General features: G+C 57.9%; 111 protein-coding genes and 5 pseudogenes (1 of these 116 running past the window's edge). 53 read left to right on the forward strand and 63 right to left on the reverse strand.

All coding sequences use genetic code 11. From position 1 onward, the window contains the following. Positions 1-254, reverse strand: a 254-nt coding sequence (locus tag BM216_RS27810; protein ID WP_143102879.1) for an IS66-like element accessory protein TnpA, incomplete at its 3' end; no start/stop codon positions are given. Between the two features lie 53 nt (positions 255-307). Then, complete coding sequence (locus tag BM216_RS27815) at positions 308-757, reverse strand: DUF3597 domain-containing protein (RefSeq protein ID WP_093002757.1); 450 nt, start codon at positions 755-757, stop codon at positions 308-310. Positions 758-1,589: 832 nt separating this feature from the next. On the opposite strand from BM216_RS27815, the gene BM216_RS33715 reads away from it, so the two are divergent. Both BM216_RS33715 and BM216_RS27820 read left to right on the forward strand, forming a co-directional pair. Next, positions 1,590-1,850, forward strand: coding sequence for a hypothetical protein (locus BM216_RS33715; RefSeq protein ID WP_143102880.1), 261 nt, complete (start codon positions 1,590-1,592; stop codon positions 1,848-1,850). Positions 1,851-2,780: 930 nt separating this feature from the next. Then, positions 2,781-3,026: a hypothetical protein gene (locus tag BM216_RS27820; RefSeq protein WP_093002759.1), complete on the forward strand. Its 246-nt coding sequence runs from the start codon at positions 2,781-2,783 to the stop codon at positions 3,024-3,026. Between the two features lie 627 nt (positions 3,027-3,653). Here BM216_RS27820 and BM216_RS34245 read toward each other — a convergent pair. The 13 genes from BM216_RS34245 to BM216_RS27885 form a co-directional block, all read right to left on the reverse strand. Next, positions 3,654-3,809 carry a hypothetical protein gene (locus BM216_RS34245; protein ID WP_177230945.1) on the reverse strand — a complete coding sequence of 52 codons (156 nt, stop codon included), beginning with the start codon at positions 3,807-3,809 and terminating at the stop codon, positions 3,654-3,656. A 450-nt stretch (positions 3,810-4,259) separates the two neighbouring features. After that, positions 4,260-4,979: an autoinducer binding domain-containing protein gene (locus BM216_RS27830; protein WP_093002763.1), complete on the reverse strand. Its 720-nt coding sequence runs from the start codon at positions 4,977-4,979 to the stop codon at positions 4,260-4,262. A gap of 55 nt (positions 4,980-5,034) precedes the next feature. Further along, positions 5,035-6,324 (reverse strand): IncP-type conjugal transfer protein TrbI, encoded by a 1,290-nt coding sequence (trbI, locus tag BM216_RS27835; protein ID WP_093002765.1) that lies wholly within the window; start codon positions 6,322-6,324, stop codon positions 5,035-5,037. An 8-nt stretch (positions 6,325-6,332) separates the two neighbouring features. Continuing rightward, entirely contained in the window at positions 6,333-6,764 is a 432-nt protein-coding gene (locus BM216_RS27840) for a hypothetical protein (RefSeq protein ID WP_093002767.1), read from the reverse strand. Positions 6,765-6,767: 3 nt separating this feature from the next. Further along, the gene (gene trbG, locus BM216_RS27845; RefSeq protein ID WP_093002769.1) at positions 6,768-7,568 is read right to left on the reverse strand and encodes a P-type conjugative transfer protein TrbG; all 801 of its coding nucleotides are present in this window, start codon (positions 7,566-7,568) and stop codon (positions 6,768-6,770) included. A 14-nt stretch (positions 7,569-7,582) separates the two neighbouring features. Next, a complete protein-coding gene (locus BM216_RS27850; RefSeq protein ID WP_093002770.1) occupies positions 7,583-8,245 on the reverse strand; it encodes a conjugal transfer protein TrbF in 663 nt (220 codons plus the stop codon). Positions 8,246-8,263: 18 nt separating this feature from the next. After that, positions 8,264-9,436 (reverse strand): P-type conjugative transfer protein TrbL, encoded by a 1,173-nt coding sequence (gene trbL / locus BM216_RS27855; protein WP_093002967.1) that lies wholly within the window; start codon positions 9,434-9,436, stop codon positions 8,264-8,266. Next, the gene (gene trbJ / locus BM216_RS27860; protein ID WP_244530372.1) at positions 9,436-10,218 is read right to left on the reverse strand and encodes a P-type conjugative transfer protein TrbJ; all 783 of its coding nucleotides are present in this window, start codon (positions 10,216-10,218) and stop codon (positions 9,436-9,438) included. Before trbJ ends, trbL begins: the two co-directional genes overlap by 1 nt. Beyond that, positions 10,211-12,661, reverse strand: coding sequence for a conjugal transfer protein TrbE (locus BM216_RS27865; protein WP_093002774.1), 2,451 nt, complete (start codon positions 12,659-12,661; stop codon positions 10,211-10,213). Before BM216_RS27865 ends, trbJ begins: the two co-directional genes overlap by 8 nt. Before the next feature lie 10 nt (positions 12,662-12,671). Further along, positions 12,672-12,971: a conjugal transfer protein TrbD gene (locus BM216_RS27870; protein ID WP_093002776.1), complete on the reverse strand. Its 300-nt coding sequence runs from the start codon at positions 12,969-12,971 to the stop codon at positions 12,672-12,674. A gap of 1 nt (position 12,972) precedes the next feature. Beyond that, a complete protein-coding gene (locus tag BM216_RS27875) occupies positions 12,973-13,338 on the reverse strand; it encodes a TrbC/VirB2 family protein (protein ID WP_093002778.1) in 366 nt (121 codons plus the stop codon). Further along, a complete protein-coding gene (trbB, locus tag BM216_RS27880; protein WP_093002779.1) occupies positions 13,328-14,290 on the reverse strand; it encodes a P-type conjugative transfer ATPase TrbB in 963 nt (320 codons plus the stop codon). Before trbB ends, BM216_RS27875 begins: the two co-directional genes overlap by 11 nt. Positions 14,291-14,299: 9 nt before the next feature. Beyond that, on the reverse strand, positions 14,300-14,923 hold the full coding sequence (locus BM216_RS27885; RefSeq protein WP_093002781.1) for an acyl-homoserine-lactone synthase: 624 nt from the start codon (positions 14,921-14,923) through the stop codon (positions 14,300-14,302). A gap of 384 nt (positions 14,924-15,307) precedes the next feature. On the opposite strand from BM216_RS27885, the gene repA reads away from it, so the two are divergent. From repA to repC, 3 genes are all read left to right on the forward strand, one after another. After that, a complete protein-coding gene (gene repA / locus BM216_RS27890) occupies positions 15,308-16,516 on the forward strand; it encodes a plasmid partitioning protein RepA (protein WP_093002783.1) in 1,209 nt (402 codons plus the stop codon). A gap of 69 nt (positions 16,517-16,585) precedes the next feature. After that, the gene (repB, locus tag BM216_RS27895) at positions 16,586-17,563 is read left to right on the forward strand and encodes a plasmid partitioning protein RepB (protein WP_093002785.1); all 978 of its coding nucleotides are present in this window, start codon (positions 16,586-16,588) and stop codon (positions 17,561-17,563) included. Between the two features lie 151 nt (positions 17,564-17,714). Beyond that, complete coding sequence (gene repC / locus BM216_RS27900; RefSeq protein ID WP_093002787.1) at positions 17,715-18,929, forward strand: plasmid replication protein RepC; 1,215 nt, start codon at positions 17,715-17,717, stop codon at positions 18,927-18,929. Between the two features lie 709 nt (positions 18,930-19,638). On the opposite strand, the pseudogene BM216_RS34800 reads toward repC, so the two are convergent. Further along, positions 19,639-20,025: pseudogene (locus BM216_RS34800) on the reverse strand (IS3 family transposase); the annotation flags it as partial. Positions 20,026-21,921: 1,896 nt separating this feature from the next. Further along, positions 21,922-22,329, reverse strand: a complete 408-nt coding sequence (locus tag BM216_RS27915) for a GIY-YIG nuclease family protein (RefSeq protein WP_143102881.1) — start codon at positions 22,327-22,329, stop codon at positions 21,922-21,924. 250 nt (positions 22,330-22,579) lie between these two features. On the opposite strand from BM216_RS27915, the gene BM216_RS34250 reads away from it, so the two are divergent. After that, positions 22,580-22,876, forward strand: coding sequence for a response regulator (locus tag BM216_RS34250; protein ID WP_093002795.1), 297 nt, complete (start codon positions 22,580-22,582; stop codon positions 22,874-22,876). Positions 22,877-22,967: 91 nt separating this feature from the next. Here BM216_RS34250 and BM216_RS27925 read toward each other — a convergent pair whose 3' ends face one another. The 3 genes and pseudogenes from BM216_RS27925 to BM216_RS27940 form a co-directional block, all read right to left on the reverse strand. Then, entirely contained in the window at positions 22,968-23,474 is a 507-nt protein-coding gene (locus BM216_RS27925) for a hypothetical protein (protein ID WP_143102883.1), read from the reverse strand. Positions 23,475-23,890: 416 nt separating this feature from the next. Then, positions 23,891-24,197 (reverse strand): annotated as a pseudogene (locus BM216_RS34805) (IS3 family transposase); the annotation flags it as partial. 1,413 nt (positions 24,198-25,610) lie between these two features. Next, positions 25,611-26,522 (reverse strand): recombinase family protein, encoded by a 912-nt coding sequence (locus tag BM216_RS27940; RefSeq protein WP_093002803.1) that lies wholly within the window; start codon positions 26,520-26,522, stop codon positions 25,611-25,613. Positions 26,523-26,857: 335 nt separating this feature from the next. Here BM216_RS27940 and BM216_RS34255 point away from each other — a divergent pair, with 335 nt between their 5' ends. Continuing rightward, entirely contained in the window at positions 26,858-27,016 is a 159-nt protein-coding gene (locus BM216_RS34255; RefSeq protein WP_177230946.1) for a hypothetical protein, read from the forward strand. Between the two features lie 361 nt (positions 27,017-27,377). Beyond that, a complete protein-coding gene (locus tag BM216_RS27945) occupies positions 27,378-28,748 on the forward strand; it encodes a pilus assembly protein TadG-related protein (protein WP_143102885.1) in 1,371 nt (456 codons plus the stop codon). A 62-nt stretch (positions 28,749-28,810) separates the two neighbouring features. On the opposite strand, the pseudogene BM216_RS34810 reads toward BM216_RS27945, so the two are convergent. After that, positions 28,811-28,934, reverse strand: a pseudogene (locus BM216_RS34810) (integrase); the annotation flags it as partial. Positions 28,935-29,006: 72 nt separating this feature from the next. Here BM216_RS34810 and BM216_RS27950 point away from each other — a divergent pair. After that, positions 29,007-29,195, forward strand: a complete 189-nt coding sequence (locus tag BM216_RS27950; protein ID WP_093002807.1) for a hypothetical protein — start codon at positions 29,007-29,009, stop codon at positions 29,193-29,195. A 43-nt stretch (positions 29,196-29,238) separates the two neighbouring features. Here the strand turns inward: BM216_RS27950 and BM216_RS27955 are convergent, their stop codons facing one another. From BM216_RS27955 to BM216_RS27975, 5 genes are all read right to left on the reverse strand, one after another. Further along, positions 29,239-29,460, reverse strand: a complete 222-nt coding sequence (locus BM216_RS27955; protein WP_093002809.1) for a hypothetical protein — start codon at positions 29,458-29,460, stop codon at positions 29,239-29,241. Further along, positions 29,450-29,695: a hypothetical protein gene (locus tag BM216_RS27960; protein ID WP_093002811.1), complete on the reverse strand. Its 246-nt coding sequence runs from the start codon at positions 29,693-29,695 to the stop codon at positions 29,450-29,452. Before BM216_RS27960 ends, BM216_RS27955 begins: the two co-directional genes overlap by 11 nt. Next, a complete protein-coding gene (locus BM216_RS27965; protein WP_093002813.1) occupies positions 29,692-30,126 on the reverse strand; it encodes a hypothetical protein in 435 nt (144 codons plus the stop codon). Before BM216_RS27965 ends, BM216_RS27960 begins: the two co-directional genes overlap by 4 nt. Positions 30,127-30,131: 5 nt before the next feature. Continuing rightward, entirely contained in the window at positions 30,132-30,305 is a 174-nt protein-coding gene (locus BM216_RS34260) for a hypothetical protein (RefSeq protein WP_177230947.1), read from the reverse strand. Between the two features lie 121 nt (positions 30,306-30,426). Next, positions 30,427-31,425, reverse strand: coding sequence for an amidohydrolase family protein (locus tag BM216_RS27975; protein WP_093002817.1), 999 nt, complete (start codon positions 31,423-31,425; stop codon positions 30,427-30,429). 207 nt (positions 31,426-31,632) lie between these two features. Here BM216_RS27975 and BM216_RS27980 point away from each other — a divergent pair, with 207 nt between their 5' ends. Then, positions 31,633-32,184 carry a sugar O-acetyltransferase gene (locus tag BM216_RS27980; RefSeq protein WP_093002819.1) on the forward strand — a complete coding sequence of 184 codons (552 nt, stop codon included), beginning with the start codon at positions 31,633-31,635 and terminating at the stop codon, positions 32,182-32,184. 958 nt (positions 32,185-33,142) lie between these two features. Here the strand turns inward: BM216_RS27980 and BM216_RS27985 are convergent. Further along, on the reverse strand, positions 33,143-33,400 hold the full coding sequence (locus BM216_RS27985; protein WP_093002821.1) for a hypothetical protein: 258 nt from the start codon (positions 33,398-33,400) through the stop codon (positions 33,143-33,145). A 508-nt stretch (positions 33,401-33,908) separates the two neighbouring features. Between BM216_RS27985 and BM216_RS34815 the strand changes: the two genes are divergently transcribed. From BM216_RS34815 to BM216_RS28000, 3 genes are all read left to right on the forward strand, one after another. Then, a complete protein-coding gene (locus BM216_RS34815; RefSeq protein WP_244530364.1) occupies positions 33,909-34,259 on the forward strand; it encodes a hypothetical protein in 351 nt (116 codons plus the stop codon). Between the two features lies 1 nt (position 34,260). Continuing rightward, complete coding sequence (locus BM216_RS27995) at positions 34,261-34,827, forward strand: type II toxin-antitoxin system VapC family toxin (protein WP_093002825.1); 567 nt, start codon at positions 34,261-34,263, stop codon at positions 34,825-34,827. A 71-nt stretch (positions 34,828-34,898) separates the two neighbouring features. Next, positions 34,899-35,144 carry a hypothetical protein gene (locus BM216_RS28000; RefSeq protein ID WP_093002827.1) on the forward strand — a complete coding sequence of 82 codons (246 nt, stop codon included), beginning with the start codon at positions 34,899-34,901 and terminating at the stop codon, positions 35,142-35,144. Between the two features lie 115 nt (positions 35,145-35,259). On the opposite strand, the gene BM216_RS34265 is transcribed toward BM216_RS28000, so the two are convergent. The 3 genes from BM216_RS34265 to BM216_RS28010 all read right to left on the reverse strand — a co-directional run bounded on the left by BM216_RS34265 (position 35,260) and on the right by BM216_RS28010 (position 37,615). Continuing rightward, positions 35,260-35,433, reverse strand: coding sequence for a hypothetical protein (locus BM216_RS34265; RefSeq protein WP_177230948.1), 174 nt, complete (start codon positions 35,431-35,433; stop codon positions 35,260-35,262). Between the two features lie 156 nt (positions 35,434-35,589). Then, positions 35,590-36,735 (reverse strand): site-specific integrase, encoded by a 1,146-nt coding sequence (locus BM216_RS28005; protein WP_093002829.1) that lies wholly within the window; start codon positions 36,733-36,735, stop codon positions 35,590-35,592. Positions 36,736-36,973: 238 nt separating this feature from the next. Beyond that, the gene (locus BM216_RS28010; RefSeq protein ID WP_093002831.1) at positions 36,974-37,615 is read right to left on the reverse strand and encodes an outer membrane protein; all 642 of its coding nucleotides are present in this window, start codon (positions 37,613-37,615) and stop codon (positions 36,974-36,976) included. A 234-nt stretch (positions 37,616-37,849) separates the two neighbouring features. On the opposite strand from BM216_RS28010, the gene BM216_RS28015 reads away from it, so the two are divergent. Next, positions 37,850-38,128 carry a type II toxin-antitoxin system Phd/YefM family antitoxin gene (locus tag BM216_RS28015; protein WP_093002833.1) on the forward strand — a complete coding sequence of 93 codons (279 nt, stop codon included), beginning with the start codon at positions 37,850-37,852 and terminating at the stop codon, positions 38,126-38,128. Between the two features lie 16 nt (positions 38,129-38,144). Beyond that, positions 38,145-38,522, forward strand: a pseudogene (locus BM216_RS28020) (plasmid maintenance toxin (PemK-like)); the annotation flags it as partial. A 193-nt stretch (positions 38,523-38,715) separates the two neighbouring features. Here BM216_RS28020 and BM216_RS28025 read toward each other — a convergent pair. Next, a complete protein-coding gene (locus BM216_RS28025) occupies positions 38,716-39,237 on the reverse strand; it encodes a DUF6428 family protein (protein ID WP_093002835.1) in 522 nt (173 codons plus the stop codon). Positions 39,238-39,278: 41 nt separating this feature from the next. On the opposite strand from BM216_RS28025, the gene BM216_RS28030 reads away from it, so the two are divergent. From BM216_RS28030 to BM216_RS28085, 12 genes are all read left to right on the forward strand, one after another. Further along, positions 39,279-39,635, forward strand: a complete 357-nt coding sequence (locus BM216_RS28030; protein ID WP_022557058.1) for an ArsR/SmtB family transcription factor — start codon at positions 39,279-39,281, stop codon at positions 39,633-39,635. Beyond that, on the forward strand, positions 39,632-40,162 hold the full coding sequence (locus BM216_RS28035) for an arsenate reductase ArsC (RefSeq protein ID WP_093002837.1): 531 nt from the start codon (positions 39,632-39,634) through the stop codon (positions 40,160-40,162). The genes BM216_RS28030 and BM216_RS28035 overlap by 4 nt, the downstream gene beginning before the upstream one ends. Continuing rightward, complete coding sequence (gene arsN2, locus BM216_RS28040; RefSeq protein ID WP_093002839.1) at positions 40,159-40,602, forward strand: arsenic resistance N-acetyltransferase ArsN2; 444 nt, start codon at positions 40,159-40,161, stop codon at positions 40,600-40,602. The genes BM216_RS28035 and arsN2 overlap by 4 nt, the downstream gene beginning before the upstream one ends. 4 nt (positions 40,603-40,606) lie before the next feature. Further along, positions 40,607-41,647, forward strand: coding sequence for an ACR3 family arsenite efflux transporter (gene arsB, locus BM216_RS28045; protein WP_093002841.1), 1,041 nt, complete (start codon positions 40,607-40,609; stop codon positions 41,645-41,647). Between the two features lie 4 nt (positions 41,648-41,651). Then, positions 41,652-42,074, forward strand: coding sequence for an arsenate reductase (glutaredoxin) (arsC, locus tag BM216_RS28050; RefSeq protein ID WP_093002843.1), 423 nt, complete (start codon positions 41,652-41,654; stop codon positions 42,072-42,074). Further along, positions 42,049-42,774: an arsenical resistance protein ArsH gene (gene arsH, locus BM216_RS28055; protein WP_177230949.1), complete on the forward strand. Its 726-nt coding sequence runs from the start codon at positions 42,049-42,051 to the stop codon at positions 42,772-42,774. Before arsC ends, arsH begins: the two co-directional genes overlap by 26 nt. Beyond that, positions 42,771-43,967, forward strand: coding sequence for an arsenite efflux MFS transporter ArsK (arsK, locus tag BM216_RS28060; RefSeq protein WP_093002847.1), 1,197 nt, complete (start codon positions 42,771-42,773; stop codon positions 43,965-43,967). The genes arsH and arsK overlap by 4 nt, the downstream gene beginning before the upstream one ends. A gap of 4 nt (positions 43,968-43,971) precedes the next feature. Further along, positions 43,972-44,715: a sulfite exporter TauE/SafE family protein gene (locus tag BM216_RS28065; RefSeq protein ID WP_093002849.1), complete on the forward strand. Its 744-nt coding sequence runs from the start codon at positions 43,972-43,974 to the stop codon at positions 44,713-44,715. A gap of 135 nt (positions 44,716-44,850) precedes the next feature. Continuing rightward, positions 44,851-45,156 (forward strand): CrcB family protein, encoded by a 306-nt coding sequence (locus BM216_RS28070; RefSeq protein ID WP_093002851.1) that lies wholly within the window; start codon positions 44,851-44,853, stop codon positions 45,154-45,156. Between the two features lie 61 nt (positions 45,157-45,217). Then, positions 45,218-46,834, forward strand: coding sequence for a Mu transposase C-terminal domain-containing protein (locus BM216_RS28075; RefSeq protein WP_244530365.1), 1,617 nt, complete (start codon positions 45,218-45,220; stop codon positions 46,832-46,834). Next, entirely contained in the window at positions 46,831-47,748 is a 918-nt protein-coding gene (locus BM216_RS28080) for a TniB family NTP-binding protein (protein WP_210217076.1), read from the forward strand. The genes BM216_RS28075 and BM216_RS28080 overlap by 4 nt, the downstream gene beginning before the upstream one ends. Then, positions 47,745-48,845: a TniQ family protein gene (locus BM216_RS28085; RefSeq protein ID WP_093002857.1), complete on the forward strand. Its 1,101-nt coding sequence runs from the start codon at positions 47,745-47,747 to the stop codon at positions 48,843-48,845. Before BM216_RS28080 ends, BM216_RS28085 begins: the two co-directional genes overlap by 4 nt. Here the strand turns inward: BM216_RS28085 and BM216_RS28090 are convergent. After that, on the reverse strand, positions 48,805-49,722 hold the full coding sequence (locus BM216_RS28090) for a recombinase family protein (protein WP_093002859.1): 918 nt from the start codon (positions 49,720-49,722) through the stop codon (positions 48,805-48,807). The two genes, BM216_RS28085 and BM216_RS28090, sit on opposite strands and share 41 nt — an antisense overlap. A gap of 519 nt (positions 49,723-50,241) precedes the next feature. Here BM216_RS28090 and BM216_RS28095 point away from each other — a divergent pair. After that, complete coding sequence (locus tag BM216_RS28095; RefSeq protein WP_093002861.1) at positions 50,242-51,381, forward strand: RHE_PE00001 family protein; 1,140 nt, start codon at positions 50,242-50,244, stop codon at positions 51,379-51,381. 706 nt (positions 51,382-52,087) lie between these two features. Here BM216_RS28095 and BM216_RS28105 read toward each other — a convergent pair. The 12 genes from BM216_RS28105 to BM216_RS28160 form a co-directional block, all read right to left on the reverse strand. Then, the gene (locus BM216_RS28105) at positions 52,088-57,172 is read right to left on the reverse strand and encodes an NACHT domain-containing protein (RefSeq protein ID WP_143102886.1); all 5,085 of its coding nucleotides are present in this window, start codon (positions 57,170-57,172) and stop codon (positions 52,088-52,090) included. A gap of 269 nt (positions 57,173-57,441) precedes the next feature. After that, positions 57,442-57,993, reverse strand: coding sequence for a hypothetical protein (locus BM216_RS28110; RefSeq protein WP_093002865.1), 552 nt, complete (start codon positions 57,991-57,993; stop codon positions 57,442-57,444). Between the two features lie 212 nt (positions 57,994-58,205). After that, entirely contained in the window at positions 58,206-59,156 is a 951-nt protein-coding gene (locus tag BM216_RS28115; protein WP_093002867.1) for a hypothetical protein, read from the reverse strand. Next, positions 59,149-60,999 (reverse strand): ORC-CDC6 family AAA ATPase, encoded by a 1,851-nt coding sequence (locus tag BM216_RS28120; protein ID WP_093002869.1) that lies wholly within the window; start codon positions 60,997-60,999, stop codon positions 59,149-59,151. Before BM216_RS28120 ends, BM216_RS28115 begins: the two co-directional genes overlap by 8 nt. A gap of 1 nt (position 61,000) precedes the next feature. Then, positions 61,001-62,185: a metallophosphoesterase family protein gene (locus tag BM216_RS28125; RefSeq protein WP_177230950.1), complete on the reverse strand. Its 1,185-nt coding sequence runs from the start codon at positions 62,183-62,185 to the stop codon at positions 61,001-61,003. A 4-nt stretch (positions 62,186-62,189) separates the two neighbouring features. Next, positions 62,190-63,020 (reverse strand): DNA adenine methylase, encoded by an 831-nt coding sequence (locus BM216_RS28130; RefSeq protein WP_093002873.1) that lies wholly within the window; start codon positions 63,018-63,020, stop codon positions 62,190-62,192. Positions 63,021-63,605: 585 nt separating this feature from the next. Beyond that, positions 63,606-64,547, reverse strand: a complete 942-nt coding sequence (locus BM216_RS28135) for a restriction endonuclease (protein WP_093002875.1) — start codon at positions 64,545-64,547, stop codon at positions 63,606-63,608. A 255-nt stretch (positions 64,548-64,802) separates the two neighbouring features. After that, positions 64,803-66,110, reverse strand: coding sequence for a DUF4238 domain-containing protein (locus tag BM216_RS28140; protein WP_093002877.1), 1,308 nt, complete (start codon positions 66,108-66,110; stop codon positions 64,803-64,805). After that, positions 66,107-67,375, reverse strand: a complete 1,269-nt coding sequence (locus BM216_RS28145; protein ID WP_093002879.1) for a phospholipase D family protein — start codon at positions 67,373-67,375, stop codon at positions 66,107-66,109. Before BM216_RS28145 ends, BM216_RS28140 begins: the two co-directional genes overlap by 4 nt. Before the next feature lie 196 nt (positions 67,376-67,571). Next, complete coding sequence (locus tag BM216_RS28150; RefSeq protein WP_093002881.1) at positions 67,572-69,392, reverse strand: hypothetical protein; 1,821 nt, start codon at positions 69,390-69,392, stop codon at positions 67,572-67,574. Positions 69,393-69,925: 533 nt separating this feature from the next. Beyond that, positions 69,926-70,912 carry an NAD(P)H-quinone oxidoreductase gene (locus tag BM216_RS28155; RefSeq protein ID WP_093002883.1) on the reverse strand — a complete coding sequence of 329 codons (987 nt, stop codon included), beginning with the start codon at positions 70,910-70,912 and terminating at the stop codon, positions 69,926-69,928. 12 nt (positions 70,913-70,924) lie between these two features. Next, a complete protein-coding gene (locus BM216_RS28160; protein WP_093002885.1) occupies positions 70,925-71,461 on the reverse strand; it encodes a hypothetical protein in 537 nt (178 codons plus the stop codon). A gap of 116 nt (positions 71,462-71,577) precedes the next feature. On the opposite strand from BM216_RS28160, the gene BM216_RS28165 reads away from it, so the two are divergent. Next, positions 71,578-72,528: a LysR family transcriptional regulator gene (locus BM216_RS28165; protein WP_093002887.1), complete on the forward strand. Its 951-nt coding sequence runs from the start codon at positions 71,578-71,580 to the stop codon at positions 72,526-72,528. A gap of 194 nt (positions 72,529-72,722) precedes the next feature. Here BM216_RS28165 and BM216_RS28170 read toward each other — a convergent pair whose 3' ends face one another. Next, positions 72,723-73,598 carry a LysR family transcriptional regulator gene (locus BM216_RS28170; RefSeq protein ID WP_093002889.1) on the reverse strand — a complete coding sequence of 292 codons (876 nt, stop codon included), beginning with the start codon at positions 73,596-73,598 and terminating at the stop codon, positions 72,723-72,725. Positions 73,599-73,744: 146 nt separating this feature from the next. On the opposite strand from BM216_RS28170, the gene BM216_RS28175 reads away from it, so the two are divergent. The 6 genes from BM216_RS28175 (at position 73,745) to BM216_RS28200 (ending at position 78,621) form a co-directional block, all read left to right on the forward strand. Next, positions 73,745-74,377 carry a glutathione S-transferase family protein gene (locus BM216_RS28175; RefSeq protein ID WP_093002971.1) on the forward strand — a complete coding sequence of 211 codons (633 nt, stop codon included), beginning with the start codon at positions 73,745-73,747 and terminating at the stop codon, positions 74,375-74,377. A 68-nt stretch (positions 74,378-74,445) separates the two neighbouring features. Continuing rightward, positions 74,446-75,216 carry an enoyl-CoA hydratase/isomerase family protein gene (locus tag BM216_RS28180; RefSeq protein WP_093002891.1) on the forward strand — a complete coding sequence of 257 codons (771 nt, stop codon included), beginning with the start codon at positions 74,446-74,448 and terminating at the stop codon, positions 75,214-75,216. Between the two features lie 81 nt (positions 75,217-75,297). Further along, complete coding sequence (locus BM216_RS28185; protein WP_093002893.1) at positions 75,298-75,975, forward strand: peroxiredoxin-like family protein; 678 nt, start codon at positions 75,298-75,300, stop codon at positions 75,973-75,975. 55 nt (positions 75,976-76,030) lie between these two features. Then, complete coding sequence (locus BM216_RS28190) at positions 76,031-76,744, forward strand: SDR family oxidoreductase (protein WP_093002895.1); 714 nt, start codon at positions 76,031-76,033, stop codon at positions 76,742-76,744. 575 nt (positions 76,745-77,319) lie between these two features. Next, the gene (locus BM216_RS28195) at positions 77,320-78,303 is read left to right on the forward strand and encodes a 3'-5' exonuclease (RefSeq protein ID WP_177230951.1); all 984 of its coding nucleotides are present in this window, start codon (positions 77,320-77,322) and stop codon (positions 78,301-78,303) included. 171 nt (positions 78,304-78,474) lie between these two features. After that, a complete protein-coding gene (locus tag BM216_RS28200; RefSeq protein ID WP_003551724.1) occupies positions 78,475-78,621 on the forward strand; it encodes a DUF1127 domain-containing protein in 147 nt (48 codons plus the stop codon). A 369-nt stretch (positions 78,622-78,990) separates the two neighbouring features. On the opposite strand, the gene dinB is transcribed toward BM216_RS28200, so the two are convergent. From dinB to BM216_RS28215, 3 genes are all read right to left on the reverse strand, one after another. Further along, on the reverse strand, positions 78,991-80,103 hold the full coding sequence (gene dinB, locus BM216_RS28205; protein ID WP_093002975.1) for a DNA polymerase IV: 1,113 nt from the start codon (positions 80,101-80,103) through the stop codon (positions 78,991-78,993). 35 nt (positions 80,104-80,138) lie between these two features. Continuing rightward, a complete protein-coding gene (locus BM216_RS28210; RefSeq protein ID WP_093002897.1) occupies positions 80,139-80,816 on the reverse strand; it encodes an SOS response-associated peptidase in 678 nt (225 codons plus the stop codon). A 79-nt stretch (positions 80,817-80,895) separates the two neighbouring features. Continuing rightward, positions 80,896-81,156: a hypothetical protein gene (locus BM216_RS28215; RefSeq protein ID WP_093002899.1), complete on the reverse strand. Its 261-nt coding sequence runs from the start codon at positions 81,154-81,156 to the stop codon at positions 80,896-80,898. Positions 81,157-81,362: 206 nt separating this feature from the next. Between BM216_RS28215 and BM216_RS28220 the strand changes: the two genes are divergently transcribed. The 6 genes from BM216_RS28220 to BM216_RS28245 all read left to right on the forward strand — a co-directional run bounded on the left by BM216_RS28220 (position 81,363) and on the right by BM216_RS28245 (position 90,276). Further along, a complete protein-coding gene (locus BM216_RS28220) occupies positions 81,363-82,118 on the forward strand; it encodes an ImuA family protein (RefSeq protein ID WP_093002901.1) in 756 nt (251 codons plus the stop codon). Next, complete coding sequence (locus BM216_RS28225; protein WP_093002903.1) at positions 82,039-83,550, forward strand: Y-family DNA polymerase; 1,512 nt, start codon at positions 82,039-82,041, stop codon at positions 83,548-83,550. Before BM216_RS28220 ends, BM216_RS28225 begins: the two co-directional genes overlap by 80 nt. Beyond that, positions 83,550-86,813, forward strand: coding sequence for an error-prone DNA polymerase (locus tag BM216_RS28230; RefSeq protein ID WP_093002905.1), 3,264 nt, complete (start codon positions 83,550-83,552; stop codon positions 86,811-86,813). Before BM216_RS28225 ends, BM216_RS28230 begins: the two co-directional genes overlap by 1 nt. 305 nt (positions 86,814-87,118) lie before the next feature. Continuing rightward, positions 87,119-88,039, forward strand: coding sequence for a S1 family peptidase (locus tag BM216_RS28235; RefSeq protein ID WP_244530366.1), 921 nt, complete (start codon positions 87,119-87,121; stop codon positions 88,037-88,039). Between the two features lie 15 nt (positions 88,040-88,054). Next, complete coding sequence (locus BM216_RS28240; protein ID WP_244530367.1) at positions 88,055-89,017, forward strand: DNA-processing protein DprA; 963 nt, start codon at positions 88,055-88,057, stop codon at positions 89,015-89,017. Positions 89,018-89,031: 14 nt separating this feature from the next. Further along, positions 89,032-90,276, forward strand: coding sequence for a phosphoribosyltransferase family protein (locus tag BM216_RS28245; protein WP_093002911.1), 1,245 nt, complete (start codon positions 89,032-89,034; stop codon positions 90,274-90,276). A gap of 33 nt (positions 90,277-90,309) precedes the next feature. Here the strand turns inward: BM216_RS28245 and BM216_RS28250 are convergent, their stop codons facing one another. From BM216_RS28250 to BM216_RS28260, 3 genes and pseudogenes are all read right to left on the reverse strand, one after another. After that, positions 90,310-90,969 (reverse strand): hypothetical protein, encoded by a 660-nt coding sequence (locus BM216_RS28250; RefSeq protein ID WP_093002913.1) that lies wholly within the window; start codon positions 90,967-90,969, stop codon positions 90,310-90,312. Further along, positions 90,932-91,843 (reverse strand): DNA-processing protein DprA, encoded by a 912-nt coding sequence (locus BM216_RS28255; RefSeq protein WP_093002915.1) that lies wholly within the window; start codon positions 91,841-91,843, stop codon positions 90,932-90,934. The genes BM216_RS28250 and BM216_RS28255 overlap by 38 nt, the downstream gene beginning before the upstream one ends. Positions 91,844-92,008: 165 nt before the next feature. After that, a pseudogene (locus BM216_RS28260) lies at positions 92,009-92,551 on the reverse strand (SOS response-associated peptidase family protein). A gap of 464 nt (positions 92,552-93,015) precedes the next feature. Here BM216_RS28260 and BM216_RS28265 point away from each other — a divergent pair. From BM216_RS28265 to BM216_RS28275, 3 genes are all read left to right on the forward strand, one after another. Next, positions 93,016-93,195, forward strand: a complete 180-nt coding sequence (locus BM216_RS28265; RefSeq protein ID WP_093002917.1) for a hypothetical protein — start codon at positions 93,016-93,018, stop codon at positions 93,193-93,195. Positions 93,196-93,367: 172 nt separating this feature from the next. Next, positions 93,368-94,318 carry a DUF3991 and toprim domain-containing protein gene (locus tag BM216_RS28270; protein WP_143102888.1) on the forward strand — a complete coding sequence of 317 codons (951 nt, stop codon included), beginning with the start codon at positions 93,368-93,370 and terminating at the stop codon, positions 94,316-94,318. A gap of 114 nt (positions 94,319-94,432) precedes the next feature. Beyond that, positions 94,433-95,050, forward strand: a complete 618-nt coding sequence (locus tag BM216_RS28275; RefSeq protein WP_093002977.1) for a DUF1419 domain-containing protein — start codon at positions 94,433-94,435, stop codon at positions 95,048-95,050. 9 nt (positions 95,051-95,059) lie between these two features. Here the strand turns inward: BM216_RS28275 and BM216_RS28280 are convergent, their stop codons facing one another. Then, positions 95,060-95,356 (reverse strand): LysR family transcriptional regulator, encoded by a 297-nt coding sequence (locus BM216_RS28280; protein WP_244530368.1) that lies wholly within the window; start codon positions 95,354-95,356, stop codon positions 95,060-95,062. Positions 95,357-95,452: 96 nt separating this feature from the next. On the opposite strand from BM216_RS28280, the gene BM216_RS28285 reads away from it, so the two are divergent. Beyond that, positions 95,453-96,289 (forward strand): SDR family oxidoreductase, encoded by an 837-nt coding sequence (locus BM216_RS28285; protein WP_093002919.1) that lies wholly within the window; start codon positions 95,453-95,455, stop codon positions 96,287-96,289. 94 nt (positions 96,290-96,383) lie between these two features. On the opposite strand, the gene BM216_RS28290 is transcribed toward BM216_RS28285, so the two are convergent. The 5 genes from BM216_RS28290 to BM216_RS28310 form a co-directional block, all read right to left on the reverse strand. After that, positions 96,384-97,616, reverse strand: a complete 1,233-nt coding sequence (locus BM216_RS28290) for an MFS transporter (RefSeq protein ID WP_093002921.1) — start codon at positions 97,614-97,616, stop codon at positions 96,384-96,386. A gap of 60 nt (positions 97,617-97,676) precedes the next feature. After that, complete coding sequence (locus BM216_RS28295; RefSeq protein ID WP_093002923.1) at positions 97,677-98,435, reverse strand: SDR family oxidoreductase; 759 nt, start codon at positions 98,433-98,435, stop codon at positions 97,677-97,679. A 138-nt stretch (positions 98,436-98,573) separates the two neighbouring features. After that, positions 98,574-99,113: a carboxymuconolactone decarboxylase family protein gene (locus BM216_RS28300; RefSeq protein WP_093002925.1), complete on the reverse strand. Its 540-nt coding sequence runs from the start codon at positions 99,111-99,113 to the stop codon at positions 98,574-98,576. 140 nt (positions 99,114-99,253) lie between these two features. Further along, the gene (locus tag BM216_RS28305) at positions 99,254-100,213 is read right to left on the reverse strand and encodes a GlxA family transcriptional regulator (protein WP_093002927.1); all 960 of its coding nucleotides are present in this window, start codon (positions 100,211-100,213) and stop codon (positions 99,254-99,256) included. Between the two features lie 53 nt (positions 100,214-100,266). Further along, a complete protein-coding gene (locus tag BM216_RS28310; protein ID WP_093002929.1) occupies positions 100,267-100,668 on the reverse strand; it encodes a winged helix-turn-helix transcriptional regulator in 402 nt (133 codons plus the stop codon). A gap of 116 nt (positions 100,669-100,784) precedes the next feature. Here BM216_RS28310 and BM216_RS28315 point away from each other — a divergent pair, with 116 nt between their 5' ends. The 4 genes from BM216_RS28315 (at position 100,785) to BM216_RS28330 (ending at position 104,223) form a co-directional block, all read left to right on the forward strand. After that, a complete protein-coding gene (locus BM216_RS28315; RefSeq protein WP_093002931.1) occupies positions 100,785-101,807 on the forward strand; it encodes a zinc-binding alcohol dehydrogenase family protein in 1,023 nt (340 codons plus the stop codon). Positions 101,808-101,873: 66 nt separating this feature from the next. Beyond that, a complete protein-coding gene (locus tag BM216_RS28320) occupies positions 101,874-102,182 on the forward strand; it encodes a putative quinol monooxygenase (protein ID WP_093002933.1) in 309 nt (102 codons plus the stop codon). Between the two features lie 50 nt (positions 102,183-102,232). After that, positions 102,233-102,946 carry an SDR family oxidoreductase gene (locus tag BM216_RS28325; RefSeq protein WP_093002935.1) on the forward strand — a complete coding sequence of 238 codons (714 nt, stop codon included), beginning with the start codon at positions 102,233-102,235 and terminating at the stop codon, positions 102,944-102,946. Positions 102,947-103,062: 116 nt separating this feature from the next. Continuing rightward, positions 103,063-104,223: an L-dopachrome tautomerase-related protein gene (locus tag BM216_RS28330; RefSeq protein WP_093002937.1), complete on the forward strand. Its 1,161-nt coding sequence runs from the start codon at positions 103,063-103,065 to the stop codon at positions 104,221-104,223. A 78-nt stretch (positions 104,224-104,301) separates the two neighbouring features. On the opposite strand, the gene BM216_RS28335 is transcribed toward BM216_RS28330, so the two are convergent. Further along, a complete protein-coding gene (locus tag BM216_RS28335; protein ID WP_093002939.1) occupies positions 104,302-106,854 on the reverse strand; it encodes an MFS transporter in 2,553 nt (850 codons plus the stop codon). 196 nt (positions 106,855-107,050) lie between these two features. On the opposite strand from BM216_RS28335, the gene BM216_RS28340 reads away from it, so the two are divergent. Beyond that, a complete protein-coding gene (locus BM216_RS28340; protein ID WP_093002941.1) occupies positions 107,051-107,665 on the forward strand; it encodes a response regulator transcription factor in 615 nt (204 codons plus the stop codon). A 127-nt stretch (positions 107,666-107,792) separates the two neighbouring features. Further along, positions 107,793-108,188 carry a response regulator transcription factor gene (locus BM216_RS28345; RefSeq protein ID WP_244530369.1) on the forward strand — a complete coding sequence of 132 codons (396 nt, stop codon included), beginning with the start codon at positions 107,793-107,795 and terminating at the stop codon, positions 108,186-108,188. Positions 108,189-108,362: 174 nt separating this feature from the next. Here the strand turns inward: BM216_RS28345 and BM216_RS28350 are convergent, their stop codons facing one another. Next, complete coding sequence (locus BM216_RS28350) at positions 108,363-108,863, reverse strand: helix-turn-helix domain-containing protein (RefSeq protein ID WP_093002943.1); 501 nt, start codon at positions 108,861-108,863, stop codon at positions 108,363-108,365. 443 nt (positions 108,864-109,306) lie between these two features. On the opposite strand from BM216_RS28350, the gene BM216_RS28355 reads away from it, so the two are divergent. After that, entirely contained in the window at positions 109,307-110,116 is an 810-nt protein-coding gene (locus BM216_RS28355) for an SDR family NAD(P)-dependent oxidoreductase (RefSeq protein WP_093002945.1), read from the forward strand. A 10-nt stretch (positions 110,117-110,126) separates the two neighbouring features. Further along, entirely contained in the window at positions 110,127-110,561 is a 435-nt protein-coding gene (locus tag BM216_RS28360; RefSeq protein ID WP_093002947.1) for a cupin domain-containing protein, read from the forward strand. Positions 110,562-111,001: 440 nt separating this feature from the next. Here the strand turns inward: BM216_RS28360 and BM216_RS28365 are convergent, their stop codons facing one another. The 4 genes from BM216_RS28365 to BM216_RS28380 all read right to left on the reverse strand — a co-directional run. Continuing rightward, positions 111,002-111,943: an N-acyl homoserine lactonase family protein gene (locus BM216_RS28365; RefSeq protein WP_244530370.1), complete on the reverse strand. Its 942-nt coding sequence runs from the start codon at positions 111,941-111,943 to the stop codon at positions 111,002-111,004. Positions 111,944-112,002: 59 nt separating this feature from the next. After that, positions 112,003-113,226: an MFS transporter gene (locus BM216_RS28370; protein WP_177230952.1), complete on the reverse strand. Its 1,224-nt coding sequence runs from the start codon at positions 113,224-113,226 to the stop codon at positions 112,003-112,005. A gap of 425 nt (positions 113,227-113,651) precedes the next feature. After that, positions 113,652-114,197, reverse strand: coding sequence for a TetR/AcrR family transcriptional regulator (locus BM216_RS28375; protein ID WP_177230953.1), 546 nt, complete (start codon positions 114,195-114,197; stop codon positions 113,652-113,654). A gap of 255 nt (positions 114,198-114,452) precedes the next feature. After that, positions 114,453-115,343, reverse strand: partial view of an Abi family protein gene (locus tag BM216_RS28380; RefSeq protein ID WP_093002953.1) — the 3' portion only. It continues 9 nt past the right edge of the window; the window shows 891 of its 900 coding nt (coding positions 10-900); its start codon lies beyond the right edge, outside the window; the stop codon is at positions 114,453-114,455.

The raw sequence follows: 115,343 nt of genomic DNA on the forward strand, positions 1-115,343 counted from the left end.
CCCGGCCGCATAGCTGGAGCAATCTGGACTGGAACGAAGGCCGCGACCGATTGCGAAGGACGCTGCTCCAGGGCCTTCTTTATCCACTTGCGTACGAGATTGGCATTCACGCCCTGTTCCCGCGCAAGTCGAGAGACCGAAACGCCGGGTTCTAAACACGCTGCAACGAGCCGATCACGCGAAGCAGGATCATATCGACGGCGGCCGTCGCGACCAACAAGCCGTACCTTCAGTTTAGGAGCATCTTCATCCATGTTTTGGTGTCCACTTATTTTGGTGGACACCTCATGCCTGAGAGTACAGCGCTTCAGAAGGTGCGCAGAAATTCGCGCTTACGAAGTGCCTTATGAAGCCAGGTGTTCATTTCCGCAGAGCCATTGAGCTCGCCGCTATAGCCCAGCTCTTCTGCCAGTTCCTTGCGTTCGGTAAGGCTGGCATCCATTCCAAGAGCCTTCATGAGGTCGACGATGGAATGCTTCCAGTCAAGCTTCTGACCGCTTCGGGCAACTGCCGCGTCGAGAACCGGCGCAACCTCCACCGTGCGGCTTGAAACGGTCGAAGGGCTCGACGATGTCGATGCGGACGCTCCAGCGGTTGCAGGGACAGCCTGGCCAGTGCCCCCGACGGGAGGCGCAGTCGTCGCAGCAGGCTCAGGTATCGACGACGGTGCTGGCGTTGGTTCCGCTGCGGTCGGGGATGCAGGAGACGCATGGGCCTCGCCAAAGATAGCGTCCTTGATCCTGGTAAATATGCTCACGTTATTCTCCTCGTAATTGGTGTGCGATGAACAACACTCCTTGGTGCTCTCTGTTCCGAGGGTTAAGCCAGATGATGCATTTTTCCGGCGCGACCAACAAATGTGGTCCCTAGGGCCTATTTCCCCGGTGCGAACCCGAGTGCCGCAGAACCGGCGCCGGCACCTGATCGGCTGTGCGGACCAATGCTCGCGGCATGGCGCTTGTTTTTCGTCAGTACGGCCCCGACATGGTGTCCGTCGCCCCTCCCTGATCAGCCGCGAGGCTGTGCGAGTTCATGCGATCGACCACTTGCCGGTCCGGGAACTTGCTGCTTTTCTTGTTGTTAGTGCACGCCGGCGGCAAGGCCGGTGCAGGTCATAAGGAGCATGCGATGCAAAACATCGTCTGGAACAGCCGCTCCTCGCCAGAGGCAAACTCGTTTCAGGCCCGTTGGAAGCCTGTAATTTCCTTTAGAATGGATTGGCCTGACGTCAGGAACGGACTTTGCTGCGGCGGGTGCCCGCATCTGAAAGCGGTGGACGGTCGGGCGACGCCCGATGAAACGCGTGAATTTTTCGAGGCAGCCCCGCGTTTGGCAAGCTTGAAATCGCGCCAATAAGACTATCTCTGCTGCAATTCGTCCTGACACGAATGAAAAGGCTGGCACTGTGATCGAGAGCGCTTGTCCGGGCGAGGTCGCGCCGCGTCTGCGTCAGGTGTAACAAGAACGTCGCTGCTGCGGAGCCGGACCGCGGGAGACACCGCTTGCTGTCATCGCGCTGACACCGCCGGTCACGAACGAAACGGATGCATTGCTGCGCGCAGCAATCGTTGCAGGAGGCAAATACGACCATGTCGACCATTTTCAACGTTGATCAATTGAACACGATCAGAGATGCCCATCTTGCGTGGTGCGCGGCAAATTCAGTCGATCCAAAGAGCCCTTTGGGTGGAGAAGCTGTGGGCATAATGCTCAAGGCATTCGGCGCAGATTGCCATCGGGCGGATGACCTGATCGGCGCGCTCGATCGCCATATGGACGAGCGCGGACGCCATGTTCAGCTGGGCTCGTCTGCGATCCCGACCGACCAGTCGTCTTCAATAGATAAGTAAGTCAAACCGAGAAACACTTTGATTCTTCCGGCGGCGGCTACCGGAACGCCCCGACGATTGTGCTGCACCGGGGTGTCTGAGTGACAATCATCGTTATGGATACCTGTTCTGGCGGGTGCGAGACGCGACGTTACGGCGAAGTGATGCATCGCGGGTGCGTCTGTCGCTCGGCAGCATGGCACGTCCGCAATCGCGAGCGCTGTCATATCGCCTCCTGGACCAGCAAGCCTGTTCACACCACATCAGAGGCTCGTTATCGCGGGGCCTGGCGAAACGGCCAGGTCTTCAAGTCTACCGCACCAGTTGTTTGAGGGAACATTTCCTCTTCCCCCAGGTTGTTACTTGGGAGGAAGTAAAGATGCGTCATGAACCAAATAGATCACATGAATTGATTTTCTACATCGGACTTAACACCGCCCTCGTGACCGTCATCGCGGCGGTGGTGGCTGCCGTCGGCCTTGGCTGAAGGTGTGCGCTTGTTGTCGTGGTCGTTATAATCGTCCTAATATGTGCAGCATTGGCTCGATAGGATGGTTTCCGATGACAGCGCCCGACGAACTCGTCGCTCTTGTAATAAAAATAACCACGACAGCGCGCGACTTCACGCCCAGACGCTCGGTAGAGCTTGGGGTGTTACACGGACTATGTCTCGACGCCGCAAGGAAACACGAGCCTCATCTTGTTGAGTTCGTAGCGAGCGTGCCGGGCCTTAAGCGATTTCAGGGATACTTTCACAGCTCCCGCACATCATTTCTTCGAACGATCCTGACGGCGCAATGTGGTCCTTTGTGCGACTGACCGAGGGCTGAAGGTACCCTTTCGTTTGAACGGCCGGGGCGAAAAGTGCACTGCGCGGCAGTCGATAGCATTCGGTCCATGCGTCGCCGGACAGCGATCTTTCCTCGAACAGGCGATGCAGAGAGATGAACGGTGCTGCTGGTTTTTCATGAGGATCGACAGGCGACCGACAAGAGCTTTACAGCGCAGCGTCTGTTCATGGTACTGGCGTGCACCCCGCACCTGGCCGGTCTGTGCGTGGTTTCCGATAACGAGATGACGGCCTTACAATTGACGGATGCCAGCGTGTTCGAGAGATCTCCGGTAACCCAGGTTTTTGCGCAAGCTTGCGCGATGCAAATCCGGTGGTCGCTGGACGCGAGCGGGAAGCGTCGATAGTACCGGTAGCGCCAGGCATGCTGGGAAGGCGTCTTCTCATCGTCAAACACGACTTCCATTTTCGACCTGGCCGAGTGACCGACGCTTCAAGCCATATGCCCGAAAACATTCGTCCGTGGGCAATCAATGCGGCGGATCCACGATGCTGCTTTTTGTATCGGTGTCACCGAAACGGTCTGTCATCCATGTCTGTATGCCGTAAACGCATAGGCACAAGCCTATCGTGAAGATCAGGGTGAATAGGTTGGGTCGGCGCACAAGCTGCTTCATCCATCGATAACCGGCGGGGAGGTGACAGGTTCCGAACCCTTTTCTCTCCATACACCAGCACGGATAGGGGAAGGCAGGTTCGGTTCCTGCCGGACAGCGCGGTGTTCTAAAAGGGGCGGCTGGCAGGAGGAATGCCGATCGGGACTATCACAGATCACGTATACAAAGAGGATCGAGAGCGAGCAGCGGCGTCACCCACACTTCTCTGGTGAGCAACGGCGCGGCATCCTATGTCCGCTCCTCTGGTACGGTCGTACGGTCGCTGCCTGCGTGATGGGATGGCCTCCAGACGATCTGCCTCGCACCCTGACCAATCCTTCCCGTGTGTTGAACTTACTCCGCGCAGGGCTCTCCTATTTATTGAGAGCGACGAGGCGGCTCGCTGCCAGCGACCTTCAGCAGCCCGACGACAGCGCACACCTTCGCTTTCCGCTCGCTCTCACTCATCTCTGGTTTGACCTTGATTTGCCGCAGCGTCTCAAGCATCCGCCTGAGAGCGTCCATTTCTGTCATGGGAGTGATCCTCGTGGCTACGAGCTCCCTGAGCAGGGCCGCGTCTATCGTGTATAAGAATAACGAGATCTACGCTAGGCTCGCTCGGAAACATGGACAAATTTTCATAGCGCCTTGGGGGGCGACGGTGATCCAGTTGGCTCCGCGCGGACCTCCGGGGCGGCGAAAGGCAACCCGGTTTCGCCTTCTGCGGAGGATCCAGGCATCCGGGGGTAAACCCGTCATCTGCGGCACGAGGTGAGTGGACGATGACTCTACCGCCCTACGGTACACAGCCATCGTCCACGGCGTGCCCGCTTGCGGCGGCGTAGAGGGCACGCCGTGACTATGCGCAGCCGAAAAGCGCAAACGCAAGAGGTATTATCATACGTCTCCGAGTCCATGTGGGCAAGCTCACGAACCCGACGCGACGGGTGTCAGGAACGAGCTCATCGGAATCGGATCCTGCGATCACAGCAGCCTCAATTGGGTTGCGATCTTGCCTGCCTGTGTCAACGTCTGAGCATTAAGCTCACGCTTTGCATTCCTCAAGAAGTAACGCACGTTCGCGTAGGTGGTATTCTCCAGAATGGCGATCACCTTCAACGACTTGCCTTCGGTTGCCCACCGAAGGCAAGTCAGCTCGTTGGTGGAAAGTTTTACAGGCCGAATGGGCCTCGTCGTCATCGCCGTAGTGTCGAGTCGGGCACAGATATGCCCGACGGCTGAGGCCGCAATCACAGGGTCAACAACCCAGCGCTCGGCATAGTCGCTATCATGAGATGCCAGGGTCAGCACGGCGGTATTGCCGAATCCTGCAGCGACTGGGATCGACACACCGGAGCGAATGCCAAACCCGTCCGCTTCCTCGAAAAACAACTGCCTCGCTCTGCTCTCGGGCGTTTGCCGTCCCGTTCGGCCAGCAGGCTTGTTGGACCAAGCAAACGCCTGGCGGCGATGTCGAATACCCACCATGACCGGGTCGACCGCTAGGTAGCCTTTTTTGAAATATCGTTCCTGCCAGGCCTGATGATAGTCGGAGATCACCGACAGGGTGTTGTCCTGGACCCGGGCATAGGCAAACTGATCGAACCCGGCCTGACGCGTCAGTTCGTGCAGGACGCGCCGGGCCGTAGTCTCATCTTCGACGAACTTGAACTGTTCGATCAGTCGTTCAAACCACAGTCTCATGCCTAACTCCCTTTTCGGCTCGCCGGCTGCGCCGCCTTCACGCGGCCTCGACCCTTTACTGCGAATAGGGGCCGGGAAAGATGATGTCCTGATCGACGAGGACGTTGAACCTGTATCCTGGGCGGATTTTTATCGTCGGCTGGACATTCAGCCCCTTCGATATCGTCTGTTCGGCGACCCGCCCGAAGCTTTCGGCGAAATTCCGCCGGGCCGCGTCGGACGCGGTGGCCTGGTTTGCAAGGGTCGAGCTTTCCGGAAGGGATGCGTCGATCCCCGTGCCAATAAGGGCGATCAGTGCTGCGGACCCGAAACTTCGCCACAGATGCCGGTCGACCTTGTCGCCGAAGCCACCATATCCCTCTCCATCGGTTCCGGACATGGCTCCAAGCTGCAAGGTCGTTCCATTCGGCAGGATCAGGTCCGTCCAGACCACAAGGACGCGCTCCTGCCCGAACGAGACCTTGGAATCGTAACGCCCGAAAAGCCTTGCACCCTGCGGAACGAGGAGGTGTTTCCCCGTCGCGCTGTCATAGACATTTTGGCTGATCTGCGCGCCGATGCGGCCGGGGAGATCCGAGTTTATGCCCGTGATCATCGTTGCCGGTATGATCGAGCCGCGTTTCAGTTCGAAGGCTGACATTTGGGGTACGACCTGGTTGGGCAAATAGCCGAGTTCCTTGATATCCTGGTTGAAGAAATCCTCTTTGCCGGCCTGGTCATTCGGATCGGTTTCCTGTCCCAGCCGCGCTGTGCGCAAAGCACTTGCCAGATCCGAAGCGCCGGGGTTTGCGGTTCTTGCCTGCCGGTAGTCAGCAACCGGAGATCCGCTACGGGAAATCTCCGCCAGGTCGACCGTCAGGGGAGAATCGAGTGCCGTCGCCTGTGCCTGGAGGCGCGCCATTCGTTGCCTATTGCGCTCGCGCAGATATTGCTCCTCCCCTTCCCGCTGCAGACGATCCTTCCAGTCCTCAGGCGAGACCTCGCTTGGCCGGTTCATTGGCGGGGCATCGGTCGTCTTGTCGATCGGCGGCCCGTTCTCCACGTCATGATGAGGAGGCTCAGGCGGTGCGGGCTGGAACGCTTCGCGCTGTTCCGGATCGCCGATGATCCCATCTCCTATTCCCCGCTTAAGTTTTTCGGCAAAGGAGGTCGCGGGGTCCGCTGATCCTTTCCCCTCTCCGGACAGCCGATGAAGTGCCAGGCCACGCCAGGACAGGCCTGCCACGACAACACCGAGGAACAGCAGGACAACGACGATGGCAATTACGATCGGGAGTCGGTTGAGCCGACGCATGCCGCCCTGATCTTCCGATGGATGAGGTGAAAGCTGAAGCGATTGCGCCATCGTCTGCCTCAATCCCGCCGCAGAACGGAAAGCGGACCTTCAGGAGCGGCACCAGATGCCGATGCCAGATAGGTCCGCGAAAGGACGACCGATGGCATCGCGACCGAGGCGAGAATGCCCCCGTCACTCTGACCGATCGCATAATCCAGCTTTACCGCTTTCTTGGCGGGAAGATCGGGATTGACCCGATAGCCCCACCCCTTCAATGCTGCCTCGAGTGCGACACCGAACTCCGCCCGATCTGATGTCAGCTCGATGACGGTGTCTGTCGGCGGGGCCTGTTCGGCAAGCCGCGCCGACAGATCACCGGCGATCGCGCTCGCCGCGGCCGGGGACAGTCCGGTCAGGGTCATTCCGTCATCGGGTGCGCCGCCGGATGTCTGGCAGCCGGAGGCGGCAAGGACGAGTGTCAAGGCAATTACGACGATGCGCGTCTGCATCGGTTATCCTCCCCGTCTGATCGTGATCTTCTGGCGATGCCAGCCAACGCCGGAGACGAGAATTGCACGCTCGATCGCATAGTCGACCACCATCATTTCCTGCTTCAGCCGGTAGTTGACGATGCGGTTCTGGCCGCCCGACACGACAAACAGGACAGGAGCATCCTGGCCCCGCAGGGATCGCGGGAACTGGATGTAGGTCTTCTCTCCGTCGCTATAGACCCTTTTCGGTTTCCACGGCGCATTGCCGGAAAGCGAATAGGCAAAACTGAGATTTTCCGGGGCGTGACCTTCTACGCTGCCGATCTCCATGCGTGTATTGATGTCGGCAAGCCTGGAGGAAATGTCTCCCGGATAATCGAAGCCGACGCGGGCCATATATTGGCTCGGATGAGACTTGAGCTGGATATGGTATGTACGCCGCGATGTCGTTACGACCATGGATGTGACGAGGCCCGGTTCCGACGGCTTGACGATGAGATGAATCGCCTGTCCGCCCGCAGCTCCAGAGGTGGCCGGCTCGACCTTCCAACGGACCGTGTCGCCGACGAGCACATCGCGCACGATCTCCCCGCCCTCTAGTTCGATGTCGCAAACCTGGAGCGGCGAGCAGACGACCGAGGGTTGGGTCTCGCCGAAGAGAAATATCACCTTACCGTCCGGACCGCGGGTGACGACGCCCGCCGTGCTTCTCCAGTTGCGGGACAAGGCAGCCCCCTTCTCCTCCTTGTTGGTCATCTCCTGGGCATCCGCAGCAGCGATGGTCGCAAGGAGGATTGCCGCAGCCGGTTTTAGTGTCTTCATGGCCCTTCTCTCCGTCAAAGCTGTGCCGTCCAGTCGAAGTCGCGGATGTAGAGACCGATAGGGTTGAGACGGATAATCGCCTCGTCCTGCGGCTCGGTCATCGTTACCGTCGCAATCCCCCTGAAACGCCGCGTTGCGGTTTCCTTGCCCTTGCGATCACGCTCGTATTCCGTCCAGTCGAGCTGGTAGGCCTGGTTGGAGATGGCAACGATATTGTTGACCTCGACCGAGACCGTTGCGCTCTTTGCCTTTTCGAAGGGCGAGTTCGACCGAAACCAGTCGTTGACTTTCTGCGTCGATGGGTCCGAGCTTCTCAGGAGTGCATAGGTCCGATCGATATACTGTTTCTGGACGACAGCATCCGGTGTGATCCCGCGGAAGGCAGCGATGAAGTTGCCGAGCGTGGCGCGCACGACGCGGGCGTCGGCATATTCGATCTGCTGCGGAAAGCCGCCGGACACCGTGTTGCCCAGTTTGTCGACCTCGACGATGTAAGGGACAAGCTTGACCTGTGTGCTCTGGTAAAGCGCGTAGGCGAACCCGACGAGAGCGATCAGCAGCGCGATCATCCCGACAAGCCGCCAGGCGGCCGCTGCCTTCACGTAGGATCCATACCGCTCCGACCATTCCAGTCTCGCGGCAAGGTAGGGGTTTTCCGGAGCGCGTTTGGCTGTCATCGTTCGTTCCGTTCTCGGTCACGGGGATTTCGGCGTGGGCGGAAGAGGCGATGGACCGCTGCTGCGATCGCCCTTGTCGAGCTTGGCATTGGCAAGGCCGAGCAGCGAGCCGGCATAGGCGCCGGGCGAACCGATCGCTTTTTCCCTTGCCGCCAACCCGGCGGCCCTGCCGCCTGCGATCGCGCCCTCCGTCATTCCCTTCAGAACAGCTCCGGCAGCGGACGACCCGGCGGCCCGGGCGGACTGATATGCAGCGGATTCTGCCCTCATGGCAGCCATGCCGAGCGAGCTCAGGCCGGCGGCAAAAGATGCCGCCTGGCTCCCATGACGGATGCTCTCCATACCGCCTGTCACCGAGGAGCCCTGCACCACACCCTGCATGATATTGGGGACGTAGATTGCAATGATGAAGACGACCACGGCAATGCCGGCGATCGCGAGCGGCTTTTGATATTCGTCGCCGATCGTCGGTTCGTTGGCGAGCCCGACCAGCACCTCTGAGCCAATGCGGGCAATCATCACCAACGCCATGAGCTTCAGGCCGACCGAGAAGGCATAGACCAGGTAGCGAACGGCGAAATCCTTCGTATGAGACGAGCCACCCATCCCCAGCATGATCATCCCCGCCAGGAGCCCGACATACATCTCGACCATGACCGAGACGAAGATCGCCGCGACGAGCGAGAAGCAAATCACCGCGACGATCATGGCAAGCGCAGCCGAAAGTGCGAGCGCATTATCCTCAAAAACGCCGAACTGGATCTTCTCCGACATCCTGGCCGCAACCGTCATGCCGGAGTTGAAGATGTCCGCCGGTGAAGCCGTGCCGCTGCGCGCGCCGATCGCAAAAAGGCTGTCGACGACAGCTTTTGCGAATTGCGGCCCTTCGGTCAGTACAAAGGCAAAGAATCCGATGAACATGATCCGGCGCACCAGTTCGGAAAACCAGCTTTCGAGCGAGGCCGCTTGCAGCGCCAACCACACGGCGGCGACACCGATCTCGATTGTGGCGAGGATCCAGAACAGGGATCTGGCCGCCTCCATCACCGTCGTCTCCCAGCCTTTGGCGGCGGTGGTGAGCTGCTGCTGGATCGATGTCAGGAGCGACCCTTCCTGCGCCAGAGACGGCTCTGCCAGAATGAGGAGGGTGAGCGCGGTGATAAGAGCGGGCTTTAAGGTTCGGGAAGACATCACCATTCGATCTTCATCCTCTCCCCGCCCGAGGTCGGCGGCATTGTCGGGCGAAAAAAGCGCTCTCGCCTTGCCTGTGCGAGGTCCTTGTCGGATTGCTCAGCCTGGAGCCAGGTCCCTGTCATCGTCACCTGCTGCGAGATCAGACCTCGCAGCTTCTGCATCTGCCCGATCTGCTCGGCGGCGATCTCGTGGCCGACCTGCAGCGCCTTCATCTGGCCGTCGGAGGACTGCGACATGGCGCGCAACTGGCGCATCGTGTCTTCCTCGCTGTCGAACTGTTCGGCCGTCAGGCTCGCGGCCCTCAGGGTTCCGGAAATTGTGTCGCGATTGGTGTCCGACCACGTCTGATAGATTTCGGAGTAGCTCTTGCCGTCCGCGAGGTCAGTCTTCAGCGCCGCATAGCTTTTGAACCGCGCCTTGAGGAGATCGTCCGCATTTCCCATGGAAAACGCGATGCCTTGGCCCTGTTCAACAATGCTGCGCAACCTTTTGAGGTCACCCTCGATCTCGCCCCAGATATGGGCCGGCAGCTTTGCCGTGTTCTGCAGCATGTTTTGGTAGATGTTGAGCTGGTTCTTTATCTGCTCCGCCAGCTGGGTGATCTGCGTGATCTGGTTGCGTATCTGCTCGCCGGACTGGCCGACCAGGGACACAAGCTCGCTGTTGTTGAGAAGCTGCGTCCATTCCGTCGCAGCGCCTGTCGCGGTACCGGCATGCGCGCTACCGATCCCATGATAGCCGATCAGGGCGGCCCATGCGATCGTTCCGCCCCTAAGCATCCATTGATGGAAGATCATCCGACACTCCTCTCGATCGAAGCCAGAATCGTGGCCAGTCGCGGCCGTGTTTTCGGTAAAGGCCCCGCACCTGCTTGATGTCCGACTTGCCCGAGGCGCCAGCGAAACTCAGGGCGATTGGCCCAAGAGCCATGTCGAACAGCCGACGGCCGGCTGGCGTGGCAACGTAATATTCGCGCTTCGGGATCGCCGTCGCGATGATGTCGATCTGACGTTCATTAAGGCCCAGCCTCTCATAGAAATCCCGCGTTCCCGCCTCCCGCGCGGCGCCATTCGGAAGGTAGATCTTCGTCGGGCAGGACTCTTTCAGGACATCAACGATGCCAGACCGCTCGGCGTCCGAGATCGACTGGGTTGCAAGCACTACGGCGCAATTGGCCTTGCGCAGGACCTTCAGCCATTCGCGGATCTTTTCGCGAAAGACCGGATGGCCCAGCATCAGCCAGGCCTCATCGAGAATGATCAGGCTCGGTGAGCCGTCGAGACGTTTCTCGATCCGTCTGAAGAGATAGGTGAGAATGGGCACGAGCGTACGCTCTCCCATATTCATCAATTGCTCGATCTCGAACGTTTGCAGCGATCGAAGCTCCAACCAGTCCTGTTCGGCGTCGAGCAGGTGTCCCATTGGGCCGTCGATCGTGTAGTGATGCAAGGCATCCTTGATATCACGCAACTGCACGCCGGACACGAAGTCGGACAGGGATCGCGCATTGGACATGGCCATCAGCGCGACCTGCCGCGAGATCGCGTTGCGATGATCGGGTTTGACGGTGACGCCTTGTAGCGCCACAAGCATTTCGATCCAGTCGCATGCCCAGGCGCGATCTTCCTCGCCGGTCAGATCCTCAAGCGGGCAGAAAGCCAGCTGTGGCTTGGCCTCCTCTCCGTCACTTCCGATCTCGTAATGATCTCCGTCGGACGCAAGCGTCAGCGGGAGCAGCGAGCGTCCCTTGTCAAAGACGAATATCTGGGAAGATTCGTAGCGGCGGAACTGCGCGGCGATGAGCGCGAGAAGTGTCGACTTGCCCGATCCGGTCGGGCCGAAGATGAGCGTATGGCCGACGTCATCGACATGCAGGTTGAGGCGAAACGGGGTGGAGCCGCTGGCGACCTGCATCAGGGGCGGCGCGTTCGGCGGATAGAAGGGGCAAGGTGCCGCCGCTTCGCCGGACCAGACCGAATTCAGAGGCATCAGGTCGGAGAGGTTTGCTGTATTGATCAGCGGCTCGCGAACATTGCAGTACCAGTTTCCCGGCAGGCTGCCGAGATAGGCGTCGGTACTGTTCAATGTCTCGATCCGCGCGCCGAAACCTTCCGCCTGAACCAGGCGCCTGACCGCCTCGGCTTTCTCCTGCAGCATCTCGCTTTTATCGTCGAAAAGTACGATCACCGGCGTGTAAAAGCCATAGGCGACGAGTTTCGACGACGCCTGTGCGATCGCATCCTCGGTTTCTCCCACCATCGTCATCGCGTCTTGGTCGACTGATCCAGACTGCGTCTGGAACAACTGGTCAAAGAAGGGCCGCACACGCTGCTGCCATTTCTTCCGGGTCCGCTCGAGGCGTTTTCGCGCCTCTTCTGCATCGAGAAAGATGAAACGCGACGACCAGCGATAGGCAAACGGCATCAAGTCGAGACTGTTGAGGATACCGGGCCAGCTCTCCGCCGGCAGACCATCGATCGCGACCACCGCCAGATAACGGTTGTCCACCTTCGGCGTCAGGCCATGTTCGAGTTCGGCGGTCGCGACCCAGTCGAGATACATCGGAATGTCGGGGAGCCGGACGGGGTGGTTTTCGCCACAGATACAGAAGCGGATAAGCTGCATTAGTTCATCGTAGCGGTTTATCCGCCCTCTCCTGTCGGTCACTTCGATCGTCTGCATCCGGCGGATCGAGAGGATACTGGCGAGGTACTGTTCGATCTCGCGGATCGCATTCCGAAAGACAAACAGCGCCGTATCGGCATGCGAGAGCCTGCGGCTCGTCTCGTCAGCGTAAATGTATTTACCCAGTTTCGAGGGCCTGCCCTGCGGGGCTCTGTAGGTTAGGACGATTGCGTGTCTGCTTTCGAAATGCCCCGTCTCGCGCTCGAAATGGGCGCGCCGTTCAGCGTCGATCGCCTGCGTCACCACATCTGGAAAGTACGACCGTTCCACCGAAGGATAGTCCGTGGTCGCCACGCGGATGGCCTCCACCTGGATGATCCAGCCCGATCCGAGCCTGGACAGGACGGCGTTGACTTGGCGTGCGAGCTCGTTTCGCTCGTTGTCCGTCGCGCTTTCGGTGTCAGGGCCGGCAAAATACCAGGCCGCCATCAGCGAGCCGTCCTTCAGGAGCAGGATACCGTTGTCGACGAGCCCCGCATATGGGACCAGATCGGCGAAGGATGGACCGCTGGTGCGGAAGCGCTTGAGTGCGACCATGGCCTGATCCTCAATATCGTCGGAAGGGCGACGTGGTGGAGCGGTAATGCGGCCGATAGGCGATATATCGGAGGTAGACGGGCCGCAGGAACGGATCAGCCTTCGCCATCATTCGCAGGCAACCGACGGAGAACACCCAGAGGAGCGCGCCGAACAGCGCTGCATAGATCGTCAGGACGACGAAGACGAGGATGGCGGATGCTAGCCCGATGACAAGAACAAGCTCGCGATCGGCGCCGAACAGCAAATTGGGCCGTGACAGAGCGCGGTGGATGCGATTGCGATGGAGGCGGGATTGAGGCTCAGGCATTTCACCCCTCACCTCTCGCGCCGAGCTTGTCGACGCTGACTGAGAGTGGAAGACCGATCGTGGCACCCGTTGCCCCGAACAATCCGACGATCGTTGTCGCACCCAGAAGAACGCCGGCGACAAGCACGACGTAGACGAGACGTCGGGCGAAGTCGTTCAGCTCGCCGCCAAAAATCAGCATGCCGCCGGCGATTGCCACCGCGGCAAGTGCAATGTAACCGGCAACCGGCCCCGTGATCGACTGTTGGATCTGTTCGAGCGGCCCCTCCCACGGCAGTGAACCGCCAGAACTCGCGCGGGCCGGCGTGAGCGAGGCAAGAAGAATGCCGACAAGCGTCGAGCCTGACCAAATCACATCACGCGACATGCTGAGGCTCCTCTTCGATGATGGTGACATATTGATCTGCGACAAGCGCATCGACATGCAGCAGGTCCCTCACTACGCGTCCCTGCGAAGTGCGCTCGATCGACACGACAAGATCGACGGCCTCAGCAATCACTTCGCGCATCGGCTGCTGGCTCGCCTCGGCCGTCAATTGTTCGAGCCGGCGTAGCGCTGACATCGCCGTGTTCGAATGGATGGTGGCCACGCCCCCCGGATGACCGGTGTTCCAGGCCTTCAGCAGCGTCAGGGCGGCGCCATCCCGGACCTCGCCAACCACGATCCGGTCCGGCCGCAACCGCATTGTGCTCATCAAGAGCCGGCGCATGTCGATATCACCGCAGGTGTGAAGCATGACGGCGTTGGCTGCCATGCAGCGAATCTCGGCCGTGTCCTCCAGGATCACCAGGCGATCGTCGGGTGCGCTCGCGACAATTTCGGCAATGATAGCGTTTGCAAGCGTAGTTTTGCCGGAACCGGTTCCGCCTGAAACGATGATGTTTCTCCGATCCGCGACCGCCTTTTTGATCGCCGCCGCCTGAAAGCCACTCATGATGCCGCCGCTGACGTAGTCGGACAGCGGGATCAGCCTTGCAGCGCGTCTTCTTACCGTGAAGGACGCCGCCGCGACGATTGGTGGCAAAAGCCCCTCGAACCGATGCCCGCCCAAGGGAAGCTCTCCGGACACAATGGGGCGGTCGACGTCGATCTCCAGGCATAGCGCATGCGCGACCGAACCGATGATTGTCTCCGCATCGTGGGGGGCGAGCGCCCCCGCCTCAGTCATGCGGGACCCGACACGCTCGATAAACAATCGGCCGTCTGGGTTCAGCATGATCTCGACGACCGCAGGGTCATCAAGGGCGTCGCAAAGCAGATTGCCAAAGGCCTGCTGTAACTTGCGGATGAGACGAGGGTGGGATTTTAGATCGCTCATCGCCATGGTTCACGCAGCCCCGCAAGACGATAAAATTTCTGATCGATAGCCTTGTGGACGGAGTCTGAGGAACGTGGCGCAATCAACGGGTAGGATGCCTGCAATCGCATCTGTCACACCGATGCGACAGGGGGCGGCGAGACGGTCGAACCGCCAGCCGACGCGGGACAGAATGCGCTCGAAGCGCAGATCGGTGACCGTTACGATCTGCGTGTAATGGTGATAAAGACACCATTCCAGAATGGCGGCTAACAAGGTCAGCGTGGCTTCGCTGAAGGTCTGGCCCGGCTCACTCGCCGTGATGCTCGTATCAACGCAAAATCGGGAGCTCTCCACCATTCCCTGGTGTGCGGGAAGACCGGTGGGCGGGAGCAGTTGAGAAAAGACCGTCTCCAGCATGGTCGGTCCGGTTGCCGGCAGCAGCCTTGCGCATCCGGCAAGCACACCCGTGTCGAGAACTGCCAGAATGTAGGTCGGACTGAAGCAGTCAAATGCGTCCGCCTCGATTCCGTCTGCAACCGTTACGCTCCATCCGAGACGACCTGAAAAAACCCTTGCCCGCAAACCATGTTGGGCATGGATCAGTCGTCGTTCTTCCTCTCCACCCTGACGGGATACTGCGAGTGCCTTCATAGGGGTCTCCTCTCCACTCGAGTCAGGCGGAGTAGAGCATCTGACAGTTGCTCTGGAAATCCGGAGAAAACTGCAGGTTAGGAGAGTGAGTCGCGCCCGGCGCCGGCGAAACTCGCTGCGATTTCGCGAAGTAAGACGTTTTCCCACTCAGAAATCTCAAGGGAACGGAACCGCAACATCCGCGCCGAGGCGGCGCAAAAAAAACCATAAGCTTATGAATACATGTAACAAATTACGGTATGACCGGTTGAGCGATGAAAGCAGCGGCGCGGATATTTAACGTTCAGTTCACCCTATTTCTCTTGCCGAAGGGAGGGAATCGGACATAATGACGATTATTGGGCCGTATTGGCCTGAAAACCGTTATCTGAAAGATTGTCCGACATGAACGCTAAATCGATGCCTTCGGCGGGAACATCGATGCATTTTGAAGATCAGATACTCGAGCAGGGCGATCTGATTTCAAAAAAGCTGCACCTCCTGAGCGTTCAACGCTTTCCGCCGAATGCGCGCAAGAACCTGCGCAGTTTCAGCCTGGGCGAAGTTGCGTCATATGTCGGTGTTTCACAGAGCACCCTAAAGAAGCTGCACCTCGAAGGCAAAGGCCCTTCTCCCCAGACTTCATCCACAGGCCGCCGTTCCTATACCGCCGAACAGATGCTGGAACTGAGAGAGTATCTTGACGTCCACGGACGATCGGACAGTCGCATCTACGTTCCCCGCCGGCGCCCCGGCGAGAAACTCCAGGTCCTGGCAGTCGTCAACTTCAAGGGTGGATCAGGCAAGACAACGACAGCCGCCCACCTCGCGCAATATCTCGCCCTGACCGGCCACCGTGTGCTCGCCATTGATCTCGACCCCCAGGCCTCACTTTCGTCTCTGCACGGTTTCCAACCCGAGCTCGATCAGGTTCCTTCGATCTACGAGGCGATCCGATATGACGATGAGCGCAAACCTATTTCCGACGTGATCCGGTCTACCAATTTCCCGGGGCTCGATATCATTCCGGCCAATCTCGATTTGCAGGAATACGAGTATGACACGCCGTTGGTCATGGCAGACAAGCGATCGAATGAAGGCAAAAAGTTCTTCACCCGCATATCGAGGGCATTGGCCGAGGTCGACGAACGGTATGATGTCGTGGTCATCGATTGTCCGCCGCAGCTCGGCTACCTGACCCTCACAGCATTGACTGCTGCGACGAGCGTGCTGATCACCATCCATCCGCAGATGCTGGATGTCATGTCGATGGGGCAGTTTCTGCTCATGCTCGGCGGCATCCTAAAGCCGATCCGGGCCGCGGGTGCCGAGGTGAACCTCTCCTGGTACCGATATCTCATTACCCGATATGAACCCACCGACGTTCCCCAGGCGCAGATGGTCGGATTCATGGCGACGATGTTCAACGAGTCGATGTTGAAGAACCAGATGGTCAAATCGACAGCGATTTCCGACGCAGGGATCACGAAGCAGACGATGTACGAGGTGGAACGGTCTTCGATGAACCGTAGCACCTATGACCGCGCAATCGAGTCCCTGGATTCAGTTAATGCCGAAATCGCAGACTTGATCAGGCAAACCTGGGGACGCTGATTGTCGGTTGGCGAGACGTGGCTTTGAAAACGAGAATTCAATCGGCTTGACGCCCATCGGAGCAATAAGATGGCACGGAAGAACCTACTCGAAGGACTGGCGGACCTGCCGGAAGAGACAGGCTCATCTACAGTTTATCCCATGCGCGGTGCTGGCAGATCGCTCGTTCGGTCGCTCGGCGATCTTGCCCAGCAGGCCGATAAATTTCTGGAGGGCCAGGCGGTCGTCGATCTTGATCCATCGCTGATCGACGCTTCCTTCATTCAGGATCGCCTGCGTCACGACGGCGATGATTTTGAGGAATTGCTTTCGGCTATCCGTGAACACGGGCAGGACAGTCCGATCCTCGTGCGGCCTCACGCCGATGCAGAAGGTCGCTACCAGGTCGTTTTCGGTCACCGTCGCCTGAGAGTAGCGCGTGAGCTTGGGCGATCTGTCAGGGCTGTTGTCCGCCAGATCGACGATCGCTCGCATGTTATTGCGCAGGGACAGGAAAACTCCGCCCGCGCGAACCTCTCTTTTGTTGAACGCGCCTTGTTCGCTATGCAACTTGACCGACGAGGTTATGGAAGGGATATCATTTCTACCGCGCTTGCCTCGAACAAGGCGGCCGTCTCGAAAATGATCTCCGTCACGGAGCGCATTCCGCAGGACGTCATCGCCGCTGTCGGTGCGGCACCCGGAATCGGAAGAGAGCGCTGGATCGAGCTGTCCTTGCTTGTCGGCAAAGGGAACAACCTCGATACCGTCCGTGACCTTGTATCTCGTGATCACTTCCTCACACTCGGATCCGACGATCGGTTCATTGCCTTGTTTCGGAGCCTGAACGACAAATCGAGGCCGGTGAAAAAATTCGAGACGGCTGCCCCGAAGGCCACCTGGGTCGCGTCGGACAATTCCGTACGCGCGGAGTTCAAGGGCTCTGGAAGAAACTATTCGATATCGCTGAAATCCGGTGATGCGGCGCGGTTCGGCCGTTATGTTGCCGAGAACCTTGAGCGACTGCACGCTGAATTTCTGACGTCATTCGAAACTGAAGGGAAATAACCGCAAAAGAAAAAGGCCCCCCAACGTTGCCGTCGTGGAAGCCCTTCTCGGTGTAAGCAGCTAGAGAATCGCATTTCCTCGAATCTCAGTCAAGAGTTTTGGCACCGCTTTTGGTGGGCGAATTTCTTTTGCCTATTGGAAGGTGAAAGAGATGCAGGCTGGACATGTGACGACGCCCTTCGGGCGGCGATCGGTAAAGCTCGCGCTGGTGAAACGGCAGTTGGGTGCCGGCGAAATCCCGCCTGGCAAGGCCATCGACAAGTGGAAAGTGTTCCGCGATGCCTCGGAAGCGCGTGAGCGTTTGCAGATCCAGGATCGTAGCCTGGCTGTGCTTGATGCCTTATTGACATTCTACCCTGAACCGGAGCTGCGTGCCGAAGCGAGACTTGTCGTTTTTCCTTCAAATGCCCAGCTGGCCCTGCGGGCGCACGGCATCGCGGGAGCGACGCTGCGGCGACATCTTGCAATCCTCGTCGAGGCTGGTCTGATCGTTCGTAACGACAGCGCCAATGGCAAGCGCTATGCGCGCAAGGACAAGAGCGGCAAGATCGAACAGGCGTTCGGCTTCGATCTCTCTCCACTTCTCGACCGGGCCGAGGAACTGGCGGCAATGGCGCAGCTGGTGGTCGCGGAGCGGGCAGAGCTTCGGCGTGTCAGGGAAGACTTCACCATTTGCCGAAGGGATGTCCGAAAGCTGATTTCCGCAGCCATAGATGAAGGCGCTCCGGGCAATTGGGATCAGGTGGAGGCCGTCTACCTCGACATCGTACGGAAAATCCCGCGCTCAACATCGCGCGTGGATATGACGGCCGCACTCGACGAGATGACGCTTCTGCGTCAGGAGGTCATCAACCAGCTGGATCTCTTCAATAAAACAGAGAATTCGAGCACCAATGATGCTCAAACTGAGCAGCACGTACAGAATTCAAAATCCGAACACATCAATGAACTTGAACCTAGCTCTGAAAAAGAGCAGGACGCAAAATCGAGCTCCACAATTGACCGACAGCGCGAGCCGATAAAGATCTTCCCCCTCGGGTTGGTTCTGCGGGCTTGCCCAACCATTATCGACTACGGGCCAGGCGGACGAATTGAGACCTGGCGCGAGCTCATGGCCGCAGCCGTGGTTGTCCGATCAATGCTTGGCGTCAGTCCGTCCGCCTATCAGACAGCCTGCGAGGTCATGGGCGGGGAGAGCGCAGCCGCCACAATCGCCTGCATGCTCGAGCGTTCCGCACATATAAACTCGGCCGGGGCATATCTGCGTAATCTGACGTCGAAAGCCGAGCGGGGCGAGTTCTCGCTCGGTCCGATGTTAATGGCGCTGACGCGGAACCAGGGACCATCCCGGGCACAACGAGCGTGATGTCACGATGTCACTGAGAAGACCGGGCGAGCTTGCCAGCTCACCGCTCTTCTCGCTCACTACCCTGTGTCTGTCGAAAGACTAACCTATTGTCGAATAGCTGTGCGGCTGGTCAGCCGATTTTTATCCGCCGCGATGTCTCGAAAAACCATCTTTTCATGCATCGAGAATCGGGTAAACAGGAAAAACAGCGTCTGATGAACTTGCCTCGTGCGGACGCCGCCGAGGCACCCCTGCCCTATCGATGGACGAGAACTTTCCGGGTCGTCGGCAACTTCGATGACGACCCGGTATCTGGAGCCTCCTGACCACTGACTCTCACGCCGGGATCCCGGCCCCCGCTCGCATCATAGCCCTTGAACCAGAAGGCCTCGAAGCCGTTCCCCTCAGCGCACGGAGGAGGTCGAAAAGTTCATGACTGGGTCTCCCGACAAGGCTGTCATTCAAGACCCTGATACTAGATTGTCTACATATCTGGATGCATTTCAATTTTTAACCCCTCACTCCTCTATTGCCGCGTTGGCTATCTAGAACATGGAGAGGGATGGTCAGAGATAGGCCGAGCGTTGTAACTGAAGTGAGGCCTCGGCGAGGCAGTCCGGATCACCGACAAAACGCAAGTTAACTAGCGCCCGGAGTAGCTTGCCCCCCAGTTGTCAAGCGAAGTGAGGATTTGACCCCTAGTAGGGGCGGACAAATTCTTGGACTGCTATGCTGCAGTTGCGAGGTTTCGGCGGTATTCGGCGGGGCTAAAGCCGCCGAGTGAGAGCTTTACGCGATGCTGATTGTACCACCGGATGTAGGAATGCAGCTGCTGCATGGAGTCGTCGGCTGTCGTAAAATAGGAGCTGCAGGCGAACTCAAGCCGGATGAGAAGTTCGGCTAATGGATATGTGTCTCGCAGGGCATCAAGCAGCAGTGTCTTTTCCCGGTTTCCCAGAAGCCGCAGATCGATGCCCAGATCTTTTTTTACGAGTTCGTTCGCCTTCGTAAGCAAATCATGTTCGAGTTGAAGGCGCTTCACATCACTGCGCAGTGCTTCAAGTTCACGCTCAAGTTCGTCTCGGCTGGCAGTTGGTGATAATTTGCGACGGCGTGTCATGGATGCAGCCTCCAGCGCCATCAGCTTCTCGGCAGCAAAGCCGGTCATCTCGCGCAGCAAATCGGCGTCGGCGCTCTTCTCAACGAGTGAGCGCAGGTTCATCATGTCGTCGGTCATCGGTGGTGTCCCTCAGGTTGGCTCTAAGCAACCCGACCCTACCGGAAATCACCGATGGCTATGAAATCCAGCTACACCACTTCATGGGACACAATCGGATTCGCCCGCTTGCCGAGCTTGATATAGAGCTTCACGGCCCTCATGCGGTCTTCGTACGAGTACATGAACTATCTCCTGTTATTCCAAGTTTTCGTCCGCACCTTCAGGTGGTTAGTGTCTCACTTCGCCTGAAAAGGCGAGTTGTTCATCGAACCTGCTATAGCGCATTCCCGAGCCACAATCTCGCTCGTCAAACAGATCGTCGCTCGTTCCGGTCTAGCGGTTTGCACTAAAATCTTGGGAGAAAGCTGTCCGGGACAGTCGGCACGAGTTCGTCCGCCGGAAGAATTTTCGTAAGGGGTGCAACTTTATCGTTACCGTATTGTTCGGGTGGCATGTCGCCGTGTCGCCTCCCAGTTGCGCCTTACTGAGGCGTCGCACCCGGCGTTGGCGGCGATATCTTTCGGCGTGCCTTATCTCCCCAACTTCAAGCCCGCCTCGGCGGGTTTCTTTTTTCCGAAATACGCCTTTTCGAGAACGGGCGCGATTGCTGGGTGTTGAAGCATGCAACGTCAAACGCGATCGGTACGGTCACAATGAAGAGGTGTCACGTCATCCTGATAAAAACTCTTACTCGGCTCTCCTTCAGGCGCTCCCGAAAGAATAGGTCTTGAGACGATCTTCGGAGCCCGTGATGCCGGTTGATGAAAACCGACGAACGCTTTGCGCGGCCTAAATGCAAACTTACTGACAAAGGATCGCAAGCCCGGAAGCAAATCGCCTAAACGGCGGTACCGAGGCGAAGGGCTAAGAGAAGGACGCTGTCGCTCGACTATCGGAGAGTCGTTATCGATCCGGCGCGATAGTGTGACTTCGGTGCTGCAGGACTGTAATCGGCGCCGACCCCGCGATTAAGCGAAGCACATTGAAATGAGTTTGAAGCCTTGATTACCATAACAAAAAGCGCAGCGCAGCTCGACCGGTTAGCGGATAGTCCCTCCCCTTCTCTCCTCTTGCTCTCAGCAATGAGGGGCCTCGTCATCCGACCAGCCCGTTGCTTCCAGAGATCGGGCAGGTTGCCTGCCTCAATCATGATCCGGCATATGATGTCTTACTTCAACTCACCGCGCGATGAGCCGGAATGACCGCTTCCCTGCCGACGCGAAAAAAGCTCTGCAGGTTCATTGAAAAATTCTGGCATCGTTTCTCGCGAAGCTTCTACTTCGACACCCCTGCCCTCCTCTTACTCTAGTCGGGGGACCAAGTTTCAATATCGGGGCAGCCGGGTCGACCGATGGCAGCTTCGACATGACGCCGCGCCTTGAGCGAGTTCTGTGGTGTGGGTGGGGCAGGCAGCCGGCACGTTCAATCAAGCCGTTGTCCAGATCACACATTGGGGAAATTCTCATGTCTCCGTCATTTGCTGAGCCCAAGGGCATGGCGAGCGTCTCGAGAGAGGGGATGCGTCTCGGTTGAAAACGAGGAGGCCATTGTTTCGAGCGAACGACTTGTCGCAACAAGCCGCAAACCTCGAAATTGCTTTCCCACCATGATTGGCTGTTGAGCTATCCCAAGCGGCTGTCACTGGGAGCGAGATTGAGCAGCCCCGTTACGCGCGCATCAGGTCTACCCTGGAAGGATAATGCTGACCGCATCAGGGCGTTGTGGAGCTGGCCGCTTTCGCATTCAGGCAGATAATGCGGTTGATCAGCCTGGGACGATCGGCTTAATGGCCTATTTGCTTAATCTTTGCGTGCTGAAGTTTCCTTCTGTCATCGCATTCCAGATCGGGTTGATCTCTTTTACCAGTTTTCCCAACTCGTGACTGAGGTTTTCCATAGGCGCGTTCGGATGGATTCTCGCCGCGACAGCGACCTCGATACCCTGCTTAATGCAACTAGAAATTTTTCTATGAACCTCCCGCGGCTCCCCTGACACGTTCGTGAATGCCAAACGACTGTAGTGGCGAAGGCGCTTGTCCAAGAAGGCGGTAGCGCCCAGATACATTACACTATCACCAATGATAAAGGCATAGAGACCTGACTGTTGCCTTATCCAGGTCGCCTTATGAGGACGGGATGCGTCGTTGGTCCAGGAGCCGACATAAACGAACCCGATGTCGAGGATTGCTGATGCGCTCAAGAAGATCCGCCTCATAGTGCCGTCGAGACACATATAAAACCCGGTTATCCGTCGGGTGTAAAGGAATATCCGGAGTGCCCTCCATATATTGTCGATTCTGAGCGTGTTTTTCCGGGGCTGTCGTCAAATTCGCCGGACCGGGGAAAAAACTGAGGTCCGTACGTTACCGGACATCACACCACTTTGCCGTCCGAATCGCGTAGACTGGCTTTCTATGCGGCGCGAGACGAAGCGATTAGACGGGCACCATATGTTGGTGATCGAGGACGACAATCTGATCGCGGCAAGAATTGTGGACGATTTGGTTTCTGCCGGCGCGACGGTTGCTGCGGTCGCAAGTCAGCCTGAAGCATTCAACGAGTTAACGACTTGGCATTTCACTGCTGCTGTCGTGGACATCAATCTGGGTCACGGACCGGACTACACGAGTGCGGCGAGACTTCAGCGGGACCGGATCCCTTTTGTTTTTCTCACGCGCTACGATCTCGATCAGCTTACGCACGAGTTTATGAACGTGCCGCTCGTTGCCAAGCCCCCATTCTGCTGAGAAATTAGTCGATGCAGTACGCAGAGCGGTCGATCTCACAGATGCATAGTGAAAAGCATCTTTGAAATATCTACACGACCCACCGAGGGTATCAGCCGGTGGGCCAGGTCGACCCGGCGGCCTCTAGGAGGAAGAGAGCTGTCGTTGACAGGCTCAGCGGATGTCGAGGAAGACCCGCACCGCAATGTACGAAGCCTTCCTCTTTCATCAGTTTCATGGGGGATAAATCCAACGATGTAGCGGATTTAGGTTTGACGCTGCGGAAATCAATGGCAATCAGAGCGAAAATGGAAGAGGGGCTCAGCTCAACTAAAGGGAGCAATTGTGACCCATGAGCGGCGCAGCGGTCGGCCCACATTACCCGATCCGCCACTTTCTTCCCGCCGTTCCCGCAAGAAGCGCCGAACTCTTTGTTCGTCTGCATATCGGATGTCAGCGTTGTCACGTCGAACATCCCGTTGCGAATGACGATCCTGATCAGCCGAGGAGTCACTGGACGCATGCAACGCCGCCTGTCTGATGCGCAATCCGGCGAGCCGCGACCTGTTCGTTCAGCCGGATCGCGAGGCTCGTTGAAGTTTGATTTAAGCGGCGTCATGCAGAGCAATTCCACCTTTTTAAATGAGCCGAGGCGCTAGTTCTTCGTAAGCTGCTGAAGCTAATAGAGAAATCCGTCAAATTGTCAGCCGACAACATAGGCCAGCAAGAGCGCTTTATCTTTATTGCTTGGAGTTCGCTTTAGGCGTTTCCTTAACATGAATATCAATCTGCGGTGAGAATCCTCTGCGGGCGCTCCAGAACGAAATGCTGGAGCCCCCTCCCCCGCGGGACAAGACCGACACCAAGTCTCCCTCCAACTGACCTCCATTCGCAGATTACGCATGTTCCGTGCGCCTCCATCGAAAACATCTCGATCAACAAAATTCCGATAAACTGTTGAAATGAATGAATAAATTGAGAAAATTGTCGGCCGACAACAACTCATTACGTGTACGGTTGAGACGGTTGAAGAAGCTTTCGCCTCCACACGGCCGTAGGCAAAACGACGCCCGCGGTCGGTCGGCTCTGCATCGCCACGATGAACCATCGGGAATTGAGGTCGATGACGACCGCGCTGTAAGCGAAGCGCTTGCAGGTTCGGATGTAGGTGATGTCCCCTGACCCAAGCTTCCTCTGGAGCCGCGACGTCAAATTGCCAGTCGAGTATATTGTCGATAGAAACGGCAGGCCTGCCGCCATAGACACCAGGACGGCATTTGCAGCCGATCTTCGCCATAATCCCGGAGAAACGCGTCAGACGCGCAAAATGGTTCGGTCAGCACATTCCCGGAGAGAAGCCGTCTAGAAATCTTCGGGCTTTTCAATCGGTCACTGCGAGGATCCCTTGGGTCAGGCCATAGTCAAATGTGGTTCGTCGATGGACGAGGAACCGGTTTGCGACCCCCTACCCGGTGATACGCACTACCGTAGCCATGTCGCCAAGCCCAAAAAACCTGCACCGGCGCAGGCGGATGCGCCGACGAGCGCGCCCATGCGCGTGACATCGCGATGGATCGGCTTGTTTTGATTTAGAGTTGGTGAATGAGACCTGGTCACCGACCAATGTTTCTGTCTATCAGCCTGCGCATTGATCGGCAAATAGGCTTCTTGTCATTCGGCTCCGCGTCTTCAGTGAAGATGAGAACGGAAGATCGATGTGGAAGCTCTAATGGTATTACTATCGCCTTCAAAGAACTTCGGGAAACCGGCGGGTGCCATCGTGTCATTCGCCTTGGACTAGACCTACCACCATTGCTCCCACCGCTGGAACCTCACGCTGCCACCAGGAGGGATCTCAGAGCAAGGCCGGCATTGGTCGGCCGGAGAATATTCAGTTGCATGCTTAATCTGCAAACGGCCGGGGTTCGTCGCCCTTAATGAGATGGACTACTATGCTCGAGGCCAAGCAACTAAAATCATTGGTAGACGGGGCCAATGGATCTTTCGTTTACCGGCGCGGAACGCACGTGCATCTTTCTGTGCTGATGACAAGTTGCCGCACCGCCGGATTTTGAGTTCACACCCGAACAAGCTTAGAGCGCGACGAGGTCGGTGTGGACGTCATAATCCCGGAAGCGACCTTCGGGGATAAAACCTTCGTTTCTGGCTCAGCATGTATTAAGGCAAGACGACCGAGGCGAGCACTGCTCAGCGGTCATCGCTCTGGCCCTCCTCATTTCGCCCTGACGCGATCGCATCATACAACGACTTCACTTGGGCGCCGCCGGAGACGGTGTCGTTATCCTACCCATGTGGGTACAAGGGCACGAACTCCTCCAAATCGCGCTACGGCTGGCCGACTTTAGGGGTTGCGTTGAGCACGCGTGATGACATGTCTCGTTTCGATCAGGGTGGTCTGCAAGAGGTGTTCAGCGGAACTGAGTTCGCTCTGCGGCATAAGCTGACGAGCGGCGAGCAACTGCGCCTCCTAAAGCTCTTGGTGTCCTTTGCGACAAAGCAGGAACTTAATGTGAATGCTTGGGAAGTAAGATCCGCTATTGACCGCGTTGCGGACGTGTCCCGAGCCTACAGTACTCTGCGAAAGAGGGGGAGGGGACGAGCAAGAGGGTTTTCCCCGCGGGCGTCTCAATCCGGCTGCGGGCGCTGATCACGGATGCGGTCTTCTGGGGATGTCTATGTAAGGTCAACGGATGTCTCTGCGCCGTGTTTTACAGACAGGTTACGTCCGATCCTCCTAGATCCGAAGAAGCCCGAGGCGGAACGCTTCATCCTTCAAGACCTTGATCGAGGACGGCTGCCATCTTCCACCCCGGGGCGGTCGCTCTCCCAGTTGATCGAGTTGGGTGGCGATCGCCCGTAGCGAAAGGGTCGGATCAGCAATCGCAATTGCTGCTACGAGCTTTATGGGATTTTCTTCCGGCGGCCGACGAGGGGAGCGCGTAAGTAGGTCCGGAGGGGCAAGCTCTGCTTCGACCATGCGGTGCACCGCGCGTCGAAGTCGCTCAACGGTCCAGTCAAGACCTCGGCGGGTAAGCACGCGCGTCACGTTCTCCCAACTGTGTTGTGGTCTAAGCTGCATGACCGTCGGGAGCCAGGTTTCTGCTGATGCGGTGAGGCTTTCCAAATAGATCCGATCCCGGGCCGCGGTGGTGGCACGGATTGCGTCCGGACGTCTTTCGCGAAGGCCGGGATTGCCGGCATGTCGACCCTTGGCCTTGGCTGCTTTCATCCCAGACTTTGTCCGCTCGCTGATTACGGCGTGCTCAAGCTCCACAACAGATCGGAGGACCCGGAGCGAAAATATGCCTCGCGGCGTGGTTGTGTCGATCGGATCGCAGAGTGAGCGGAAGTGAACACCGCGCTTTTTAAGATCTTCAAGTGTGACAAGCAGGTGGTTGACGGACCGTGCCAGCCGGTCCAGTCGCACTACGACCATGACGTCGCCTTCTGATAGCTCCCTTATGAGCCTGATAGCAACTGGACGGGCGTGGGATGTACCTTGATCATGCTCCTCGAATATCCGGTCACAGCCGGCGCCACGGAGCTGAGCGACTTGAGCGTCCATCTCATGCACCGTCGAGGCGCGCGCGTACCCTACGTGCCGATGCTGTTGCGGAGGAGGGGTATTCTTCGAGTTTATTGCCACGGAAGCTCCAGCCGAAAACGATTTGCGTGTTCAGTCAATAGTGCGCGTTGATTGATACCTATGCAAGCGTTGTTTGATGCTGCGATTTAGGGCCGTGGAGCGCGATGATGGTCCCGGCCTATTGGCGCGTCCATCTGGCACCCTTGTCTGGCGTCAGGGCCCCCTTGGAGGCGGAAATTGGCAGTTCGGCGTGTGTTGTATCGTGCTGTTGTCTAGCAAGAACCGCGTCTTGTTCTGCGTCGCGAGACTACAGAAACGATTCTCACAGGGAAGTTCGGTCATCACTTAAAAAGAAGGGATCACGCTCCACCGTCTCGTTTGCACAGGAGATCGATATGACGCCCGGAGAGACCATGGAAGAATTTCAGCAAATGGTTTTAAAACGGGATGAGGATGCAGCTTGGCTCGAGGAGACCGGGTTCTGGACTGATACCTTCACTAATCAGGAGGTCGTTGCTGCGCTCGAGCTGTCGGCTCAGCCGCCTGCTGCTTGACGGTATCCGTTGACCGATCCGGATCGAGCGTCCGCTTCGACGGATCGGCCGGGCAATCGTCTTTTCGGAAGACGGGGCGCTTATCACGGCTGCCTTTAGGCTTGCAGTGCATGCCGCGACAGGCAAGCCTACCTCGTAGTACTCGTCGGCGTCAGAAATCAATCGGCCCTAAGTGAAAATTTACCGACCGGGATGAAGTTAAGTATACTCTAAATAGCGCGAAGGTTGTAATCTTCGAAAATCCTCGTTATTGTCGGATAATATAGAAAATCACGCGCCCGTCGTCGCAATCGCACTGCCGCGTTTAGCGATCTTTATCAAATCTCGAATAAATTGCCGCCTTCAGATAGAGGCGGGGCAGATGATCAATAGAATTTGGGCCGACAGATCAGGAAATTTCGGCATACTTACAGCGTTAGCTCTTGTCCCCCTTATCGGTGCTGCTGGCATGGTCATCGACTTCAGTCGAGCTCTCACCCTGCGCAGTGACCTCAATGGAGCCGCCGACGCTGCCGCGCTTGGCGCAATCACGGAAGGATCTCCAGGGCTGGTCGCCCTGAGCAAGATGAGACAGGACGGCCGTGTTACAGTAGCCGAGGATGAGGGCCGTAAGCTATTCCTGGGTCATCGCAGCCTAAACACCGCTGAGGACCTGACGAGGTGGCCCCTCGATGTCTCAATCGAGGTCCAGCGCGCGGCCGGTGCGGTCACGTCTTCGGTATCGTACAGCGTCGGTATGCCGACGACATTCATGCATATTTTTGGAAAAACGCACGTTACGATCACCGGTGGGGCAACGGCGGTCTACGGGAGTGAAAACAAGACCTTCACGGACTTCTACATGTTGCTCGACAACACACCGTCCATGGGGATCGCTGCGACCACAAAAGACATCAAGAAGTTCCAAGCCATCACCCGTGGAAATGGTCAAAGAGGCTGCGAGTTCGCATGTCATCTGGGCCGATGGAGTTCGGATGGCACATTTAAAGCGGATCCAAACAGCTCGTACATCGTCGCGAGGAACAATAACATCACGCTACGCATCGACGTTGTCGCCAAAGCCGCACAGGCTCTCATTGATCGCGTTAAGGCGGAGATGAAAGAGACATCCGATCAATATCACGTTGCCGCCTACTCGTTCGGTAAATCAGCTCTCAAGGAGGGCTACCAGATCCTGAAAGTGCTGTCCTCTACTGTCGATATGTCGACGGCGTCTTCCGCCGTCGGAAAAGTCTCTATTCAGACGACTGATCACGACCACTTCCATGAAAATGCGCTCACGAGCTTTGACACGGCTCTCACCCTTGTCGGCAAGGAGATTGTCGGACCGGGAGGAAGCGGCACGTCACGTTCAGACCCGCAGAAAATTGTGTACTTCGTGACCGATGGTGTTGCAGACAGTCTAAAGCAAGGCGTCGCCTGCGGCGGGAGTTGGTATCAGGACAAGGGACGATGTCTCGAGCCAATCGATACGAAGTACTGCAAGGCCTTGAAAGATCGCAACATCAAGATCGCTATACTCTACACGACATATATCCCGCCTGACGGCGATCATATGTGGGAGACCTACATGAAAAAGCAGTTTGGCAAACGCATATCTGTAGCGCTTGAAGAGTGCGCCAGTGAGGAGCTGTTTTTCGAGGTGGGCCCGGATGATGACATGGCTGAAGCCATGGCGCACCTGTTCACCAAGGCTGCTAATTCCTACAAGGGGTTGCGCCTCGCATTTTAGGGCCAAGGACGTGGATCTTTGTGGAGACGGATCGCATACCCGGCCAGTTTCCAATCAATACGTCACCAGATCATCCGTGCGGCTTGCCCGCTCCTGCGCGTTGTATTGTTGTAGTCGCTCGATATCCTGCTGCACAGACCGGTGGCGTGACTGCTCCATCGCCCCGGGCAGGGGAGTGCCGCGATTGCCGCTTCTGTGAACAGATTGCTTGCCAGGCAGAGGGAGCGCCCTATCGTCTTCGGGAAACAGGAGAACGATATGACGCCCGAAGAGACGGTCGCGCACCACCAGGAAACGATGTCGAGATTGCTGGAAGATGCCGCCTGGCTGAAACAGAGCGGGTTCTGGACTGAGACGTTCAGCAATGAGCAGTTGGTTGCAGCTCTCGAATTGACCGCGGAGATGTATGTCAGTGTCGCACGAGAACTGACAAAGCCGACGGCCTGAAGGCCAGGCCACCCATCACTGATGGACTTTCTGCCAGCCCACCTCAGCCCAGCATGTCGGCGATTTCTGCTGCCTCCAACCGGGCGGCGCCATGACGAGCAGAGCCGCGATAGCTGATCGGCTGATGCTGGGCGCAATACCAGAAGGTGACCGTTCGGCTCTCTTCAAATCCATAGCATCCCCACTTCTTGCAACCATGGTGCTGACAGTAGTGCTCGTCGAGAATGTAGGCTTCGGGCTGGGCCGTGCGGCTTTCATCGCTCATAGGGAGCCTCGATCAGAATGTTGGCGGTCAGCAAGCACGGAAACGATGCCTCGCATCCATCCGTGCCGCGTCGATCGCAGCCGATCGCTAAAATCCGGCGTAGTTCGACGAATTCGATTGCGGCACCCAACTTCTTCACCAGAGCCTTGCGGTCATAGACACCGTGCCGATCGCAGCGCTTGCAGGACATGTTGATCGTTTCGGCGCGGTAGTCGCGCAGGACAGGCAGCGTCATGGTAGTGGCAGCTCATATCCGAGGACCACGGGCGCGTCGCGATATCCTCTGGTGCCGTTGCGCACCTTGATGAGCTCGCAGACACCGACGAGCGGGAAGCCGGCTGCGCGCTGCCTGTCGAAGAACTGCGCGATGGCATCATCGCGGGTGGGAGCCGTACTCCAGTCGCTGACGATGGCGCCAGGCAATTCGGGCGTGTCGCCGACTCCGCTCTTCCACACTGCACGAAAGCCGCCGTCGCTCTTCCTATAGGCGAGCTCGACCCATGACGACGTCTGCCATTCCTTGCCGTCTTCCGATCCAACGACGCTGGCGGTGAAATGGCGAACGTCAGCACCGCTCACGGCAGCAATGAGCTCGCGGCTCGGCTCATCGGTCGGCAGAAGTTCTGCCCAGCGATAGGCAGGGCGTACGCGGTCTTTGGTTGCCATAGACTTCATTGCAGATTGAGCGGCAACTGAATGCCTTTCGGGATATTGGGCTTACGCAACGAGGCGATTTGCACCCGCTCGTAGGTTTCCTTGCGCTGGCGTTCCTGCTTCTCGCGAAGCGCGCGGGACGCGGCAACGAGGGCCAGTGCTCTGGCGACGACTTCATCGGTACTATTCATCTGCACCTCCATCAATGTTCGCTTTTTGTTCTCATACTCCAGCGCGCAAGTCAAGATACTTGATGGATGCTCGGGCAGGAGAGGGAAGGCAATGAGGCCGCTCCGGAGGAACCGGATAGTGTTACGGCGCGCCTCCACGACCAGGCAACGACGAGGTCAGCCGTAGCCAGTTGCCGGAGGCAAAATCATCCTGCTCGTTCGCATCAAGCCCGCAGTTCTCCAGAAACGTCCTGGCGTCTCTGCCCGGCCTGTACTGATAGGGATAGTCTGTCGAAAACAGGATTCGGTCCTTTCCGACCACACTTGCTGCCCGCTCGAGGTAATGCGGGAAGAACATGCCGCTTGCGGTGACGTGCAGATTTTCCCGAAGATAGGTCGCAACCGGCTTTTTCAGGGCGGATACTCGATCGAATGCCGACAGGCGTTCCGCGTAAAACAGCACAAGCTCGCCCCAGTGGCCGAGGATGAGCTGCAGTCTCGGCATCCTGTCGAAATGACCGGCAAGCAGCAACCTTATGAACTGGATGCCGGCATCGTAATGCCAGCCAAGTCCGAAGGTCGCCAGCGCCTCGTCGATGTTCGGGCTAATTCCGGAATAATAGGCGTCACGAACTGCCTGAGGTGCTGCACGCGGATGCAGGAGGACAGGAGCACCGAGTGCCTCTGCCGTCTCGAATATCGGAATTAGCGAAGCATCATCCAGGTTTGCGGCACCGACCCGGCCACATAGCATCGTGCCTTGAAAGCCGAGCGTGCGAACGCACCGCTCAAGCTCACGAGCGGCATCGTCCGGCGCCGGGACGGGGAGGGTGGCGAAAGCCTGCAGGCGATCGGGCCGACGGGCAACCGCCTCAGCGATCATGTCGTTGATCCGTCTGGCAAGATCGATGCTGTTCGGCCCGAGGTCGTGAAGTGCCGGGGTCGTTAGTGAGAGGACCTGTCCGTCCACGCCGGTCTCGTCCATCAGGGCAATCCGCTCATCGGTGAGATCGCGCAAGCGCCGTTTGATATCACCCCGGTGAATGGCAACGCTGGGATCAGCGAGCTCAAGCTTGATGGAGGCCCAGGCGCCCTCCACCTCTGGCGTCAGGAAATGTTCTTCGATTGCGATCAGTTTCATGCCTGCCTCAAAACGATAACAGGAGGAGCAACGCCGAAAGACACGATCCGTTCATGTGGGCCTCGGGATCCGGCACCAAATTGCGGCTCAGGCACCGGCAACCATGTCATGTGGCAGTATGCTTGGTTATGGCTCGCCGGATCTCCAAACCCGTTGCGACATCCGGCATCCAGAGGCTAAATCCCGAACAGGAAAAACGGAGACGAAGTGTTGAACAGCGAACGCGCGAAGATGGACGCCGGCGAATGGTATTGCTGCATGGACCCGGAGCTCGATGCGCTGCGCATGCAGGCGCGACGTGCGGTGCACGCCCACAATGTCATGCGGCCGGACGAGCGGGGCAAGATGGCTGCCGAGCTTCGCGCGCTGTTCGCCAACGCCGGCGACGCCTTTATCGAGGCACCGTTCCATTGCGCCTACGGCGTCAATATCAGCCTTGGAATGGGCGTCTATCTCAACGCTGGCTGCGTCATTCTCGATAGCGCATCGGTCTTTATAGGCAATGGAACGATGCTTGGCCCTGCGGTCCAGATCTACTGCCCCGAACACCATCACGATAAGGCCCTTCGCAAGGCGGGTCTCGAGATTGCCCGACCGGTCAACATCGGACAAGATGTCTGGATTGGTGGTGGAGCGATCATCCGGGGCGGCGTCACCATCGGGGATGGAGCGATCGTCGGCGCGGGGGCCGTCGTAACCCGCGATGTGGCGTCAGGCGCAACCGTCGTCGGCAATCCGGCACGTCCAATCAGCCGCTGACTGGTCTTATCGGCGATAGAAGCAGCGGAAGGCTCCCCGGCTTCAAACGAAATGCCTTCGCGGATCGAAAGCTTCCTTGGCAGAGCTTCGACGGATAGAGAAAGTCACAGGTCGCTGAATAAGGAAAGGCTGATGACGTTTCAGAGCAGCCCTTCCGATATCGGAGAAGCGCCATTGTTGTGATCGGGCAACTTCGACGGCAGTGCTGCCCGATTTGCTGCAGGAGAGCAATACACGAAAATTTCGCGGTGTCGTGTTGAGCGACGGGAGAGCCAACAGGCGAACGACGAGCTACCTCCCGCGCATCGTCCGCCTTCGGCTGCGGTCGTTCCAGGAGAGCCCGAGAAACAACCGCGCAACGGACAATCGACTGCCTGCTATGATTCCGCAATCCTTATGGTTTCGATTGGACGGTAGCGCAAAGAGCCAAGGGTGGAGGTCACCGCAACCGCCCCGCGAGCAGGGGTGACCTCCACTCACATCCGACACGCGGCGGCGAGCCAGACGCTTTCCGTGAAAGAATTGAGGCAGTCAGGACCCCTCCCAATCTGCCTCGTGCCCGCGTCTGTCGCTTACGCCGGCTTGACCAGTATGGCGCGCAGAGGCGCAATCACAATTGTTAGCTATCGTGAATGCAAGTTCACATGGGCCATATCGCACAGGGCGCATTGCGTGCTCGGATGCACGCTGGAGAAAGCGTGAGAACAGCCAGCCACCTTTAGCCTGGCCGCTCTCACCTTCAAAAAACAGCATGGTGCCGCGTGCGATGGTTTGCGGGACGCCGAATAGCCAATCGACGTCGGGACCGCAAGGACCTCTTCCGGGAAGCAGCGTTCAATGAGCAATGCCAGCCCGGTTTCTGTCAACTCTAGTCGGTCGCGAGCAATGCATCCGGAGCGCAAGCTGGCAGCCGATCATCGGAAGGACGCTGGGAGATCAAAGATCGCAAGCCCGCGGCCTATTCAGACGGGTCGGGCTCAATCTCTGTCGGCGCAGGGGTATGGATCATCGCCGAAGACCGCATCAGTGCTCTCACATTCCGACGCATTTCGGTTAGCGCGCGATAACGCTGCTGCAGCTCATCGATTTCGATGGCCCCAGTGATCCACTCTTCGACGGACGCCCGAAAGCCGGGATCAGACTCGAATTTCAAACCAAGGCGCTGGTACTTTGCCACCACGGCCTCGAAAAGGGCTCGGCGTTTTTCAGTCTGCATGCGAATCTCCGTTGCGCGGAGAATATGCGAGATGTCGTAGATTGAAACTACGCCTTAGAGCGTACATCGACATGGGCTGATATTTGGCCTGATGATGGAGAAGCCAGTTTCGTGGCTTTCTGACTTCCAACCCTTATCCCCCTGTGCAGAGGTTTTTTTGCGCGGGCATCGAGCAAGATGGGGCGGCGCCGCGTAGCGGATAAGACGTTTGGGCGCAGCGACGAATCGGCGGCTCGTGGGTTTGCCATGATTTTCTCTCGCGGTTTATGATGCCTCGTACAAATAAGGACTGCGCGGGAAAAGGACTTTCAGCAGAGGGTCCAAGTTCGATGGCACGCCAATCTCAGCGCGCGAAATTCGCGATCGGTCGGAACAACATCGTTACTCAAATGGCATCTTCTACCTCCGTTGCTCCGAGGATAAACGCGTTGTCCATTCTCATGCCTTTTGATGCACATGTTGCCTTAAGGGCCCCGCAGACTTGCGTTTGACGACCTGGAACAGTATGTTGGACAATATCGAAAAATGTCTAACGGAGTCGTGTGACATGCCGAGACAGACAGACGGTCAGTCCGTAGCTGGGAAATCGACAAATGCCCCACGCGACGTGAGTAAAAGCCGCTTCCACGCCGTGATGGAAGCGGCGGCCCATTCCGGACTGCTTGGCGAGAAGAGCAAGCGGATTGGCGGGCGCATCAGCCCGGCACTTCTTGAGCAAGCCAAGAACCATACTGGAATCATGACCGACACTGACTTGATCGAATTTGCTCTGGCGACCGTCGCGCTCGATGATGACTTCGGTAGAACCTTCCGTGAAACGCGCGGGACTGTCGATCCGGACCTGAAACTCGGGTTCTAACGTGCCGGATTTTGACTTCGCCGCGTCGATCCGTTGGGCGCGTTTCGATCCCGGCCGGACACTGGCGCGCAAACCGGATGAGGACTTGCCGTTTCTCGGGGACAGGGCTACTGCGGGCCAGGAGCTTCTCCTCGACACATGCGTCTACATCGACGGCCTTCAGGGCCGCGCTCCTGATCGCGTCGCGGACATTTTGGACATTCGTTTGAGCAATCATTCGAGTGTCGCCGTCCAGGAGCTGATGCATACCGTTGGTGTGCTGGATCCCAGCCATCCGAGCACAGGAACGGCGATTGAACAAATAAGGCGGATGATCGAGGGGATGCAGAGTCACCGCATTTTCGTTCCCGACATCGACGTTATGGGCCGAGCAGCATTGCTTTCCGGCATGCTATGTCGATTGCAGGGCTATCAGCGAGATGCGCGGCTGAGAGCCTTGCACGACTGCGCGCTGTTTCTTCAAGCGCAAAAGCTGGGTCTCACGGTTCTAACCGCAAATGTAAGCGACTTTGACTATCTGCTCCAGTTAATACCGGCCGGTCGGGTGCTGTTCTACCGAGCCGTCTAACGCAGTGGCCGGGTAAAGGGCTTGAACGCGGATTGGCGACGATCAGCTGGCCGATAAGGGCGAGAGAGACGATGACGCTTGGAGAGTTGGCTGATCGCTATCGCTTGGAACTGCAGGACGAGTCAGTCGGCGTTCGAAAAAGCTGGGAGGAGATGTTCCGGTACACGTTTCGGCACTATTCAGCTGAAACCGAGCTCAATTCGTTCGACCTCGATGCACTTTCTGACCGAATGCTGTCGGCGGATATGAATCCTCGGATTGTCGAAGGCTACACGAAGCGCTGGCTGGACCTACTGGAATGGGCGAGAAGCACCTAGCACATTAGAATTTGAAGCTGCCCTCCAACCTCACCCTCACGCGTCGACCGCTCGTAACTCCTCATCCGCTGGCCAGTCGGTTTGGCGTATGATTTCCATTGCGGCCGTGATGCGATCACGCAGTGTTTAGGTCTTGGTGGCGAGATGATGAGTTCGCATGAACTCCAAATCCAATGACGATCTGACCGTTGAAACCCGATTGCAGACAGCCCAGCGCTTCACCCATGATCGACTGGACTTTGTCTTCCGCCGTTGTGGCCTTCGAAAGCATTTCCTGGCTCGGGTTCATCGGGCCTTCCTTCGACCGTGATGGTGGGTGCTTTTGCTGGATAGTAACCTCGGCGGGAATTTGATGGGGACAATGGGAAAGCGCCTTGTGCGAGGAGACAAATGCTATACTCCGCCGATGTGCCCGGTGATGGAGCTTTTTGGTCGAAGGTAACCTCTACAGCAAACGCGCCGCCCGGCCGCTCCTTCGCGTCGCGTTGTTGTAATAGCTCGACGCCTGTTGCACCGAGCGATGACGAGATTGCTCCATTGCCTCGGGCAGGGGGATGCCGCGATTGGCGGCCTCGGTCAGATACCCGGATCGCAGCCCATGCGCCGAAAACTCCTCCGGATCCAACCCGGCCAGCGCCGCCCGCTGCTTGACGATATCGTTGACCGACTTTGGATCGAGCACGCGCTTGGACACATTGCCCCAGCGGTCAACCTTTCGAAACACGGAGCCTTTGTCGATCCGGGCGGCGTCCATCCAGGCATTCAGCGCCTCGACCGGCCGGCCGGTGAGATAGACGACCTCGTCATGATCGGCACCGGATGTTTTGGTCCGTCCGAGATGAATGGCCAACGAGGGGAGGGGAGGGCCATCTTCGACGGCGATCGGCGGTTCGACCGTCAGTTGCTCCCGGCGCAACCCGGCAATCTCGCTGCGCCGGCGGCCACCCGAGGCAAACGCCACCATCAGGATCGCCCGGTCGCGCAGATCACGCAGGCTGCCGCTCGCACAGGTCGCCAGCATTCTGGCCAGCACGTCGCCGGTCACCGCCTTGGCGCTTTTGCGTTTTCGAGGGCGCGGCGTGGCACGGACGGCAAGGCGAATGGCCGACTTGAGGGCAGGTGAGGGGAAGGCGCCGGACAGTCCTCGCCATTTCGTCAGCGTCGACCAGGTGGCCAGCCGGCGGCGCACCGTGTCGGGCGCATGCGGGCCGGCCACCTTCAAAAACCCTTGGCTACGGAGTTTTTGCTCCACAGCTGAGGGCATCCCATGCTCCGGATCGTTTTCACGTTTTGCCGGATCCCACAGGTGATGCGCGACGAATTTCAGCAGTAGCGCCTCGGGCGCTGGCCAGGGCAGTGATTTTGTCGTCGCCGCCAGCGACCAGGCTTGCAGGTAGGCGAGATCGGAGGTGAGGGCTCGAAGCGTGTTTTCGCCCATGCCCTCGTTAACCAGATGGCGCAGCGTGTCGATGTCCTGATCGGTCAACAGCTCCGCGAGTTCGTCGCGGCGCTCCATCGGCAGCACCGCAGCGATCGTATCGAGTTCATGGGCGCGGGCCTCGACCCCGGTCAGTTTTTTTGCCATCATCATCTTCCTTGACGAAGTCACTTCCGCTATCGCGTGCCACGACGATCCGGCAAAGTTCAATCGTGGGCATTTTCGTAGAAGGCGACCGTGTCGTCCAGCGTCTTCTCGGGTGCGGTCATGAGAAGCAAAGTCGATGTCACGATCTACGCAAAGACGGCCTAGGCGCGCATCCCCTGGAGTTCACCGGAAACAAAAAAAAGGGCCTCACATGGAGGCCCTCTTCTGAACTTTCTCGCCGGTATTAGAACTTTACCGCGATACCAGCCTTCACCACGTGCTGGTCGATGTCGACGTTGACACCGTCGAAATCCTTATCGCCGAAGTCGTTGTAGCGGTATTCGCCACGCAGGAAGACGTTGTCCGTTACTGCGTAATCTACACCCGCGCCAATGGTCCAGCCGTGGAACGTCTCATCACCATTACCGGTCGGGGTGTCGAGATAGGCGCGCGTTGCGGTCCAGCCGCCAGCAGCATAAACGAGCGCACGGTCAAATGCGTAGCCAACGCGGCCGCGAACCGAGCCAGCCCACTTGGTGCCACCGTCGACACCGTCGGCGCCGAGCAGATTATCTTCTTCGTTGAAGTTGTAGTCGACGTCGCCTTCCAGACCGACAACGAAACCGCTGCTCAGCTGCCAGTTGTAGCCGACGAAACCACCAACGATTGCGCCATCGAAATCTTCATCGAAGCTGACGCCGCCGGCGCTAAAATCGCCGTTGCCCCAACCGTAGCCGGCAGAAATACCAGCATAAGCGCCTTCCCAAGAAAACACTTGGGTTTCGACAGCTACCGGCGCATCCGGAATCTGGTCAACAGCGTCAGCTGCGTAGGCGGCGGTGGAAGCCGCGAGTGCAAGCGCAGCGATAGCAATAATCTTGATCATGTTCAGCCCTTATCCTTAAACAAGTGCAGGCTATGTATGTCGAAAAGCTTGGAAAGGCTGTAGTTTTTTAGCAACTGTTCAATCGATACCCGCTTTGTCATCTACCGTACAATTCGAATTACTGAGCGACTTTTTGCCTGCTGCGCTGACATTCTAAGTCCACCAGCGTTCTCAGCGACAGGACGACCGCTTCCAGTGCGACATTGCGAAACCTCCGCAGAAAGGAGTTTTGATATGGCCTCCACAGTAACGGCCGCCGCAGTCTCTAAAAAATTCGGCGCCTACCAGGATGCCGCTGTCCACGGTCCGGTGATCGTCACTAAGAGCGGTCGACCGCACACAGTGCTAATCGCCTATGAGGATTATCTGCGACTGACAAAGCGCGACCGGCGCGTCGAACTGACGTCGGCGCTTGGCGACGACGATCTCGCCGCGATCGAGGCTTCGGAGATGGGCGGGTCGCTTGATCATCTCAATGCCGAACTGCTGACGGGCAAGCATGCTGCCGACTGAGCCAAAAGTTGGCTAGGTGTTTCGTTAATCGTATCTCTGGCACTGGCAGTTCGTCGAAGGTCGCGAGGAGGGTGACAAGGATCGCCCGGCGCTGGTTTTGGCGATTGTTGCTCAGCTCGACGACGGCACGCCGACGGTGCGCGTCTTGCCGATCACCCATGGCCTGCCCAACAATCCGGACGATGCGATCGAAATCCCGCCGGCGACCAAACGCCGCCTGGGGCTTAACGACGAGCGCTCGTGGATTGTTTTGACCGAGAGCAGCCGGTTTGTCTGGCCAGGCCCGGACATGCGGCCGGTCGACAGCGATACCGGCTATTTTGGGGCATTGCCGCCGGCGCTGTTTGCCGAGGTCAAGCGGCGGTTTGTCGCGCTGGCAAAAGCCCAGCGGCACGGGCGACGCCACGCAGCGAATAATTGTTTTGGCACCATTCCTCGATCCTCAAAGGCCGTTTTAAGCGGCGCCGGCGCCGTGCGTCGGATCGATTCTCGATTGTCGGCCGTCCTTATCGAGCGGATTCTATCTCGCTGATTCCAAAGAACAAGGCATTCACCCAATTCGCCGGACTCACCCTAATTGGGCGGACTCAGGAGCAGCACGAGCCTGCCTGTTGTTTTGGATCACAGCAAGCTGAGGCCTTCTGGTTTTCTTCCGCGAGCCAGCGATCGCGCGGCTTGCAGCTCGCCGGCCGCGGTACCAGGTCGACATGCACTGCGCCGCTATGCACGGCAGGGGTCGCTGCACAGTAAAGCTGCATCGGCCGGACGCCGTCACTAACTTCAAAAGTCAGCTTTGCTGATCCATCCAGCCGCAAATGCTCTGACACCTTGCGGATGATTGCCGCGAACTTTCGAGCCGGCATATGCGTGCGTTCGTCCTCGTCGATGTCCCACAGCTGTACGAAGATTTCGGACCATTCCTCGTGCTCAGCGCCACAGTCGAGTGCTGCGAACTGTCCCGCCTTCACCTCGGTCACGTGATAGCCACCTTTCACCGGGCGGCCGTCGTAGGAGAAGATCAACGGCAGATCCCGGACGCCGTCGATCGTGTCGAGCAGGTGGCCAAGGCTGATATCCGTTTCGAGAAAGAGCTTGTCGGGTGCGTTCATTTCGGCTACTCCTGTTTCAATAATTCAAGGATTGTAGAAATATGGAAGAACGTCAAGCCCTGATGTCATTTGCGGCACTGTCGCAGGAAACAAGGCTCCATATCGTCCGCATGCTGGTGGTGGCCGGTCCGGACGGAATGGCTGCCGGTGCTATCGCCGAAAAGGCCGAGGTCTCGCCCTCCAACGTGTCGTTTCATCTGAAGGAGTTGGAACGCGCCGGGCTGATCAACCAGCAGCGGGAATCCCGTTCGATTATCTACACCGCCAATTACGATGGGCTGGGCGCGCTGGTTCGCTTCCTGATGGAAGACTGCTGCGCCGGGCACCCGGAGATATGCGCACCGGCCACCGAGGTCGCCGCCTGCTGCGCGCCAACCGCAAAGGAGAACCTGCAATGACCGCTGATCGCGTTTATAACGTCCTGTTTCTCTGCACCGGCAATTCGGCCCGTTCGATCCTCGCCGAGTCCATTTTGAATGGGGAAGGCAAGGGCCGATTCCGCGCGTTCTCCGCTGGCAGCCAGCCCAAGGGCGAGGTCCATCCGCTTGCTCTGGATACGCTGCGCGGCCTCGGATACGAGGCAACGGGGTTCAGCTCAAAAAGCTGGGATGTCTTCGCGGAGCCTGGCGCGCCGCAAATGGATTTCATCTTCACGGTCTGCGACAATGCCGCTGGCGAAGCCTGCCCGGTCTGGATCGGCCACCCGATGACTGCCCACTGGGGCGTTGAAGATCCGGCAGCCGTCGAAGGCTCGCTGGTTGAAAAGGGCCAGGCCTTCTCCCAAGCCGCCCGCTACCTCAAGAACCGCATCACCGCGTTTGTGAACCTGCCGCTCGCGTCGATCGACAAGCTGGCGCTGGAAACTCAACTCCGCACGATCGGGACGATGGAAGGCAGCACCAGCCGCAAGGGCGACGTCGCGTGAGCTACGTTTTGGATCAGCAGCCGGCCAGCGGGCGCGATCAGGACCTCCAGGCAGCACTGCAGGCGGCGGGGCTTCCGATCGACGATCTGGAGCAAGGTGGGCGCACCTTCTTCCGCTTTACGGACCAGGGCCAGATCGTTGGCTTTGGCGGATTGGAACCCTATGGCGACTGCGCGCTATTGCGCTCCGTGGTCGTCCTTTCCGACAAGCGCGGGCGTGGTTATGGCGAAGCTATCTCACGCCAGATGCTTGACCAGGCAGCGCGCGATGGTGCCCGCACCGTTTACCTGCTGACAGAAACGGCCACTGCATTCTTTGAGTATTTAGGCTTCGTGAAGGTCGATCGCGCGACCGCGCCGGCCGCAATCTTGCAAACACGCCAGGCGGCAAGCCTCTGCCCGGCCTCGGCCGGCCTATTGGCCAAGACTATCCGAGGGTAAAATCATGTCCACGTTTGAACGCTATCTGACGGTGTGGGTCTTCGCCTGCATCGTCGTCGGAGTGACCCTAGGCCACCTTATGCCCGGGGCCTTTCAGACGATCGGCGCGGCCGAAGTCGCGAAGGTCAACCTGCCAGTGGCAGTGCTGATCTGGCTGATGATCATCCCAATGCTGCTCAAGATCGATTTCGCGTCTCTCGGGCAGGTCGGCCGCCATTGGCGAGGGATCGGCGTCACCCTGTTCATCAACTGGGCAGTAAAGCCGTTTTCGATGGCGCTGCTTGGCTGGCTGTTCATCGGCTATCTGTTCCGGCCCTACCTGCCGGCAGGCCAGATCGATTCCTATATTGCCGGCCTGATCATACTTGCGGCCGCGCCCTGCACCGCCATGGTGTTCGTCTGGTCGAACCTGACCAAAGGCGAGCCGCATTTCACGCTGAGCCAGGTCGCGCTGAACGACACGATCATGGTGGTGGCCTTCGCCCCGATCGTCGGCCTGCTGCTCGGCCTCTCGGCCATCACAGTCCCATGGGATACTCTGATCCTGTCGGTCGTGCTCTACATCGTGCTGCCGGTGATCGCAGCGCAGATCCTGCGTCGGCTGACCGACGTAAACCGCCTAGGTGCCAGGCTGCAGCCGGTATCCCTGGTCGCTCTACTGGCGACCCTGGTGCTACTGTTCGGCTTTCAAGGCGAACAGATCCTCGCGCAGCCGGGCGTGATCGCCCTGCTGGCCGTGCCGATCCTCATCCAAGTCTATTTCAATTCCGGCCTGGCCTACATACTCAACCGCGTGAGCGGTGAGGAACATTGCGTTGCCGGACCTTCCGCCCTGATCGGCGCATCCAACTTCTTCGAACTGGCGGTGGCAGCCGCGATCAGCCTGTTCGGCTTCAATTCCGGAGCGGCGCTGGCAACCGTCGTAGGCGTGCTGATCGAAGTGCCCGTGATGCTGTCAGTGGTCTGGATCGTCAACCGCAGCAAGGGCTGGTACGAGCGTGGCGCCGCCGTCCGCTCCTCCGCTTCCACCATCAAAAGGGCCTGAAACCATGGACGTCACAATCTATCACAACCCCGCCTGCGGAACGTCACGCAACACGCTGGAAATGATCCGTAACGCCGGCATCGAGCCCACGGTGATCGAATACTTGAAAACCCCACCGACGCGAGCACAGCTGGTGCAGATGATCGCTGATGCCGGCCTGACGGTGCGCGGCGCCATCCGTGAAAAGGGCACGCCTTATGCGGAGCTGGGCCTCGATAACCCTACCCTGACTGACGATCAGCTGCTCGACGCCATGCTCAAGGACCCGATCCTGATCAACCGGCCGTTCGTGATCACGCCCATCGGCACGCGCCTGTCGCGGCCCTCGGAAGTGGTCCTGGATATCCTTCCCGACACCCACAAGGGCGCCTTCACCAAGGAAGACGGCGAACGGGTCCTCGATGCGGAAGGAAAGCGCATTGTCTGATTTACCTGCCGCATCCCTTGAGCACCTGCAGCTTCCCGATCTGCAGGCGCTGCGTCCGCCATTTTCCACCCACAAACCAAGAATTTTGATCCTCTACGGCTCGCTGCGCCCTGTCTCCTACAGCCGCCTCCTGGCGCACGAAGTCGCGCGCCTGCTCGAACATTTTGGCTGCGAGGTGCGGATTTTCGATCCCTCTGGCCTGCCGCTTCCCGATGCGGAGCCGGTGAGTCATCCGAAGGTGCAGGAGCTGCGTGAGCTGTCGGCCTGGTCGGAAGGCCAGGTCTGGATCAGTCCGGAACGCCACGGATCCATGACCGGTATCATGAAGGCGCAGATCGACTGGATCCCGCTCTCGGTAGGGTCGGTGCGGCCAACGCAGGGGAAAACGCTGGCAGTCATGCAGGTGTCCGGAGGTTCGCAGTCGTTCAACGCGGTCAACCAGCTTCGTGTGCTCGGCCGCTGGATGCGGATGATCACCATCCCGAACCAGTCGTCGGTCGCCAAGGCTTTCCAGGAGTTCGACGCTGATGGCCGCATGAAGCCGTCGTCCTATTATGATCGCGTCGTCGACGTCTGTGAGGAGTTGGTCAAGTTCACGCTGCTGACCCGTGACGCCTCTGCCTACCTCACCGATCGCTACAGCGAGCGGAAGGAGGAAGCCGAGAAACTGGAGCAGCGCGTGAGCCTCAAATCCATATGATCCAGCGCTTGCCAGTCGGCGCAATCCTCGCCCTTGGTGTCACCCAGAACATCGGTTACGGCACCCTTTACTACAGTTTCAGCATCCTGGCGCCGGACATGGCTGAAAGCCTGTCCCGGTCTCAGGAATGGATCTTCGGCGCCCTTTCGGCCGCCCTGCTGATCGGCGGGTTAACCGCTCCCTGGCTTGGCACGATGATTGACCGCATTGGGGCAGGGCGGGTGATGACCATCGGTTCGGCCGCGGCTGCGGTGGCCCTGATTGCCTGCGCCTACGCGCCGGGAAAGACTGCATATGTCGCGGCACTGATCGCCGTTGAGGTCGCCGCCAACCTCGTTCAGTACGGGGCAGCGTTCGCACTCCTCGTCCAGCTGCGGCCGGCGATGGCGCAACGCAGCATCACTTATCTCACCCTGATCGCAGGGTTCGCCTCGACGATATTCTGGCCGATCACCACCGCGCTGCACGCCCAGCTGTCCTGGCAGGACGTCTACCTAATATTCGCTGGCCTCAATCTGCTATTGTGCCTGCCAATCCATGCCTGGCTTTCGCGCGGCCTAGCACACAGCCGCCGGCAAGCTGCCGGCCATTATGCCGTTCCCGTGGCAGGATCCTTTGCGCCGTCACGCCGCCGCACCGGGTTTGCTCTCATGACCACGGCCTTTGCGGTGCAATACCTAGCTAGCGCATCGGTGCTGGTCCACATGGTGCCGTTGCTCGCGGGCCTCGGGCTCGGCGCCACCGCCGCGCTTGTGGGCACGCTGTTCGGCCCTTCTCAGGTCGCCAGCCGGCTGATCAACATGCTGTTCGCAAAGCACCTTGACGCGCTCCATCTCGCTATGATTTCAGCGGCATTGATCCCTGCCGCCGCACTGGTCCTAGAATTGACCGCGCCCTCGATACCTGGAGCCATGATTTTCGCCGTGGTGTTCGGCATGGGCAACGGCCTGCTCAGCATTGTCAGCGGCACCCTGCCGCTGGCGCTGTTCGGCAGCGAACGTTACGGCAAGCTGCAGGGGAAAATGATGGCCGCCCGACTGATCGTTTCGGCTTCAGCCCCCTTCGTCATGGCATTGGCAATGGAATGGCTGGGGTTCTCGCTGTCCCTTGCGGTGATCGTCGGCCTCGGCCTGCTGGCCCTGGCCTTGTTCGTCTTCCTTGCGAGCTTTCGCCGCCAGGGCATGGTAGGCTGATCGCGTGCTGCATATCCTCTTTGCCCTCTCGCTGGCGATCGTCGCTCTGCTCTATTCCTCCGTCGGTCAGGCGGGGGGCACGGGCTATGTCGCACTAATGGGGCTGGCCGGTTTTACGCCCGCCGTTATCAAGCCTTCAGCCCTCGCTCTCAATATTCTCGTGTCGGCCATCGGCTGCGTTCGCTTCTACCGGGCGGGTCTGGTCACCTGGCGCACGTGTTACCCCTTCGCAATCCTTGGCCTGCCGTTCTCGTTGCTCGGCGGCGCGTTGCACCTGCCTGCGGCGGTGTATCAGCCAGTGGTCGGGTTCCTGTTGCTCATTGCGGGGGTGCAGATGCTGCGCACGGTGTCTAGCCGTGGTGGCGAAGCCCACCCCAAAGGTCCGCCCTTTTTGCCTTCGCTCGTGGCGGGCGGGGTATTGGGCATTGTATCAGGGGTGACCGGGGTAGGCGGCGGCATCTTCCTGGCGCCCTTGGTGCTGGCGCTGGGGTGGGCAGGGCCGCGTCAGGTCGCGGCAATTTCGGCGGTATTCAACCTTCTCAATTCGGGTGCGGCGTTAGCTGGCGCATGGGTGACCATGCCCGCCTTGCCTGCGGAGCTTCCACTTTGGCTGCTGTGTGTGGGTGTCGGAGGCTATATTGGCTCGTGGTTGGGAGCGTTCTATTTCAAATCCGAAACGCTGCGCAAAATTTTGGCCTTCCTTCTCATAGCAGGGGCGCTGCGAATGATCGGAAGCGTTGTCGTATAACTGAACGAGGATGGGATCTGTGCTTTCGGGTATCATTGGCGCCCTTGTACTCGCGAATACGCCCGGTTGTGAGCTCCCATCAACGACGCTGGCGTCGCTAAGCTTCCCGTATCTGACAACTGGCGCCTGTTTGTCATGAGCGGCCTCTGCGGCGGCTACACCACCTTCTCGTCGTTCAGCCTGCAAACGCTTGAACTGATGAGAGGGGCCATGTCCAGTTCGCTTCTCAACATCGGCTTGCCTGTCGCTCTGTGCGTCGCTGCGGTGGCAGTCGGCCACCTGATCGCTACGTGTCTGAATGGCGGCACACAACGGATCGCCCAACTGGCGATCGAGGCGCAGGATGATGCTCCTAAGTTCGCAGCACATGTTCATCACCGAAACTGCTGTCGTCGGTTTGTAACGATCTACCGCCATTCTTGTTGTCGAGGTAATTACTGACAAGCTCTACTCGCACCGTGAAGGAACGAAGAGACCTTCGATGGGGAATAAGCCTGATAAGATGATCGCACCGGAGGCAGCCTGGACGAAGGCGGTTGCGCGCGAGGCGCTCATCCGGCCTTTGACTGTCGCCAAACGAATTCCAGCAAGTCAATTTGCGAGGGTTGGTAGACAGCTTGGTCTGAAGAGGTCGCGCCTCTATGAACTTATCGCCCAATATCGCGCAGCGCCGGTGACCAGCTCGCTTCTCGATGAGGTGCCGGGGCAGACAAGAGGCGGCCGCCGTCTGTCTGCTGAAGTCGAGGGCATCATCGAGGCTGCGATCCGCGACACCTACCGGAGCCGGGAGCGGCCGACAGTCCAGGCACTTCACCATCGGGTTCGCCAGCTGTGTCACCAGGCTGGCGTTCGCGCTCCCTCTTGGAAGGCAGTCGCATTACGCGTCCAGCAGGCGGACCAGAAGGCGGTTTATCGCGACAGGGAAGGGGCAAAGGCCGCGCGACAAAGGTTTGCGCCCGTCGTCCAGGAATACAAGTCAGACTACGCGTTTCAGATCGTGCAGATCGACCACACCTTGGTGGACCTGTTCATCGTTGACACTGTCCACCGTCGCCCGTTGCAAAGACCGTGGCTGACGCTGGCTATCGATGTCGCGAGCCGCATGGTAGCGGGGTTCTATCTTAGCTTGGAGAGCCCTTCATCGACTTCCGTTGCCCTGGTGGTCCAACAGTTGGTCTTGCCGAAAGAACCATGGCTCGAGGAAAAAGGTATTGCGGCTGAATGGCCAGCCCATGGCCTGCCAGACATTATCCACCTCGACAACGGGCGGGAGTTTCATGGCAAGGCCCTGGTTCGAGGAGCCGCTGAACACGGGATTTCCCTCGTTCACCGGCCTGTCCAACGTCCGCATTACGGTGCCCATATCGAGCGGTTGATCGGGACCATGATGGGCGCGGTTCACATGCTGCCGGGCTCGACATCAAGCAACGTTGCGGACCGCGGCGCCTACGACCCGGAAAAGCACGCCGCAATGACCCTTGATGAGCTTGAGAACTGGATCACCTTCGAAATCACGGGCCGCTATCATGCCGAAATCCACAGAGGCTTGGGCGTGCCGCCAAGGCTGGCCTGGGATGACAGCCTCGTGGATCGACCGTATCCGCTAAGGCTTCCCCACGATCCAGAGCAATTTCTGAAGGACTTCCTGCCGTTTGAAGAACGGTTCGTCCGCAGAGACGGCATCCATCTGTTTGGGCTTCGGTATTGGGACGACGTTTTGAGCCCATGGGCTGGCAGAGGCCAAAGGGTGCGCGTCAGATATGATCCCCGTGACCTATCGCGTGTTCAGGTCGAAGGGGCAGAAAACTTCGTCGAGACTGTGCATTTCGCCGATCTTCGGCGCCCTCGCATCACGCTGGGCGAGCACCGCCTGGCTATGGCTGCGTTGCGGGCGAGGGGCGTCCAGGCCGTCAACGAAGATCTCATCTTTTCGACGATCGCCGAGCAGCGCCGCCTTCTGGCGGACGCCGTGGAGAAAACCCGAACCGTTCGCCGGACTGCCGAGCGGAATGAGCGGGCATTGTCGGCAGGGCGCGATCGCATCACGCTCCCCGAGTACGAGCCGACCCCGGAAGTCTTCGACGATCTGCCGCCATTGTCCGTGGAGGAATGGTCATGACCGCTTATGAGCACCTGCAGCCCGCTTATCGCCAGTACGCCGCTCTCGACACTGACGAACGGATTGCCTGGCTGCGAGCTGATCGATGGTTCGAGACGTCGCAGGCAACCTCGGTGATGAGGCGGCTGGAGGATCTTCTGTCCTATCCTGCGCGTGATCGGATGCCATGCCTTCTCCTTTACGGCGATACCGGGATCGGTAAGACAAAGATCATTCGGAAGTTCCTGCGGGATCACCCGCCTCGGTTCGACCGCGGCACTGGCATTACGAGCATGCCTGTCGTTGCCATGCAGATGCCGGCCGAACCTGTCGAGCGCGATGTCTACGGTGAGTTGCTGAGCGCGCTTGGAGCGCCAGGGCCGCAATACGAAGCGGCCTGGCGCTTGAAAGCTGTCTGCCGGAGCCTGATGAGGGACATGGGCGTACGCATGTTGATCATCGACGAGATCCATGCTGTCCTGACCGGCACTTTCCGACAGCAGCGGATATTCCTCAATGTCATCCGGTTTCTGGCAAACGATCTAAAGGTGCCGCTGATCTGTGCGGGGACCGATCTCGCCCGGCAGGCCCTACTCACCGACCAGCAACTTGCCGAACGGTTCGAGGCCTTCCACCTGAAACGTTGGTCCAACGACAAATATCTGGCCCAACTTCTATCGAGCCTGGCCGGCATTTTGCCGCTCCGTGAGCCATCTGACATCGGGACGGCCGCGGTCCGTCAACGTGTACTTGAGCTGACCGATGGCGTGACCGTCCGGATCTTCCGTCTGATCGAGACCGCCGCAGTCGAGGCGATCCGAAGCGGCAGTGAACGCATCACGCTCGAGAGCTTCAATGCCGGTGAGTTAGTTTTGCCGCTGATCTCGATGACACGGTATTCCGAGCGGCAGCTGCAAAGACGGATTGCGCGGTGAAGCCCATTCAGCTCCTCCCTCTGGCACCGCGGCCCTTTGAGGATGAGCTGATCTCGTCCTGGCAGGGCAGGGTCGCAGCTCGCTATTCTCTGGGGACTGATGACATCGATACCTGGCTGCACCTCGACGGCTCAGTGTCCGAGGACCGCGATTTCAATCCTGCCTTCGAAAATCTACGACGATGGGCCCGTGCCTGCAGAGTCCGCAGCGACATCGTCGAAAAGCTTGCACTCTGCCGCCATGCTGCACCCCTAGGCTACGTGCTTCGTTCCCAATCGTGCGGCATCTGCCCGGCTTGCCTTGAGGACGATCGGCGAAATGATCGTGATCAGTATCTCCGCCGAACTTGGTCGCGCGCCGAGACAGTCGCGTGCACCATCCACCGACTGCGTTTGCGTTATTTTTGCCCAGCATGCTTCGCAGGTCGCAGTTTCCGATTTGAATATCGGGATGGCTTGGCCGAACTAATCTGCTCCGGCTGTTTGGCTGCCGTTTCCCGCGCACCGCCGGCGCCTTCCGAGCGACGCCATGCCGAATTGCTGATCGCAACGATGAAGGCGATCAATGACGCCGAGGAGGGGAGGGGGCAAACGACACTCGCTAGGTTCAAAGAAGCGATCCGCTTTCTTTGGACTGCCTCTCCGAACACCCTGCGGCCTGAAATCGACTTGTTCGGTGTAGAGTGCCCTTTCGGTCGAACTTCCATACCAGTGACCGAAGATGCGCCAATGACCGCTTTGTCCGTGACTTGGCGGTGTTCCACTCTTCTGACGATCGCGCAGATGCTGGACATTGGCAATGCGCGATCCGATCTCGGTCCTCCTGACCAATGGCTGATCTGGGCGTTCACGAGATTTGGGGGCAGGAACGATCCCGATCGGATCCCACCCGAGTGTCCAAAGGCGGAACGGCGGGAAAAGCAACCGCCACGTCGATCAGACGCCGACTATCTACGACTGGCTATCACGGCGATCAAAGATCCGCGGTGGAACAAGCTCTCGACGCTGGCGCCGCGGAACCGCTCAAAAGCGATCTCGCGGTTAGCACGCGAGCTGCTCAGTTCCTCAGAAGCCCAAACCGAAACGCCTCATCCATAAGAGCCTTGACGGATGAGGGCTGCCATTTCCGGCCGCCGCGAACCGGACGCTCTCCCATCTGATCCAACTGACCTGCGATATCCCGCAGCGTCAAAGAGGGATCTGCGATCGCGATCGCCGCCACGAGCTTCATATGGCGATCGTCTACTGGTCTGCGGGGAGAGCGGGCCAACAATTCGGAGTCCGCGAGCTTCTCTCTCACCAAGCGATGGACGGCGCGGCGCAGGCGCTCGACAGTCCAGTCGTGGCCCTTCCGATTGAGGATCCGCACAACGTTGTCCCAGCTATGCTGCGGCCGAAGCTGCTTTACCGTCGGAAGCCAGGTTTGGGCAGACGTAATTAGTTCGTCGAGGTAGACCCGGTTCTTGGCGGCTGCGGCAGCACGGATCGCTTCTGGTCGCCGCTCGCGAAGACCTGGATTGCCTGCTAGGCGACCACGTGCCTTGGCCGCCCTCATCCCCGACTTCGTGCGCTCGGCAATCAGTGCTCGCTCGAGCTGGGCAACAGCACCAAGTACCTGGAGTGAGAACATGCCCTGTGGCGTCGAAGTGTCGATCGGATCGCGCAGCGATCGGAAATGGACGCCTCGTTCCTCGAGGTTCTCGATAACATCGAGCAGATGACTGACCGAACGTGCCAGCCGGTCCAGCCGCACGACGACCAGGACGTCGCCGGCAGACAGCTCCTTCAGCACCCTGGCGAGAACCGGCCGGGCACGAGACGCGCCAGAACCATGCTCCTGGTGAATACGGTCACAGCCGGCGGCCCGGAGTTCGTCGATCTGCGCATCGTGGATCTGGTCGTCGGTAGAAATGCGTGCATAGCCGATAAGCCGACGGGGCAAAGCAGGGGCGATTTTCTTCGCAGATTTTGCCATAGATTTTTCCTCGATTCCGCCGCGCTTGTTCAGATAAGGAACGCACAGATAATGGTTCCTTTGCAAGCGTGTTTTACGTGCTAAATTAGAGTCCGTACAGCGCGTTTTCCGATCCGGTGCGCATCTCAGGCCATCCAGTGCGGCGATCGCGCGCCATCGGCGCTCTGAGGCGGAAATGCCGGAAAATAAGGCTCCACGCGGCATCAGATTCGATGATCATCCAAGAAATAGAGAAGGGCGCCCGAAATCCGTCGTGAAGCGTGGTGGCGCTTGCTTCGGCCGGATGGAAGGGAACGCTGCCTCGCAGCGCGCCGTCCGCCGAACCGGGGCGAAAAACGCCCGAAATCGCCGGAAATGTGGGAAATCCGCCGAATCAGGACGGCCGACATCGCTGATTTGCGACTCCAGATCAACTACCATCGATAAACGCTTGTTATCGATGGTAGCGCCCCAACCTACGATCATACCATGTGAGGAACCGCAATATTCAGATAGAGTTCCTTTAGGAAATCGTTTACCATAAAATCAATGGCTTACGATCTCACAAAAATCAGCATGACAGCCCTGATGCGGCCGGCTTTCGACGCCGGTATCGAATTGACGCGTCTCGATGAGCGCATCGCCCGCTCGCCGTTCGGGCAGGGATGGATCGAACGATCCCAATTCACCGACGCCTGCGCCTCGCTATGGATCGACGGCGAACTCGTCCATCTCGAAGACCTCGTCCTCCACGACGCTACCCGCGATATTCGCACACCAACCCACGAGCTGACCATCGCCCGGGACGTGCTGCGCACTCGTCGGCGGATCGCCGGCCAATCCCCGGATTGGGCGCTCTCTGCCGACGGCATCCGCTCGTTGCGGAAAACCGCGGAGATCACGACGGCTGACACAGAAGGGGCGCAGACGATCGGTGGCATCCGGCATGCGGTCACAATCGATCCGGAAGGGGAGGGGCATGACGCCGACGACGTCGAAAATCTTCCCGGCGTCGACTATGCCGCCATCGATGCGGTGCTCGCCCGATCGGAGGCCGCGATCGAGAACGCAACTCGGCCCGGCCGGAGTGGCGCCGCGGATAGAGACCCACTGGTCTATGATCTCGACTGGGACGAGGATGCGCGGCTGGACGAATGGCGCGGCGTGCTGCGCCAGGCCGAAAACCTGCCGGCTATGCTGCAGGCCATCATCGCCCTCGATGCCTGGAACGAGCTTTCCGTCCTTCAGCACGCGCCCTGGCTTGGCCGGCTGTTGGCCGCGTCGATCCTACGGGAAGCCGGCATCACCACCGGCGCGCATCTCGCCGCCATCAATCTCGGCCTGAAAACCATTCCTGTCGATCGGCGCAGGCATCGAGACCGCGAGACCCGGCTGCTCGCCATCGCCCACGGTTTTTTGGCGGCTGCCGAGCTCGGTCTGAAAGAGCACGACCGGCTCGCGTTGGCGCGCACGATGTTCGAGCGAAAGCTGGACGGACGCCGGACGTCTTCAAAGCTGCCGGAGCTGGTCGAGCTGGTGATGGCAAAGCCATTGGTATCGGCCGGGATGGTGGCGAAAGCGCTGGAGGTGACGCCGCAGGCGGCGCGGCGGATCGTGTCGGAGCTCGGCTTGCGCGAGATGACGGGGAGGGGGAGGTTTCGGGCATGGGGTGTCATCTAGACGTATCTTCACGGGAAGCCGCTCAGGCCAGCGTAGATTGACAGCGCTACGCGATAATCGATCAAGTGTTTTCCGTGTGGGTATGCGGTCACGAATTGCTTGATCTCCAATGGGGAGAATGAAAACTCCGAGGGAAGCTTTAGTTTTCGCTTAGCGGCTGCATCCGCAGAGTTGCATTGCTCACAGATGACGGTCGGTTCGAATCTCGGCGTGAACGAGGTAGGCCTCCCGCTCCAGAGGTATTTGTCGCCAGAATGATCATGATGCGAGTGATACCCACCTGCCCAACCGGGGCTCCGTGCCGCGGGATTTTTCGGGAAAAGCGTGGTCCATCTGAGAACTTGACACTTTGTGCGTAAACATCCTGGGCAAAGCCAGTGTTCAGGTAGGCTCCTATAGATATTCTTACAATGAGCTCCATCGAAAGCGAGATACTCGTCCAATGTCGGCCGTCGCACAACCCGATTGTGATCAAGGACCTTCTCTCTCGATTGATTTCGAATTCCGTGACCCTCGCACGCCTGGCAACGTCCCGCGCGGAAATAGCGGATGTCACCAGTCGCACATACACATGGACGAGGGGCGTGCGAAGGCATTGTTCCATCCATCCATTTCGGCTTCCGACTTGAGCGCCAGTTCGGACTGCTATCGAAATCGCTAGTCAAAGTGCTACAAAGTTTGAGTGTCCAGCGGTGAAAAAAGGCGTTTACCTCGGCAATTCGCCCGCTAAAATACCTTCGAACTGGCGAGCCTCCGGAACGCCTGCTCGCACCAAGAAAGCAAGAAGGTTGTCGACCTCGTCTCGCACGGGTTGATCAGAGGCGAGAGCGTTGGGACTTGAGGTCAGGATCTCGCCGAGCCACGCGCAAATGCGTTGCCCCAACTTCCGTTCAATCCAAAGGTCAACATTATCGGGATAAGCGGTTAGCCATGCTCGGCTACCAGCTACGAGAAGTGGAAGCAAGCTCGCTTCTGGCATGGCTTCGAGCGTGTTCATCGTGAAAATCGCGGTGAAGAAGCTTGGGCTCCTGGCGAGAAAATCCTGAAGCTGAGGGATGATACGATTGAAGCGTGCCAGATCCTCATGTCTCAGATAGGTGGATGTTTGAGTCAGAACATAGTCGTTGAACAGTAATGTTGCGAGAGCAGGCCCGAGATGGACTTCGACCGTGCCCGATGCCCGTCCAACGTGACGGTCCCACCCCCTTGTCCCGATAAGCCTTTCTGTGAGCTGTCGACGAATTTCTGGCGCAACGTCGTCAAGCTCTCCACTTCGGAAGTAGACGAGATCTACAGCTCGCAGAAACACCTGCATGACATCGAAAAACGGCTCATCGGGAAGACTGATGATGTCGTTGAGTGACAAAGCTCCGACTTCGGAGATTGAGAGCCCGCCGAGTGATTTCGCCAGTAGCGGGTAATACTGTGCATTCCATTCATAGGCGGTGCGGGATAGCTCTTCGTCTGTATCCACACCCTTTCCGTTCAGCGACGCTGAAAAATCCTTATAAGCTGACAAAAGATCTCGAACCCACACTATGTTGGAGACGTCCGTAACAATCTGCAGGGTGCTCATCCAAAGCGCGGCAGCCTGGTCATCGACAAAGGTGCTCGCACGGATAAATTTTCTCTGTTTGGGCGCGGATGTTGGCGCCTTTCCGACGGTCAGACGCCGCCGGTTCCTGCGATTGCCGCGAGCTTCGTCTTCCGTCGAAAATTCCGGCCACTGCGGTTCGGTTTCATTCTCGCCTTTGAGCCAGGCAATCTCCGTGTTCACGACAGCCGCCTGTCGTGTGGCATAATCCGCACGCTGCTTTTCACTCTCGTCCGGATCATCCCAAAGTTTTATGGGCTTGATACATGCGTTCAATGCACATCGGAGGATTGCCCTTGGTAGTCGCTCGTCATGGACATTGAGCTTTCCAATGACAGTCGCTAAGCCATGGGCTCCTGCGGGGCTCTCTCTGGCTGCGATATCAAGGAGCAGCCGAACGCGCGCGGTTGTCGGATCGCGCAGATAAAGCTCGGCTAGTCCCGCGAACGCAGTCGCAACTGGGTTGAACCGTAGACCCCCACGGACGCGATGCGCCGCGTCGTCCTTGGCGCCAAGTGCCTTGGTCAGGAGCTCCTCGGCCCAAGCACCATGCTTCTGTCGCAGTTCGTCCGATCCGTCCCGAAGAAGGATTAACGCTGCTGCGCGGATCGCCTCCTGATTGACGAACGCCTCATCATCACTGTCGTCGTCGCATGCGGTTTCCCCGGTAATTGTTGATTGTTTTCGAGCCCATTCAATGCCCCTCGACGGCAGATCGATGGGTGCCCCGGAGGAATTATCCATGGCCATTGTCAAAAGCGCACTCAGGTTTGCGTGCTCGATCCGAGATGCCTCTCCCTCGTTCATCCTGGCAATGTGTGTTGCCTCGATTTCAGGCGATATGTACTGGCGGCCACGTGTGACCGAGCCACCTTCCGCTTGTAACTCCTGTTCAATCCAGTTGGCAGGTTCCAACAAATTCAGGGCGTGTTGGACCATGAATTCTGGGTCCGCAAAGTTTGCAGTTGGTTCCGGGGCGCCAAGCCGTTGGGCCGCCAACTGGAGATTCCCAACAAGATTGAGCCTAAGGCTCTCCGGCCCGTTGATCGTGTAGTCGTGATAGAGGCTCTCTAGCGGCACGCGACGCGAGGGGCGCGACTTCAATGCCGCTTCCGCCGCAAGGCTTGCCGGGTCACTTCGCATGGCTCGCAGACCGAACAGATCGCGCGTGTCGAAACTATCCCGGGCTACGCGGTTACGATCCCAGCTGACCAGCTCGGGACTGGCGAGGAAAGAAGTCGCGATCTCTTTCGACTTTGGCCAATGGGAAATGATCAGATCGACTGCAATCAAAAGGAAGGCAGCGGGAGATCCAACCGGCCCCAGCACTGTCTTTAGGATGTCTTCGAAATCATCGCCGACATCAATGCGCTCATGCGCCCACATTTCGAGCGCCATGAGTGAGGAGCCCATGGCATAATATCCGCTGTCGCCACGAGACCACCGATATGTGTTGCGCCATGGAAAAAAACGTTCCTCACCGTCCAAAATCAAAACAAAGCCATCGGTGCCAGGATCCCGACCACCGGATCCGAAGGCGATCGCATGATTGACCAGTCTTTTGACGAGGCCAAGGCCGTCGGGCGTCGAATGCCTCAGAAGTTCCAGGAAAGGTCCCCTCGTCGGCCCATCTGGGAGGAACTGGCTATCAAGATATGTGAATGGCCCGAGGCGCTGCGACGACCGTTCGAACGGATCCTCTGGCTCTACTGCGATCAGGCTACCCGCCATAAGCTCGGCAAGTTGCTTTGGCGCTGCCTGGGCGAGCGACCCACTAAATTTGAGCAATCCTGCTATGATACCCCGATCGTATTTGTATTTGCGGATGCGTTCGAGGTAGTCGATTGCAAGATCCGGACTTTTCGATGCGAATAGCAATAACCCGGTGCGTAGCTTCTCTGCGACGGGCTGGCCGTCAAAGAAGCCAAATGACCCTGTGTAGCTCATTTGACGCTCCGCCTGGCGATCATCATCTTCGATATCGACCAGCCATCTATGCAAGCACGAAAGCAAGATTGGCGTCAGGCGGTCCTGCCCGAATGTTGCAAGCATCCAGCTCGTATAGAGCTCAGCGATGTCATCGATGATTTTTGCAGGAACACTGGCTCCGAGATCGATAAGCCACAGAATCAAATGCAGCCAGGATGCCCTGTTGGGAAGAAAGAGGGTCGGCGGTATCTGTTCCGGCTTGATCCCGATCTGAAGGAAAAGAGACGAAGCTGGTTCGACGTCCACGGCCATCACCGTTCGGATCAGCTCATGCAATAGACCGGCATCGTTTTCCAGCAGCGTGCCGGCCTCTCGCCTAAGCAATTCTGTCGCTGCCTCGGAATGGACGATAGCTAGCAAGGCGGCGCGCCGCCACGAGCCATGGATGTCAGGGTTCGAGAGCCGCTCAAGGACCTTGCCCCACCCGCCGGCGAACTCGCCGCGTTCTAACGCAAACCGCGCTGCCAACTCGACCCCGCGTCCGACTACAGCAGTAGCGGGCTTTCCGAGCGATAGCTCGTCAAACGAATGCGGATCGGCCGAAAGCAGGTTGCCGATGGCCCATTCCCGCAGGACATCGTGCCGGAAAGCCACTCGATCATTGCCTAAGTCTCTCAAGGTTTCGCTCCGCACCAGGCTGTCCAGGGCGGATGCGTCCAGATTGCTGGCATCAAGAACAAACTCGCCTTTGATCGCCATGCTGGCGAGCGAACGCAGCACACGGGCGCGGAGGCGATGCCCTTCGTTCCTGGGACCATCGGCAGATCTCCACCAATGCTCGGCCATATCCAGTTCGCTTGTAGGTATGGGCAGCCCTTGCGGTTGAGCGATCTGGCGAGATAGTCGATATAGATTTCGCACGACTTTGCGGGCCGGATGGTTATCGGCCAGCAGAAAGGCGAGCCGATGTTGAGCGTCGCTAAGCTCTTCGACTTCCGAGGAATTTAACTCGTCAATGATAACAGGTGTTGCGGGATCAAGCACCTTGATAGCATCGACGTCCAGCCACGATTGCTCGTCAATGCCAAAGTTTCGACGCGCGGTCGCTATAACCGTCATACCAGGTATACGCGACGACTCTCGTAAGAGGTCGTTGACGGTCTTTCGTTCCTGTTCACTGAATGAGTCGAGATTGTCGAGGAACAGACTTGCTCCGCCATCGGCGGCCAAGTCGGATAGAAGCTCATGCAAGCTGCCGTCGAAACCTAGTTCGACCCTCATCTGCGGCCAGCCTCGCAGTGGTGTCCGGCCCGGGGCCAAGACAATAATGCGGCCTTCAATTGAATACTGCTCGGCTAACTGCCTGAGTATACCGGACTTTCCAACACCTGCTTCGCCCCGAATTTCAACGTAGCGGCCACTCTGAAGCGCTGAGTTAACGGCTTCAATCCGTTCAGTTCGGGCGAGTGTGCTATCGCCAATCCTGTAGTCGATATCGGCAAGCGCGAGGGAAGATGATTCCCAAATGGCTGCTCTGACGTTCTTTAGTCTGGCATTCGCTGCAACAGCTAGGCCATGGGGCGACAAGTCTGCCGAAAGACGCTCAAAGTCTCGATCGCCCCCATCGGCTGCAATTTCCTCCGTAATTGAGATCAGCGTCGTCCATAGGGTCGATGCCTGATCAGCCTTCTCCGCTGCCAATACACGGCTCGCCCGCTCACGAGATAATTCCTCGCTGGCAGACCCAACTGCTGTAAAATCGAAAATCAGGATCTGAAGCCTGCCTAGAACCTTCCAAAGCGTCTCATCGCCATGATCTGCTCCGGCTTCACGCAGGTGATCACGGAGCGTTCGGACGAAGGCACGCATGTCGTCATTGCCAGCTCCTGTCCTGTTTAGGCGGCCGAAGAATTCCAGTGCTGATCCCATCTGGCGTGCCCAGCGAAGAACGTCCTGGTAGGCACCATGGACTTTCCGGGACGCTCTGGCGGTCGCAATCGCCAATTCATTGCGCTCATCCCAGAAAGAGGTAGCACCGATTGCGCGTGCAATCTGTTCTGCCGTTTTCTTGAACGCGGCATCTGTAGGGGTAAACGAAATTGTTCGTTTGACCTGAATTTGGAGGCTTACCTTGGCGCCCGTTGTCCTGTCATGAGCATGGACGATGACATCATCCAGCGGGAAGCCTTCATCACCCCGCTGAAAAGCCACGCGATCGATGACCGTACCCGGCAACCCTCGCGGCTCAGCCGAGGCGAGCATGGTCAAGAGGTAATGAGCTCCCACTTGGCTTTCGAAACGAGGACCAGCTGGACCCGTGGACGCTGGATTAGAGCCGCTCAATTTGACCTCTCCGGCTAACTAGAAAACCGACTGCAGCCTGGCCGAGCGCGAAGCATCGCTATGTCCAGTCAAAGTAGAGATAGGTATTGCGGAAGAGTACGTCCACGAGAGAGTGGCCGGCTTTCGCTGTCGTCCACCGAAAATTCTTCGCAGCACGTCACCACATAAGCTGCAAAATCCCGACGGTCTTCACGCTATAACGGAGCGAGGCCAAGCCAAGTGCTCCATGTGCCGCAAACGTTTTGCAGAACGGCCCTCAACGAGCGCGTGCCGTTACCTGTCGCGACGATGATCTGTGGTTCGTTGTTCGCCCTACCTTCAAGGAGTAGCGATGGAGCTTCATGCGTCCATTCGATTACGCGCCCGTTTCTCGCCACATGACGAATATGATTGGCCGTAAGTTCTCCGTGTTTTATTGCGTCTGCTACTTCTCCCAAAATCTTTGCGTCCTCAGGGCGGGCAGATTGATCGGGTCCAACTGATCTGGCAGCTAGCTCGTTATAGATGTCGATCTTAGTCATGCCATGCAGGGCTTGGTGCTGGCGATTAACTGCGACCTCAGAGAAGTGGTGCAGAAATATGCTTGAGACCATGCTCCGACGCAAAGCGTCGTAAGCTGCGTCTCTCGCGGCCTCACCATCTGTACCGGTCCAAAGTGAAGTCGCGTAGTCCTCTGCGCCGAGAAATTCTCTAATGGAGGCCAAGACAATGCGTTCCCAGTGGTTTTCTAATACCAAGCCGCCCATGATCTGTTCCTTTTGAGCATTGTTCTTACAAATCGTTTGATGTCGGGCTCATGCGTTCGCACGGTCAATTAGGCCAACACGCTTCAGCATTGCCTCAGCCTCGTCGCGGACTTGGCCTCGGTTGCGGAGCTGCACATGCACGGACGGCTCCATCACGTTTTTGAGCACGTCATTCGACCAAATGGGTGGAGGACTGCTGCTACAATGTCTGGTCAAATGACGAGTGGTTTTACGCTGGCGGTTTCAGAGAAGGTGAAGGCGAATAACGCAACGTCGCCGCTTGCTTTTGCGTCGCTCAGTGAATTCGGCCGTCTGAGGTCTTCTGTCGAGTAGCGCCATACCATCACAGCAGGTGAGTAGATAAGCGCAATAATGATGGAGAGCGCAGCGAAAATTTTGGGCCCTAACGGCAAAACTAGCACATTTCGCTCGTTTAATTCGACTTGTATCAATCGCCTGATAGCAAAATACGTCGAGTGGGGATTGAGCACACTGTAGGGGATCAGCAAGTTGGGATCGTCCAAGAAGCTGAACCCGAGATTGTTGCGCGCGACGGCACGCTCGAAGCGAGCGTCTGTACCGACCGGAAACATGCAATATGTCAGCTCTGGCTCGAGGACATCGATGGCTCCGATTACACGGCCAAATTCATACCCCGCGCCGACGATGAGGGACAAGCTATCTCGTTCGTAGGAGACCTCACCAACGAATCGAGGCGTAACAGGGCCAAACTCGAGCACCTCTTCCAGTTCACCCGACGGCTCTGCAAATTGACGAGGGAAGTAAGTTAGTATCACAGCGCCAATTGAGGCAGAGCTCTCGAAAAGGACTTCCAGAATGAGCGCCAGCTTTTTCCTGTCAAACGACGTTACGTCGAGCTGAACAGTCGGCGCTATTTCCTTAGCAATATGCAGTCGGATTTGGGCGAGAAAAGTTTTCAAATCATCGATGATTATGCATCCTGATTTGTCTATCTCACGCCTATTCTCGATATAGCAGTGATCTAACTCACTACGATAGTCGAACAGCAGCTTGGTTTTAGACGCTTTCGCACTTTCCAGACGACGCAAAGCCTCGATAGACCGATGCTCGTAGCCCAGGCATCCTATGTGGATGCTTACCTCCAGCTTATCAGGGTCGGCGATCAGTGTTATGTCAGGCATCAGCGATAGCCCACGTCAGCAGGTCAGGTTGCGAATCCATATTTTTCCTAACTTCGGGCATTCCCGAAAGTAATCGCTCCTGGCCCGAAATTGTCGGTAATTTGAAAAACGGTGCTAGCCGGTAAGACAGCCGAACACGGCACCCTTCAAGGTCAAAAAGCAGCTTCTTGCCGCTGACATTCTGCTCAACCACAAGCGCCCCTGAATTGACAGCAGAAATCAGCGCATCTTTCAGCGAAGGGTGTACGTTCTTTATTCTGAATGATAACGGCGGCTCTGGGTGGAAGACGTCACCAAGAACACCATCAGCTAAGGCGTAACCCATTGCATCAAGGACTTTAAGGGCCGACCTATCTTCGCCGGAGAGATCTCGGGGGATCGCTTGAGAAGCAACCATCGCGCGAAATCGGTCGACATTCATCGGAATTGCCGCGTTTTGAGATCTGTGGGATTCTCTACCGTCGATCATGTCGGTGATGAGGTCGTTGAGGTAATACTTGATCGCCCTAGGATTACCCTCCGTAAGCGCAAGAAGTTGGTCAAAGCCATGATAGTAGCCGTAACCTTTAGCTGACGTCCTTCGGGAAGGGGCCTTTTTGTCCTTTGTCTTGACGAGGTAGTACGAGCGTATTTCTGCGATTGGAAATACCTTACGCACAACCTCGGCTCTTCGAGCCTCGCCTTTGAGATTCTCGATGTCTTGAGGCTCTTTAATGCCCTTGGACGCAAGATGTTGCTTCAGTGACAGGTCGCCGGCCTGATTAACTGCATATTCGTATATCTTCGCAGGCTTTCGCTCGAAGCCGATTTCTGTGAACTCCCTACTTCCCGGTAGGATCGCTTTTGAGCTGTTCAGATACTGACGAAACGCCCCGTAAGAAACAGCGCGCCTGTCACACTCAGACCGGATCAAACCTCTCGCAAAAGTGTAATCGGGATTTGCGAATTTGCTTGAGAGGATGATCGGGTGAAAGTCTTGAGCATCTTCGGGGCTGGAGGGGTTCGGGATAAAGCCACCTTGCTCTTCGTAAAAATCCACGTAAGGAAAAAGTGAGAACTTCAACGCTGCTCGCTGATCGAACGATCTCAAGTTCTCATATAAGTGAGAGAGAATAGATTTTGGCGCAATTTCCATCTCATCGAATGAAATCGTCCACCGCTTAACACCGCAATAAGTTTGTGCGATGTCCATAAAACCTTTGAGCATGACCAAAAAGTCCAAGTGGCCAATTTCTCGAACCGCGTCCAACGTGCGGGAGTTATTTCCAGCGTTTATTGCCCCGCGATATATGTTTGAGCGCTGCAAAAGCTGCATTTTTATGCCCAAAAACGATTTTTGGACTTTTTCCAGTTTCCACAACTCTGAACATTTTTCAGCGATCTGCGCTTCTTGCACATTTGACAACATGACCTGCCAAGGGTGTTTGAGCCCGTCGGCCGACTCAACTGCAATAGCTGCTTCTTCGAATGAGGATATTAGCTGGTGGAGGCAATGATCTGTAAATAAGCCACCCAAGATCAGATCCCGATCCTGGCTTGATTGGACTTCCTTTGCGACCAGCCCTGCAGTGCCCTTCCATATGGATTCCGCCGGAATATAAATGGGAATGTAATCGAAATCGATTGGTCGGAGCAGGTCCAACAAATCCTCTCTCTGATGTAAGGCTGTAAGACCAGGTGCCGTGAGCGCCTTCAGGAGGGTGGTTTTTCCAATTCCTCGTGGACCGACCAGAACGATGTTCCTGTACTCGGCCACGTCGGGGAAATAACTGGGCATAACGAAGTCACGCGCGATCTGTGACGCACTTGCATTCCTTGCGTTAAACTGCGACGTCGATGCCATATCAATCCTCCAACATCGCATCAATTTTCGAATGCTTTGGATAAACCGTCCGCTTGAACGGCTTTAACGCTTCATTCAGCGCATCGACCTGATTTATATGAAGGAATTTTAGATCCGGACATTTCTCGTGGAGCTCCGCTGCTGTCACCTTTGACGTAATAACGATCTCGCTCAAAGTCTTCGCGATTTCACAAACGTCAACTTGGCGTCCAAACGGGACGTAGTGTGGCATGTCAACGTGCTTGCTCTCGCCCCACTGCGCGCCATTCCAGTTCCACGAATAGACGGCTCCTGCTGGAAAACGTTGCTCATTCAAGTCGATTTCTATGACGTGAAAAAGATTCTCGAATCCTCGCGACTGAGAAGGATAAGGCTTAGATGCGAACGTTGCGGCGGAGAACACGATTGGTGGGGGAGATCCGTGAAGAGAGTGCTTCAGATGTACTTGATGTTTATGGCCGTGGAGGACGATGCACTTCTTCCCAATACCGCCGATATCACGAAGAAATTCAGCTCCGTCCTTCATCGCGTCGGTGTGAATATCATTGATGTCGTCCACTCGGTCAGGGTGATGATGCATCATGATCAAATAGTGGGTTGCTTCGGAAGCCTTGATCGCTGCGATAACTTTTTCGCGCATCGTTGTGCTTATATGCCCGATTTCCCAGATCTGCTTACTAGTCTCAGCACTTGAGCCCAGGCCATGCGTACGACAAGTGTCGATTGCGATAATGCAGCAGCTCCCCAACTCCTTGGTCGCCACACCGGTGCCAAAGTAATCCTTCTTGAAGTCGTAGTCGCGATATGGAAAATCAGGGGAGACCGTCTGCAAGAACTCGAGCCTTGTTTCAGCATCCAAGACGTCTTCGGCGCGACTTAATATGTCGTGATTTCCTGTAACCGCAAACACGTCAGGTATATTGAGGATATCTGCTAACTGGTGGAGATCATGCCAGGCCTGTAAGAATGGAAGCCTTTTGGACTGGTGAGCCAAGTCTCCCAAACAAATCAGTGCGTCTATTTTTGGAGGGGTATCCTTCCATGCATTGGGAATAGCAAGAATTGGATTGCGCCGAGCGTTGCGTTCTTCGATAAAGAAATCGCTCCCTGTGGGACCGGCATAGCCTTTACCCTGTTCGATATCTTTTGATAGGCAGTGGATGTCGCTGATCACCAATAGTCGCACGCGTTCATCCCCCGAGTACCGCAACGAGCTCGGTTTCTGACTTTCTGCGGCCAGCAAATCCACCGACGTTTCTAGTGACCGTAATCGGAGCAGCTAAATGCCGCTCAAATAAATCCCTGAATTCGCTGCAGTTTTTATAAGAGATAACCACAATATTATTTGCTGCTAGCCTAGTTGCAACCGTGTGTAGCCTAGCTAAGTCATCCGCCAAGAATGTCTTCGCACCGTATTCATTGAATACTCTACCCTCAAATGTGAAATATGGAGGATCCATATATATGCAAGAGTTGGTTGGAGAAATCTTATTTATGAATGATTCGAAATCCTCACTGTGTAACTCTGTATTCTTCAAAGATTCGGAGAAGTAATTGAAATCTTCTAGCGAGAACTTCTTCTTTATTTTTTTCTTGGCGCCGTAGGGCGTGTTAAAGAGGCCGGATCTATTTGTCCGATAAATTCCATTAAAGCAGTAGTGATTTAAATACAGAAAAAGAGAAGACTTCAGGTGACTTCTCGTGATTTCATTGAAGGTGGCTCTTGCCCGGTAGTAATTCTCCTCCGAAACCTCGAGCGCATCATAATATTCCCAAACATGGTGGGGTTCATCCCTAATACTACGATAGCAATCGATGAGGTTGGAATTCAGATCATTAAGCGCTGCCTTCGGCGGTAAGCGCTCGAAGTAAAATGCGGCAGATCCACAAAAGGGCTCGATGTAGGGACGGTCAAAGGTAAGAAATTGCTGCAGCTGCGAGGAAACATTCGACTTGCTTCCCGCCCACTTGAGTATCTTACGTGGCGACTGGGTCGTCCGCTGAACGCCTATACCCTCCATACTTATATCTAGTTCCCCTGCGATTCTCTCACATAGATTAGTTTTGAACGCCCTGCAATCGCCAAACTCACCTCAAAATGGTCATATACAGATTAGTCCTGAAGTCAGGTAAGAAATCGCCGACGCGGACCACCGGAAGCATTGTGTCGTAAGACCTGAGATCGCTTCCTTCCGACGAACGACCCCGACCTTCATCAAGTCGGGTCGTCCATTGATCGACGGACCTTTGTCAGACCGATCGACGCAGTGCGGAGAGACTATGGCTAGCGTGGCGAACAGTATTGGCGGAGCTATCGAACCCGGATTCGGTAAGCGGTTTCCGACCACACATTGACCGCCGCGATATTCGATGTGTCCCTGCTTGACGCCACTCTAAGTAGGCAACTTTGCGACAAAAGCAAACGTCGCTACGCAGACGTCAGATGGCCGCAAAGGGAGCGGGGAGCGGGGAGCGGACTGGCGGAATTGCGAGACTCGGCCGTGAAAGCAGATTCAGGAGAGTGTGCAAATCACGAAGTTGCACCTGACATACGGTCGAAAGGCCTGTAGAAACGGCGAGCACCGTATCCTCAATGCGGCTCAAGCCTAAGCAGTCGGCGGCGAGCCGTCCGAAATGGACCGATTGGCGAGTAAGCCCAACAATCGATGATATTCATCCTCGCCGACGATCGAACGCAGCAAGCGAATTGGAGCCTCTTCGCAGATGCTTTCTAGAGTCTTGTCGAACGCAGCGTCTGCCGTCTTACTATCCAAGGCATCAAAGGCTTGAAATACTTCCTCTTCCAGCAAATCGATGCGTTCCAACAGTGACATTGAACACTGTTCGGCCCATTGGAACCAGGCGCGCACGTCGTCATGACGAACGACCGGCAGGCCGTACCTATCCGGCACAGCGCCCTTGTAGCCGTCGTAGACTTGAGTCTCAATAGGACCTGGCTGATCATACGATCGCGGTCCTGCGCTCATCCCGAGTATCAGCATCCGACCTTCTTCGAGCAGGTCGTAGAGCTCCGAGAGACGACCCGTGTGGTCGAACCGCATGAGGTTATGCAATGTCTTGGGCGTCTCCCATTGATCAAGATAAAGACCGTCATTGTGCTTGAGCTTGGCCAAAAGAGGGTTCAGCCGCTCTTTCTGGCAAAGGAACCACTCGTTTCCATATGCAAGCTGCAGCGACTCCCATGTTCTTAATTCGATGTTCGAGTAGGCCACAGCCTTCTCAGCGCCGGACTGAAAACCTGTCGATCCAACAATGATGCCAGTATTTGCACCACAATCAGACATAACAGTCCGAAAGCTGTGCACCGTCTCCTGCGGTAGGTTGGATCCCCAATGCTTGCATTCGATCAGGATCACATGAGGTATGCTGGTTCGAGGGTCGCTAACATAAACATCTACCTCCTTCGAGCCACGGACGTGCTGCACGACATGCGGAGAACGTACCTCGTAGCCCATCTCGCGAAAGAAATTGGCAACTGTGTCCTGAAGGTTTTTCCAGTCCCTAATATTTTTAGTTGGGATAAGCATCGCACACTTTCTCTCTACAACTGGTCCGGGGTCTGATCACATCTCTGCTATGTCCACCCACGATGGCAGCAAGCATGCTGGGCACCGAATTCGCACAATCGCTCAGAGAAAAGGCATCGCGAAGTCAGCGCGCCGCTGGCACATTTCCTGACATGGTCTAGCAGCAATGGCATCAGCCTATCGGATCGGGGGCTGCGTCCGAGTGGGCACCGCAAGAAGGATAGCGCCGACAGAAAGCGAGCCTCAACGCGATCATCATTCCTGGCTTTCGTCTCTGCGCAGTGGCCCCGGATCTGTCTTGCGCGCAAGTTCTCGGAGGCCGTCGTCGCGATGAACTACACGAAACCATCCAGACACCGGTCTCTTCACAGGCTCGACACGTACCGCCGCCATACCGCGCCGTAGGTTGCCGTCTTCATAGAGTTCCACGCTCATCTCGCCAGGATCCGCCGCAATCTGCTTCAGAAGGGTCAGGCTCTCGGTCCTTGCCGTAAGTCCTTCACCAGATTTATCCACTTCCACGATCGCCAGGATGCAGCTGTCGTGTTGTCCTTGGACTACCAACTGAAGCCCCTTCGGCATTCCTTGACGTTGTGGAGGAGCTGCTCCCATTTCCCCCATCGAGACATGCGTCTCAACCCTTCGAAGGGAAGGGTCTTCGGCCAGGATAGTGCGCGCGAAGTCGAAGTCATCGATGGACCCGTATAGATAGCGTCGGCTGTAAACGACCTCGAGCCGGTTCCAGTTTTGCAACTCCTCACTTTCGATCCTGATAGGTTCGCCGGTCCGGAAGCCTGCTCGGTACCGCTCCATCCGAGCGCGTCGGTCTGATGGCAGGTTTGCGCGTTCAATCGACTCGTATTTTGCAATGATTGTAGGGCAAATGAGAACAGCGGCGAGATCAGGTGCGAGAGGCAGGAAGACGATCACGCCGTGGGACTGAAGCGCGGCATCGCCGTAAGGATAGGCGTTACTGACAACAACCGGGTGATCAGACAATACAAACCGTTCGTTTTGGTTCGGCGCGAAAAGCGCCGGTTGGAGGCGGGCCATAGGCGCGACAAGCTCGCCGCGGTCGAGGAACCTCCGCACAGCTTCAATCCGTAACGCTGCTTCGGTCGGCATCGCCATTTCGGGATCCTGGTCAGGATTATAGCCGAGCCGCCGCACTAGCTCTCGCATTTGCTCGGCGAGCAAGCGCGGTGACGTCCGTGCCAGATGGGTGCGCAGCATCTGTGTCGCGAATAGATCAAGTAGCGCCAAATGGTCTTCTGGCTGAACCCAGGCGAGGGATCGAGTATCGACGATCTGGCGGATAACCCCGGCAGATCGGCCGTCCACATCGTTAAACAGGTCTTCGAAATTCCATCTGCCGGTGTCGAGCTCAACCGTGTTGAAGTTGTTCTCCGAACCGGCTCCTGCAATCGCGCTCGTCCACGTCCGCTCACTCTCTTTGTCGAAGACCCAAACCTGCCTTTCCTTCTTGTCGATCGAAAAATGGCGGAGCTGTGCTCGCGGCACATAATGGTGGTTCTTGGAAGGTTTCGACATGGCTTGGTTCAAGCTCCCTTCACGTCGAAGCCTAGATACCGCAGTGCCTTCGCCATCCTTCCGTTCATCGGAGGGCACCCCTCGGGCTTGACGGTGCCATAGAGCTCCAGCGCCGAAAAGTATCCGAAACGCGCGAACCGGCGCGATGGGTGGTAAAGAATGTCGTGAAAACGCTCGATGAAATCTCCCGGCCCATGGAGGAGATAGTTCAGGGACGATCGAACATGATCTAGGCGATCTTCATTGCGTGCCCAAAAATCGCCAGGCAGGTTTTTTTGGCCGCCCTTAACGAAACGCAGCTGTTCGGAGAATGCGTGCAGTGACAGGAGGCCCTGTGTAATTTCGTCCTTCCCTGCGGCCTTGAGGCTCTCGGCTGTCCCGAACGTGCGCGAGACAGTGTCCAACCACTCGTTGAAGTTCTCGGGTACCAAGCTGTTTTTGGCCAAAACCCATTCCTTGCCGAGCGACAGGACGAGTGCCTTTCGCTCCACTGCCCCACGCAGTGGAGCGGCCTGCCAGGCCTCGTCGCCGATGACGTGGGTAAGCCGCACGTAATTCAGGAAGCGATTTGCCTCATTGGCCAACCCCATAGATTCAAGCTCCGGCCGACGCAGCCCGTTTTCGTCAAGGAGGGTGGCCACCTCAGAGAAAGCCGGCCGGTACTGCTCATAAATCTCGCGCTGCAAGGTTTGAAGGAACACACGCTCTTTGGGTTTTGTACTGCTCGCGACATTGATGTTCGGCGGCTCGGCTTTGCCAACCGCTTCCTCGATTTCGCGATCCGCATTCGGGATGCGTTTGCGGACGGCATTAGTAGCATTGACGAATGCGGTCAGCTTCTGTTGGGTCAGAACCTGCCCTGCTTCCCAGAGCTCGACGAAAAGGGTTCGGATTTCTTCTATAGAATCGGCATCCTCCTCACGATCCAGGCAGATGACCGCTTCACGGTTTGCTCGGAATCCTCCGTCCGTCAGGTTGGAAGAGCCCAAGAGTGCCGCATTGTCGAAGACGAAAATCTTCGCGTGGAAGCGGCGGGTGAGATAGCGGACTGCCAGGCCCGGTACTCCGAACACCGCCTTGAGTGCGTCAGGGCTTGTTGCGGAATTCAATCCGACAAGCAGTCTGACCTGCTTTCCCTCCGCTGCAGCCTCTAGAATGCCCTGGGCCTCCGTAAAGTAGGGCGCTGCCAGTTGCACAGACAACGAGGCTGAGATTAGCTTGGAAAAAGGATTGAAGACAAAGTCCTTTGCTGGACCATTCGAAAAAATTCGACTCATTCACCCCCCAAGCCGTTTGCATTCAGTGCAACCATAGCGAAAGAACGATGTCGCAGGAAACCCAGATTCTCAACGGGGTTTGAAGGCCTCACGTCAGTTTGAGGGCTGGTGGGCGCGACAGCCGACCACCAAGTGACGCATTCGATCGGTTGAACCGAACATTCAGGCCTGTATCTTACTCTTGCAATTCAGCCGATCAGGTCGATTCAGGCCTGCAGACAGTCACTTGGAAAAAGCCACCGTCGGCAAATTCCTTACTTGCCGATTTTAATGCGCTCAAATCGTTCAGCCCATCGCGATCCGTAAAAACGATTACTTCCTCATAGGTCCCAAGCAGCTCGGTGACCGGACCTTCCAATGCGTTTATGTCGCCTTGGATACAACGCAAGCGCTCGACAGCCCCATCGACCGAAATCGCGGTGTGGACACGTCTATCGATTGGAAGGATTTCGGAGGCGCGTGGCGTCACCGCAATCGCGGCCAGTGCCGAAATGAACCGAGGATCACTTAGAACTGGAGCCATGGATCGCGAAACATCGACCGCGACAGCACTTTTCGCCCTGGTTGTTCCACCGATCACGAGAGCCGCCCGCACCGGTCGTCCGATCACCTTTCGAACTGACTCTCGAAATTCCTCCCTGGCCGTCCGGTTGAGGGCAGTCAGATGCTCGATCGTAGTGCAACGCCCGGTCGCGCTGAGAGAGATGCGGTCCAAAATGTCGCCGATCGGGCCATAATTGACCAGAACGATACGCGCATCCGGATGAGCGGCCGCATAGTCGGTCATGACCTCCGAAAACGACCTCTTCTCGGTCCGTTTATAATGCTTCACCTCGACCACCAGAACGCAGCGCTCTGAGCCGGGATCGCGTGCCCAAATCCCGAAGTCGGGCTGGACATTGGCGGTTCGGCCAGCGCCGACGGGGTTCGCAACAGGAGACCGGCGCTCTGTTATCATATCGATTGGTGGTCGTGCCGACGTGACAGTTGCAAGCCGCGCTTCCCGGAACTCGAAGGCGATCCTGCCCTGGTCGTGATGTATCTCCAGATCGTGCTCGTTCGCGGCAACGGCCATTTCCGAGAATACCCAGACCGCATAGATCTCGTGGCGCTTCTGCCAAACCGGTAATGAGAGAAACCGGTCGAGGTCGTTCAAGGAGACGCTTGCATTCAGCTTGCGCGTTGGCAGGCCGTCGAGCGTGTTTCGTAGGACGCGCCCGATCCGGTTTCGATTTTCAGGCGCGATCCCATCTGTTAGTGCCAGGCCTGCAACAGCTGTCCCTAGCCAGTTGTCGGTATCGAGGAAGGCAAGATGGTTGACCGAAAACGCATCACTGCCCTTCAACGTTTGCCAATCGAATTGCGACCGCAGAACAGCTCGGTTCTGACTAAACGCCACCAACGACTCATGAACTGTTGCGACCATTGCGGCCAGTTCCCGGAAGCCTGCGTCCTGTTGTTTCGATAGCACCGACAATGGGAGCGGATTGATCTGACCCGATCGATAGTCGATGAGCCACTGATCGACGTCGGCAATCCCGAGCTCGGCAGGTTCTCGCGCCGCCCTATTGGCAAGGTTTCCGAGTTGCGGATACGCTTCCCAGGCAAGCCAAACAACGCCAAAGTCTTCTTGTCCCACTGCTGGAACATCAATCTCACCGGGAACGCCGTCCCACATCCGCAGGAAATCTTCAAAGTCAGACAGCTCGAGGTGCTCATCGGTAATCCCGATTCGCCATTGGTCCCGCCCGTATTTTGCGCCGGCTGTTTTGAAAAATCGCAGGATCTCGCGGTACATTTCCGAGAAAGGCTGGAGGGCACGGAAGAACACTTTGATGAGCTGATCCGTCGTCGCTTTTGCGAGCGCGTCCGCGAGATCAGCTGCTGTTGGGTCCAGCATCTTGCAGACAGTCTCGGCGAACTCTTTGTCACGGCCATCGATGTCGAGGGCTCCGCTTTTGACCAGCTGCGACCATGCGTCGGCGGCAGATCGGTTGATGCGTGTGGACTGAGACATTTGACGTTCCGAACTTCGTTCCGTGTCATGGATTGGCATCGACCACAGTCGTGGCACAACGTACCGCTAAGGTACGCTGAACCCAACTAATAGCCCCATCCGCAATACGCCGCTAAGCGCCGAGGTTGCGTCCAGTCTAACGGTTCATGTCGCTTGAAGAACGGGGAAAAGCCTTGGGCATGGACGACCGCGGCACCATTCGCGGGGCCGCGATCGTTGTCGCTTTAGCCTGCCATTTGCACCGCTGCAACTGGCAATCTTTTCACAACCAACCCCTCCCTGGGACAAAGTGTAAGAAAAGTAAGTCCGCGGGCTCCGGAGCGGCATTCGGTTCCGGGCAGGCGCCGATTACGCACTCGCGCCGGCCGTAAGCGCGTTAACTTAATTCCGAAATGACGAAATTGGCTGTCAGTGCAGCGCATATCGATCAGTAGGGGTTCTCAAGGGTAATCAGTGTCGCTGCTTCGAAAATAACGCTGCCGACGGTTCGTACCCCTTCAAGGCGATTGGTCGGACGCTCCCGTGTGCCTGCGTCAGTCAGGAAAATCTGTCAGAACGATCTTCCCGAACAACCCGCCAGCCTCCATTCGGCGATGGGCCTCCGATGTAGCTGCGAGCGGATATACCGCTCCGATGACCGGCTTAAGCACTTGTCCCATCATCGGCAGAACCTGTTCCGTGAAGCGCTGGACCATTGCTCTCTTTTCCGCCCTCGACCGTGACTTCATGACCGTTCCGATCAGCCGCAGGTGGTTGTGAAGAACGACGCCGAGTGGAATGATGGCGTTGTCATCGCGCCCCAGCAGGCCCACTTGGACAAGCCGACCACCAGGAGCAAGACTACGAATGTTGCGGGCGAGATAGGACCCGCCGACAAAGTCGATGATCAGATTGACCCCGCGAGACGCCGTCGTATCGACGACCTCCGCCTCGAAGTCCGACCGCTGATAATCGAAGACGGCTTCGGCGCCCAGCGAAAGCACGTTGTCGATATTGCTTGCCGAAGCGGTGGCCAGCACGGTTGCTCCTGCCGCTTTCGCAAGCTGGACGGCCGCCGATCCGATGCCGCCTGCAGCAGCATGAATGAGAACGGTCTCGCTTTTTGCGATTTGTCCGAGATGGGTAAGCGCCTCCCAGCCCGTTACGAAGCTTTCCATGACTGAGGCAGCCTCCATGAAGGACAAGCCGGCCGGAATGGCAACTGCCATTCCACTATCGAGGCGCGCATACTGGGCATATGCACCCCCACCAACGATGCCCATGACACGGTCTCCGACAGCAAAACCACTAACGGTGTCTCCAGTGGCCATGACTTCGCCAGCGACCTCAAGCCCGAGAATAGGGCTGTCTCCGTAGCTTTGCGAGCCATAGACGCCTTCGCGTTGAAGAAGATCGGCGCGGTTGACACCGGCCGCCATGACCTTGATCAGAAGATCGTCTGGGCGCAATTCGGGCATGGGTGCATCGGCGAGGCGCAGAACATCCGCGCCTCCGAAGTCATCGAAGATGATCGCCTTCATTTGGATATCTCCTTACTTGGAAAGGGCCCGGCGGGCGATGCTTGCAGCAAAGAGTGGCGTCTCACGACTGTTGTGGTCGCCGCCTGCGGCCTGACGGGCTGCTGCAGCATCTTCGAACTTGATGCTGTGCTCGCTGAGGAAAGCCATGAACACATCCGTCGGATGGGCGGTAACTTTGTTGGTATAGCGGGTCCTGCCATCGCCGATCTTCTCGGCAATCAGTTCCCAAACGACATTGACCTGGGTCCGGCCGTTGGCCGTGAAGACATCGGAGATCGAGTTCATGCGGCAGTAGGCAGGCTCGGCGACCTCGGCCACATAATGCTGCACGACGAGGCCCGAACCGATCTGCTCAACATTGATCGACATGCGACGACCGTCGTCGGTCCATGTGACCCCGGCTGCAATGTGATCAGGCGAGCAGCATCGCAGGTATTCGGCTTCCGGCAGGGTGAAGAGCCAGTCGGCAATGTCGATCTTTTCGAGCGGAACGTCGATCTCTGCGGAATAGGCGGACTGGGAGAGAATTGTATCTAGGACCTTGACCATTGGAGTGTTCCTTCTGTTTGTTGGGCGACCGCCCGTTGACGAGAAGGAAAATGCTCCGGATGCCCGCAGATGATAACGAACTGAATGGTCGAAACGGTTTTGCGCTGTAGGCAAAGATGAGAGGCCCACGGTTCGCCGAACATCTTGCCGTTTACGTCGACGTTGTCCGCACTGGGAGCTTCTCGGCGGCCTCTCGGCATAGAGCTGTCACGCCTTCGGCTGTCGTTCGACAGATCGATGCGCTCGAGCAGGACCTGGGCGTTACTCTCCTTGTTCGCTCGACACGGGCACTGTCATTGACGGACGCGGGCCGTCACCTCTTTGAACGCGCCCAGCGCCTGCTCGATGATCTGGCCGATACCCATGCCGAGGTTGCCGCATTCGATAGTGCGGTCAGCGGCACGCTGCGGATCGCTTGTTTCCCGACTTTCGGAAAACGCTATGTTATTCCTGTTCTGGCATCACTAGCGCAGGATTACCCGGGCCTGCATGTCGAGCTGGATCTTACCGAGCGGCTGGCTGATCCCGTGGCCGAACGGCTCGACCTCGTGGTGAGGATGGGGGAGCTTGCGGACAGCTCCCTGATTGCCACGAAGCTTGCTCCACTTGACCGCATTCTTGTGGCGAGCCCTGGTTATGTCGAGCAGCATGGCGAGCCGGGAGACGAGAATGCGCTCATCCATCATCGCCTTCTCGACAAGCTCCATGGCAATGATTTGCTCGGATGGTCTGACATTCTCGGAAGCTCCGCCGGTGAGGCCTGCAAACAGGTGGCTTTCCGGTCCGATGATTTTGAAGCGCTAAATAGCGCCGCGATCTCCGGTATGGGGGTGGCCTTTTTGCCAAGCTGGGTTTCGGGACCCTCCACGCAGGCAGGTGATCTCATCCGGCTGAAGCTCCGCGGCGAGCGATGGAACGAGCGATCGTCAGGCATCTATCTCCTGCGTGCTCTCCAGGTGCCGTCCGCCAAGGTCAGGGCGTTTACGGAAGCACTCAAGGCCCATATTGGCGCACCGCCGCGGTGGGTTGATGTGGGAATAGCAACGGTCGACAAATCAAATGCTTAGGAAGCCAGTGCTCCCACAACTTGTCGAGTGACGGTTCGATTCTCATCAAGAGCTGAAAACTCGGTTCTGCGTCATGCTCAATGACGGCAATGCACCTTCATTTCCGCTGCAGCCTGCGTGCAGTGTATGTCCGGAAAGCCGACCTCTCTGCATTTTCAGCGAAATGGTAAACCCGCGCCACTGGGAGCTTTGACCTACCCGACGACACGCTCCACGAAGTCTGCGAACGCCCGCGCCTTGGCGCTTGCAAGGCGCCCGGTGGGAAAGACCGCCCAGAGGTCGATGTCCGGAAGCTCCCAGTCGTCAAGCACGCGCGTAACCTCGCCGCTTGCCAGTTCCGGCCAGAACATCCAGTCGGAGGTAACGGCAAGCCCCATGTCGGCCTTGACCGCCGCGCGAATGCCTTCGGCAGCGGTGAACTGAACCCGTCCGGAGACGGCGACGGACGCTTCGGTTCCATCCCTTCGAAAAGTCCAGCTCCTGCCGAGTTGGGTATAAACCACCGCCTGATGGGCGGCGATATCAGCGGGCACCCGTGGCACGCCGTGCTTTTCAAGATAGGCCGGGGTCGCCACCACCGACCGTCGGCCAGTGGCAAGTCGGCGGGCTACGGCCGACGAGTCTGCGAGATCACCCATGCGCAGCGCGATGTCGATGCCTTCGGACACGAGATCGATCACCCGATCGTCGAGAACGATATCCACGTCCAGATCGGGATGCATCGCCATGAACTCCGACAGGCGCGGAATGACCATGAGCCTCGCAAAGGTCGTGGCGGCGCAGATGCGAAGTCGGCCCGACAGTCCAGCGCCGGCCCCCTTGGCTTCCAGCTCCGCCTCGTCCGCTTCATGGATCGCCGCCTTCGCCCGTTCGTAGAAACGAACCCCGGCGTCGGTTGGCGAGAGGCCATGCGTCGACCGGATGAGCAGGCGAACCTGAAGTCGCTCCTCCAGTTGCGCAATCGTCTTCGAGATAGCGGGCTGGCCGACGCCGATCTGGCGGGCGGCCTGTGAGAATGATCCCGTTTCCACCACCCGTACGAACGTGGTCATCGCCTGCAGTCTGTCCATTGCTCATTCTCCATTAGAATAAGCATAATCGCGTCAAGCCGCCTGCCGCAAGCATCCGGGAATGGGCATAACTCTCTCCAACGAACACGAACCTATGCAGACGAACATGAACCTATGCAGACGAACATGAACCTATGCAGACGAACATGATCGAAGTCTACGCCTTTGCCACCCCCAACAGCGTCAAGGTGCCGATCGCGCTTGAGGAACTCGGCCTTGCCTACGAGCTGAAGGCTGTCAATGTCCGCAAGGGCGAACAGAAAGATGCAGCATTTCTCTCGCTCAATGCCAACGGCAAGGTGCCGGTCCTGGTGGACGACGGCTTCGTGCTGACGGAAAGTGCCGCGATCCTCGTTCATCTGGCGGAAAAGACCGGCGAGCTATTGCCGCAGAGTGGCGCCGCCCGTGCCCGGGTGTTCGAGCAGCTCTTCTTCCACGCCTCGGCCCTCAGCCCCGCCTTCGGCAATGCCGGCTTCTTCAAGCGCTCCTCGCCGCAGCCGCAGCCGATCGCCGAAGCGCGCTTCAGCACCGAAGCTGAACGCATCCTCGGCCTTCTCGATGTGAAGCTTGCCGATCAGGCATTCATGGCCGGTGACGCCTTCACCATCGCCGACATCGCCCATTTCGGCTGGCTGTGGCGCCGGCAATTCCCTGGCCTGACGCTCGACGAGCGCCCGAACCTTTCCCGCTGGTACGAGACCGTGGCCGCCCGCCCCGCCGTCCAGCGCGCCATCGCTCGCGTCGAGGCGCTGGTCGAAGCTCCGACTTCCGCGGCCTGACCATGCGCTTCCTGTCCCGCTTCCTCTTCAACCCCAACAGCAAGACCGCAACACAAAGGAGTATCCCCATGTCCCGTTTCGATACCTACAAGAACAACTTCCCGAATGCCCGCCTGACTCGTTCGCCAAGCGGCGTCCTCGAAATCGCCTTCCATACCGACGGCGGCAAGCTCGTCTTCAACGGCCACACCCATGAGCAGTTCGTCGATCTCTTCCACCAGGTCGGTTCCGACGCCGACAACCGCGTCGTCATCCTGACCGGCTCGGGCGATGCCTTCATGGATGCGATCAATCCTGACGGCTTCGATTTCTTCTCGCCGCGCGGCTACGACAAGATCCTGCGCGAAGGCAAGAAGGTTCTCATGAACATCCTCGACATCGAGGTGCCGATGATCACCGCGCTCAATGGTCCCGTCCTCCTGCATTCGGAATATGCGCTGCTGACCGACATCATCCTCGCCACGCCGGAAACGGTCTTCCAGGACAAGCCGCATTTCGATTTCGGCATCGTGCCGGGCGACGGCGTCAACCTGCTCTGGCCGGAAGTGATCGGGTCAGTCCGCGGCCGTTATTTCATCCTGACCCGGCAGATACTGGATGCGCAAACGGCCAAGGAATGGGGCGTCGTCAACGAGATCGTGACGGCCGACAAACTGCTCGCCCGTGCCCGTGAGATTGCCGAGGGCATTGCCGCCCTTCCGCCGCTGACGAGCCGCTATACCCGCATTGCGCTGACGCAGAAGCTGCGCCGGATCATCGACGAAGGCGCGGGCTATGGCCTGGCTCTCGAAGGCATCAGCGCCGCCGAAGTCGCCCACTCCATGGCTGCCAACGGCTGATTACTCCCCATTCATCACCGAGCTTCAGAGGGAGTTCTGAGGCTCGACACGCACAAATTTCAGAACGCAAGGAGTAAAATCATGACACTGCAGTCCAAGCTCGATGCCTTTAAGGCCGACTTCGAAGCAGGCAAGCCGCCTTACAACGTACCCTCTTCGGTCATCGAAACCATGCGCCGCGCCACCGCCGAACTGATCGCATCCGGCGCAGCCGAGCAGGCCCTGAAGGCGGGCGACACATTGCCGGCTTTCAGCCTCGCAGATCCTGACGGCAAGACGGTTTCGTCGACCGACCTTCTGGCGCGCGGCCCGCTGGTGATCAGCTTCTACCGCGGCGTCTGGTGCCCCTATTGCAACATGGAGCTCCAGGCGCTCCAGGAAACGCTTCCACAGTTCGAGGCGCTCGGCGCGAAACTCGTCGCCATCTCGCCGCAGAACCCTGTCAACAGCCGCAAGTCGATGCGCCAGAACAACCTGACCTTCCCGATCCTGTCGGACCCGCACAACGAGGTGGCCGCCGCCTTCGGCCTGCGCTTCGAGATGCAGGATTACCTGGTCGAGCTCTACAAGTCGCTGAAGAACGACCTTCCGGCCTTCAACGGCGATCCGAGCTGGACGTTGCCCATGCCGGCCCGCTACGTCGTCGGCCAAGATGGCGTGATCCTCTACGCGGAGGTGAACCCGGACTACACCCGCCGTCCGGAACCGGACGACATGCTGCCGGCGCTCCGCCTTGCAGCCAGCCGCGCCGCCGCCTGATCCATTCAACCCATGAGGCCCTGCTTCCTTGAGGCAGGGCCAGAGGATTTTCCCGATGAAGAGAACCTTTCTGATCACCGGCGCAAGCAAGGGCATCAGTCTCGCCCTGGCCCATCGTCTTGCCACCCGCGACCATACCGTCATCGGCATTGCCCGCAACCCGACAGACGCCTTTCCTGGCCAGCTACATACTCTCGATCTTTCCGAGCGCAGCGCCAACGACGAACTGGCCAGGATCGTCAAGGAAAGCAACGTCGATGGCGTGGTCAACAATGTCGGGCTGGTCAGGGCCGCGCCGCTTGGCGACATCGCCATCGAAACCCTTGAAGAGGTGATGCGCGTCAATCTGCATCCTGCTCTTATGTCCGTACAGTCCGCATTGCCCGGCATGCGCACACGCGGCTGGGGCCGCATCGTCAATATTTCCAGTCTCACCGTTCTCGGCAGCGTACAACGGACAAGCTATGCCGCCGCCAAGGCCGCGCTCGTCAGCTTTACGCGAAGCTGGGCGCTCGAACTCGCCCAGACCAGCATCACGGTCAACGCCGTCTCGCCCGGGCCGACCGAAACGGAACTGTTCCGGGCCAACAATCCGATCGGCAGCGAAGGCGAGGCGCGATACCTCTCCGGCGTTCCGATGGGCCGGTTCGGCCAACCTGATGAGCTCGCTGCTGCGATTGAATTTCTGCTGTCGGACGATGCCGCGTTCATCACCGGGCAGACGCTGCACGTCGATGGCGGAGCCTCGATCGGGAAGTCTGCACTGTAGCACGATTGCTAGCGGTGCCGTCCTTGCTTCGGACGGGCTCCGGAGATCGGCACACGACCGCTAAATGACCGCTCCCGTGTATCAAACTCCAGAAGCGGTGAGTCTCCTCCGGACCCAAACCGCCATCGTGAAACCCAACCCCTTGGCTTGTTGAGTGGTCCAGTTTCGGAGGCTGTACGGAATGGCGGGGTGGCTGGTATGACTCCCCATCATCGATGTTCACATCCAAGGGGCTATAGACGGCCTGGCGGCAAACGCTGTTTCAAAGCGGCCCCGCTCGCCGGGGGCAGTCGGTCCCGGTTCCGGCTTTGCCGCCGCTATGCTGAACCTCCTGCGGCAACCCTTTTAACCGGTCTTGCGGGAGGCGAACGGCTTCCGCAGTGCCCGCTACAGCTGGTATGCCCATTTCCTGTTTGGGCGCACTCGTAACAACCGAAATCAATCATAACTTGAAGCGGCGCTTCTGTTGTCAATGACCGCCAGGCTGTTGTTGACGCCTTACACCAACAAGGTTGATCTGCCAGTCCTGCCGTGTTTTGAAGATGGGCACCCGCGGCAGGATGATGACGGCAAGAATGGCAGAACAGTTCGACATGTTTTCGGAACAGGTTCCGCGCGACCGGGTGCTCACGCGTAGCACTGCTTCCGGATTCACCAAGCGTGAACAGCCTGGCGTCCTCATAAGTGAAGAGGACATGGTCCGGCATCTCTCGCAGACGGGTCGCTACCGTGTTCTCACGAAACTGGTGCCGCGCGCAGTCGCGCCATTCCCACGGCCAGAATTCCCGCTCAAGGGCATCATTCTCGATACCGAGACCACGGGCCTCAATGCACGCAAGGATGAGATCATCGAAATTGGCGTGATCGCTTTCACGTTCGATGCCACAGGAAACATCGGTGACGTCACCGGGGTCTACGGTGGGCTTCAGCAGCCGAGCATCTCCATTCCTTCCGACATTATCAGCCTCACCGGTATCACCGACGAGATGGTGGCCGGGCAATCGATCGATATCGCTGCATTAAAGGCGCTGATCGAACCAGCGGATCTGTTGATCGCCCACAATGCCGGTTTCGACCGGCCATTCTGCGAGGCGTTTTCTCACTTGTTTTCCGGCAAGGCCTGGGCGTGCTCCAACTCCGAGATCGACTGGTCGTCGCGTGGCTATGAAGGAACCAAGCTCGGCTACCTGATCGGGCAAGCGGGATATTTTCATGAGGGTCATCGCGCCGTCGATGACTGTTTTGCGCTCCTGGAGGTTCTCGCCGGGCAAGTCGATGGATCGGCGTCCACCGCTTTCGCTGAGCTTTATGAGGCAAGCCAGAGGTCGCGTGTCCGGATCTTTGCCGAGAACAGTCCCTTCGACATGAAGGATCATTTGAAGGCGCGAGGCTATCGCTGGTCTGATGGAAGTGACGGCCGTCCCAAATCCTGGTGGATCGAGGTGGGCGAGGAAGCGCTCGATGATGAGCTGCGCTATCTCAGGGCCGAAATCTACCGATATCCCGATGCCGATCCACCGATCAAACGCCTGACTGCCTTCGACCGTTTCCGGGCGTGATGTTATCGCTTTGATCAGCCTCCGAGAAGATCCATGCTTTGGACGCATGGCCGACCTGAGACCTTGTGCCTTATCGACCGACGGCCAAGAGCCTATATTGCAAACATCGAAACGACGTTGGAACCAAGGCATGGTTGCTGGCGTCAAGAGACCTCACGAAAGGGGATCATCATGAACGTGGCACGCTCCTTCAACAACTGGCGCAAGTACCGTCAGACCGTCACCGAACTCGGCCGCATGAGCTCGCGCGAACTGCAGGACCTCGGTATCAATCGCGCCGACATCCACAGCGTTGCCCGCCAGTCGGTCGCCCGCTAAGCGGCTTTTCCAACTTGTCGAACTGATGCTACGCCCGCTGATGACGCGGGCGTTTTTGCATGTGCTCTCCCACCCCGGGACTTGTTCGGGACTTCTAAAGCCGCAAAATGGCCTTGCGTCCCTTGCGTCCCTTGCATAGCTGCACTGCAGCAAAGTCTGTTTCGTGTGCGGCGGAAACTGGTACCTTGGTATTCATCGAAGTGATGTACCTCCTCCCGCAGAGCTTCGATTTCAGACGGCCCACTCCTCCTCCCAAGGGGCGTCTGTCGGAACAGCAGCACTCCTCCTCCCAGTTGCTGTTTGGTTGTTTTCGGAAAGCCTGCCGCACCTCCTCCCGCGGCAGGCTTTTTCGTTTTCAGGACCGTGGTATCAGAGCCCGAGCGCGAGCTGCGGCTCTTGCCCGCTCTCTTCGGTGTTGAGCGATGACAGGGTAATCCCCAATAGCCGCACAGACCGTTTGAACGGGAACACCGAGGCAAGCAGGGTCTCAGCATTTTCCAGGATCTGGTTGATGTCTGACACGGATCCCGTCACGGTTCTGCTGCGCGTCGCCTGGCTGAAATCCGAATATTTGATTTTGACGGTGATGGTCTTTCCCGAGATGTCGTGCGCCTCGCAATAGCGCCAGACTTTTTCGGCCAGCGGCCGCAGCTCGGCTTTGGCCAGATCGAGATCGTTGATGTCCTCAACGAACGTGTCCTCGGCGCCAACGGATTTGCGGATCCGGTCGGGTTTGACGCGCCGTTCATCGATCCCGCGGGCAATGCCGTAGAAATACGGACCGGACTTGCCAAAATGCTGCTGAAGAAAGGCCAGCGACTTTGACTTGAGGTGAAGACCAGTCTCGATACCATGCCGTTTCATCCGCTCGGCGGTTGCCGGCCCCACACCATGGAATTTCTTGACGGGGAGGGCTTCGACAAAACCCGGGCCGTTCTTCGGCGTAATGACCGCCTGGCCGTTCGGCTTGTTCAGGTCACTCGCCATCTTGGCCAGGAACTTATTGTATGAGATACCGGCCGACGCGTTGAGGCCCGTGACCGCCTTGATCTTCGCTCTGATCTCCAGTGCAATCTCGGTGGCAATCTCCATGCCCTTCAGGTTTTCGGTGACATCGAGATAGGCCTCATCCAGCGACAGCGGTTCGATCAGCGGCGTGTATTCGGCAAAGATTTCCCGGATCTGCTGCGAGACCTGCCGATAGACGTCGAAGCGCGGCGGCACAAAAATCAGATCCGGGCATTTACGCTTGGCGGTGACCGACGGCATGGCCGAATGCACGCCGAATACACGGGCCTCATAACTCGCTGCCGCCACAACGCCACGTGCGGCCGAGCCCCCAACTGCCAGCGGCTTGCCGCGTAGCGCCGGGTTGTCTCGCTGCTCGACCGAGGCATAAAAGGCATCCATGTCCACATGGATGATTTTGCGCACAGGTTGCACACTCCCCGTGACGTCAGTTCCCACATGGTAAGTCGGAATTTCGTGACTGCTGTGGTCGTGCTGGATGCTGGTGATCAAAGCAACAGACCTTCCTCGTCCGGCTTCGGTTTGGCCTGTGGCGGCACGATGACCAACATGTTGCCCGGGAGCGGACGCTGTAGGTGGCGGGCTTCATCCCACGGTGCTGTCAGCCAGGTGTCGACCTCTTCAGGCGTGGTCAGAATCGACGGCATAGCCTTTTCATGGATGGGAGAAACGACCTCGTTCGGCGATGTCGTCAGAAACCCGAACAGTTCGTATTCCTGCTCGCCATCCCTGACTTTGCGCACGCCTTTCCAGGGCGTCCAGAAGCCCGCGAAAAACATCAGCGGCCGATCTTCATTGCCGGCGAACCAGGCGTTCGGTACGCGCCCGCCTTCCACCTTGCTGGCTGGGTCGGGCTCGGCAAAGGAGGTGAACGGAACGACGCAGCGGCTGGTTGGGCCGAGCCAGCGCCGCCAGTGCGGCGAACTCACATTACGAATATTGGTGACGCCGGGATCGTAGTTTTTCACATAGGCCGGCGGCGAGGGCATTCCCCAGGTCGCCCGGGCAATCTCGCGTTGGCCGTCCTCGGCGGCGCGGACAATCGGCGCCAGATAGCCTGGATAAACATCGAAGGAGGCTTCATTCCAGCCGGCTCGATCCCGGAACGCTTTTGTAAATTGCAGAACCGCGTCGCGTGTGGTCGTCACGTTATAGAGGTTACACATTGCCGTCCTCCTACAATGCGGGTCAAAGCGAAGTTTCCGACCCTTTCGGAACGCAATCAAGCTTCGAAAGCTCCAGCGATCACCTGGGCTTCTGCAGCTCAAAAACCACGGCCGCCTCCAGCAAACAGGGAAATCCCGTCCCGCATCTATCCTGCCCGTCAGAACAGTGCATTTTGTCGCAACCCATCGCCATACGACGGCGCAGATCCACAAAACGCATGCTGGCGCCAAACTGTTTCACCAACGCCTTGCGATCAAGCTCGCCCTGTTGCCCGCACGGTTTGCATTGAACCGTAATCACCGGTCCCTTGAAATCTCTGAGCGTCAGCAGGCCGGGCATATCTCTGTTTTCTCATCCACGATATTTTTCGTCACATTCAGCATCGAATTGAATGTGCTTGATGAATCGAATGAGCAACAGCCGTCTCGTGATGCCGGCTGCAGTCCACCCGATTCTTGCCCGTTGACTCATCGTCGGTTAAAGAACAAAAACAGAACATATCAGCTTTCTTTGGCTGTGCAAATGCACTCTGATGTAGGAACCCGATGTCAATCACTGCCGCCAATCCCGTCATTTCCGAGCTTCAGGACCGCATCCGGCGGCTTGAAGGCGGAGCTGCGCGCAAGGGCGAGGTGCTGTCGTTCGGAATTGCCGAGATCGATGCAAAGCTTCCCGGTGGTGGGCTGGCCCGCGGTGCCTTGCACGAGGTGGCCGGCGGTGGCGCCGATGCGGTCCATGGCGCGGCCGCCGCTCTGTTCGTCGCCGGGATCGTCGCGCGCACAAAGGGCGACGTGCTCTGGTGCCTGACACGGCCGGATCTGTTCGCGCCGGCCTTGGCGCAGGCAGGGCTCCATCATGACCGGGTGATCTATGTCGAGGCTGACCGGGAAGAGGACGTGCTCACGAATTTCGAAGAGGGCCTGCGTTTTGGCGGGCTGGGGGCTGTGGTTGCCGAGCTCGTGCGCCTACCCATGACCGCCTCGCGGCGCCTGCAACTTGCGGCGGAGGCTTCGGGAACGATTGGCATTGCGCTTCGGCGATGGCGGCGCCCGACGGAGGTAGCAGACTTCGGACAACCGACGGCCGCCACGACACGCTGGCGTATCAGTGTCCTGCCCTCCGAGCCGCTTCCCGTGCCGGGCATCGGCCGGGCCCGGTGGCTGGCGGAATTGATCAGAGCAAGGGCGGGAGAAGCCGCAGAATTTGAAATAGGTGCCTGCGATGCCACGGGTCGTATCAGTCTTTCTCCCCACGTTCGCGACGGACAGGATCAGGCGCGCGGATCCCGGAATTTTGCCTGAAACACCTGTTGTGGTTGTTTCCCGCAGTGGATCAAAACGCACCGTCTCTGCAATCGACGCTGCGGCCTTCAAGGCCGGCGTCCGCATCGGCATGCCCGCCGCCAAAGCCCAGGCGATGATATCCGGCCTGCACATAGTTGATGCCGATCCGGACGGCGACGCCTTGGCGATCGACCGCCTGGCGCTATGGATGCTGCGCCAATATACGCCGGTAGTGGCGATAGATGCTCCCGACGGCATTGTCATGGACACCGAGGGCGCCGACCATCTGCGCGGCGGCGAGTTGCCGATGCTGACTGGTCTTGTCAATGCGTTGAGAGCTCGCGGCCTTCAGGCCCGTGGCGCCATCGTCGACACCTGGGGCAGCGCCCATGCCATTGCGCGCGCCATGCGGCGAGACGTGATCATCGTGCCAGTTGGTGAGACGGCCAAAGCCGTCGTCAACCTGCCGATTTCCAGCCTTCGTCTGCCGCCCGACATCGTCAGCGGTCTGGGCGTGCTTGGGTTTCGGACCGTCGGCGAGCTTTCCGCAACGCCGCGGGCGCCTTTGACATTGCGCTTCGGGCCGGAGGTCGGCCGCAGGCTCGATCAGATGTTTGGACGTCTCGCCGAACCGATCGACCCCATTCGCACCGCAGACCTGGTCGAAGTGGCGCGTTCTTTTTCCGAACCAATCGGGGCCTCTGAGACCATCGCCAAATATATCGGCAAGCTGGTGGTCGAACTCTGCACCGCACTGGAGACGCGCGGGCAGGGCGTTCGCCGCGCCGATCTGATTATCTATCGTGTCGACAACACCTTGCAGTCCCTGCGCGCTGGCACTGCAAAACCCGTGCGCGATATCCCCCGTCTGACAAAGCTTCTCTGTTCCAGCATCGAGAACATCGATCCCGGGTTCGGCATCGAGAAACTGTCCCTCACTGCTACCATGATCGAACCGTTCGAAGAAAAGCAGTCCATCTCCTCGCTGGTCGAAGAAACCATCGTCGACGTCACACCGCTGCTAGACAGTTTTGGAAATCGCGGCCAGCGCATGTACCGGCTGGCGCCTGTTGAAAGCGACGTTCCCGAGCGCAATGTCGGGCGCGTCTCCCCCATTGCCGCAAAACTGGGTCAGGCCTGGCCGACCCGCTGGCCCCGGCCGAGCCGGATGCTGGCGCACCCGGAACGGATCGAGGTCATTGCGCTCACGCCCGACCATCCGCCGGCATCCATGACCTGGCGCGGCAAACGCCGGCGCATCAAGCGCGGCGATGGGCCGGAACGAGTGTTCGGCGAGTGGTGGGTACGCTCCTCCGAGATGGAAGCCGTCAGGGACTATTACTCTGTCGAGGATGAGGACGGTAATCGCTTCTGGGTCTATCGCTCCGGCGACGGTGTGGATCCCGCGACCGGAACGGCCAAATGGTTCCTGCACGGGATCTATGGCTGATGCGCTACGCCGAACTCCAGGTCACCAGTCATTTCTCCTTCCTGCGCGGCGCGTCAGGCTGCGATGAACTGTTTACTACAGCCCAGGCACTTGGCATCGAGGCGCTTGGCATTGTTGATCGCAACAGCCTTGCCGGGATCGTGCGGGCCTGGGAAGCGGCGAAGGAAACCGGTGTCCGGCTCGTCGTCGGCTGCAGGCTCGATCTGGCGAACGGCATGTCGATCCTGGTCTATCCGACGGACCGGGCGGCCTATTCGAGGCTATGCCGGCTGCTGTCACTTGGCAAGGAAAGGGGCGGCAAAGGAAATTGCATCCTCGATCTGACGGATGTCGCCCTTTATGCCGAGGGCCTGCTCGCCGTCCTGATCCCCGACGAGGCGGATGACGCGTGCGCCGTCCGGCTGCGCAAGGTGAAAGAGATATTTGGCGACCGCGCCTACATGGCGCTGACGCTACGCCGCCGGCCTAATGATCAACTGCGCCTGCATGAGCTCAACACTCTGGCGATCCGGCACAAGGTACGGGCCGTCGTCACCAACGACGTGCTGTTTCACGAGCCGGGCAGACGGCAGTTGCAGGATGTCGTCACCTGCATTCGCCATCGCACGACCATCGATCAGGCCGGATTCCTGCGCGAACGGCATGCCGATCGTTTTCTCAAGCCGCCGGAGGAAATGCACCGGCTGTTCAGCCGCTATCCAGAAGCTCTCGCCCGCACCCGCGAGATTGTCGACCGCTGTCGTTTCGACATGAACGAGCTCACCTACCAATATCCGGAGGAAGCAATCATCCCCGGGCTGACGGCGCAGCAGACGCTGGAAAAATTCACCTGGGAGGGCGTTCGCGACCGCTACCCCGAGGGGGTGCCTGACGACGTGGTGAAGACCCTCAATCACGAACTCGAGCTGATCCGCAAACTCGATTACGCGCCGTATTTCCTGACGGTTTACAGCATCGTCCGCTTTGCGCGCTCTCAAGACATTCTCTGCCAAGGTCGGGGAAGTGCTGCCAATTCCGCCGTCTGTTATGTGCTGGGGATCACGGCGATCGATCCGGCCGCAAACGATCTGCTGTTCGAACGCTTTATCTCCGCTGAGCGAAACGAGCCGCCCGACATTGACGTCGATTTTGAACATGCCAGACGCGAAGAGGTGATCCAGTGGATCTACAAGACCTATGGCCGGCAGAAGGCTGCCCTTTGCGCGACCGTCACCCGCTACCGCGCCAAGGGAGCGCTGCGCGATGTCGGCAAGGTGCTCGGCCTGCCCGAAGACATGATCACGGCGCTGTCGGCCGGTGTCTGGGGCTGGAGCAAGGAGGGCGTCGGCGAAAAGCAGGTCAATGAGCTGAACATGAACATGTCCGACCGCCGCCTGCGGCTGACATTGGAGCTGGCGCAGCAGCTGATGGGCGCGCCGCGTCATCTCGGCCAGCATCCGGGCGGTTTCGTCCTGACCAATGACCGCCTCGACGAGCTGGTGCCGATCGAGCAGGCCAGGATGGAGGATCGGCAGACCATCGAATGGGACAAGGACGATATCGAGGCGCTCAAGTTCATGAAGGTGGACGTGCTGGCCTTGGGTATGTTGACCTGCATGGCCAAGGGCTTTGCATTGCTGGAAGAGCACAAGGGCGTGAAGCTTGATCTCGCCACCATCGAGCAGGAGGACCCGGCCACTTACGCGATGATCCGCAAGGCCGACACGCTCGGCACTTTCCAGATCGAATCCCGGGCGCAGATGTCGATGCTGCCGCGGCTGAAACCCCAGACCTATTATGACCTGGTCATTCAGGTGGCGATCGTTCGCCCCGGTCCGATCCAGGGGGATATGGTGCACCCCTATCTTCGGCGGCGCGAGGGCAAGGAGGCGGTCGTCTATCCGAAGCCGGAACTGGAGGCCGTGCTCGGCAAGACGCTGGGCGTGCCACTGTTTCAGGAGAGCGCAATGAAAGTCGCGATCGTCTGTGCCGGGTTTACCGCCGGCGAGGCCGACGCACTCAGACGCTCTATGGCGACGTTCAAGTTCACCGGCGGGGTCAGCAAGTTCAAGGACAAGCTCGTCCAGGGGATGGTGAAGAATGGCTACACCGAGGAGTTCGCCGAAAAGACCTTCTCGCAGCTCGAGGGCTTTGGCTCCTATGGCTTTCCCGAGAGCCATGCCGCGTCCTTTGCTCTCATCGCCTATGCCTCATCCTATGTGAAGTGCCATTACCCGGATGTGTTCTGTGCCGCCCTCATCAATGCGCAACCGATGGGGTTCTATGCGCCGGCGCAGATCGTCACGGATGCCCGAGCCCATGGTGTTGCGATCCGGCCTGTTTGCATCAATCGTTCGCGGTGGGATTGCACGCTGGAAGGGATCGAGGGGACCGACCGCCATGCCGTGCGTCTGGGAATGCGCCTGGTTAGGGGGCTGCCTGAACAGGATGCGGCAAAGATTGCAGTGGCGCGGGGCGACGAGCTCTTCGTTTCCATCGATGACATGTGGCGGCGCGCCGGCGTCTCGTCGGCCTCCCTGGTCAAGCTGGCCGAGGCCGATGCGTTCCGGCCTTCTCTCAAACTTGAAAGACGCGATGCGCTCTGGGCGATCAAAGCCTTGCGCGACGAGCCACTTCCACTCTTCGCGGCGGCTGCCGGTCGCGAGCGGGCGGTAATTGCCGAACAGCAGGAACCGGAGGTGGCGCTTCGGCAGATGACCGAAGGCGCCAATGTCGTGGAGGACTATGGCCATACGGGCGTAACGTTGCGTGCCCATCCGGTCAGCTTCCTGCGCGACGATCTCACCCGCCGAAACATCGTCACCTGCGCTGATGCGACATCAGCGCGCGACGGTCGCTGGTTGATGACATCAGGCCTTGTTCTCGTCCGGCAGAAACCCGGCAGTGCCAAGGGTGTGATGTTCATGACCATCGAGGACGAGACTGGCATCGCCAATGTCGTTGTCTGGCCAAGCCTGTTTGAAAAACAGCGTCGCGTCGTGCTCGGATCGGCAATGATGGCGATCAATGGCAAGATCCAGAGGGAAGGGGGCGTCGTGCATCTGGTGGCGCAACGGATGTTCGATCTGACCACCGATCTGGCAAGCCTGGGCGAGCGGGATGGTTTCCGGCTGCCGTCAGGGCGCGGCGATGAGTTCGCCCATGGAGCGCCCGGCAGCCCGGATAGCCGTGAGCGGCCGCAGGTGGGTGTGAAACCGCGGGATTTGTTCGTGCCTGACTTGCACATCGATACGTTGAAGGTGAAGAGCAGGAATTTTCAGTAGATAAGGAGATTGCGAGATGCGTGCGTCGAGGTGCGCAATGCATAAGGTATTGCCGGGCGCCGGTTTCGTCGGATCTGGACAGGAGTATGAAAATAAACGTGGTGAGAAACTCACCCTGTATGTAACGTGACCCGATGATCCTCCTGCGCTTCGCCCGGCTGGGCGGGGTCAATTTCTGCGGTTCATCGTGCACGTATGGTCTTCAGGGCGGTTCCACTGGGACGTTCATCGGAAGGCAAAATCACAGCGCCTGAACTGCCATGGGGTACTGCCTCACTAGTTCGCAATGGATGGACTGCATCAACATGAACGAGTCGCTCGTAACAAACGAATGGCCGGAAGGCGGCCCGCCCAGGCCGATGACACCCGAGGAGGCAGCGCGACGCGCCGAATGGTCTGAAGATTTTCAACGGTTAATCCTCAGAGTTGGTGCGTTGGCTTGTGCTGCCGTCGTGGTCAAGCTGCCCTCGGGTGACGAAGGAATTGGGACGGCCTTTCACGTTGGAGAGGGCGTCTACCTCACGGCTCGGCACGTATTGGAAGACAATGAAGTCCTTTCCGTCCTTCCTTATAGCAGGGGCTGGATCTTCAGAGACGAATTGATCGAGGAAGCGCGCACCGGTGGAATGCTCAATGGCGAAATCCCCATCTGGTCCATGCACCACGAGAAACCGCACGTCCTCCGTGGTCCATTTTTCCACAATGATGATGCGATTGATGTCGCCGCCTTCGTCATGGGCGGCATCGATAGAAACACTCCCGCGATGGCGCTGGGATTTCACTACGATGACTGGATTGTGGATGCAGATTGGCTGCTGACAAAAGGTATCGTCTTCGGATATCCGCCGGTGCCGACCGCCAAGGATCCAATTCAGCTTGCCGCCACCGTTGAAGTCAATGGCGTCGTGGATACGTATCGTGACCGCTACGTCCGTTTCGTGGTGTCGGGCCCTTCACGCGGTGGCTTCAGCGGCGGGCCTGTCTTTCACGAACGTGGCTTCGTCCTCGGAATGGTTATCGAGAGCCTAGAGCAATTCGGAAAACCTGAGCCGGGATTCTTCACTATATTAAGCATTGAGCCGTTGCATGAAGTTTTGGAACAGCATGGACTCACGCCCCAGCGTCAGCTGCCGCCGACCGTTGAAGAAACCATTGCTATGGCGCGCGAAGAACTGGAAGCGCGGCAAGCTGCACGAGCGGCCAAGCGCTCCGGCAGCACAGAATAAGGCGGTGGGGTGCACGTGGACAATCAGCCCGATTTGACCAGCGAAAAAACAGCGTTCCTCTCTTTGGCGATGATGAAGGGCGTAGGTTTTCAGACGCTCTGGCAGATCGCTGAGTCGAAACGATCATTTCAATCTGTTTTCAATTCTCAGGGGGAGGAGCTGTCCCAGCTGCTCAAATCGAAAGGCGCGCGCCTTCCCAATAGCCCGAAAGCCGATTGGGACGGAATAAGGAACGCCCTTGCCAGATCCGTCGATCAGCTTGAATCTACTTTTGAGGCAAGGCAAATCCAGATCGTCTTTCGGTCCGACAAACGTTATCCGCGCACCCTGCTTCACCTCGACGATCCGCCACATTGGTTGTTCGTTCAGGGCAATGCGGAAGTCCTGAGTGTGCCGTCTATTGCGATCGTCGGAACCCGTGATCCATCCAGCGACGGGCTATGGCTCGCTGAATATGTCGGCCTGACCCTGAGTCATTGGGGCCACCCCACGGTCAGCGGGCTTGCACTAGGGATTGATCAATCGATCCACAATGCCAGCCTTACCGCAAAAGTGCCCACAATCGCTGTGTTGGGAACCGGAATAACTGCGGATTATCCAAAAAATATCGGGCCGATTCGTGAGAAAATTGTTGATGCCGGCGGGGCCGTCATCACCGAATATCTACCGGGGGAAAGCTACAGTGCCATGAACTTTGTTCGTCGCAACAGGTTACAGGCGGCATTGGCCAGAGCGCTCATCCCGGTCGAGTGGAAGGAACGCAGTGGCACGGCCCATACAGTTCGGTACGCAGCCGGCCTTGGGAGGGCAATCGCCGGTCTACGGCTACCCACATGGGATCATCGACCGATAAATCTTCCGGCGGGGCGCGGGCCTCGGCAAGTTTTCACCGTGCCGGGGCAGGATGAAGCCTTTCGGGACTTTGTAGAGCGATCTGTACGTGACGACCAACAGTATCGACAGACCAGTTTTCTTTAGCGGGGCGCGTGAAAATGTACACCTTGAAAGGCGCGATCTTTTCTCTGCGCGACACCCTCGTTGTCAAGGGTAGCATCGATCCTGTGTTAATGGACGAGACCATCAAGCTGCTGACGTTCTTAACGAACAGAAATGTCATGCCGGTGATCGTCAGCAACAGCAGTTGGATCGAAACGGCGTCAAAGCGTGAGATCCCTGATATCCTAAGCGAGGTCGTCGGTCACAAGATCCCCTACTATCGCGGTGGCCGCGATATGCCGATGAAGCAGTTTGCCGGTGCTATGGATCATGTTTTGAAAACTCAAAACTGGCAGCCGGAGGAGGCGATCTATATCGGTTCGACGAAGGAGGATATGATCGCTGCCAGAAACGGGAAACTTATGTTTCTCAACGCCCGCTGGCACGCGCAGAACAGTGCCTACGGGTTCGAATTCGAGTCGCCGAAGGACATCGCTCGGTTTGTCGATTGTTGCTGTGTTTCAATCGGTGACTGGTTTTGGGCGATCGAGCAGGGCGGCCTGAAGGTCTATTCCATCGCCCCTCTTGCAGAGTATTCCAAGTCCTATCCAACCGCCGGTGCCTATTCTACCGATGCGAAACAGGCCGTGAAATTCAATAAAGGCGATGTGCGGTTCTGGGGCCGCTTGATGGGCGCGCGCCTCTATTTCTCCGGGTTGGGGAGGGTCATCAACTACGTGGCACCCTATCCAGGCCATCATCCCAATTCCAGCCAGAAGGTTCTATCGAACGCTCTTAAGATTGTGGCTGATACCTTGCGTGCCAGCTATTTGGTCGATCTTGTGGAACGCCATGCTCCGGCGCAAAAGTCTCAGACGGCCCGTCAACAAGGCATCGCCCTGGACCACGGGAATCAGCTGTCCACGATCAGGCTTCGCCGTGACCCATTGAAGACAGGGGCTCTCGGTGGTCGATATAAAGCCAGTCCTCTTAAGCCAGGCAAGACCGTTTTGGTCGTCGACGACATCTTAACTGAGGGTTTTTCCCTTGAGGCGGCCCGAGCTTTCGTTAAAGCGACGGGAGCTGACGTCATCTGCGCGGCCTGGCTGAAAACGCCAGGAGGAAATCATTACCGTGCCCTGGCGGGCACCGCCCCTGAACTCAAGGATCCCTACAAGCCGTATGCTACGGCAACAACGCAAGTAAATGTCTTTCCAAACGGTGCGCAAATTCGAAACCCTCAGGCACCAGAGCAGGTCGCGGACGCCTTCAAACGATATTCGGCGTGGGACTGGCCGTAGGTTCACGCGTGAGAGCGTCGACGCAGCTGGCAGCTATTCCGTATCAAAGTCAGCGAACGGATTCTGCGGAACGCGGCGTGCAACGAATACGCCGATGATGGACGATTCGGGCCAGATTTCGCCAATCATCTCTTTACAGACTTTGAAACTACATCCGGTCGTGAGTACGTCATCGAGAAGAACGACTTGCGGCTTGGGGTTGGGGACAAAGCGAGGATCGATTGCTAGCGATGCTCGCAACGCATCGCGGTCACGTCGATCAGTCTTTGTATGTCTGGCCTCTCGTTCCACCGCAGTATAAAGCACTTCGCGCACATCTGCGTTGTGTCCCATCGCTTGAGCCACGCGCAACATTCGGTCATCGAATTCTTGCGAATCTCGCCGTTTCGACGGCGGAATGGGGACAAATACTGTATTCTGCCAGCTGTTAGCGTTGACGTTCTGGGCAATCGCGGCCCCGACATTGGCAATCGCGCGCTGCTTGTGCTGCCATTGTCCGGTGTTACGAACGGAGGGGCTCTTCTTTAGATTGCTGATGATCTGATTTGTATAACTGTGAGCGAATCCCGCCCGCGGCGTATACGTACCGAAATACGCGCAGGTATCGGTATCATCAAGATAGAAGTGATCGGGGCGCTCGAGATCGCCTACGACCCTAAGACGAGCTGACCAGCTCGCGTCTGATGTCGTCATATTCGCGTACTCTTATGGCGCCTTCGGCTTCAAACCGCGTTGGCCACGTCAGATCCGATCGTTCAAAACAGCTGTTCAAAATGAAGAGTTTCCGTTTTTGCTTAAGAGCCTCTCTCGCCTGCACCAGCGTTCCGGATGTTTCTCCGGCTTCAACGATGATGGTCGCCTCCGTGAGGGCCGACATCGTCTTGTTCCTCTCGGGGAAAAAGAAACGGTTCACTCGGAAGTTTTGAGCCTCATATCGCTCCAGCGGGACTTGGCTGATCAGCAAATGGTCCTTCGCGATACGCTCCTGCAGGCTCGCGTTCGATTTCGGGTAGACATGGTTCAAGGGCGTGCCGATGACCGCGATCGTCTCACCACCAGCTGCAATTGCAGCGTTGTGAGCTTCCGTATCGACGCCTTCAGCGAGGCCCGATACGATTGTAAACTGATCTTGCACGAGCCTCTTCACAAGATGCCTAACCCGGCTCAACCCCTCGCCACTTGGTTTTCTGGTGCCCACAACGGCTACTGATCGCGTCGCGATCAGCTCCCACCGGCCCTGAAAATAAAGGAGTTCCACGGGATGGGTGGCTTGCCGCAACCGCTCGGGATATTCGAGTTCGCCCCTGACGCGCACATCAAAGCGCGTCCCATCAGGACCGCGGAGCCTGTCAATAACCCGGTTTGCGACCAGCCTTGCCTGTTCCGGGGGGATGAAATCAGATGGACGGGCATCAGGAGATTCTGCGAACTTTTCTGCAAGTGACTTGAAGCTTGCATTTTGTTCGGTCCACATTGCCTCGTACGCGCCAAGTTCAAGCGCGGCGTCGATAGGATCAAATAACGGTCCCACGTCGTTCTTGACGTTCCAAAGAGTCGCTTGCTTCATTTTTTCCGCCCAGTTCTTTTTTCATTCACATGCCATGGCAAGGATGCGTCAAGCTTAATCGAGCCGCCCAACGTCTTCTTAACACCTTATAGGAGAACAAAGAGAGAACATCAATATCCATGACGCTAACAAGTGCCAATCCTAATCGTTTCCTGACCGCACGGTCTAAGCCGCTAGCGAACCTTGCGGAAGTGGCCGCAGTAACTCTGCCTCGGTCTTCGTCAGGTCAATCCATGCACTCCAATCTTCGGATTGAAGGACGACGATTTGGCGATCGTGGTATGGCTTCACATCCGGCCCGGGTTCTGTGGTCAGCCCCGCGAACGCCGGCGGATGGTTGCCCTCGCCTTGGCGCCATATTACCCGCTATCGCCATGAATGGAGCACCATTGAGCGCGAACCGGTGCTTCGCCTTCGGGTATTTCTTCCCGGTGAACTCGAAAAGGCACTCGCCGGAATAAGACAGCGGTGGCTGTCGCCGAAATGTCTGCCTTCCGAGCGAAAATTGAAAACCGAGCCGCCCTTACCGGTTGCGGGATACCAGCCGTCGTCGGCAGCCCGTATGACCGGCGCGGTGTCGCCTATTTTGATATCGTCGGCCTGCGGCATATCGAGTTCGGTTTGATGCGAGGGGATACCGAGCGCCAGGTCTTGTATCATCTTGCAGTATTCGGCGTAGCGGATGTGTTGTTCATAATCGTTGCACATAGGCGAGACCTGGCTTTCCTGAGTATGGCGTCACCCTCCGGGACCGGGCTGTTGGCTGCGCTGAAGCCTTGAATTTCAAGTCTTCACCCTTCGGGCTGTCATCCCTGACGCGTGCGTCGATCAGCGTCTCTCGCAACACGTAACGTAACCTCAATGTTCCCATCCCAGCAGGCCGATGGCGCGAAGTTCCATGCCTTCGTTGTCACCGAACCAGCAGGTTGCTTGATCACGAAAGTGGCCGTGCAATTCAGACCGAACGCAATTGCGCTCCAACCATTGGTGTTGCCAACCCAGCTCTTTTGTCTGGCATCCCTAACCCAGCCCCGTCCTTGGACGGTCAACCCACAAGGGGTTCGCAGCTACTGCGACCTCTCTTGCTGCGCCGCCGAGGTGACCGCGGCCGGGTCCGGATCAAACGGGCGCCATCGAGCGGGGATCGGCCCCGCCACCGGATGGAGCCTCACATGTCGGATCTCAGCCTCGCACAAAACCACGCACTCGATCTTGCCCGGACCCTCATGGTCCCGGTCACCCTCTTCGAAATCGATGGCGAAATCGGCGTCATGCCTTCCGCCGAGTATGACGGCGACGAGGGCGCCATCATCAACGAATACGATCCCTTTGCCTACGGATCGGCTCATTGAGCCGATCACCCCTTCGGGGGAGCGCGTGCCGCTTGCGCTGATACGCGCGCAAGGGAGGCTTCGCCGCGAGCTTACTCGCAGATCTGCACATTGCGAACCGCGCCCTTGCGCGCTCCCATCTTCGCGGCCTGGGCGCTGACAGCCCGAACAGTCAGGAAAATAAAGGAGCAATATGGAAAAGAAGGATATGGAGGAGCTGCGCGCCCGGGTGGGCTGCGCAGCCGTGCTGGAACATGAAGGCTTCGCGATCGACAGGAAAGAAAGCACGCGCCGGGCAGTCAAGTTCCGGCGCGACGACGACATCATCATCGTAATACACGACGACAGGGGCTGGTTCGACGCCCGTTCGGATGCCAAGGGCGATGTTTTCGCGCTCGCAAGCTATCTCCATGGGATCGGCTTTGCCGAGACCCTGGCGGTGGTCGGCGATCTCGTCGCGTTTCAGCCAACCGCGCCGGCCTGGGAGAAGCCTCTTTATCAAAGGCAAACGGTGGATTCTGTCACTGACCGCTGGAACCACCGAAAACGGCCGTGGCGCGCATCGGCAACGTGGAGCTACCTTCGACAGAACCGGGCGCTGCCTTGGCAGGTCATCTCTGCGGCGATCGACGCGGACGTCCTTCGGGAAGGCCCATATGGCTCGATGTGGGCAAAGCATGTCGATGAGGCTGGCGCCGTCATCGGCTGGGAGGAGCGCGGCCCGGACTGGCGCGGGTTTTCCACCGGCGGCGCCAAGGTGCTCTTTCGGTTTGGTATGTACGGCGCTCGTCGGATCTGTGTGACGGAGGCGGCGATCGATGCGCTCAGCCTTGCCGCGATCGAACAGATAAGACCGGACACGATCTATGTCAGCACCGGTGGCGGCTGGTCGCCGATGACGGCGCAGGCGTTGGAGACCTTGGCTTCCGGGGAGGGCGCGTGGCTGGTGGCCGCAACCGACAACAATGTCCAGGGTGAAGTGTTTGCCGATCGTCTGCGGCAGATGGCGGAATGCGCCGGGTGTGACTTCTCGCGGCTGAGGCCACGAAGTGAGGATTGGAATGAGGAATTGAAACAGAGGAGGGAGAGAGGAGCTGCCGCATACGCGGACAGCGCATCAAGGGTGAAGCTGCCGCCCGCCTGAGGGCGGCCCTTGACCCGCTGCCCGCGAAGCGCCGGCTGAGGAGGGGTGATCAAAGGACTGAAAGAAGAGGTCGATCAGGCTTCCTCTTCAGCCGCAACCCCGAAGGAGCCGCAGATGTCCGTTTCTCCAGCAATCCGTCCAGCACATCGTAAAGTGTTTGAAGGCGTCGCCAGTCGCCACGAAATGTACGCCCTGTTCAACCGCCACAGCCAGTCGCCATTCGACGATGACCGTATTTCCGGCAGGCGCTATGTCGGCGAGTGGTTTGAGATATCGGAAGCCGATCACGACCACATGTTCGAGATCCTACCGCCGCTCTTTTACCGCGGTGACATGTTCGCCATGCGGGAGTTTCTGGCCGCCAGCGTCACCAGCATATTCTTCGCACTGACGATTGACGATCGGTCTCGCTGGTTCCACGGCTATTGCGACCTGGGCGATCGTCAGTCGCCAGACCGGATGCGCGGCGAGATCATCGCCCGGGAATCCCGCCCAGTGCGCGCCATGAACCGACAGGAAAAGCTCGATCATATCTGGAGCGCGACCGGTCCGGATTTTCGTGGCTATGCCGACGCTCGCTTTCCAGCCGATCTGCGCAATCGCCAGATCGTGCTCGTCTATCCCTCAGCTCAAGGCAAGGTCTGGAAGCTGCTCGACGATCTGACCGACGAGGAGATCGCCGCCAAGCTGCCAGTACAATTCCGTCTTCTGCCGGAAACCATCGCTGCCTGACGGCGGCCTTCATTTCAGTGGGCCCCGTGGGCTGTCCTTGGTATTTGCCGCCTCCACTAATGCCTCATCCAGATCATGAATTAGCGGAGACAGCCGGTTCGCGAGCGCTTCGCCGGCTGATGTGAGCGACACGCTTCGTGTGCTTCTGTGGAGAAGACGCGTCTCAAGACGCTCCTCAAGCCGTCGGATGAAATGGCTGAGTGTCGATGGTGCAATGCCAAGTTCGTCGGCTGCTTTACGAAAGTTGCGATGGCGCGCAGCCGCCAGGAATGCGCCCAGTTCAGCGAAGGTTGGCTTTTCATTCATGGCCAATTAGCTAACAGTCCATCCAATCTTGTGCAATTCTGCTTCGTAAATTCGCTCGCTATTTGAGAGGCCATTACTAATGTGAGGACCTCTGAAATGCATAAAGTCTGGTTCATAACTGGAATTGGCCGTGGGCTGGGGAGTGAACTGGCCGAGCAGCTCCTTGCCGCCGGGCACTCTGTATTCGGCACTGCCCGCAGCAAGCCCGACCTGCAGCAGCTGATTGAAAAATATCCCGATACCCTCGCGGTAGAGCCGCTAGATCTTGCCGCTGGCGCGCCGAGATTTGCCTCTATCGTTGAAGCCGCCGCTAATCGTTTCGGCGGTATCGATGTCCTCGTCAACAACGCCGGCTACGGCCTCTTTGGTGCGGCCGAGGGCATAGCGGAAGAGCAATTGCGACGGCAACTTGAAGTCAATCTGGTCGCCCCCATTCTCCTCACCAAGTATGCGCTTCCGCATATGCGCGCGCGAGGGAAGGGGACCATCATTGCGATTTCGAGTTACGGCGGCCAGGCCACCCATCCCGGGGTATCCGCGTATCACGCGAGTAAATGGGGGCTCGAAGGCTATTTTGAATCGCTTTCAAAGGAGATCGGTTCTTTTGGGCTCCGTGTACTGATCGTAGAGCCTGGTGCGGCTCGAACATCGTTCCGCAACGCTGCAGCCGAGCATCTGTCGAACACGCCTCCGGGATATGAGCAAACCCCAATTGCTTCGCTCGGATCGATCCTACGGGATCCTGCCCGCAACCCAATCGGAGACCCAATAAAGATGGCCGCCGCTATCATCGAAGCAACCGACAATTCCACGAATGCTCTACGGCTGGTTCTGGGGAGTGATGCCTATACCAATATAACAAGCGCGCTGTCCCAGAGGCTGAACCAGGTCGAGGACCAACGGCTCTCGGCCGCGTGGACAGATTTCACGTAATCCCATCGGATACGCGAGCTAATGGCGATCTCCCTACTGATGGCGCCACCACAGACATCTGCGGTGGCGCATCTTTAGTTCCACGTCGTTCCCGTCAGGATTGTCTGCGTCTCCAGATTTCATCCAGAGCCACGGCAACTAGTTCCATCACGGCAGCCGCAGCACCGATCATCCAGACATTGCCAATTGCGATGATCCCGGCGCCGATCGCACTGCCGATGGAAAAGCCGAGATACATGGTGGATGTGTTGAGAGAGAGTGCGACGGAGGCGTGGCTCTGTCCTCCGGCAACGATCAGTCGAGCCATCTGCGCGGGAAAGAAGGACCAGACACTGAACCCCCATCCGGCGACGGCGAGAAGTGCCAGCAAAACGGCACCCATACCCGGAAGTATTGTGGCCACAGCCAAAGCGGCGAAAGACAGGGCGAGCGCAATAAGCGAGAGCTTCGCGACCTTGAGCGACCCGAACCGATCGTTCAGTGCGCCGCCGGTGAAGACGCCGAGCGCTGCGAATACGCCCCATAGCGTAACGGTTGCCGCAATGCCCCTGTCGGCAAACCCAAGCGTCTGCGAGAGGTAGGGGGCGATATAGGGATAGGCCGTATAGGCGCCCATTGACCAGAACAACGTCACCGACAGCAGTTTTAACACGGGTGCCTGACGGATCACGCCAATACGCTCGCCGAGGCTTGCGATAGTCATGTGAGCACCGGCGTCGCGGCCGACACCTGCGAGGATGCCGATAATCGCGGCAACTCCCATGGCGGCGACCATGAGAAATGTCGAGCGCCAGCCAAATGCATGGCCGATGATCGAACCAAGCGGCAGGCCGAGTGCGATCGCGATCGTCATTCCACCGCTGACGATGGCGAGCGCGCGTCCCCGCTTTTCTGTTGGCACGATCATTCCGGCAAGCGCGTTGGCGTTCGGCGCATAGAGACCGGCGGCGACCGCCATCAAGATGCGGGCACATATCAGCGTGCCAAACCCAGGAGCGAAGGCCGCGATCAGATTGCCGCCCGTGAAGAGTGTCATGGCAAGTAGCAATGTGTCCCGACGACGCAGCCCGCCGGTTATAACCGTTGCGATCGGCGAACTGAGGGCCAGTACCAGGGTGAAGACCACAACCAGCATGGCCGTCGCCGACAGGCTCATGCCGAGATCGGCTGAGATGGTCGGCAACAGTGGGGCGATCATGAAACCTTCGGTGCCGATTGCGAAGGTGCCGAGGGCCAGGAACCAGGCCGGCAACATGGATGGCTCGGGCCGGCGCATTTCTGGGCCGCTGACGGGTATGGCGGACTTCAGGTCATGTTTCTGTAGCATGGTAACCTCCAGCCGAATGGCCCGGCTGCCTTTCGGGCAACCGGGTCTCAGGCTGTTGCGTCAGACGGGGATGGGGTTGGTAACCAGAGATTCGTTGAAGGCGTTGAAGAGCGCGTGCTCTCCGCTGCCGGGATTGTCGCGGATCGCCTTGATCTCCTCAACATAGATCTCCTCGGCCTCGGTACCGAGACCCTTCATCGTCTTCTCGATGAAGATGTCGAGCGGCATTGCGCGCGGATCGCCGCTCTTCTTGATCAGATCGGTGTCGACCCATGGCGGCGCGATTTCCTGGACGCTGACATTGGTGCCGCGCAGCTGGAAACGCTGCGACAGAGCATAGGAATGCAGTGCCGCCTTGGTAGCGGAATAGACCGCGGTGGATGCGAGCGGCAGATAGGCCAGGACCGACGTGTTGTGGATGATCGTGGCCTTCGGCTGAGCCTTGAGATGGTCGATCAGCGCCGAAGTCAGGCGGATAGGCCCAAGCAGATTGGTGTCGATGATCCGCCGCGATTGCGCGTCATCGATCTTTCCGCCCGCGTCGTCGAAAGGCATGATGCCGGCATTGTTGACGAGGACGTTGAGCGAGGGATAGTCGCGGATCAGCCGGGCTGCGACGCGCTCGATATCTCCGGGATCGGCGATGTCGAGTTCGACGCCATCCATGCCCGGATTGGCGGCGGTCACCTCATCGAGTAGCGCCTTGCGGCGGCCGGCGATGATGACCTTGTTACCGAGGCGGTGAAAAGATTCCGCCAATGCGCGGCCAATGCCGGATGTGCCGCCCGTGATGAAGATCGTATTGTTCTCGATTTGCATGAAAGCTCTCCTTTGGATCTGGGTTTCGGTGGAAGCGGTGCTTCGATGGGAAGATCATGCCTCACGGCCTCTGTGTCTGAAATGACAACTAAACGTCATTTTAGGACATACAGCTTGCATGATCGGGATGAAGCATTGTCAGGCGACGCGCTCGACCTTTGGAAAATCAAGCACGGTGCCGACAGTGTTGTTGACGCTGTTGGTGAGGATGTTGACGGCTACGTGAGCGATCGTCTCCAGGATTTCCGCATCCGTCAGGCCATAGGCTCTGGCTGCCTCAAGCGCTGCAGCCGCTCCCTGCCCGTGGGTCGCATTAATTGCGAGAGCGAGCTCGAGAATGGCCTGGATCTTAGGATCGGACGTTCGTCCTTTTTGGGCATTGGCGCGATCCTCGGCGCTGACCCCCGCCGCGCGCGCTCCGCCAGTATGTGCGGCGAGGCAATAATCGCAGCCGTTCGCGGTTGCAATGGCGATAGCGATCTGCTCCTGGGCCGCAGGGGAAAGGACGCCATCGCGCAGAAATCCCTTGCTCCCGGCATAGACGTCGAGGGCTGCCGGTGCATGGGCAAGGACCCGGTAGAGGTTAGGGACTTTCCCCATGGTGGCCTTTGCCGAGGCAAAGACCTCTGCCACATGCGGTGTTACCTCGTTGTCTGAAAGCGTTGAAATTGCTGACATGGTTGATCTCCTTCAAGCGCCGCGATGATGCGCAGCAGGAGAGTGTCAAGCTTGTAACTTCGTGCTATCGGTCGTCGTTGACCACTGGCGTCGACAGGCCGGGTCTACAGAGTGATCGGATCGAACAATTCGAAGAAACTTCAGGCGGCGACCTCGGCACGATCACCTTCGATCAGCCTCAAGCTGCGGCGAAGGCTTTGGGGCGGCTGCCCGAAAGAACGCAAGAACGCCCGGCGCATACGGTCCCGGTCCGCAAAGCCGGTATCCCTTGCAACAATATCGATCGGATGGCGGCCGTCTTCGAGCATCGCCTTGGCTGCTTCCAGTCGCAGGCGCTCAACTGCTTTCGCCGGTGATTGCCCCGTTTCGTCACGGAACAGACGGCTGAACTGGCGCGGGCTGAGGCTTGCGGCTTCAGCGAGTTCCTCTACGGTTAGAGGGTTACGAAGGTTCTCCTTGGCATAGACAAGAGCCCGGCGGACCCGATCCGAACGGGGCTCAAGTTCCAGCAAGGCCGAGAACTGCGACTGGCCGCCGGGCCGGCGGTGGTAGACGACCATCTTGCGGGCGATAAGGCGCGACAGCTCGGCGCCATGATCATCCTCGATCATGGCGAGCGTCAGGTCGATGGCAGCACTCATGCCCGCGGAAGTCCAGATGTTGTTGTCATGGACGAAGATCCTGTCTTCGTCGACTACAATCGCCGGGTAACGCTCTCGCAGTGTCCTCGCATGGGCCCAGTGTGTGGTCGCGGTGCGACCATCCAGTAAGCCGGCTTCGGCCAAAAGGAAGGCTCCGGTGCAGACGCCGGCGACGCGGCGCGACTGGATCGCGGCATCACGGATATAGGCAAGCAGTTTCGCTGAGGCAAGTTTGGGAACGAGCTCTCCAACCACCATCAGCGTATCGGGAAAATCGCCAAGCGGTTCGGTCTCAATACGGATGCCAAGTGAGGAGCGGATCGTGCCACCCTTCTCGGACATGACCGTCAGCCGGTACATCTCCTCGCCAAGTGCATCGTTCGCGAATTCGAAGGCGGTCAGAGCGGCCATGCCCATGACCTGGAAGCCATCTTCCATAATGAAACCAACGCGTCGCATATCGACTTCCGCATTAGGTCCGTAATTGACGGACAAGCTGGATCATAGAGTTCTCAGGCGTGGGCTTCGCCACGCTCCGCGCCTTTCGCCTCTCGCGGATCGAGACCGCGCGGCTTGCCATAGAGGCCTATATTGGCATCGCCCCAATATTTGAGTGCCAGGAGGATCGGCTCCATGCTGCGGCCAAGCTCTGAAAGGCTGTATTCGACTTTCGGCGGGACCTGCGCATAAACCTTCCGCTCGATCAGGCCATCGTCCTCAAGCTCACGCAACTGATTGGTCAGCATGCGTGGCGTGACATTGACGATATGCTTGCGGAGCTCGTTGAACCTCAACGTGCCGGACAGGAGGTGGAAAAGGACCACCGACTTCCATTTTCCATCGATGAGGCCGATCGCCGCCTCGACGGAGCAACCGGGAGAACAATCGAAACGGGAGTGTCTGGCTTTTGCCATAACAGTATCCTTTTTGATACTACGTGCGTTCTTTGTGCGTATTGCGCTACTACGAATATAGACCATTTTGGATCCATATCAATCGGTAATCCCTCTTTCATCAAAGGAGCAAACCCATGAAAGCAATCGGTTACAAGGCAGCAGGCGCGATTGAACGGGACGACGCCTTGCAGGACATCGAACTTCCCCGGCCGACACCGGCGGGCCGCGACATTCTCGTCGAGGTCGAGGCGATTTCGGTCAATCCTGTCGATACGAAGGTTCGTAAAAACGCCAGTCCGGAAGCGGGTCAATGGAAAATTCTCGGCTGGGATGCGGTCGGCAAGGTGGTTGAAGCCGGGCCTGACGTGAAAGGCTTCAAGGTCGGCGACGAGGTGTTTTACGCCGGCTCGCTGATCCGTCCCGGCGCAAACAGCCAGTTTCATCTCGTTGACGAACGTATCGTGGGCAAGAAACCCAAAACGCTTTCCAACGCAGAGGCTGCTGCCTTGCCGCTGACAGCCATCACCGCCTGGGAAATGCTGTTCGACCGGCTGGATATTCGCAAGCCCGTGCCAGGTGCGGCAAACGCGATCGTCATTATCGGCGGTGCGGGTGGCGTCGGCTCGATCGCAATCCAGCTCGTGCGAGCGCTTACCAATGTGACAGTCATTGCCACAGCGTCGCGTCCGGAAACGCAGGAATGGGTGAGAAGCCTCGGTGCTCACCATGTCATCGACCATTCCAAACCGCTTGCTGAACAGGTTGACGCCCTCGGTATAGGCGCGCCGGCCTTCGTCTTCTCCACGACCGAGACCCATCGTCATCTAAAGGACATTATCGAGCTCATCGCGCCGCAGGGCCGCTTCGGCTTGATCGACGATCCGGACAGCCTCGATGTCCTTGGCTTCAAGCGCAAGGCTGCATCGATCCACTGGGAACTGATGTTCACGCGTTCGATCTTCGAGACCGCCGACATTGCCGAACAGGGCAAGCTGCTAAATGAAGTTTCCCGGCTGATCGACGAGGGGAAGATCTATACGACCGTCACTGAGACGCTTTCTCCCATAAACGCCGCGAACTTGAAAAAGGCACATGCCGCGATCGAAAGTGGAAAGACCAAAGGCAAGCTCGTGCTCGAAGGTTTCGAGGCCAAGTGAAGAGGCGAGGGCGGAAAGATTGCGAATCTTTCCGCCCTGATTGTGACCTGAAAAGAGGACAGAACAATGGACGAGAAGGCTTCGGAGGTTATCCACCTCGTTGCAAGGTTAAAGGCAAAGCCGGAGCAGCGGTCGGCGCTCTTTGATGCATTGAAGGCAATCGTGCCGGACGTGCGAAAGGAGGATGGCTGCCTGCTCTACGATCTTACCGTGGACCGCGACGATCCTGATTCAGCTGTGATGCTGGAAAGCTGGCGGGATGGTTCGGCTCTCGAAGCTCATGCGCAGGCGGCCCCGTTCCGATCGCTGGCGGCCCGCCTTGATGTGCTTCTTGCGGAACCGTTGCACCTGCAACGCCTTCAGCAACTCCTCTGAAACCAGATATTGCCGAGCTCGCGCCTGAGTGAGGCAGGAAGGGTAATATCATGACATCTCTAGCAACCAGCCGCGTTCTCGTTGTCGGCGGAAGTTCGGGTATCGGCCTAGCGGTGGCAGAAGCGGCCACCGCAGCCGGTGCTGCTGTCACGATCGCCTCGCGGTCACGTCCGAAGCTTGAAGAGGCGTTGAAGTCGTTGGGGCCTCAGGCGCGATCCGCAGTTCTCGATACAGCGGACGAAAACGCGGTCGAAGCGTTTTTCGGGGCAAACGATCCGTTCGATCATATCGTCGTGTCAGCGGCACAGACGCCTACGGGACCTGTGCGCAAGCTTGCGCTTGCCGATGCGCAACAGGCAATGGAGAGCAAGTTCTGGGGCGCTTATCGCGTGGCTCGCTTCGCCCGGTTCACCGAACGAGGCACCTTGACCCTGGTCTCGGGTTTCCTCAGCGAGCGCCCGTCGGCCACGTCAGTGCTGCAGGGCGCCATCAATGCCGCGCTTGAAGGCTTGGCACGGGGCCTTGCCCTGGAACTTTCCCCCGTCCGCGTGAATACCGTCTCGCCTGGCCTGATCGATACGCCGCTCTGGTCGAAAATGGACCAGGACGCAAAAGACGCAATGTTCGCTAAGGTCGCCGCCAACCTGCCAGCAAAGACAGTGGGGAAGCCGGCCGACATCGCCAATGCTGTGCTTTTCCTCATGTCCACGCCGTTTGCGACTGGCTCGAATGTCCGCGTCGATGGCGGCGGCGCTATCGCATGAAACCTACCTCTTACTGAAAGCAAACATTGCACCGGCCTTGTCCGTGCAACTGTCTCGAAACTTGCCCTTCCGGCCCGTCGGCGCTCCGCCCCGCCGGGATCGATGGGCTGTGCTCTATGGAGATCTCAATGATAAAGAAAACGCTGTTATTGCTGGCCACCACTGGCTTGATACTGGCACTACCCGTTGGCCGGTCTTTTGCTGAAGATAAAGCGTCGAAGCTTGAAACTGTGGCGACTTTTACCGACGCAATGCCGACCGGGGTTACCGTCGCGCGTGATGGCCGCATCTTCATCAACTATCCACGTTGGGGCGACGACGTCCCCTTCACTGTAGCGGAGTTGATCAACGGCAAGGCGGTGGCCTACCCCGATGCAGAAATCAATAAAGCGGACCCGGCCAATCCGGCCAAGAGCCTGATCAGCGTCCAGAGCGTCGTCGTTGATCCGGCCAACCGTCTGTGGATCCTCGACACCGCGGCACCCGGGTTCAAGCCGCCGCTTCAGGGCGGTGCCAAGCTGGTCGCCGTCGACCTCGCGACCAACAAGGTGGTCAAGACCATCGTTTTCCCAGCAGATGTTATTCTCAAGTCGACTTATGTGAACGATATCCGTTTCGATCTGACCAAGGGTTCGGAGGGTGTCGCCTATGTGACCGACAGCTCTCTGATGGGCCCCGGCGGCATCATCGTCGTTGATCTCGCGTCCGGTAAAGCCTTCCGTCGCCTATCGGGCGACCCGAGCACATCGGCTGACAAGGATTTCATCGCTGTCATAGACGGCCAGAGGTTCATGAACCGTCCGAAGGACGGAAAACCCTCCAAAATCCAAATCGCCAGCGATGGGATTGCCATCTCTCCGGACGGCGAGACGTTGTACTACTCGGCGGTATCCGGCCGCCATCTCTATTCCGTACCGACGGCAGCACTTCTCGATCAGAACGTCAGCGGAAAGCAGCTTGCCGCCAAGGTCAAGGACCTTGGTCTAAAAGGTGCATCCGATGGACTGGAGACAGATGACCAGGGCCGCGTCTACGGTGGCGATTACGAGCATGGCAGTATCCGGGTGTTCGACAAGGGCAAGTGGTCGACGCTCGTCCATTCCCGGGAAATTCAGTGGCCGGATACTCTCTCTATCGCGGCGGATGGCTACCTCTACTTTACCGCCAACCAGCTCGACAAGCAGGCTGGCTTCCATCAGGGCGTCGACATGCGCAAGAAGCCCTACAAGCTGCTCCGCATCAAGATCGACGCCGGCCCGGTTCTGTTGAAGAAGTAATTGGCGTAACTCATTTTTGCATTAGGATCAGCGGCGATGATTGCCCCCATCGCCGCTGATTTCAGCGGGTAACTCGTATCAAACGGCAGGAATGGCTGAGGCTCCATGGCTGGGCGTCATTGCCTGGGGCAAGATCATCTCGAACACGGCTCCGCCGTCAGGATGGTTGCGAGCGGCCAGCGAGCCGCCATGTGCTTCAACAATCGTCTTGCAGATTGAAAGACCAACCCCCATGCCTTCGGACTTGGTTGTGAAGAATGGGTCGAACAGCTTTGCAAGGTTGTCTTGTAGGATCCCAGTCCCGTTGTCACGGACCGTCAGCCTTATGGTCTCTTCTGAAACTTGATCGGTGACCAGCTTCAGTTCCCGCCGGTCCAGCGAGGTCTCGTTCATCGCGTGGATGGCGTTCGTGACTAGATTTGCGATCACCTGCTGCATTTCCACCCTGTTGGCGAGAACCACGTGGTCGAGCTCCGCAAACATCGATTTGATGCGTGTCGCGGAAGATGTGACCTCTCGCTCCAGCAGTCCGATCACCTCCAGGATAAGCTCCTTGAGATCGACAGGTTCAGGTCGAGGCTGATTTCCTTTGATCTGCTCGCGAGTACGCTGAATGATCTGGCTGGCGCGCATACTGTGCTGCACAACCTTCTCGGCTGCGTTATGGGCTGCCTGTATGTCCGGCGTTTCAGACTTCAGCCAGCGGATGCAAGCCTGTGCGAACATGACTGCGGCACCAATCGGCTGGTTGACCTCGTGAGCAATAGTGGCGGAGACCGCCCCCACGGTTGCCACCCGACCGGCACGGGCAAGCTGCACTTGGGCCGCAAGGAGTGCCTCCTTCGCTTGCTCACGCTCAGTCACATCGATCATCGCGCAAGCGACACGGTCAAGAGCGTCGCGATCCGTCGTCAGTGCTGCAATAAACAGAACCGTAACCGGTTTGCCCTCACGGGTCAGCAGATGTAACTCCTTCTCATAACGTTCAGCGCTATCCTCCACCGCCAAAATCAACGAAAGAAACGTGTCCGCATTGGTCGGTAGAAACCGGCGCATCGGACCGAGGAGCTCTTCTGCCGAGCTGCAAGCAAATAGCTTCACTGTGGCGTCGTTGACGTCAACAAAGTGTATGAGATCCGCGCATTCGTCGGCAGAGCCCGGATGACGTTCGAAGAAATCTCTGACACTGCTACCATTGGCCAGAGCTATCTCATCGAGTTTCTCACGCAGCCTTGATAGGTCGAGTTCACAAAGGGAAACATGGTTCTGCTCGAAAATAGCGCGATAGCGCTTCTCACTTTGCGTGAGCGCATGCATGGTTCGGGCGCGCGCGCTCGCATCGAATGCGACAAGGCTCAGTCCGCCGGTGATCGCCAGGTAGAAACCGACGGCGAGGAGGCCGCTGGTGGAGGCAAGCGTCTGAGCGATCACAGGAGAAAAGGCGCCACCCACGATACCGCCAATGTTGAAGGCGAGCGACGTGCCGGAATATCGGACACGGGCGGGAAACAAGCTCGGCAGCCAGGCGCCGAGCGGTCCGTTGACGAAGCCCATGGCACAGAGAGAAAGAGCCAGGTAGAGGAAGATCGTCGACAGCGAGCCACTGCTCATCATCGGCGATATGGCGATGCCTGACAGGATCGTCCCGACGCATCCCCAGATCAATACTCGTTCGTGGCTCAGCCGATCGGCAAGCCAGCTCGCGATGATAATCGAGCCTGCCATGAAAAAGATGGCAATCAGCTGCACTCCAAGAAATTCAGCTCTTGTATAGCCGAGGCTTGTCGTGCCGTAGCCGAGCGCAAACGCGGTCACCACGTAGTAAAGAGAGAAGCATGCGACGACACCGAAGGCGCCGATGATAAGCTGGGAGGAATGATCGCGCACGACCTCAACAAGGGGAACGCGTGCGGGCTTCGTCTCAGCGACCGCCTCGGTGAATTCGGGGGTTTCAACCAGGTTGAAGCGCAGCCAGAGGCCAAAGCCTACAAGCGGAAGGCTGACGAGGAAGGGAATGCGCCATCCCCAGCTGGCGAACTCTGCCGGGGTCAGCGAAACCGTCAGCAACAGGAATAGTCCATTGGCCAAGAGGAAGCCGATTGGTGCACCAAGCGGTGCGAACATCGCAAAACGGGCCCGCCATCCAGGAGGAGCATTTTCCAGCGCCAGCAGGACAGCGCCTGTCCACTCTCCCCCGAGCGCCAAGCCTTGGCCGAAACGCAACAGACAGAGGAGGGCGGGGGCTAGCCAACCCGCGACCGCGTAGCTTGGAAGAAGGCCGATCGCAGCTGTTGAGAGGCCCATCAACAATAGCGACGCTACGAGGGTGGCCTTGCGACCCACCCGATCTCCAAAATGCCCGAAGACAACGCCTCCGATCGGCCTCGCCATAAACGCGATGCCAAAGCTTGCATAGGCTCCGATCAGCTCCAGCGATGAGACGGAAGCCGGAAAGAAGAGTGGCCCGAATATCAAGCTTGCGGCAGTCGCATAGATGTAGAAATCGTAGAATTCGACAGACGTCCCGATGAGGCTCGACACGAGAATTCGCGAGGTTACCGCGATCGGTTTGGTTGTTCCTCCACCTGTCGAATGGAAGGTGGAGGTCTCGGTCGGCAGGACATCGGCCATGAAATGTGTCGCTAAAATGGATGATCGGATCTGGCGAGATTTCTGTTAGCACTTCGCGGACCTGTCTGCACCTCTAAGGAGCAAATACCGCGTGGAGTAGGCGTTCTGTCTATGGCGCGTAAGGCTGAAGCTCTGTAGGAAGATTTGACGACGACGTTTCATACATCCGCAAGCCGAGTTTGTCCGGAGAGAACGCATGACCGACGCAACACCCCTTGTTACCATCGTTGACGACGACGAAGGGATGCGGGAAAGCGTCGGCGAAATCCTCAGGTCCGTTGGGATCGCTTCGGTCGGGTTTGGCTCTACCACCGAACTCTTGGCCGCGACCATGCCCGATCGCCCCGGATGCTTGGTTCTCGACGTTCGGCTGCCCGGGCTCAGCGGTTTGGAGTTACAGACCAAACTCGCGGCAGCCGGTAATCGAAAGCCGATCATTTTCATGACCGGGTATGGGGACGTCCCGATGACCGTTCGAGCGATGAAAGCGGGAGCGCTTGATTTCCTGCAGAAGCCATTCCGGGATCAGGATATCATCGATGCCGTAACTGCTGCGATCGAGAAAGATCGGGAGCAACGTTCGCAGTTGTCTGCAACGATGGAAATATCCAAGCTTGCCGCCACGCTGACGCCGCGCGAAACACAGGTCATGGATGCTGTCATCCGAGGTCTGCTGAACAAACAGATCGCTCATGAGCTGCAACTGAGCGAAATCACCGTCAAGATTCATCGCGGCAACGTCATGCGCAAGATGAAGTCGGCCTCGGTCGCCGACCTGGTTCGGAAGGCGGAGCTGCTTAAAGCCGGCTGACGCAACCAAAATTCACGAGATGCATACGTACCTTTAGCCTGCTGGTCGGGCCTGTTTATGATCGTTTCGGCATATGGCCATACGATCGTATAACTATCGCGAGGCCAGCGACAGGCTATTTACAGCGATGACAGAACGTGTTGCGGAAAGGACGGCGCCGGTGTTCCTCGGCAAAAAAACCATTGCTATCGTTGATGACGACGAGGCGCTGCTTGAGGCCACATCCGGTTTTCTCGAGGCAATGGGTTATGATGTCCTCGCTTTCGGATCTGGAGAGGCGTTTTTGCAATCTTCCGACACGGGCCGCGTTGATGTCCTCTTAACAGACATCAATATGCCTGGCATGAGTGGCCTTGATCTGCAAAATGTCGTTCGCGCCCAGCATCCCGGTATTCCAGTCGTCATGATGACAGCATTACGGGACGACATGCTGCGGCAGCGCGCCATAACGAGCGGAGCCAGGGAGCTCCTTCAAAAGCCAATTCTTGCCGATGATCTCATTCGCTGCCTGGAGGGCGCGTAAGAAGGCCCGCCCATCTTCAGGCCTTACGGTTGCGAATAGGTACCTGTAGATTAGCCTATCCATAACAGAAAACCTGTAATCGCCGGGAGAAGGCGGTTACAGGTTTGCCTGTCGTTCAGCTGTGAGACCAAGTGTTGGGGCCGACATGCCGGCGCCAACACGCGTTGATATGTATCAGTGGAGCATTTGTCTCGCTTCCGTCCGCTGAGGCTTCCGCCAAGCGTTTGGCGTTGTACCAAAGGTGCGGCGAAACACCTTGCAAAGATGAGCTTGGTCCGACATTCCGCAATCAAGGGCAATCTGGCTGAGGGAAGCGTCTGTCTGCGCCATCAATTGCTTGGCGAAAGCCATCCGGCGACCGAGAACATAGTCGTAAGGCGACTGGCCGGCCGTTGCCCTAAAAGCACGAGAAAAGTGACTGCAGCTCAACCGGGCAAGATCTGCGAGTTCCTCGATCCTGATCGTTTCGGAAAGGTTCTCTTCGATGAACTTCAACACCTTCTTGTACTGCCATGGAGCGAGCCCGCCACGAACAACTTCGGTGCTCGCATCCGGGAAGAAGGCGGGCATCTTTGCGATGTCGGCATCGACAGTTGATGGGTGTACACCGGTGGCGGTGCTGGGGCGCACGGCGTCGGCATTGGTTGTCCAAGATATGTTTGCGGTAGCGATCATCTTGTTAACTCCTTGGGTAAACTCAATGATCTCTTTTTGCCCAACGTATCTTGATTTGGCGACTGAACTCAGGTGCGCACAACCCCAAACCTTTGGATGGGGTGCCGCTGCCAAGGATGTTAGTCACTCGTTTCGATGGTGTGGATCGGCATATTCCGAGCCGGTCAACCGAAAGTTCTGTGGCCACGCAAGATCTCCTTTGGCTGAAGGCAGACTTGCGACCGAAGTGACTTTGACGACGAGAACAATATGGTTAACGGGGGCACCCGGATGAAGCGAGTATGCCTCAAGGGTGGGAACCCGACTTGGCGGTCAATTCGATGATTGCTCGCCAAGGGCGTCCACCTTCGCCTTACGAGCAGTGAATGTATCGTCAAATATCACGAACTGCGTCCGCTCTAGCTTCCCGGTGCCATTCTTATCGCCCCTGAAGGAGTTTAAACATGAGCACTGAAAACAAGACCGCAGTCATCACAGGCGCATCTTCTGGTATCGGCGCGACCTATGCGGATCGGCTGGCGATGCGTGGTTACGACGTCATCCTGGTCGCGAGAAACAAGCATAAGCTTGAGGCTGTCGCTGAGCGTATCCGCAAGTCTCACGATGTAAGGGTAACGGTTTTGACCGCCGATTTGACCAAGGACGCTGACCTCGCCGCCCTCGAGGCGCGTCTTTCAGGCGACGAGAGCATTTCTGTTCTTGTCAACAATGCCGGCTTCGGTGGCGCCGGCACGCTTCTGGAGAGCGATATCGGCAAAATGGCTGAAATGATTGCCACCAACGTCACGGCCCCAACGCGTCTGACGTATGCGGTCGTGCCTGGCATGGTCAAGCGAGGCGGCGGCACGATCATCAATATCGCGTCCATTGTGGCGATCGCTCCGGAGCTGCTCAACGGCGTCTATGGCGGCACCAAGGCATATATGCTGGCCTTCACCCAGTCGCTGCAGCATGAGCTTTCCTCCAAGGGCATCCATGCTCAGGCGGTATTGCCGGGCGCGACATCGACCGAATTTTGGGACATTGCGGGCGTTGGCGTGAGCAACCTTCCGAGCGAATGGCTGATGAGCACTACGGATCTGGTTGATTCCGCCCTTCTCGGCCTCGACCGCCAGGAAAAGGTGACGATTCCTTCGCTCCAGGACGGTGCGGAATGGGAGGCCTATGAGGCCGCCCGTCAGATCATGCTGCCGCATCTTTCAAACGTTCATCCGGCTCCACGCTATGCCCGCGCATCCGAACTGGCCGCGTGAGGAGTTTGCCATGAACACGAAGGCAAGCGCCTGCTCCGCCCGTTTCGATCTTCCATCGACCATAGCGAAATTCCCGCAGACGGCCGATACGCTTCTGATAGACGAGTATCTGACCGACACAGCCGCGGCGAGCTCGCGCGTATTCCGGGTCTACAGGGGAACGCCCCCGCATTTTCACCGCGGCTGTGACGAGTACCTCTACGTGCTCTCCGGCCGGGGGACCTTCTGGATGGAGGACCCTTCAACTGAGGCGGAATTCAAACCGGGAGATTTGCTCTTCTTCGAAAAGGGCACGGTTCATGCGTTGCCGAAGATCATTGAGGAGCCGGTCGTATTTCTGTCCGTTGACACACCCCGCCGCAAGCCGAAGGATATTGTCTTCGTCAACAGTGAGGATGGCACGCCTGAAACGTTTATCGCGCAACGGGAGCGCTCTGGGGTCTGAGGTCAGGCAACCCATTTGCATTTGCCTCGGTCAACGCTGGGTCGAATGCCGTCTGAAGCCGCGCCTCGTTTGCAGGCGCGGCTCATGCGTCCGGCGCAACGGCGCAGTATCTAGGATACTGTCCCGCTTCAATCGGGGCATGATCCGCTGTACCACTCGGTTTCAACGGTCGGGACGACAGGACCGATCTACCGATCGCTAAGCACATGGGCCTGTCACTTTGGACGAGACACGCTTCAACCGGACGCGGCTGCCTTCTCGCGCGAGATCTTCACGTCATATCGGTAAAAAGTGTATTTTGCCCTGCCGGCTGCGCAGATCCTCACGCCGTAGAATCTCGGCGAGCCGATCGGAAACGAACGCACAACCCGGTTGGACTGCTGTGAATTATTTCCGTTGCACACCCAGTAAGGGCGCGCAACGGACAAGTCAGCGCTCTATCACGCCGCCTCAATTTCATCGGCGAGCTGCGGGCGAGCCAGAAGGTCGTAGCTAGCAGCCGTCGTGACGTCAGCTTTAGGGTTATCGATTGCGCCATCGAAGCGACCAACAACCTTGCCGCCGCTGATAAGAGCCGGGGAGTCATGGCTGATAAGAAGGAAGCGAGTGCCGGACAGCGCACGTTTGATGGCTTGTTTCTCTTGCAATGTGGACATCGCGTGGTTGCCCGTAATCGTCGGCTCGTGCGCTGCCTGATCCAGGAGTGGGGTGATCAACTGGTCTCCGAGATGGTAAGCGATGTCACCTGCGATGTTCGCCAGACCCTCGTCAGTCTCGACGAGGATTGAGATGGAACCGGGCGTATGCCCACCCGACAGGCGTACCGCGACGCCGGGTATGATTTCTTCTTCGAACGTGCCGTCGACATCGAACAGTCGCAGAGCGCCTCGGGTGTAAAGCCTGTCGATAAGATGCTTCGTCTCCACCGCGGTGTACATGCCAGGGCCCATCAGACCAGAAGCCGCGAACTCGAGTTCCCGCCGCGACATCATAACGGTTGTTGACATCGGGAACAGGTAGTCCTGACCAGAATGATCGATATGCACGTGCGTGTGGATCACATGACGAATATCCTTCATCTTCAGACCGTGTTGGGCCAGATGATGTTCGATGGTCATTTCCTTGGTTCTGTCGTGAACCATGCCGAAGGCCGCATACTGCTCTGAGTTCCTTGATCCAGTATCGACAAGAAGTGGCTCCTCACCTCCCGTGATCAGAAAGCCGAGTGTTGGGATCGTTGTCAGGACGCCGGGATTTCGAAACAGCACTAGACCGCTCGAGTCCATGGTGATGTTGCCGTAGTTGATTGGGTGAATCTTGAGGGGCATAGCATTTTCCTTCAGTTGCAAGATGTTTTGAACCAAATGGTTCAATATGGTCATCTGTTTCACGGAAAGCAGGATGAGGTTTTCCGATGGGAAACGGCCTAAGGCCGTCACGTTCAGGCCCGTTGAGAGTTTATGGACTTGATCTGGACGGCCGGGGTCCGAGAAAGACTGACGACCAGGGCGATGACAATTGCGCACAATCCGATCATGACCGCGGCTCCGATTAGGGCGGCGACCGCCATGCTGACCTCGGTAGCTACTTTGCCCAGCGCGACTGCCAGAAGTCCGGTAAAAAGATAGGCGAACAGATATAGGGCCGACATAACGCCACCCCGAACCTTTTCCGGGGTCACCGGGTTGATGATGGCGAGACCGCCGTAGACCATCAAGGCGTAGCCCATGCCGGAAATGGACGTCGCGGGAATGAAGAAGACGAGCGTGTGTTGAGCAATCGCCGCCGCGAGAAACAACATCCCGACAATCGACGCCAGCGAACCCCACACCACAGCCTTGATACCAGTCAGACGGCGAGCGAACAGACCTGCGATACCCAAAGAAATCGCGAAGAGTGCGAGAACGGATCCGTTGACGAAAATATTCGACGACTGGACGAGTTCCTTGGCGATCTGGGCTCCAAGTGAGGTGATGATGACACCATGAGTATAAGCGGTCATCACCGCGACAGAAGAAGCTATGAACGCGGTCCGGATTTCACGCCGAACGCCAGGGATTTTGGGATGCCAGCGGCCGACGTTTGCACGCCGGTTTTCCGGCAGAAACCAGCTGACCGCAAAGAGTGCAAGCAGCAGAACAAAAAGGACTATAAAAGTCAGGCGGCTCGGAAAAGGGGCGTACTGCACCAGGAACCCGCCCACGATAAGTGCGCAGGAGAAGCCGATGGCTTGGGCGACAATTGTGGTCGAGCTGGCCCTTGTTACTCCACCAGAGCCCGCGAATTCCTGGAGAGCCGCAGTAGAAGGTCCAGCCGAAAGCCCGACCCCGATACCCATGAAGACGCGGCCGATGAAGAGCGTCGCCACATTGGGTGCGATCGCGAAGAGGAATACGCCGATGATGGACGATCCCAGACCGAGCAGCATCGTGCTCCGTCTGCCAATGAAATCGGACAGGTCTCCAAATAGCACCAGCATCGCGACGACCACTATCGGGTAGACTGCGAAGATCGCAGTCGTCACCGTCGGCGTGAGATTCCACTCATGAGCGTACAATGGATAGACCATGGCCGGGGCCGCGCTCGTCCAAAGGGTATGGGCGACAATGCCTGCGGAAACCCAGAAGCTCAAAGGTGTTGAAAGACATCGCGGCGTCGAACGCATTACCTGTCTCCTAGCGGTCGAGGGTTTTGAACCGTACAGTTCAAAACTAAGTTTCCCCTTCTGCCCCGTCAAGGGGTTTTGAACCGTTTGGTTCGTTTTCTCCATGCTTGGGAGGTTTGGGCTCTGTGTAAGGCAATCTGGCAGGCTAAGCCGATGGAAGATTGTACAATGGAGCCATGGCCTTCACCCGCCCATAACCCGCTCACGGGAAGAAAGCCTATGTATGGGCGAGACGGCCAGACGCAGAAAGTTGAATAGCGGCAATCTAAGTGAGATTCTCATCCAGATTGCCGCGCTATAGAAAGTCTAGTGAAGGGAGGTTGGGGGTGCCTTGAAATGGCGGAACAAGGATCGAGGCCACGCCCGCCAATGAAGCCCGCGCAGACGCGGTCAGTCGAGCGACGATCTTCGCAAGAAATCCGCTGTCAGGCCTCGGCGCGGCCGCTGGAAGCGCTTCCTCGAAGAAGCCGCATAAACGCTTGGACGCGATTTCGGTGAGCACCGACGTCCGCCTTCAGGTTCGCGTCGATGCAGATACCAGAAAAGAAGGTCCAGATCAGATTGCAGACGTCGTCCACTTGATCTTGGGGGAACTCCGCTTCCACGTTCTTACGGATAGCAGCCATACGCGTTTCGTTGAAATCTAAAATCAATCGAACTGCGGCATCCGGCAGCAAGGCAATGTCGCGTGTAGAATTAACCGACAGGCACCCCGCGTAATCCCCAGAGAAGGCCGGCGCCAACGAAAGAAATTGCTCGATGTTGCCCAGCCCCAGTGGCCTGCTCGAAAGGATCCGCAAGGCCGGCCCTGTCTCGAGATATCGCCTCAGGGCTTCGACGAACATGTCGTCCTTGTTCTCGAACTCGGAATAGAGGCCGGACTTGTTCACTCCGGTCGCGGCTTCTAGCTGCTGGACATTTGCTCCAGCCAGCCCATAACGCCAGAAAACGGGTATCGCTTTGTCGAGCACTGTCTCCCGACTGAATTTTTTAGGTCTAGCCATGGCAAGAAGATAGTATTCTGAACCGAATAGTTCAATACCCGCATAGACGCAACGGTATCTCAGCTGATGAATGCAGCCGCTCACGCCGGGACGGCTAATCCCCGGCTATCGCAGCGCGCTCGACGTGTTGATACGATGTCACTGGCGGGAGGTTCAGTATGGTTCAAGAGCATGCTCAAAGATCGGGCCAACGGTAGAAGGCTATCCGACGCTCCTAGCTAGTCAATTCCAGACAGGGAGATTCTTCCAATTGGCCGGGAAGCCCATCGCGGCCTGGTCTGCTAGTGGGCATGAATCCATCAGTCCTGCGATCTGTTCGCGCCATTGGTTGTTCGGTGCAACGATATCCATAAGATAGCCGAGAACTGCAATGGTGTTGTAGACTCGCCCCTGCGCATTTCCATTCATAGCCAGCTTTAAGCTCGCAGGCGACGTCGGCACAATCATCTTTACCGTCACCTGCTTGTTCCAAAGTCGGCCGTGATGGGCACAGATGTTGCGGATGTATGTCAGGTGATGAGCGAGTGATACCAAGACCGATTCATCCAACCCGTAAACCTTGGCGATCGCCTGTCTATCCGGCCGGTTCTTGAGATTATTATACCACATCGAGAGTTGCCCCAACGATATCACTTCGGCTGTCATCCAGATCGGAGGGTGCTCTGGATCGTCATATTTATTCCTGTAGTGAAGAATGAACGTATCTTTCGACCTTGCCAGATCCTCGATCAATTTGGCGAAGGCTTGGGCATATCGATCCGGCCGGTGATAGAGACCAGGATCGAGATAGCCATGTGGCCCGTATTTCATGGCAAGGTGATGTGCCCAGCTGCCTCGCAAGGATACTTCAGTCCTTTCGATCGCGTCCATCACGAGGAGGCGCAGACGCCTATCAAAAATGTAGAGCTCCAAGACTTGGTCGAAGGATGTTCCAGCTTGGAACCCGTGCGTGCCATTAGTCTGTGCAGCGTCCTCGAATGGCAACCAGTAGGCCCGTAGCCGATAATAGCTTATATGTTGGAGGCAATGAGCCGCGTGGGAATGATCTGGGACAGCCATTCCTCTTGCTTCCAGCAACGCGATTTGATCGGGAATGGAGACGGAGGGCTTTTC

This window comes from Rhizobium sp. NFR07 (genome assembly GCF_900111905.1).
In the GTDB taxonomy this organism is placed as follows: Bacteria; Pseudomonadota; Alphaproteobacteria; order Rhizobiales; family Rhizobiaceae; genus Neorhizobium.

Bases quoted from the DNA above. Each gene is read 5' to 3' on its own strand.
- BM216_RS28000 (WP_093002827.1), top strand. From the start codon at position 34,899: ATGACGCTTGGAGAGTTGGCTGATCGCTATCGCTTGGAACTGCAGGAC.
- BM216_RS28175 (WP_093002971.1), top strand. From the start codon at position 73,745: ATGATCGAAGTCTACGCCTTTGCCACCCCCAACAGCGTCAAGGTGCCG.
- BM216_RS28170 (WP_093002889.1), bottom strand. From the start codon at position 73,598: ATGGACAGACTGCAGGCGATGACCACGTTCGTACGGGTGGTGGAAACG.
- BM216_RS28160 (WP_093002885.1), bottom strand. From the start codon at position 71,461: ATGGTCAAGGTCCTAGATACAATTCTCTCCCAGTCCGCCTATTCCGCA.
- BM216_RS28360 (WP_093002947.1), top strand. From the start codon at position 110,127: ATGAACACGAAGGCAAGCGCCTGCTCCGCCCGTTTCGATCTTCCATCG.
- BM216_RS27955 (WP_093002809.1), bottom strand. From the start codon at position 29,460: ATGAGCGATGAAAGCCGCACGGCCCAGCCCGAAGCCTACATTCTCGAC.
- BM216_RS27975 (WP_093002817.1), bottom strand. From the start codon at position 31,425: ATGAAACTGATCGCAATCGAAGAACATTTCCTGACGCCAGAGGTGGAG.
- repA (WP_093002783.1), top strand. From the start codon at position 15,308: ATGAACGCTAAATCGATGCCTTCGGCGGGAACATCGATGCATTTTGAA.
- BM216_RS28155 (WP_093002883.1), bottom strand. From the start codon at position 70,912: ATGAAGGCGATCATCTTCGATGACTTCGGAGGCGCGGATGTTCTGCGC.
- BM216_RS27870 (WP_093002776.1), bottom strand. From the start codon at position 12,971: ATGCCTGAGCCTCAATCCCGCCTCCATCGCAATCGCATCCACCGCGCT.
- BM216_RS28250 (WP_093002913.1), bottom strand. From the start codon at position 90,969: ATGACGACATCAGACGCGAGCTGGTCAGCTCGTCTTAGGGTCGTAGGC.
- BM216_RS34255 (WP_177230946.1), top strand. From the start codon at position 26,858: ATGACGCCCGGAGAGACCATGGAAGAATTTCAGCAAATGGTTTTAAAA.
- BM216_RS28070 (WP_093002851.1), top strand. From the start codon at position 44,851: ATGAGCGGCCTCTGCGGCGGCTACACCACCTTCTCGTCGTTCAGCCTG.
- BM216_RS28280 (WP_244530368.1), bottom strand. From the start codon at position 95,356: ATGAATGAAAAGCCAACCTTCGCTGAACTGGGCGCATTCCTGGCGGCT.
- trbG (WP_093002769.1), bottom strand. From the start codon at position 7,568: ATGAAGACACTAAAACCGGCTGCGGCAATCCTCCTTGCGACCATCGCT.
- arsB (WP_093002841.1), top strand. From the start codon at position 40,607: ATGTCCACGTTTGAACGCTATCTGACGGTGTGGGTCTTCGCCTGCATC.
- repB (WP_093002785.1), top strand. From the start codon at position 16,586: ATGGCACGGAAGAACCTACTCGAAGGACTGGCGGACCTGCCGGAAGAG.
- BM216_RS27830 (WP_093002763.1), bottom strand. From the start codon at position 4,979: ATGAGACTGTGGTTTGAACGACTGATCGAACAGTTCAAGTTCGTCGAA.
- BM216_RS28015 (WP_093002833.1), top strand. From the start codon at position 37,850: ATGGCCTCCACAGTAACGGCCGCCGCAGTCTCTAAAAAATTCGGCGCC.
- BM216_RS28035 (WP_093002837.1), top strand. From the start codon at position 39,632: ATGACCGCTGATCGCGTTTATAACGTCCTGTTTCTCTGCACCGGCAAT.
- BM216_RS28080 (WP_210217076.1), top strand. From the start codon at position 46,831: ATGACCGCTTATGAGCACCTGCAGCCCGCTTATCGCCAGTACGCCGCT.
- trbJ (WP_244530372.1), bottom strand. From the start codon at position 10,218: ATGCTTAGGGGCGGAACGATCGCATGGGCCGCCCTGATCGGCTATCAT.
- BM216_RS28350 (WP_093002943.1), bottom strand. From the start codon at position 108,863: ATGATCGCTACCGCAAACATATCTTGGACAACCAATGCCGACGCCGTG.
- BM216_RS28150 (WP_093002881.1), bottom strand. From the start codon at position 69,392: ATGTCTCAGTCCACACGCATCAACCGATCTGCCGCCGACGCATGGTCG.
- BM216_RS28180 (WP_093002891.1), top strand. From the start codon at position 74,446: ATGTCCCGTTTCGATACCTACAAGAACAACTTCCCGAATGCCCGCCTG.
- BM216_RS34260 (WP_177230947.1), bottom strand. From the start codon at position 30,305: ATGAATAGTACCGATGAAGTCGTCGCCAGAGCACTGGCCCTCGTTGCC.
- BM216_RS28010 (WP_093002831.1), bottom strand. From the start codon at position 37,615: ATGATCAAGATTATTGCTATCGCTGCGCTTGCACTCGCGGCTTCCACC.
- BM216_RS28325 (WP_093002935.1), top strand. From the start codon at position 102,233: ATGACATCTCTAGCAACCAGCCGCGTTCTCGTTGTCGGCGGAAGTTCG.
- BM216_RS27960 (WP_093002811.1), bottom strand. From the start codon at position 29,695: ATGACGCTGCCTGTCCTGCGCGACTACCGCGCCGAAACGATCAACATG.
- arsH (WP_177230949.1), top strand. From the start codon at position 42,049: ATGCGGAAGGAAAGCGCATTGTCTGATTTACCTGCCGCATCCCTTGAG.
- BM216_RS34245 (WP_177230945.1), bottom strand. From the start codon at position 3,809: ATGACAGAAATGGACGCTCTCAGGCGGATGCTTGAGACGCTGCGGCAA.
- trbI (WP_093002765.1), bottom strand. From the start codon at position 6,324: ATGGCGCAATCGCTTCAGCTTTCACCTCATCCATCGGAAGATCAGGGC.
- BM216_RS28330 (WP_093002937.1), top strand. From the start codon at position 103,063: ATGGAGATCTCAATGATAAAGAAAACGCTGTTATTGCTGGCCACCACT.
- BM216_RS28005 (WP_093002829.1), bottom strand. From the start codon at position 36,735: ATGATGATGGCAAAAAAACTGACCGGGGTCGAGGCCCGCGCCCATGAA.
- BM216_RS28090 (WP_093002859.1), bottom strand. From the start codon at position 49,722: ATGGCAAAATCTGCGAAGAAAATCGCCCCTGCTTTGCCCCGTCGGCTT.
- BM216_RS28310 (WP_093002929.1), bottom strand. From the start codon at position 100,668: ATGGCAAAAGCCAGACACTCCCGTTTCGATTGTTCTCCCGGTTGCTCC.
- BM216_RS28295 (WP_093002923.1), bottom strand. From the start codon at position 98,435: ATGCAAATCGAGAACAATACGATCTTCATCACGGGCGGCACATCCGGC.
- BM216_RS28230 (WP_093002905.1), top strand. From the start codon at position 83,550: ATGCGCTACGCCGAACTCCAGGTCACCAGTCATTTCTCCTTCCTGCGC.
- BM216_RS27865 (WP_093002774.1), bottom strand. From the start codon at position 12,661: ATGGTCGCACTCAAGCGCTTCCGCACCAGCGGTCCATCCTTCGCCGAT.
- BM216_RS28290 (WP_093002921.1), bottom strand. From the start codon at position 97,616: ATGCTACAGAAACATGACCTGAAGTCCGCCATACCCGTCAGCGGCCCA.
- BM216_RS28030 (WP_022557058.1), top strand. From the start codon at position 39,279: ATGGAAGAACGTCAAGCCCTGATGTCATTTGCGGCACTGTCGCAGGAA.
- BM216_RS28370 (WP_177230952.1), bottom strand. From the start codon at position 113,226: ATGCGTTCGACGCCGCGATGTCTTTCAACACCTTTGAGCTTCTGGGTT.
- BM216_RS28270 (WP_143102888.1), top strand. From the start codon at position 93,368: ATGGAAAAGAAGGATATGGAGGAGCTGCGCGCCCGGGTGGGCTGCGCA.
- BM216_RS28165 (WP_093002887.1), top strand. From the start codon at position 71,578: ATGAGAGGCCCACGGTTCGCCGAACATCTTGCCGTTTACGTCGACGTT.
- BM216_RS27875 (WP_093002778.1), bottom strand. From the start codon at position 13,338: ATGTCGCGTGATGTGATTTGGTCAGGCTCGACGCTTGTCGGCATTCTT.
- BM216_RS28335 (WP_093002939.1), bottom strand. From the start codon at position 106,854: ATGGCCGATGTCCTGCCGACCGAGACCTCCACCTTCCATTCGACAGGT.
- arsK (WP_093002847.1), top strand. From the start codon at position 42,771: ATGATCCAGCGCTTGCCAGTCGGCGCAATCCTCGCCCTTGGTGTCACC.
- BM216_RS28340 (WP_093002941.1), top strand. From the start codon at position 107,051: ATGACCGACGCAACACCCCTTGTTACCATCGTTGACGACGACGAAGGG.
- arsC (WP_093002843.1), top strand. From the start codon at position 41,652: ATGGACGTCACAATCTATCACAACCCCGCCTGCGGAACGTCACGCAAC.
- BM216_RS27965 (WP_093002813.1), bottom strand. From the start codon at position 30,126: ATGGCAACCAAAGACCGCGTACGCCCTGCCTATCGCTGGGCAGAACTT.
- BM216_RS28255 (WP_093002915.1), bottom strand. From the start codon at position 91,843: ATGAAGCAAGCGACTCTTTGGAACGTCAAGAACGACGTGGGACCGTTA.
- BM216_RS28265 (WP_093002917.1), top strand. From the start codon at position 93,016: ATGTCGGATCTCAGCCTCGCACAAAACCACGCACTCGATCTTGCCCGG.
- BM216_RS28245 (WP_093002911.1), top strand. From the start codon at position 89,032: ATGTACACCTTGAAAGGCGCGATCTTTTCTCTGCGCGACACCCTCGTT.
- BM216_RS28120 (WP_093002869.1), bottom strand. From the start codon at position 60,999: ATGGCATCGACGTCGCAGTTTAACGCAAGGAATGCAAGTGCGTCACAG.
- BM216_RS28210 (WP_093002897.1), bottom strand. From the start codon at position 80,816: ATGTGTAACCTCTATAACGTGACGACCACACGCGACGCGGTTCTGCAA.
- BM216_RS28275 (WP_093002977.1), top strand. From the start codon at position 94,433: ATGTCCGTTTCTCCAGCAATCCGTCCAGCACATCGTAAAGTGTTTGAA.
- BM216_RS33715 (WP_143102880.1), top strand. From the start codon at position 1,590: ATGTCGACCATTTTCAACGTTGATCAATTGAACACGATCAGAGATGCC.
- BM216_RS28345 (WP_244530369.1), top strand. From the start codon at position 107,793: ATGACAGAACGTGTTGCGGAAAGGACGGCGCCGGTGTTCCTCGGCAAA.
- BM216_RS34265 (WP_177230948.1), bottom strand. From the start codon at position 35,433: ATGAACCCGAGCCAGGAAATGCTTTCGAAGGCCACAACGGCGGAAGAC.
- BM216_RS28315 (WP_093002931.1), top strand. From the start codon at position 100,785: ATGAAAGCAATCGGTTACAAGGCAGCAGGCGCGATTGAACGGGACGAC.
- BM216_RS28220 (WP_093002901.1), top strand. From the start codon at position 81,363: ATGTCAATCACTGCCGCCAATCCCGTCATTTCCGAGCTTCAGGACCGC.
- BM216_RS28235 (WP_244530366.1), top strand. From the start codon at position 87,119: ATGAACGAGTCGCTCGTAACAAACGAATGGCCGGAAGGCGGCCCGCCC.
- repC (WP_093002787.1), top strand. From the start codon at position 17,715: ATGCAGGCTGGACATGTGACGACGCCCTTCGGGCGGCGATCGGTAAAG.
- BM216_RS28190 (WP_093002895.1), top strand. From the start codon at position 76,031: ATGAAGAGAACCTTTCTGATCACCGGCGCAAGCAAGGGCATCAGTCTC.
- BM216_RS27985 (WP_093002821.1), bottom strand. From the start codon at position 33,400: ATGCAGACTGAAAAACGCCGAGCCCTTTTCGAGGCCGTGGTGGCAAAG.
- BM216_RS28145 (WP_093002879.1), bottom strand. From the start codon at position 67,375: ATGAGTCGAATTTTTTCGAATGGTCCAGCAAAGGACTTTGTCTTCAAT.
- BM216_RS28025 (WP_093002835.1), bottom strand. From the start codon at position 39,237: ATGAACGCACCCGACAAGCTCTTTCTCGAAACGGATATCAGCCTTGGC.
- BM216_RS28355 (WP_093002945.1), top strand. From the start codon at position 109,307: ATGAGCACTGAAAACAAGACCGCAGTCATCACAGGCGCATCTTCTGGT.
- trbL (WP_093002967.1), bottom strand. From the start codon at position 9,436: ATGTCTTCCCGAACCTTAAAGCCCGCTCTTATCACCGCGCTCACCCTC.
- BM216_RS28300 (WP_093002925.1), bottom strand. From the start codon at position 99,113: ATGTCAGCAATTTCAACGCTTTCAGACAACGAGGTAACACCGCATGTG.
- BM216_RS28320 (WP_093002933.1), top strand. From the start codon at position 101,874: ATGGACGAGAAGGCTTCGGAGGTTATCCACCTCGTTGCAAGGTTAAAG.
- BM216_RS28285 (WP_093002919.1), top strand. From the start codon at position 95,453: ATGCATAAAGTCTGGTTCATAACTGGAATTGGCCGTGGGCTGGGGAGT.
- BM216_RS28225 (WP_093002903.1), top strand. From the start codon at position 82,039: ATGCCACGGGTCGTATCAGTCTTTCTCCCCACGTTCGCGACGGACAGG.
- BM216_RS34250 (WP_093002795.1), top strand. From the start codon at position 22,580: ATGTTGGTGATCGAGGACGACAATCTGATCGCGGCAAGAATTGTGGAC.
- BM216_RS28130 (WP_093002873.1), bottom strand. From the start codon at position 63,020: ATGGAGGGTATAGGCGTTCAGCGGACGACCCAGTCGCCACGTAAGATA.
- BM216_RS27885 (WP_093002781.1), bottom strand. From the start codon at position 14,923: ATGAAGGCACTCGCAGTATCCCGTCAGGGTGGAGAGGAAGAACGACGA.
- BM216_RS28075 (WP_244530365.1), top strand. From the start codon at position 45,218: ATGATCGCACCGGAGGCAGCCTGGACGAAGGCGGTTGCGCGCGAGGCG.
- BM216_RS27945 (WP_143102885.1), top strand. From the start codon at position 27,378: ATGATCAATAGAATTTGGGCCGACAGATCAGGAAATTTCGGCATACTT.
- BM216_RS27925 (WP_143102883.1), bottom strand. From the start codon at position 23,474: ATGACGCCGCTTAAATCAAACTTCAACGAGCCTCGCGATCCGGCTGAA.
- BM216_RS28305 (WP_093002927.1), bottom strand. From the start codon at position 100,213: ATGCGACGCGTTGGTTTCATTATGGAAGATGGCTTCCAGGTCATGGGC.
- BM216_RS27840 (WP_093002767.1), bottom strand. From the start codon at position 6,764: ATGCAGACGCGCATCGTCGTAATTGCCTTGACACTCGTCCTTGCCGCC.
- BM216_RS28365 (WP_244530370.1), bottom strand. From the start codon at position 111,943: ATGACCATATTGAACCATTTGGTTCAAAACATCTTGCAACTGAAGGAA.
- BM216_RS28110 (WP_093002865.1), bottom strand. From the start codon at position 57,993: ATGGGCGGCTTGGTATTAGAAAACCACTGGGAACGCATTGTCTTGGCC.
- BM216_RS27950 (WP_093002807.1), top strand. From the start codon at position 29,007: ATGACGCCCGAAGAGACGGTCGCGCACCACCAGGAAACGATGTCGAGA.
- BM216_RS28215 (WP_093002899.1), bottom strand. From the start codon at position 81,156: ATGCCCGGCCTGCTGACGCTCAGAGATTTCAAGGGACCGGTGATTACG.
- BM216_RS27850 (WP_093002770.1), bottom strand. From the start codon at position 8,245: ATGACAGCCAAACGCGCTCCGGAAAACCCCTACCTTGCCGCGAGACTG.
- trbB (WP_093002779.1), bottom strand. From the start codon at position 14,290: ATGAGCGATCTAAAATCCCACCCTCGTCTCATCCGCAAGTTACAGCAG.
- BM216_RS28195 (WP_177230951.1), top strand. From the start codon at position 77,320: ATGGCAGAACAGTTCGACATGTTTTCGGAACAGGTTCCGCGCGACCGG.
- BM216_RS28135 (WP_093002875.1), bottom strand. From the start codon at position 64,547: ATGCTTATCCCAACTAAAAATATTAGGGACTGGAAAAACCTTCAGGAC.
- BM216_RS28200 (WP_003551724.1), top strand. From the start codon at position 78,475: ATGAACGTGGCACGCTCCTTCAACAACTGGCGCAAGTACCGTCAGACC.
- BM216_RS28185 (WP_093002893.1), top strand. From the start codon at position 75,298: ATGACACTGCAGTCCAAGCTCGATGCCTTTAAGGCCGACTTCGAAGCA.
- BM216_RS28115 (WP_093002867.1), bottom strand. From the start codon at position 59,156: ATGCCTGACATAACACTGATCGCCGACCCTGATAAGCTGGAGGTAAGC.